Consider the following 109929-nt stretch of genomic DNA (forward strand, 5'->3'; position numbering starts at 1 on the left):
GAATGCGGTGATCGCCGCAACCATCGCCAACGGTGGTGTGCGCATGAAGCCTTACCTGGTTAGCAAGATCACCGGCCGCGATCTTTCCACCCTGCGAACCACCAAGCCGCTGAAGGCTCAGCGTGCGGTGCCGGAGGAAACGGCCGATACGTTGAAGGATCTGATGGTGGAGGCCGAAAAGTGGGCCGGCGGCGATGCCTCCATCGCTTCGAAGACGGGTACCGCCGAGCACGGCGAGGATTCTCGCAACTCCGACCCGCACGCCTGGTACATCGCGTTTTCCACCTCCGCCGATGTGGCGGTAGCCGTTCTGGTGGAAAACGGTGGTGACCGCGGGCGGGCGGCTACCGGTGGTTCGGTGGCCGGCCCCATCGGCCGAGCCGTGATCCACGCAGCAGAGAAGGAGCAGCAGTAGGCGATGAGCGATTCCCGTCAACCCGACCGCACCGAAATCGAGCGGACGCAGCGGCTTTTGGGCGAGCGCTTCGAGCTGCAGTGGATCATCGGCCGTGGTGGCATGTCCACCGTGTGGCTGGCCCACGATATCGAAAAGCAGCGCGACGTGGCCGTTAAGATCCTCAAGCCGGAGTACACAGAAAACGAGGAGTTCCGCACGCGCTTCCGCAATGAGGCCTCCGCAGCGCAGGATCTCGACAGCCCTAACGTCGTTGACACCTACGAGTCCGGCGAAGTCGAGGATCCGGACAACGGTACGGTGTTTTGCTACATCATCATGGAGTACATCCGCGGTGAGTCCCTGGCCGATGTGCTCTCGCGCGAATCCTCGCTGCCGCAGAATCTGGCGCTGGACGTATTGACGCAAACTGCTGCGGGGCTGATGACTATCCACGAAGCCGGACTGGTGCACCGCGATATTAAACCGGGCAACCTACTCATCACCTCCGATGGGTTCGTGAAGATCACGGACTTTGGCATTGCCAAGGCTGCCGCCGCAGTGCCATTGACCCGCACGGGCATGGTGGTTGGAACCGCCCAGTACGTCTCCCCCGAGCAGGCTCAGGGCGACCAGGTCGGCCCGGCCAGCGACGTGTACTCCTTGGGCGTGGTCGGCTTCGAGATGCTGGCGGGCTACCGCCCATTTTCCGGCGAATCCACCGTGTCCGTGGCGATCAAGCACATCTCAGAAACCCCGCCGGAACTGCCAGAAGAGGTCGACCCCAACCTGCGGGAATTGATCAAGGTATGCCTCCGCAAAAATCCGCGGACCCGCTACGCCGACGGCGCGGAGCTCGTAGCCGCCACTGTCATGGTGACCGAGGGGAAGCAACCCCCGTCACCGCACAACGTGCCAAACGTAAGCCCCGAGCCACACCCGCTGACCGAGCAGCTAGGCAACGTTGCCAGCGGACCGGGGACTCGAGTGCCCTCAGTGCCTGGGCCCGGGTATGAGCCGGGATCAGGACACGGGCCCGGTCAAGATCCCGGCTACCCTGATTCCCCCGGCCCAGCTGCCGCTGCAGGTGCCCCGGCCACAGGCACGGGCTACCCCGCGATGGCGCGCGGAACGGGTGGGGGGCAGGGGGCGTCACCAAAAAAGAACCGCTTGATCATCGCGGTGCTGGCTCTGGTGAGCATCCTCGCGCTTGCGCTGGCCACCTTCCTGCTGACGAACGGTGGCGACGAAGAAGCGCCTAATCCATCGACAATGACCGTAACCAACGAGGTCACGACCAGCCCGACGGAGGAAGAAGGAGAGCCGGCTAACCCGGATGGCAACGTCCCCGCGCCGGTTGACCCGGGGCCGACGGACACGACAGATGGTCCGGAACCCGCACCGGGGACTGAGACCACGCCGGAACCGCCGGAGACCTCCGACGAGCGAGAGCCTTCGTTCCCCACCTTGCCGACCATTCCGAACGGTGGTGGGCGCGGCAACGGCAACGACAACGGCGGCAATGGTGGTCAGGGCGGCAACGGCGGCAATGGAGATAATCACAACACTGCCCGCCCGAACGGCCCGCAGACGAACGACAACGCAACCTCGGCGGACACCGATGTACCTGCCGAATTGCGCAATATGGAGGCGGATCCGGAAGGCCAACCAGTGCTTTAAGCACGATATTCTTAGGCAATGTGAAAGGGATAGAACTATGTCCACACAGCAATTTGGACTAGGATTTGTTAATCAAAGTGACTAGAGAATCATTTTGGGGTTAACTAGCGGCGCTGAGCCAGCAACATTGAGAGACGCAGACAAAGGAGCAGAAGGCGTGGACCGAATCGGTACAACCTTGGGCGGTCGATACCGCCTCGGTGCCAAGATCGGCACCGGTGGCATGTCTGACGTGTACGCCGCTACCGATGAACTGCTCGGCCGCGACGTTGCAGTGAAGATGATGCGCCCCGACCTGGCGCGAGACACCACCTTTCTGGAGCGCTTCCGCCGCGAAGCGCAGAATGCTGCGAAGCTGAACCACCCCGCCATCGTCGCCGTCTACGACACGGGTCAAACCCCGGAAGAGGACGGTGCGGTGCCGTACATCGTCATGGAGCGCGTCCACGGCGAAACGCTGCGCGACATCATCCAGGACTCCGGCAAGATGAGCCTGAACGATGCCGCGGCGGTCATGTCCCAAGTCTGCTCGGCACTGTATTTCTCGCACGAGGCGGGCATCATTCACCGCGATATCAAGCCGGCGAACGTCATGATCACCAACACCGGCGCGGTGAAGGTCATGGACTTCGGTATCGCACGCGCACTGAGCGATAGCTCCTCTGCTATGACACAAACCGCCGCCGTCATCGGCACCGCCCAGTACCTCTCCCCCGAGCAGGCACGCGGCCAGTCCGCCGATGCACGTTCAGATATTTATGCAGCCGGTTGTGTGTTCTACGAGCTGGCCACGGGCAAGGCTCCCTTCCACGGCGAGTCGCCCCTTTCCGTTGCCTTCCAGCACGTGCAGGAGAACCCGGAGGCGCCTTCCCAGGTTCTGGGCATGCACCTGTCGAAGCGCGAGGCTTTAAGCCTGGACTCCATCACTCTGACCGCTATGGCGAAGTCGCCGTCGGATCGTTATGACGACGCGCAAGAGATGGCGACGGACCTGAAGCGTCTTTCCGAAGACCAACTGCCGCTGGTCGCCCAGGCCTATGCCAATGACGGCGACTCGGCTGATACTGGTTCTCACACCGCGGGCGGTGCTGCTGCCGGTGCCGCTGGCGCTGCGGGGTTGGCTGCCGGTGCCGCTGCTGCGGGCGCGGCGGGTGCGCACGCGAATAATGACGACGCGCAGACGTCAGTGATCCCCGCTAGCCATGGCGCCGCTAACGGAGCCGGTGCCGGTGCCACTGCTGGGGCTGCTGCCGCTGGCAACGGTGGGGGCGATGGCTACCACGACGGCAATTACGATGACGGCAATTACGATGACGGCGAATACTACGACGGCGAGTACGACGATGATTATGACGGCGAGTACGCCGACGAGTACTACGAGGATGAACCCAAGCGCCGCTGGTGGGCACCCATCGCTTGGGTGGCAGGTATCGCCGCATTAATCGCCGGCGGTTACTTCGCCTACCAGGCATTTACCGGTGACGAAGAGCCAGAAAAACCTATCGCCGAAGCCGAGCAGGTGAAGATCCCGCTTGTGGCTAACAAGGACCGCGCCGAGGCGGAGAAGATTCTCAAGGACGCAGGGTTCGAGGTAACGGTCGAGCAGACCACGCACGACAAGATCGCGCGCGGCAAGGCCATCGGCACCGACCCGGCGGCCAACGCATCCGTGGACCGCGGCACCGAGATCAAGCTGTTGGTCTCCAGCGGCCGAGAGATCACCGATGTGCCGGATCTGACGGGCAAGACCACGGAGGAAGCGGTTCAGCTTCTGAAGGATGCGAAGCTGGTGCTGAACAAGGAAGTTAAGGAGGATGCCAGTGATGATGTGCCAAAGGGCAAGATCATCACGCAGACTCCGCCACAGGGGTCGCAGGTCTCCACGGGCACGAAGGTGACAATCACCGTCTCCACGGGTCCGGAGGACGTTCGCGTACCTGTAGTCACCGGCCAGCAGGTCGAGGATGCCCGGGAGAATCTGGAATCCGCTGGCTTTAAGGTGGTTGTGCAAAATGTCGATTCTGTGGAGCGGAAGGGTCAGGTGCTTTCCGCCACCAGCGAGGGTGAGAAGCTAGCCAAGGGCAGCGAGATCACCCTGGAAGTGTCTCTGGGCAACCAGTTCGAGATGCCGTCTCTGCAGGGCAAGAAGTTCGGTGATGTGTTCCGCGAGCTGCAGGCCGCCGGCTGGCGCGGTACCCCGGATCAGCTACACCGGGAGAACAAGAACACCACGGATCTGGGTCGCGTGGACGAGGTCGCGCAGCAGTCCATCCACAGTGGTGAGGTAATCAAGCGGGACGAAGACATCACCGTCACGGTGTACGTCTTCAACCTGCTGCCCTAATAGCAGCGGCGCCCCTAGGGGTCCTAGAGCATTGTGGCTTCGGCGCTGATCGCGCCGGTAACCTCCAGCTGCTCCTGCACCAGGCGATCCACCAGTTCGGCGGGCACTACCTCGCCCTTGCCGCTCAACCGCCCGGCTTCGTTCAGCCAGTTCGCCAGCATCAGGTGACCGTACTGTGTCATCACGGACTCGGGGTGGAACTGCACGGAGTGTATCGGCAGCGCCTGGTGGCGCATCGCCATAATCATGCCGGAATCGGCAGTCGCCGTGACCTTCAGCTCCACCGGAACAGTGTCGGGATCGACGGTGAGCGAGTGATAGCGCGTCACTCGGAACGGGCTCGGCACCCCGGCCAACACACCAGTGCCGTCGTGGGCCACGGGCGAGGTCTTGCCGTGGAAGAGTTCGTCTGCCCGCACGACGTTCGCACCAAAGTGCATGCCGATCGCCTGATGCCCCAGGCACACCCCGAACAGTGGAATCTGCTGTTCAACAGCGATTTTCAGCACGTCCAGCATGTGACCTGCCGCGTTCGGTTCGCCAGGTCCAGGGGATAGCAGAATCGCGTCGAAGCCCTGCAGCATGTCCGCCAGCGCATCTGTCTTGGCCCCGTCTGGGTTGCCGGCGCCGGTGAGCTCGGGGGCGTCATTGCGCAGTACCACACAGTCGTCCCCGCTGAAGCCCAGCTGTCCGATGTATTGCACGAGGTTGTAGACGAAGCTGTCGTAATTATCGATCACGAGAATGCGCATAGCAAAGAGTTTAGCGTGGCAGCGTGCATGGCTTTGTCGCGGTGTGCTGCTACTATCGTCTGGTACGTATTTTGCCCATGGGCGCTCGGTACCTCGTAGGCCGTCCGCTCCGCAGTCAATCGCTTCGAGGTTTTGAACAATGCCAAAGTCCAAGGTTAATTCCGCTGAGGAGAACTACTCCAGCTCCTCTTCCGCGGACCGTCGCACACCCGTGAAGCTGAACTCCAGCGGTACCCCGCGTTGGTACATTGTGCTGATGCTCGCGCTGATGCTTCTGGGCCTGGCCTGGCTGGTTGTTAACTACATTGCCGGCCCGGAGATCCCGTTCATGCGCGATCTGAACGCATGGAACTACCTGATCGGCTTCGCCCTGCTGATCGTGGGCCTGCTGATGACCATGGGTTGGAAGTAGCGCCCGAGTTACCTCCCGGCACTGCTCCTAGTGGGGCGACCCTAGTAGTGCCACTCCAGGCCGGTCCAGATGGTGAAGGCCAGGATGGCCGTCGCGGCGAGTGCTGCGACGGTCTTTTTTCTTGTTGACGCCCCCACGCCCCCGTTGCTTTGCTCCCCAACAGTGCTGGTAATGAATGCGATGACGGCGCCTCCGGCGAGCCCGCCGATGTGGCCCCATAGTGAGACATTGGAGTACATGAGGGAGTATCCGAGGTTCACCAGTAGCAGAATGATGGGCCCGCGGAGGTCGCGCTGCCGTATCCGCGACAGGGAGATGAGCATGGCGAATAGCCCGTATCCGACGGTGGAAGCACCGCCGACGGGGACGTTGGGCTGAAAGTACATGCAGGCCAGCGCGCCGCCAGCGGCGCTGGCGACGATGAGGCTGAGCATGACTACTGGCCCGTAGAAGCGTTCGACATCGCGGCCGATCAGGAAGATCAGCAGCATGTTGAAGCCCAGGTGGGCAAGGCTTAAGTGAACGAATGCGGCGGTGAGGATACGCCACCATTCACCGAAAAGGGTGACATTGGCGGCGTTAAAGAGCATCTCCCGCCCCAGGTTGTTCGAGCTGAGGCCGAACATGGATCGGCCGTCGAGTGGGCTGGCAATGCTGCCGGATTGAAAAACCGTCACCACGTAGACAATGCAGCAGGCTGCGATGAATACGTTGGTGACGGAACAACGCCGGCTATTTCGGCGGGCTTGCGTGTCCAGCCACGGCAAGGAGTTTTTACTCCTGGATCTCGACAGACTCGATGACGACGTCGTCGTTCGGGCGGTCCATGCGGTCAGTTGCGACGCGGGAGATCTTTGCGACGACCTCCTGGGACTCCTTGTCGGTGATCTCACCGAAGATGGTATGGCGGTTGTTCAGGTGCGGGGTGGCCGTCACCGTGATGAAGAACTGGGAGCCATTAGTTCCAGGGCCAGCGTTGGCCATGGCCAGCAGGAACGGGCGGTCGAACTGCAGCTCCGGGTGGAACTCGTCGCCGAACTGGTAGCCCGGGCCACCGCGACCGGTACCGGTCGGGTCGCCGCCCTGGATCATGAAGCCATCGATGATGCGGTGGAAGATCGCACCATCGTAGAACGGGCCTTCGTTGGTACCGGAGGCGTTGGGCTGGGAGTACTCCTTGGTGCCCTGTGCCAGGCCAACGAAGTTGGCTACGGTCTCCGGCGCGTGGTTGCCAAACAGATCGATGGCGATGTCGCCTTGGTTGGTGTGCAGAATTGCGGTTGCAGTCTTGTTAGTCACGGTGATCCATTGTACTAAAAAGCCGCGGCGACTTCCGGCACCTTAGCGACTCAAAAGCGGTATTGGCCATCCGGCGGGGATTTTTCTTTAGGATGGGTGCTAGCACGAACACATATTGAAATACCCAAATAAATCCCCAAGGAGCATCCCGCACGATGAACCCCACCACGTTGAAGCTGGCGCTGCGTGGCGCCAAGCAGGGTCGCACTATGTTGAATAACCGCAAGGAGTTTAAGCGCCGCCAGGAGTTCGACGCGCTGCAGCAGCTGCGTGACAACCTGGCCACGGAGGGCGAACGAGAGGGCATCATCGCAGGTTCTCCGGCTCACGTGAAGGCCGTTGCAGAGCTCATGCTCAAGGAAGAAGATGCTGCGGCGGCCCTTGAGCAGGCACGTGCAGCTGCGGCTGTTGCGGACATGAGCTCCACCGGCTCCCAGAACACTGCCGAGACTTCAAGCAAGGCAGAAAAGGCACACGACAAGGCTGAGAAGAAGGCCGAGGCCGCAAAGAAGAAGGCTGCGAAGGCACAGGCCAAGGCAGCCAAGAAGGCCAAGAAGGTTGAGGGCGATGCTGCTGGGAAGGTGGCGTCGCTAAAGAAGAAGGGCGAAGAATTGAACACCGATGATCTGACCGAGAAGCTCGGCGCGGATGCCGAGAAGTTGCGCAAGAAGATCGACAAGCGCACGCAGAAGCTGCGCAGCCGTTTCGACGAGGCGCAGGAGAGGGCTCAGAAGAAGGCCGGCAAGAAGGCCAAGAAGCGTGAGCAGAAAATCGCTCAGCTCACCACGGCGCTGAAGGAAAACGCTCACGATCTGCAGGAACGCGGCCAGGCTGCGACCAGCAAGCTGTACGAAGAGGCCGAGTCCCGTGGCGGCGACCTGGCGAAGAGCGCCGAGAAGAACCGCAAGCAGTTGGCCAAGAAGCTGGAGGCCACCAAGAAGAAGGCAGCCAAGCGCGCCCAAAAGCAGGCCAAGGGTGCTCAGAAGGATGCCCGCAAGCGCGCCGCGAAGCTGGACAAGAAGGTAACGCGCGCCACCAACAAGGCGCAGAGCAAGGCGCTGGCGAAGGCTGAGAAGAAGGGGCTGAAGAAGCAGGAGAAGAAGGAGAAGGGCGGCCTGTTCGGCAAGTTCCTGCTGCTGGCCATCCTGGTTGCTGCAGGCGCTGCTGCATTTAAGTTCCTGCGTGGTGGCGAGAATGCTCCGAAGAACTCCCCGAAGGTGCAGGACTTCGCGGACAAGGCCACCGGCGCTGCCGAGAAGGCCAAGGCGAAGGCCGCCGAGGTTAAGGAGACTGCCGAGGCCAAGGCCGAGAAGTCCAAGACCGAGGAGCAAGCAGCGGAGAAGCAGGCTCCGGCTGCCCCCGCCGCACCATCCGCACCTGCCCCGGGTGCTCCGGGCGCTCCCGCACCGGGCGTAGCTGTTCCGGGCGCTCCGGCTGCCCCGCAGGCTGGTAGCGACCAGGGCGCTGCCGAGGCCACGGACGCAAACGACGCCGCCGAGGCCGACTTCCCGCTGGCCGATGGCCCGGGCGAGGATCCGGATGAGGGCGGCAAGCACCGCCTATAACCCGCACCCCCAGATCGCGCGCTGAATCCGGCGCGCGATAATGGCGTACATGACCCCGCGCCGCCTCACATTCCACACCATCCCGCTGCCGCAGGCAGACACTCGGGACATCACCGGAAGTGTCGCGCCGCGGGTCTTTTTGTCTGTATTTAATGACGCCCCCACCGCCGCCTGGCTGGACTCTTCCGGCAACGGCGGCGCCCTCAGTGTGCTGGCAAATAGCGCGGGTCCCCTAGCCCGAACGTGGATGCCGCAGGTGGAAAGCTCGAATACGTTCTTCGCGCAGCTCAGAGGCACTTTCGACGAGCCGGTTGAGATTCCGCGAGACTGGCCGTGCGACTTCGCCCTCGGCTGGGTGGGCGCACTGGGATACGGAGTGGAGGACATTGCCCGTTCCCGGGAAGACCACCCAGATGCGGCACTGCTGTTCACCGACCGGGCGGTCGTGATCGACCACGCACACGCGGTGGCCTATGCAATGGCAATACTGCCGAGTGCCGGGGAGGCCCATGCCGAGCAGCTGGAGTGGCTGGACACCACCGTCGCGGAGGTGCGACGGATCGCGGGCGAGGTCTCCGAGACAAGCGGTGCGGGACTAGAAGCCTTGCCGGGCAGCACCCCGCCCCGTGACACGGTGCCCGCCGAGTCCGTGACCATTGAGCGCGCAGCGACTTTCCACTTTGACCAGCCGAAGCGGCAGTATCTGGCGAGCATCCAGCGCTGCCTGGATTACATTGCCGCAGGCGATAGCTACGAGGTCTGCCTGACAAATACCGCCCGCGGGCCGGCACTGCGGGAGCTGGTCAACCCGCGGCTCACTCAGCAGCCTGGCGAGCATCCAGCACTACACCCCGGCGAGCAACCCGGCGCGAACTCGCCCCACGCACCGTCACCGGAATTACTGGCCTACCTGCGGCTCCGCGAGGTCAGCCCGGTTCCCTATGGTGCGTTTCTGCGCTTTAGCCGCCCTGATCAGGCGCCACTGCACATCCTCAGCGCCTCCCCCGAAAGGTTTCTGAAGGTTTCGCCGGAGGGAGAGGTCTCCGCCAAGCCGATCAAGGGCACCCGCCCCCGTTGGGAGGACGAAGCGGCGGATGCGAGGGTGCGTCAGGAATTAATGAGCAACCCCAAGGACCGGGCGGAGAACCTGATGATCGTTGACCTGCTGCGCAACGATCTTGGTCGGGTGTGCATCCCGGGCAGTGTGGAAGTCCCAAAGATTTTTTCGGTGGAGAGTTTCTCGCACGTCCATCAGCTGGTCAGCACCATTACCGGCCAGCTCCGCCCAGGACTCGGCGCCGTCGATGCAATTGAGGCCAGCTACCCCGGCGGTTCGATGACGGGCGCGCCAAAGATTCGGACGATGGAGATTATCGAGGAGCTGGAGCCGCATCCGCGCGGGTTCTATTCCGGGGCGATCGGCTGGGTCTCCCCCAATTCCGCCGCAGAGCTGAACATCACGATCCGCACGCTCGTCGACGATGGCGCGGAGTGTTCTTTCGGAGTCGGCGGCGCGATCGTCGCGGACTCGGATCCGCTGGCGGAGTACCAAGAAACGCTAGTGAAGGCGGCGGCGCTACTAGACGCACTCGGCGGCCAGCTCGGCTGAGTTCTCTATAGCGTCGTAACCCGCACCTGCCCCTATATTGTGGAGTTCATGGAACTTATTCGACTTATCCTCAACATCGTTTGGTTTATCACTGCCGGCCTCTGGCTGGCTATCATGTACGTCATTTTTGGTCTGGTCGCCTGCTTGCCGATTATCACAATCCCATTCGGCGTGGCCAGCTTCCGTCTAGCCAAGTTCGTTATCTGGCCCTTTGGGCGCGAAGCTGTGGAGACCGACATCCCAACTGGGATCGCAGCCGCTGGCAACATCATCTGGTTTATCGTCGCCGGTGTGTGGCTGGCCATCGGACACATCGCGACCGCTGCCGCACAAGCGGTCACGATTATCGGCCTGCCTCTAGCTTGGGCAAACCTAAAGCTGATCCCCGTAACTTGCTTCCCCTATGGCAAGCGAATCGTGAATTCGGAGGATGAGCAGGCACGGCTTTTAGGCCTCAGCCGCCGATAGGTTAGCCTGAAAGAAAGCTATGCATACCCGCAATGGCAGCGATGCTGGAGCGAGTGTGGCTGTAACGGTAGGCGTCACTAAGCAAAAGAGGGGTGAATCTGCGCGTGCGAACAGGCGAACAACACATCGATACCGCCGCGTGGATGCAAGCCATCTTCAACCGCAGCGAGCAGGCAGGTACGCGCCGCGAGCGGACTAAACAGTCGCTACTGCGCGCCGGCATCGAACTGATCGCCGAGGAGCAGACAGACCTTTCCATCCTGGCGATCACCCAGAAGGCCGGGGTTTCCAACGGCAGCTTCTACAACTTCTTTAAAGACCGCACACAGTTCTTCGACGCAGTCGCGGAGTACGCAGTTAACAACCTGGCCAGCATCTTTGATCTGGCGGCGGACCAAGATCTGGACTCGATCGATGCGGCGGCCATGAACATCCGCATCCTGGCGTACGCGCACCGCTTGGTGCCGACACTTTCGAAGTCGATTGTGCGCCGCTCCCCGGACTTCTACACCATGCCCAACGAGCTGGTACGCAAGCTGCGCGAGCGGATCAACGCGGGCGTGAACGATGGCTCCTTCCACGTGGCCAGCACCGAAACGGCTGCAGCCATTGTCTTCGGCGCCAACGCGATGCTAGGGCAGCGTCTGCACGAGGATGCGACGTTAAACAGCAGGACCGCCGGAGACTACCTAGCGCTGGATTTGCTACGCATGCTGGGGGTTAGCGAAGAGCGCGCCCTGCAGGCCATCGCGCGGCCTATCGACGATTACCTGACGCCACCGCATCAGGCACTGGGCTAGTCCTCCCGTGCCACGCCAAAGCCGAAGCGGTCGAGGAAACGGTCTTCCTCCCGGCGCGTGTCCCGCGAATGCTCCGTGATCCAATCCGTGATGCGCTGCTGAAGCTCCGGATTCAGGGGCGCGCGCACCAGGTCGGGCCCTAAGATCCGCTCCCAGGTGGGAACCATGATTCCACGGTAGTTATGGCCGTGACCTGCGGGGGTTTGCTTGGAGGTCAGCATGTCCATCGCCACCTGCCAGCCGGTGGTAAACGGAATCCAACGGAGTTTATGCACTACATCGTTGTGCTGGGTGGCCGGTGCGGGCACGCCCCGGGCGCCGGGTTCGCGCAGCCAGTCGGGTTCCTTCCAAAACAGATCGGCATCCCACCACACGATCGCATCGGAGGCGTGCTGCACCACGGCCACCCGCGGGTGCTGCCACGACTGGCCGTACTCCTGGCCGCGCCAGTCGCGGTCCAGATGGTCGGCGTGGCTGATGAAGCGCACGTGCCGGCCTTGGTCATACAGCGGTAGACGCTCTGGCGAGCCTTCGCCGCGGTAGGTCGTCATGTCCCGGATCATCTTGGTAAAGCGTGGCGCGCCGGACAGCACCGCACCGTCCACCTTCGCCAGCATGTCCTCCAGCCCATCGAAGGCCGCTGCCGTGCCATACGCCCCCAAGGATTCGCCGGTCACAAACACCTTTGGTGGGTGAGACATGCCGTCCAGCAGCTCAAACACGGCGTCAATAAGTAACTTGGCAGCACGCACCGGGGTATCGCGGTCAAGCACATAGGCCACCGGCGACTGCACATAGGAGTACTGCATCGCCACGTTCACGCAGTTGCCGCCTGTGAGGAATTCGACGGTATCCAGCTGCCAATCCGGCACCCATCCCGTGCCCGTCGAGGTGTGGATGACAATAGCCGAGCGGTGCAGGGCGCCCGTCCGCAACAGCTCCCGTTTCACCAGATCAACGATGCTTTCCAGCGTGCGCCCGGGGGCCAGTCCGCCGTAGATGCGAATCGGCTCGTGTACGTCGGTCAGGCCCATTACCTCCGTGATGTCGCGCGCCCGGGGGCCACCGCCAACTAACACACGGCCTTGGGCGCCCAGAGAGATCCACCTTTCGTGCGACCACACCGAACCGGAACGCTCGGGCTCCCAGGGTTGTTGGTAGCCCCAGTACACGCGGCGGTTTACGAGCTCGGCCTTTTCGTTGAAGTTCTCGAGGAACTGCCGTAGCAGGATCTTGTCGGAGATGAGGTAGGCGATGACGCCCACCGCCCCAGCGGCTACAGGCACAGCTACGGGGGCGGGGACGAACCGGCGCAGCGAATGCCGGGTGAGGTCGAAACTGGACTGCAGTAGCTCGCCGAGCAGCAGGAATGCGCCATAGCCGAGGGTGCTGACGGCAATGCCAACGAAGGCGGAGGGGGCACCGAGGCGCTGGCTGTTCACCAACGCAGCGGATTCGCCTTGGCGCTTGTAGAAGCGGTAGGCGGCAGCGGCGGTGGCCAGGGTGAAGGCAGCGTGCATGGCACGGTAAGCCTCGCGGTAGCCGGGCTTGTTCACGAGTTCCCGCAGGTCCAGGCCGGCGGCGCGGAAGGCGGGCAGCACTGCGCTGGCGATGATGGTGCCGTTGAAATGTCCGACCGTCTGGGACGTGGAGGCGTTACCGGCGACGGCCCACCAGGGGTGCGGTAGCAGAGAGGGCGAAAGAGCATTCCACATGCCGATTTCCGCGCCGATGATGGCAAAGCCACGGCGGGGGTCCAGAGCATAGCGCCTGTTCAGGCGCACGCCTGGGAAGAGGTTGGCGTAGAGGTCAATTGCGCCGGCAGCGGCGCGGAAGGAGTAGGACAGCGTGGTGAGGGAGGCCCACTTCGCCCGGCGTTTTAGGCCCGGGAGGATTCTTCGCCGCAGATTACGCATGGGATGGTTTGCTGGATAGTCGCCTAGTTAACGCAGTGCCTAGAACTGCGCCGCACGCAGGGTGGCGTGTGTGACGTAGTACTCTTCGTAGTCCCGCAGGGTGCGGGCTTTCTCGTTAAGGCGGGCCATCACAGCCTCGCGGGCGCTTTCACGGTCGTTGTAGAAGCCCAGCGGGTCGCCTACACGGACTTCCTCACCCCGCTCCACCAGCATGTACGCCTTGCCTTCGGGGCCATCGATGGTTTGCGGAGTGCCGGTGAAGGGGTCGGTGTAGCGATACGTGGTGGTCGTGCTGATCATAAGTCCTGGGGCTCCCTGGGTTGGGGTTTGCGGTTTGTTTAAGCTCGCTCAACCCACATTACTTGCAGCGGCCTGGGCTGATCTACACAAAGCGGGTTTAGCACCTCGGCATAGGCGGATTCGCATCCAGGGCAAGCAGTTCGCTGTAGAACCTGAAGGGAACTAGAGCTTCCCCTCGGCCAGCACGGTCCCACCCGGCGCGGCGCTGGCGGTCAGCTTCGCGGTCGGCGCGTGTACACCTTTGTTCTTCTTTGCGCTGGCTGGCAAGCAGATCGGCACGCGGGTGCATTTCGTGCGTTCCCACCGCAAAGGCATCTCTTATGGCGCGGGCAGCGCTGGCAGTGGCGGTAACGTCGGCGACGGCAGCCTGGAATCTTGCCGCAACTCTGCACCCGATGAGTTGCAGGACTGCGGGCAGGTGCCGACCTTCGCCGGCCTAGAGAGTTGGCAGAATACCGAAGCGCCGGTGGATCCGCGCCATCCGGCGAAGGTAAACGGGAAGCAGAGCATCACCTTGGTGGATTTCTGGGCCTATGCCTGCATCAACTGCCAGCGCGCCAACGAGCACGTCACCAAGCTTTTCGACCGCTACCGGGACAGTGGCCTGCAGGTAGTGGGCGTGCACGCACCGGAGTACGCATTCGAGCACGAGGCCTCCAACGTCGCCGCCGCCATCCGCGACCAGGGCATCCACTACCCCGTCGCACAGGACAACAACTTCACCGCGTGGCGGGCCTTCAATAACCGCTATTGGCCTGCGAATTACCTGGTGGGTCACACGGGCAAGGTCCGCCAGATCCACGAGGGCGGGGGCGCTTATGCCGAGACCGAACGCCTGGTCCGCGAGCTGCTGTCGGCGGCCAAGCCGGGCATCGAGCTGCCTTCGCCGGTAGAGGAAGGTGGGGATTCTTCTAATGACGCCACCAGTTCCCGCCAGCGGAACCCGGAGACGTACCTGGGCACGCGGCGCGCGGAGTATTTTTCTAATCCCGCGGGTGAATACAGGAACGGAACCCACGAGTTTGCGAAGGTGCAGCCGGAGGCGCTGCACTACAGCTTGGAGGGCAAGTGGAAGTTGACGGAGCAATCCATCCGTCCGGTGGATGCGCCGGCGATGTTGCACCTGAACTACCAGGCCAGGCGCGTGCAGCTGGTGGTCTCCGGCAGGGGTGAGATCTCGGTGACCTACGGCGACGGCACTACACGCCGCTTCCCCATCAACTCGGATGGCACGGTGGACATTCTCCGCGAACCCGAGCAGCAACAGGGCGAGTTGAGCGTGGAGGCTGGCAATGGCGTGGAGTTTTACTCGCTGACGTTTGGGTAGTGCTGGCGGGATTTGCGGTATCCCACAACGCCCAGGCTAGTTACGGAGGCAATCGCTGCCAGCACCGCAATTAGCATCAACTTGGAAGCTAACGGGTCAGAAAGACCAAAGGCCTGTCGCAGGACAAACACGACGAAAATCGACAGCACCGAAGTTATCGACAAGGCCTTAAGAACCGAAATCTTGCTCATGCTCATCAACTTCTTTTATCGTCTTTCATAGGTTGAACACATCATGAATGTCTTCAAGGATAGACCCTCACGAGCGTTGCGCAACCCTTCAATTGGAGCCGCAACCCCGTGGTTGGAGTTAGTTAGCCAAGAAAATTCATGGTTAAACACGGATATCGAACTGGCACACCAACTGATGTCGCTCCCCGCCACTAAAATGAGTTCTACACCCACCAGAGATGTCTTAGCACTTGCCCGCCGTAGACAACTGCACAACAGATCAGAAGGAACACGACATGACCGCCGACAATCGCACCGAAGATCAGAAAGTAGCTGCTGTCCGTGCCTCCATGACCATGGCTGGATACGAGATGACGTCCCAAGACGAGGAAGACATTCGCCTCATTTTCCAAGGGGAACTCACTGGCGACGAAGCTGTACTGCAAGTACTGGAACGACGCGGCTACGGCGATAGTGAACGTGCCAAGGAACTCCGCACACGCATCGCCGAGAGCAAGAAGTCGAAGTAAAGCACGCATACATCCACCGAAATGGAGGACTAGGACATGGCCGTCAATTTCAACACCATCCGAGGCGTCGATCAGTGGGCAGACGCCTTCCCTGAACAGTTCCAACCACTTGACCCCACTCAGCGCGCCGACCTTGCGGAAGCCCTAGCGCTCGGAGTTCATGAGGGGTGGAAGCCTACTGCCGAAGATGTTCAAGCGCTCGCCGACCAGGCAGCTGGAAAACGATCCGAGTTAACCATGCAGGACTGCGTAGAGGCTGCGAAAAGACCTACACAAGCCGAGTGACTTCTGACTGATCTAGACGACATCACCGTCGAATTCGAAAGGCAACACCATGACCGCCGACAACCGCACCGAAGATCAAAAAGTAGCTGCTGTCCGCGCCTCCATGACCATGGCCGGATACACCATGACAACCCAAGACGAAGAGGACGTCCGACGTATCTTCCAAGGAGAAATCACCGGCGACGAAGCTGTACTGGAAGTGTTGGAACGACACGGTTTGGGCGACAGCGAACGTGCCAAGTTCCTTCGTAAACGCATCGCTGAAAGCAAGAAGGAAAGCCAAACAGGCAAGAGTGATGACCTAACGGACAATGCGTAGAACTTCCCTGCTAGCCGTCTCCTCAAGGATTCCCACTTTGCTTCAAACTGAGAACCAAAGTGTCAAACTTTGAATGAAAGTGCGACTTTCAACGAATGGTTTCATAGTTTCATTCACACTTAGACTCCAACCGCTACTCGCGGCTGTAAACCGTGGCTTTTCGTCCCTGACCCCCGACCATGGATACGTATCCCTGTGCGAGGAGTGGATCAAGTGCGTAGCGGACCTGCGCAGGAGACAGACTCGTCCTATCCTGCAACTCCTTCATTGTCGCCGATCCGTTCAAGCCAATGGCTTCATAAACTTTAGGAACGTTCTTTCCCAAGGATCGTAGAATCTGCTCGTCCGTGCTCCTACGACGCGCCTTATCGCCAGAACCGGTCTCCTCTCCGGCGGCGTAATAGACGCCGTCTTCGTAATTAAGGAACTCATTATCCGAGAGCTGATCAAGCATCCGTCGACATGCTCTCTCGCCCAACGGGGCGTACATCTGCACGATGCGCTGCCGCGTCGCCCCGCCCTGACTACGTAGATTCACCAGTAGATCTTCCTCAATCGGAACGAGACGCCGCTTTCCTTGTCGTTGCAGATCCTCGAGCCATTTATCCTCGATCTCACTGAAACGTGAACCGCGGGGGAATAACACTTTAAACGTGACACCGGTATCGATGAACTGCGGCTTTGGCAAACGAGCCTCCCTCGTAGCAGTGAGAATCTCTTGAATTCCACCACCCTCACCCTCGATGACGCGCTCGCCATCCGGCGTCCTTAGATAGCGTGCAATCTCATAAAGCCGCTTGTTTACAGGGGCTTTGGTCAGCTCCGGGCTTTCCAGCTGGGATGCGGATAATCCACGCAAACCACCCGGGCTGACCACTACTAGCATCTTCTCCGTAATTCGAACCTCTACTTTTTTTCCCACCTCCACGGATGGCCCCAGATCCCGGTGAACCAGGGCATTCGCCAGCACCTCTCGGATAGCCGAAGGCGGAAACTCCGGTTCATCGACAAGATGGCCAATTTCCGTATACCTGCTCACGGTGTCCGAGTTTTGCCTGATCCAGTTCATAATCTCCACAAGCATCTCCGGCAGTGGACCTTCGATCTCCTTGAGATTTTTATGGCGCCCCATTCCATCACCTCGAGCTAACCTCACCGCAACAGTTGCGCCAAGAGCAGGTTCAACTGACTGAGGCAGATAACCGAGCGCATACAAACCCCCCAAACGAAGATTGCCCTGGTTATCGGTTACGTTAGAAATTTGGAGCAACTGTGAGTCATCGTCAATCCTGGATAGGCGAGTTCTAGACTGGCGCACCGATTCGATAAAGCTCCTTAACACCTCGCCATCGAGCACACCAGTATCGGTTCCGTGGACAATCTGAAAATCGAAGTGCGTTTGTTGGCTAGCCGTTAGCGCAGAGAGCTCTAGCATCTTTAGATCGTTAGAGTTCATCTGATAATCGCCATCAGCTTGACGCAGGTATGCCTTGTTCTTGAACCTTGCCGGTTTCTCTGTCGGTGTCAACGGTGTGACTTCCACCACCAAAACGTGTTTTCCGTCAATAATGTGGTGAAAGAACTCAAGCTGCGGAGCCGGCTTCACTGAAGACCGGCTGACCGATGCGATCGCCTTCTGCATTTCCGCTGGGTTATCAAAACCGGTGACTTCAAAACCTTTTCGCTCGCTAACGCCAAGAATGATCGCGCCAGCTTGCGGCATGTTGGCGAATGCGCATAGCGTCTCACCGATGTTCTCCGGAACACCACCTGCCGCGGTTTTACATTCAACAAGAGTCGTGTCGTCCCCGAAGGCACGGAGCTCCCTGATCATTTCCGCAACACGTTCAGCATTCCAGCTCATGATGATCAGTCTAGATCACTTTTAACACTTTCACTACCTGCTCATTCACAGTTTGAACCTCAAAGTGCGAATTAAAGAGTTAAACAATTAGCAGTTTCACACTTTGATTTATGAGTTTGGAACTTTGAGCACAGCTACGTATTCTCCACAAGCCTGAAGCTCAGCTGCCCACTTCCCGGAAGACGGAACAGTGTTCCGCTATTGTTGCACTTTCGGGTCTACAGGAGACCACGCGAGATTAACCCAGAAAGTGCCTGACCACCGCAGATACAAGAAAATCCCAGGTGCTTTTGTTCCTTGCTGGTCCTTAGCGTGATGGGCTGGTAGTGGATTCCCTGAACGGTCTTGACCCATGCTGAATCCTCCCTTGATCTAATGACACGAGAAGTAATCAAGACTTTGCTTCTGACCAGTAGTAGGGCCCGTTTGCCCCACCGGAACAATCCGATCCGGTGGCGGGCACGGACAGAGGGTTACAGCACGTGCATATTGCCATAAATCTGCTCATCCCGTGAGCTGGCGGAATCTAGTCGATGTAGATGTTATTGGCGAACGAGACTGGCCTAGAAGGCAAAAGGTTAAACTGACGAAATGACCATGTCCATTGACTATGTGCGCTGGATTGGAATTGCAGCGTGGACCAGTGGTTTAGCCATCCCACGAAACTGCCAGGCGTTGGCTGTTCTTCCGGGGGATTCTCCCAGAAGAATCCTAATCCAGAGCGCCGGGGGACGCGCCACAACATTCAAGGACATTGAGCGTGAGTACACACATATCCAGTGGTTGCTAGCCGGAGCTCCTAGCGATGAATCTGTGCTGGATTATGTGAACCACCAGCAGCTCTGTTTAACGCATTATGAGCTCATCGACCATGACTTCGCCATCCTGGATGTCAGCGATAGCGCGTGCGGGAGCAAAAACTACTCCTTCAGGCAGTCGTCTGCCGCTGATCGCCGCCCCGACTACAGTCCCAAGGAAGCATTAGCTGCAGCTCAGCGCCTCAGCAACTCCGCAATAAGATCGGCTCTTTCAGAACATATCCCTGCCTGGAATATGGCCGAGTCATTAGGGCTGCTAGCTCTTGCTGTTCGTGAATACTTCACGAGCGCGGTGGTACGGGAACTTACTCGGAAGTATGTAAAGGATCTTCGTTCGGATTCTCTAAACACCCAGGAAGTGCTTGGTTGTGGCCGCCTCGCCTACAGTGTGGCGTTTAAAGTTAATGATGACTCTGCAACCACCGCTCCGGTGATCACCCTGCACGTTCAGGAAGATGATCCTCTTTTCACAGAATCTGTGTTGAGGCACATCGTTGACCGGGCACAGGCCTTCGCTAGCGCATGTGGAAGTGACGTTCATTGCGAGTCGGTATTCCACAACATCATTTTCCACCAGGCGTTCCCTAGCACCGTCCGTGAACCGGATGCTGAAGAAACACCAATCATTCTGTACCGAATCCCGCTCAGCACCGATCTTCTCCCTGTCCAATCCTTAACGCAGGTGTTGGGTGACAGCGGCGTCCGCACAGCCGATGACGCACTGAGGGAACCTCCCCAACGGACTTCGCTCAGTATTCGTCGACTCCCAGATAGCGGCATCATCCGGGTACGCAGCTTCATCCCAGGAACAAGCATCGTCGATCGTGCAATTCACCGCGGCGGCTATCTCGCATCCTCGGAACTTGTTTCTAAGTTACAACAGGAAAAGGCGATGACTGATCCTGATTGTCTCGTCGCAGCTGTAACACCGGCGCTGATCTGGGAATCTCTCAGCACTTGGGGTCTCGCGTCCGGCAGCACCGCAAGTTCAGTGTGTTCCGTGCTTGGCGTGCGTGCCAATTGCATCTCCGCTGTGGAAAGCTCCATTCATCAACCACTATTGACAGTTGAGGTCGATGCGCAGGCGCCACTCGGCACTGTGGCACATGACGTGTGTGATGTTCTCGGTGACCTGGGCATCGATTCCTTTACGGACTTCCCGATTGAGTTACTGTGGTTCGATCCGCCGAAAGAGGCCGGCGTCAGCACCTCCTCTCCCAACGCTGCACCCCCACAGACCACGTCGCTGGAACTCCCCGTGTTATGGCCCCGTGCTTTAGGGGCACGATCAATAGCTGCCACAAATCAGGCACTCGCGCTCGCCGCCGTTCGCCGAGCTCTGCGCCACTGTTGCACTAAAGGCCTGTCATGGATCGGGGTAGCTCATGCTAGAAAAACGTCTGCCAGTGGGAGGCATCTGATTAGGGTGGCGGTCGCGTTCGAGTCTGAATACACAGACAGAGTGGCCGTCAATCAGGAATTGTCCTTCGCAGTGAATAAGGTTTTTGCCGAAAACTCTATCGGTCCACATGTCACGTGCGAGGTTATCGATGCTAACCAAATAACCGACGTTTCAACATGGGTCACGGCGGCTGGGTACCATCCCGTTACTGGTTTCCTGCCTGCATATATTCAGCTTGAACACCTCAACACCGGCTATGTACCAAATTCTTAATCGCTATCATCCGAGGTTTGGTACCCATGCTGGGGTGGCCTGAGAATTAGGTTCAGTAGGCTTCAGCGACTGCCTGCTGCTTTTTCTTCCAATTCTCCGCATACCTGCCCGGGCTGAGATAGCCCAACGCCGAGTGCGGATGTTCAGTATTGTACCGGCGGGACAAAAGCCATGAGCGCTTCATGCTCACTTGGCCCGGTCCCGCAGGCCACGTGCCATGCCCGACGGTCACCGTCATTAGAGTATTGGCTTATACGGACATTCGATGGAACGAGCCAACCTTCCCGCTTCTCACCATTCACGACCTCCGACACACTGCAGCAAGCATCGCCATCCAAGCAGCAGCCAATGAAAAAGCAGTACAGCGCATGCTGGGACACACCAATGCCAAGATGACACTGGGACACCTACGCGGATCTCTTTGACTCAGATCTAGACCGAGTGGGGACTGAAATCGACTCCCTCATACGCAAGAACGCGGCGTAGAAGAATCCTCGTGTGAAACCAGTGTGAAACAAAACAGTCAGGGCCTTTCTAGGAATGTTCCCGGCAAAGCCCTGACCAGCGTTTTAGTTGTGGAGCATAGGAGAATCGAACTCCTGACCTTCTGCTTGCAAAGCAGATGCTCTACCAATTGAGCTAATGCCCCTTGACTATCGAACCAAGCTTCCGAAACTATATCAGACGCTTTTATCTCTAGCGAAGAGTGTTCGATTGGTGGGCCTAGGAGGACTTGAACCTCCGACCTCTTCGTTATCAGCGAAGCGCTCTAACCGCCTGAGCTATAGACCCTCGAACGAGTAGAAACATTACCCACCAATCCAGCCAATCACCAAATCGCCTGGTCAGTAGCGGTTTTTATAGCTGGAAAGTGGGCGTCAAAAAGAACAAGAGAACTAGCGATCCAGCTGGATGCGCAGACCGCCCAGAATGCTCGACGAGGCGTTGTAGATCAGCGCGGCAACGGGCGCCAGAAGGGTGAAGAGCACGACCTCGAAAAGACCAATGGCCACAACACCACCGAAGTACATGCCGGCGGACATGCCAGAGGAATCCGTCAGGTCACCAATCAACGAATCCAGACGGTCCCACGTGCCCGCAGCGCCGAGGACAATGTAGATCAGCGCCATAGCCACAAACCACACCGCAAACAGCGCCAGGTTGAAGATGAGCGCCATCTTCAGGGCACTGATCGGCTCGATGTACGTGATTGTGCGCTGCACGCCGCGCTTAGCCGGATTGTTGGGCTTCTTGGGCTTGTTGTCGCGCTGGGCGGACTGAGCAGGCTGGCTCGAGCTAGCCGGCTGGGAACCCTGAGCGGGCTGGGCAGGCTGGGCAGCCGCGTTGGTCTCCGGCGCTTTCTGGTCGGCGTTCGCGGTAGCCTTCTGCCCGGTTTCCTCGGCGGCCTTATCACCAGTTTTCGCGGTGGTCTGGTTCTTCGCCGCAGCCTGATCCTGCACCGGCGCCTTGGCCTGCTCCGCCGGAGCGTTCTTAGCGTTCTCCGCCGTTGCCTTCGCGTTCTTGGCCTTCTTCGCGTTCTTCGCGTTCGGCGGGGGCGTTTTGTGCGTCATCGCATCTCCGTACTTGTTCGTACTCTTCAGTACTCGTTCGTGCTCGGTTGTGCTCTTTTGTGCCTTTACGACAGTAGCCTAGCGGTATCGACCGCCAGGCTACTTCGGTTCAAGGCTTACCCTGCAGGCCTACCTGGGCTGCCCGGGGGTTACCCGGCCTATTCGGAATCCGTCTCCGCCTTCACGGTGGCCTCGGCAGACTCCTCTGCCTCTTCCTCCACGTTGCGATCCACGGCAACCAGCTCATTGCCCTTGGCCAGGTCCACCAGGCGCACGCCCATGGTCGCACGACCGCTGTGGCGGATCTGGCTGACCTCGGTGCGAATCACGCCGCCGTTGGAGGTCATAGCCAGGATCTCGTCATCATCGTTGACCGTCAGCGCACCGATCAGCTTGCCGCGCTTCTTGTCATACTTAAACGCAACCACGCCCAGGCCGCCACGGCCCTTCGTCGGGTACTCCTCCATCGGCGTGCGCTTGCCGTAGCCACCAGAGGTAGCCACGAACAGGGAAGAATCCTCAGCCACGACCGTCAGCGCCAGCAGCTGGTCCTCCTCGCGGAAGCGCATGCCCTTCACACCGGCGGTAGCGCGGCCCATCGGGCGCAGCGTCTCATCGTCAGCGGTGAAGCGCATGGCCTGACCTTCTTCGGAAACCAGCAGCAGATCGTCCTCGGCGGTGCACAGCTGCGCACCAACCAGGCGATCGCCCTCGTTCAAGTTGATGGCGATCAATCCACCGGAACGGGCCGTATCGTAATCCGTCAGGCGGGACTTCTTCACCCGGCCATGTGCGGTAGCCAGCACCAGGTACGGGGCATCCTCGTAGGACTGGATCTGGATGACCTGGGCGATCTGCTCGCCCGGCTGGAACTCCAGCAGGTTAGCCACGTGCTGGCCACGGGCTGTACGGGTGGCCTCCGGCAGCTCGAAGGCGCGCAGGCGATACACGCGGCCGAAGTTGGTGAAGAACAGGATCGTGTCGTGCGTCGAGCAGACGAAGAAGTGGCGTACCACGTCGTCCTGCTTCAACTCGGCACCGCGCACGCCCTTGCCGCCGCGGCGCTGGCTACGGTAGCTATCCACCTTCGTGCGCTTCGCGTAGCCGGTGGAAGTGATGGTCACAACCACGTTCTCGCGGGCAATCAGGTCTTCCTCGGACACGTCGCCGGAAGCGGCGATGATCTGCGTGCGGCGCTCGTCGCCGTACTTATCCACGATCTCGGCCAGCTCGGTGCGGACGATGTCGCGCTGGCGCTGCGGGGATTCCAGGATCGCCTTCAGGTCGGCGATGGTCTCCTCCAGCTCCGCCAGCTCGTCAATGATCTTCTGGCGCTCCATCGCGGCCAGGCGGCGTAGCTGCATAGCCAGAATGTGGTCGGCCTGCACCTCGTCGACATCCAGCAGGTCGATCAGGCCGGTGCGGGCCTCGTCCACCGTCGGGGAGCGACGGATCAGGGCGATGACCTCGTCCAGCATGTCCAGAGCCTTCACCAGGCCACGCAGGATGTGGGCGCGCTTCTCGGCCTCGTCTAGGCGGAACTGGGTGCGGCGCACGATCACGTCGATCTGGTGGTCCACGTAGTGGCGCAGTATCTGGTCCAGGCGCAGGGTACGCGGCACGCCGTCCACGATGGACAGCATGTTGGAGCCGAAGCTGGTCTGCAGCTGGGAGTGCTTGTACAGGTTGTTCAGCACCACGCGCGGCACAGCGTCGCGCTTCAGAGTGATGACGATGCGCATGCCCACGCGGTCGGAGGACTCATCGTCGATCTTGGAGATGCCGGCGATCTTGCCGTCACGGATCTGCTCCGCGATCGAGGCCACCAGGTTGTCCGGGTTCACCTGGTAGGGCAGCTCGGTGATGATGATGACCTGGCGGTTGCCCTCTTCCTCGATGCTGGTCACGCCACGCATGCGGATGGAGCCACGGCCGGTGCGGTAGGTGTCCTGGATACCCTTGTCGCCGACGATCAGACCGGCCGTCGGGAAGTCCGGTCCCTTCACCCGCTCCATGCAGGCCTCCAGCGCGTCGGCCTCCTCAGCATCCGGGTTGTCGAGCAGCCAGTAAATGGCTTCCGCCAGCTCGTTCAGGTTGTGCGGCGGGATGTTAGTGGCCATGCCCACGGCAATGCCGCCGGAGCCGTTCATCAGCAGGTTCGGCACGCGGGACGGCAGCACTGTCGGCTCGGTGGTCTTGCCGTCGTAGTTGGGCTGGAACTCGACGGTGTTCTCGCGGATGTCGCGCACCATCTCCATCGCCAGGGGCGTCATACGGCACTCGGTGTAACGCATGGCGGCCGCGCCGTCGTTACCACGGGAACCGAAGTTGCCCTGGCCGTCGACTAGCGGATAGCGCATGGACCACGGCTGGGCCAGGCGCACGAGGGTGTCGTAGATCGCGCTATCGCCGTGCGGGTGGTAGTTACCCATCGTGTCGGCGACGGGCTTCGCGGACTTCACGTAGCTGCGCTCGGGGCGGTAGCCGTTGTCGAACATCGCGTAGAGGATGCGTCGGTGCACGGGCTTCAGACCGTCACGGACTTCGGGCAGGGCGCGTCCGACGATCACGCTCATGGCGTAATCGATGTAGCTGGACTTCATTTCCTCCTGCAGATCGATCGGTGTGACTCGATCGAAGAGGTTGTCGCTACCGTTGTTGTCGTCGCTCACTGTTTTGAGAAGCCTTTCTGTTTAGCCTTCAGACCTATCCATTCTACCCCCTTGTTGTGGGTTTCCTGCGCTTTGGAGGCTTTGTGACGCCACCTTTCCCGCCCCGTTAGGTGAATTCGAAACAAGATCGTCTCTACGGCTTGAACTGATTTGGAACTTATAAATGAATTGTTAATACGCCTGTTACCCCCATAGTGGGGGTAAATCAAAGTGGCTGGTGTGAAAAGTTGCGCAAATGTGCAGTCTCGCGCTGATCAGTCAGTTTAGAAAGAATTCCTCGGAAATACGCCTGGGCAGGAGTTTTTGTAATTTCTAGCGCTGAAGAACCCGAGGCCAGGAGCTACCCTAAAAATGTCCGACGTTTCACCCAGAAGCCAAACTGTTTGGCTTTCCACAAAAAACAGGAGATTGACATGAAGCTGTCCAAGAAGATCACCGCTACCGCCGCTGCTACCGTTCTGGCTTCCGCAGCCCTGCTGACCCCGGTTGCTAACGCTCAGGTAAAGGGGGGCTACCCAGCTCCGGCCGAGGGAGACTACGGCGCTTGCGAAGAGCTGCCAGGCGCTTGCGAAGAGCTGCCAGGCGCTTGCGAAGAGCAGCCAGGTGAAGGCGAGGAGCAGCCAGGTGAAGGCGAGGAGCAGCCAGGTGAAGGCGAGGACCAGCCAGGCGCTGACGACGAGAACGAGCCGGCCGGCTCCTCCAACATGAGCAAGGAAGACAAGATCGCTGCTGGCATCGGTGGCTCCATCGTTGGCCTGGGTGTTCTGGGTGCAGTCCTGGGCAACGCCGGCGACAAGGCCGAGGACGAGGCTGAGGCTCCGGCTGAGGGCGAGGGCAAGCCTGAGGCTCCGGCTGAGGGCGAGGGCAAGCCTGAGGCTCCGGCAGAGGAAGAGGCTGAGGCACCGGCTGCCGACGAAGTGGGTCCGGCTGAGGACGAGGCGGAGGCAGCGGCTGCCGACGAAGAGGCTCCGGCAGAGGACGCGGCTGAGGCACCGGTCGCAGAGGCTCCGGCTGCAGACGCTGAGGCACCGGCAGAGCGCAACGTTCAGCTGGCTAACACCGGCGTTAAGCCGGAGATCTCCATCCTGGCTGGCCTGGCTCTGATCTCCGTGGTCGCTGGCGCTTGGATGATGTTCGCTCGCCGCCAGGCATAACCCACAGTTCAATAGCGTAAAGCGAAGCTTGCCTATAGCTTGAAACCCGGAAAAACCCGCGTCCCTTCACCGTCCGAAGGGGCGCGGGTTTTTGGCCTCTACTGCTGCCTGCCCGAGCTATTACATGGGCTGCCCAGCTCTAGCTAATCCACAATCTCCTTCCAGAACTGCTCCAGTCGATCAGAAACCATCTGCGGCTCCCGCGCCCAGCGGTTGTGCCCCAGCTGCGAATCGAACTGCTCCACCCGAGTCACCTCGGCCGGCAACTCCGCCGCGAGGTTTTCCGCGGACGCAATCGGACAGTCCTCGTCGTTCGCACAGCGTGTCAGCAGCACCGGGGTGCGCACGGACTTCTTCGCCTCTTCGTAGTCCATGTCCTGGTCCGCCAGCTTGTGCAGGCGGTTTGTTTGCCCATAACGGAACCACTCACGCAGCTGCGTGCCCGATTGGCGCCCATAACCCGCCAAATCCAGCACGCCCGCGGGCTGGTATCCAAAAAGCAGGATATTCAGCATGATCTGGTAGGTACCGAAGCGCAACCGCGTACGCTGCTTACCTTCAAACCCCTTGTAGTACGGGGTGCCGGAACCCACTCCCATCATCCCGCGAATGCCTAACTCTGCAGCCTCGGGACGCGCCAGGAAGAGCGCACCGATCTGTCCGCCCATCGAATGGCAAAGCATTAACGTGGGGTGATTTTTATTGACGCCCAGCACCTCCTTCGCCGCCCGGATCGTTCGCGGATAATCCTCAGAGGCCAGGTGGTGGTAACCCCATTGGTGCTTGCGGGTGGCTACGGCCGTGGAACTACCCTGCCCACGCAACTCGCCGGTAACCACCGGGTATCCACGGTCGGCCAGCTCCCAGGCGATCGGGTCGTAATAGCGAGCACCCATTCCGAAGCCCGGCCAGACCACGATCAGGGGGCGCGCACGATCCCACGCGGCATCCGCTGGGCTGTTCGCTGGATTCGCAGTACTGCCGGAGGCGGTGGCGTCAGTACCTTCCTCCCCCACCCTCGCCGTGCCGGGCAGAAACAGGCGAACCTGCGACGTGGTGCCGTCGACCATCTCAACCGGCAGCAGGACCGGCTCCCGGCGCGGCTGGGTACGAGTGGTTTTCGCTTGGTGTTTCGAATCGCTCACAACACTCGATTAAACATCAAGGAAGCGCACGTCGCGCGCGTTTTTGGTAATGAAGCTGCGGCGGGCCACAACATCGTCGCCCATCAGCACGCTGAAGATCTCGTCGGCGGCCGCGGCATCCTCCAGGTCCACGCGACGCAGGGTGCGCACCGTCGGGTCCATGGTGGTTTCCCACAGCTCCTTGGCGTTCATCTCACCCAGACCCTTGTAGCGCTGGATGCCGTCGTCCTTGTTGATCTTCCGGCCCTGCGCCAGGCCTTCCTCGAGCTGCTCGTCACGGTCGCGGTCGCTGAAGGCAAAGCCCGGCTCGCCCTTGGCCCATTTCAGCTTGTACAGCGGCGGCTGGGCCAGGTACACGTAGCCCTCCTCCACCAGCGGACGCATGAAGCGGAACAGCAGGGTCAGCAGCAGCGTGGCAATGTGTTGGCCATCCACGTCGGCGTCGGCCATCAGCACGATCTTGTGATAGCGCAGCTTCTTTATGTCGAACTCGTCGTGGATTCCGGTGCCCAGGGCTGTGATGATGGCCTGAACCTCGTTGTTCTTCAGCACCTTATCCATGCGTGCCTTCTCCACGTTCAGGATCTTGCCGCGCAGCGGCAGGATGGCCTGGTACATGGAATCGCGACCGGATTTCGCGGAGCCACCTGCGGAATCGCCCTCCACGATGTACAGCTCGCTGAGCTTCGGATCGCGGGAACGGCAATCGGCTAGCTTGCCTGGCAGGCCACCGATGTCGGAAGCGGACTTGCGGCGCACCATGTCGCGGGCCTTGCGGGCAGCGTCGCGAGCGTGGGCGGAAGCCACCGCCTTGTCCACAATGGCTTTCGCTTCCGCCGGGTTGGCATCCAGCCAATCAGCCAGATGCTCGTTCACGGCCCTCTGCACGAAACCCTTGATCTCGGTGTTGCCGAGCTTAGTCTTCGTCTGGCCCTCGAACTGTGGGTCGCCGACGCGCACGGAGATGACTGCTGCGAGGCCTTCGCGCACGTCGTCACCGCTGAGTTTCGGGTCCTTGGCCTTCAGTAGCTTGTGATCGCGGGCGTAGCGGTTCATCAGGGAGGTCAGCGCCGCGCGGAAGCCCTCCTCGTGCGTACCACCTTCGATTGTGTTGATGGTGTTGGCGAAGGTGTGGACGGACTGGCTAAAGCCGCTGTTCCACTGCAGCGCAACCTCTACCTCGTGGTCCTCCTCGGCCACGTCAAAAGAGATGATGGTCGGGTGAATCGCGGTGCGCTTGCGGTTGATGTAGGCAACGTAGTCCTTCAGGCCCTCCGGGTAGTGGAAGACACGGGTGCGCGGACCCTTCTTCTTCTCCGCCTCTGCAGCCTTTTCCTCGGCGGACTTCGGTGCGGCCGCATCCTCCGCTGCGGTCTCCAGCTCTTCATCGTCCTCAAGGTGCTCGCGTTCGTCGACGAGCTTGATGGTCAGGCCCTTGTTCAGGAAGGCCATCTCCTGCAGGCGCTTGGCCACGGTATCGAAATTAAACTCGACGGTCTCAAAGATCTCCGGGTCCGGCCAGAAGCACTGCTTCGTGCCAGAGCCACGGGCCTTCTTCACCTGCTGCAGCTCCTCGGGCACAGCCTGGTTGAAGTTTTGACGCCACAGGTACCCGTCGCGCTTAATCTCAGTCTCCATGCGGGTGGACAGGGCGTTGACCACCGAGATACCCACACCGTGCAGACCACCGGAAACGGCATAGGAGTCCGAGTCGAACTTGCCGCCCGCGTGCAGCTGCGTCATAACAACCTGCACGGTCGGCGGGCCGGTCGGGTGATCCTCCACTGGGATACCACGGCCGTCGTCGATGACCTCCACGCCACCGTCGGCCAGCAGCGTTACGCTGACTTCCTTGGCATATCCCGCCATGGCTTCGTCAACCGAGTTGTCCACAACTTCCCACACCAGGTGGTGCAGGCCGCGCTCGCCGGTGGAACCGATGTACATACCGGGGCGTTTGCGAACGGCCTCCAGGCCCTCGAGGATCGTAATTGAACTCGCGCCGTAGTCGCTCTGCTTCTGTGGTTCAGCCACGGTGGGTCAAACTCCTTTTCTCGCGCGTAAATAACCACCCCATTCTAGCGCGTCGCGGGCCTAAAGGTGCCATTGGACAGGCCGTTTGAGCTATTTGAGCCGTGTTTAGATCATCCGAAGTCGTCTCGCGGCCCGCGTCCTTGCACGCGCAGCTTGCCGTATTTCGGCCGCCGGATGTTGGGACCCTCGATCCGCAATTGGGCCACCACGTCCTCGCCGGCACGCTTGGCTATGGCCTGCAGGATCACGGTCTGCATGTAGCGCAGCTGAGTGGTCCACGGGGTGGAATCACACTCGATCACCAGGATCTGTGCTTCTTCCTCATAGCGCACCGGGCGGGTGTGTTCGGCGATTTTGTCACCCACCAGCTCCGGCCAGGCGTTCATGATCCGCGCGACGGTTACCCGCTGCTGCCAACCCTGCCGCTTGATCTCACGCCCGATGAGCGCACCGAAACGCTTCGGCTCCCGGTAACTGCGATCCAGCCGCCCATCCATGCGGGTCTTGTACCTGGTCGCCTTGCGGTACGTGGCCTTCTTGTTCTTTTTTGGTGACGCCACCAGCGGCAACTCAGCCTGCGGGGAACCACCGGCCTTCTTCATGGCAGCGAGGGCTTGGGCTACCGGGTCAGTTGCCATCGGCCTCGCCATCCTTCACACTGCGTTCCGCCGCGCTTGCTGCTGCCTCTTCCGTGGCAATAGTTGGAGCATTTGCTGGAGTATCAGCCAGGACATTAGCAGCGGGAGTCTTGAGTTCATCAATAGTGTAGATCTTCGCCACATCTCGCAGGGCCTCTGGAATGTCCTCATCCACCGCAGCGGTGATGAGGACCTGCTCGGCGCTGGAGATGAGGTCGACGAGGTGGTGGCGTCGAGAAGAATCGAGCTCCGCGAAAACATCGTCGAGGATCACGACGGGCTCGACCCCGTCCCCACGCTGCATAAAGAACGCGGCCAAACGCAGCGAGAGAGCAAAGGACCAAGATTCGCCGTGCGAGGCGTAACCCTTGGCTGGCTGGTGGCCGAGAATCAAGTTCACGTCGTCGCGGTGCGGGCCCAGCAGCGTGGTGCCACGCTCGACCTCCTGGGGGCGCTTGGTGGCGAAAGCCTGCAGCAGCGTGGCCTCGGCGATTTCCGGGCTCAGCAATGCCGTGGGCTGATCCGGTTCACTCACGCCTAGGTGAATGCCCGAGTCAGCGAGTTCCGCATCAATGGTGGACGTGTAAGACATGTGCGCGGGGCGCGATTGAGGGGCCAGCGATTGATATGTCTGCTGCAGGTGCGGGGCGAGGTCGTGGACGATCTGCACCCGCGCGGACATGATCTGCCCGCCCAGCGCGGCCAGCTGGCTATCCCACACGTCAAGGGTGGCCAGGGCGGATTCCGCATCAGCCTTGATGTCCTCCGAAAGGTTATGGCTGGCCCCCTTCGGGGCGCCAACGACGAGCCGCAACGCGAAAGCCGACTGGCGCAGCAGAGCGTTCCGCTGGCGCAGAGCTTTGTCGTAATCTGCCTTCACCGCAGCTAGGCGCGGATAGCGGGCAATCATGATTGTGTCGAGAAAATGGCGGCGCTGTTCGGGCTCACCGCGGATAAGCGCCAAATCCTCCGGAGAGAACAGCGTGGTTCGCACAACCCCCAGCAGATCCCGCTGGGAGTTCATGGCAGCACGGTTAATGTGCGCGCGATTCGAGCCGCGGGCACGGATGGCCAGGTGAGCGGTGAGCTCGCGGCCATTGTTTACGGCGGTGGCGGAGATGTTGGCGATGTCCTCCCCACGCCGCACCAGGGCAGCATCGGTGTTGACGCGGTGCGAGCTTAGGTGGGCAAGGTAACCGAGTGCCTCGACAATGTTGGTTTTCCCGTGGCCGTTAGGGCCGGAGAAGATCGTAATGCCAGGGCTGAGCTGCAGGTCGAGTTCCTCCCACGACCTGTAGTTACTCAGACGAAGATTGGAGACATACACGGCTAGCTAGAAATAAACCTAGAAATCTACCCTGGCTTAGTCCGGCTTAACCCGGCAGGCGCACGGGCATCAGCAGGTAGGTGAAGTCCGTTTCCGGGGTTGCGAAGTTACCCTCTGCATCTGCCTCAGGTAGCTCGCCCGGATCCGGCAGCAAGATTGCGGGACGAGAAGCCATGGTGAAGCCGAAAACCACGCGCGGGGTGTGGATGGCTGCCAAGCCTTCCTTCAGGTAGCTGGGGTTAAACGCAATGACCAGCGGTTCGCCGGCGAAAGCGCAATCCAGGGTTTCCGTAGCCGAACCGACATCGCTGCCACCTGCGGAAAGGGTTACGGTGTTGTCCTTGAAATCCATCCGGATCTGGGAGTTCCGCTCGGCGACGATGGAGACGCGCTTGATGGCCTCCTGCAGCGGGGCGATCTCCACGCTGGCCAAGGCAGTGTGCGTCTTCGGCAATAGTGGGCGGAACTTCGGGAATTCTGCGTCGAGCAGGCGCGTGGTAGTGTGCCGCGACTCGGTGGAAATGCCCAGCAGACCATCAGCGCCGATATCCTCGCCGCTACCCACTGCGATTTCAATGGGATCGGTGTTATTCGGATCCATGGAACGCGCGGTATCAGCCAGGGTGCGGGCCGGGATCAGTAGCTTCGCTTGCGCGTCGGCCTGTGCCGGGTTCCACTGGAAGCTGCGAACGGCCAGACGGAAGCGGTCGGTGGCGACCATAATGACATTCTCGCCGTCGATTTCAACGTGCACGCCGGTGAGCATCGGCAGGGTGTCGTCGCGGCCCGCCGCCACCGCTACCTGTGAGATGGATTCTGCAAAGAGGTTCGGGTCGATAGTGCCAGTGACCTCGGGAAGCTCCGGCAGAACCGGGTAATCCTCGATAGTCATTGCGGGCAATTCGAACTTGGACTTGCCAGTCTTGAGAGTCACAGTAGTGCCGTCGAACTCGATGTTGATCGGTTTATTCGGCAGAGAACCGACGATATCGGAGGCCAGCTTGCCGGCTACGAGGATCTTGCCGGGCTCGTTAACCTCGGCATTGATGCGCACGCGAGTGGAGACCTCGCGGTCGAATCCAGAAAGTTCCAGCCCTTCGTCGTCAGCAATTATCATCACGCCGCGCAGGATGGGCTGGGTCGGCTTGCTAGGCAGGGAGCGGGCTACCCAACCGAGTGCGGATGCGAAGTCATCCTTGGGAACAATGAAACTCACTGTTTGGCTATCCATGCTCAATCTAACTTCCGTGCTCTCGTCGCTCTCGTGGTTCGTCTGATCAAGATTAACCCACAAGCTCTATTTCTGTTTATTCCCTTTTATTTAGAGAGATAGCAGTCGTAGTAGGTGTTGTGGATCCTGTGCACAAACCCTAATCGATGCACGTCGCACCGTGGGTTCGCGTGTTGATGATTCGGTGGACAAGTTGTGAATAAGAGTTCTTGACTGTGGATAACTTCGGCGGGTCGTAAGTTGTACACACCTTGTCCACTGCTGTTTACCCAGTTTAGGCGCAGTTTTCCCCAGGGGACGGGGTGCTGTTTTGTGACGCAGCTAACTTTTCATCCTTCGTGGCGTATCCGGAGACCGCCAAAACCGCTACCCCTTGAATTACAAGTTTGAAATTACACTTGTGGAAAACCCTGTGGAATTGTGGATAACTCAGTCGAATCCCGGTCTAGTAAAGGTCAGACCCTCGTGAGTTATCCACAGCGAGCCTGGGGATAACTCGTCGAATCTGGGGAAAACTGTGGGAAACTCACGCCTCCCACTGTCGCCGGGGGTGGTGCTAGTGGTCGGCGGAGCTAATCCCGGGCATGGGACTTGATCTTTTGTGTTAGTTCCTGCACCTGATCGAAGACTTTCTTGTTCTCCGACAGGGATTCCCGCACGCGCCGCTCCGCGTACATCACCGTGGTGTGGTCGCGGCCGCCGAATGCACTTCCCAGCTTCGGCAGGGATAGATCCGTCAACTCGCGACACAGATACATGGCGATCTGCCGGGCCTGCACAAACTTCTTGGCCCTACCCTTCCCCACCAGCTCGTCCGTGGTCAGGTTGAAGTAGTTCGCTACTACCTCGATGACGTGCTGCGGCACGATCTCCACGTCCTGGTCCGCCGGCGAAATGTCGCGAAGCGCAATCTCGGCCGTCTCTACCGTTAAAGGTTCGTGGCTTAGAGCGCAGTAGGCCGTCACGCGGATCAACGCACCGTCGAGCTCGCGGATGGACTTCTCGTAGCGACTGGCAATCAGCACCTTCACGTCCTCCGGCAACTGCACATTGTCGGATTCGGCCTTCTTCGTCAGAATCGCGATGCGCGTTTCCAGGTCCGGGGTTTGCACGTCCGTAATTAGGCCGCCCTCGAAGCGCGTACGCAGGCGGTCTTCCAGGGTGGTCAGTTGCCGGGGAGGCCGGTCGGAACTCAAGACGATCTGCTTATTCGCCTGATGCAGGGCGTTAAACGTGTGGAAGAATTCCTCCTGCGTGGACTCCTTGTTCTGCAGGAACTGAATATCATCCACGATTAGCATGTCCAGGTTGCGGTAACGCCGCTTGAAGGATTCGCGAGTGTCGTTAGCGATCGAGTTAATGAAGTCGTTCGTCAGCTCCTCCGAACTCACATACTTCACCCGCATATTCGGCTGCAGTTCTTTGGCGTAATGCCCGATGGCATGAAGCAGGTGTGTTTTGCCCAGGCCCGATTCGCCCCAGATAAACAGGGGGTTATAGGCCTTCGCCGGCGCCTCGGCCACAGCTCGACATGCCGCGGCGGCGAAGTTATTCGAGGAACCAACCACGAAATTTTCGAACGTGTAGTTCTTGTTCAGCAGCGACTCGCCGTCGAGTCCATCGTTGAAACTCGAAGATGGCTGCGGCGAAGGTGCGTGCCGCGGGGCCGGACGGTGCGCGGTCTCCTTGTTCGTCCAGCGCGTGGGCGTCGGAGATGGGTTCGGGTCGATACGGTTCTCCGACGCTGCGTATTGCCCGGCGAGTTCGTCGGCGTCATGCTCCCGCTGCCGCGCCGCTTCCTCGGCAGTTTCAGCAGTAGCGCTAACCCCAGCCTGCGCCACGCCGTCCCTCTGCTCGGCCTTGTTGACCAGTTCCTCTACCTGCGACATCGAAAGGTTGTCTGCGGTTGCCACCGACTCTGTTTGTGACGTCCCTTCGTGGGTATTGCCGGCAGAGTCAGCATCAGATTGACTGTCGTTCGTTGTCTCGGCGCGATCCTCGGGCTCCCCGTTGGTGCTGGTGATAGCAAGGCTGACGGAGAGATCCAACCGTGTCTTGAGGACGTGCTTGATGGGGTCGATCAGGTCTTTCTCGATCGATTCCTTGGTCCATTTGTTCGGGGTTTCCAGCACCACGATGCGCCCCATGAGCCCGACTGGTCTGACTTTTCGAAGCAGCGAGCGCTGCTTGGGAGAGATCACCGGTAGGTCTGGGTCGGGATTAGTCGATGAGCTATCGACGAGCCAATCGTGCATGATGGCATCCCACATGTCCGGGAAGTGTTCCTCGATGGAGAAGTTCGAGTTGCTCATGGGGCTCCAGGGTTGGTCGGGGGTGGCCGAAAAGTTAACGGGGGTTAAACCTCGGGTGCTTTAGCAGGTTGCGCTGTTTTGCAGTTGTTCACGGCTAAGTACACAGTGCGAAACGTGGCCTATCCTGCGTTTCCACACAGTTATACACACCTGTGGATATCTTCTTTGCACATGTTATCCCCAAGGTACAGCGCTCTTGTGGATAACTCTAGTTCAGGTGTGAGAATGCTCTTGACCTGCATGTATAAGGTGTAAAGTATAGGTTTAGTGTTTGGGGGTGGAGTAGTTTTCCACAAGGCCTAACGATATTTGACGTAGACCGTTTCCACCCTTATTGGCCTTTGTTCACACCCCAACTCAACCAGCAAAATTGTGTGCTTACGTGGCGGTTTAATGCCTACTAAGGTGGCACCTGTCGCGAAGGTTAACGTGGTGTCTCTCTAAAATTTGGATAACTTCCGTCACAGCACGTATCCTTGACTCGTCTATGGCAACCCACATACGACAGCAGGTCACCACGCTGTCTATCGGGTGCCTCCGGTACCGGCTCTAAAGTCCGCTCGGACTGTGCCGGTGCAATTGTCCACTTGAATTTGTGGGCGCGCCGCTGGCTTAAGCGTTGATCCCAGCCCTCGTAGGGACTGGGTGTCTGTTGTGGCTGCAGGTGGCTCGTCCGCTGCTAGCGAAAGTTAAGGAGTGAAGTACCGTGGCCAAGGGCAAGCGTACTTTCCAGCCCAACAACCGTCGTCGTGCACGCGTGCACGGTTTCCGCACCCGCATGCGTACCCGCGCCGGCCGTGCCATCGTTTCCGCACGCCGCAACAAGGGCCGCAAGTCCCTGACCGCCTAAATTAGGCATAGACGTTCGCTCCACCCCAATATTCTTGGGGTGGATTGTCGTAGGGGCGTCAATAAATAGGAAAGAGCCACCACAGTGCTAGCTCCCCAGCACCGGCTTCGGTCGACCGCCTTGTTCGGGCAGACGATACGTAAGGGTCGGAAGAAGGGTAGCCTCACTGTGGTGGCTCATGTTTTGGTGGGCGGCGGTCGGGCCGAAGAGCTCCCTCTGCCGCTGCAGGAGGGGGCGACTGCAGGTCCGCGTTTGGGGCTCGTGGTTTCCAAGGCGGTCGGCAACGCCGTGACCAGGCACAATACCTCGCGGAAGCTTCGTCATGCCTTCCGTGCCGTGTTGGAGGAAGGTAGCCTGGACTTCCCTTCTGGCACCACGGTAGTGCTCCGCGCGTTGCCTAAGAGTGCCACCGCAAGTTTCGAGGAGGTGGTCGTCGATGTGCGCAGCTGCATCCGACGAGCCCTCCCCCACTAGCGAGCCCTCCCCCAAAAGTGATACGACCGCCAACAGTGACGGTCGCAATGGTCGGCCCGGTAGTGATGGTCGACTGGGGATTGGGGCCCGAATGGCTCGCCGATTGATCCTTGGTTACCAAAGTTATGTGTCACCCCTTAAAATGGGGCCAACATGCCGTTTTGATCCTACGTGCAGCAACTACGCCTTAACCGCTATAGGCCGTCACGGTCTGATTAAGGGGTCGCTTCTCGCGTTGGGTCGTTTGGCCCGCTGTGGGCCATGGCATCCGGGAGGTTGGGACCCAGTCCCACCTCGTCGTCCCCTGCGCTCGTGGGGCAGGCGGCATCGCTAGCTGTGTTCCTTTGTTGGACGCCAGCTATCCGGTGGCGCCGGCCCTACGGGACTTAAAAGATCAACTTCAGGAGAAACCTCGAGTCGCCATGGATTTTATTTATTATCCAGTGTCCGGCGTTTTGTGGTTCTGGCATAAGCTGTTTAGCTACGTCCTGAGCCCAGATTCGGGCATCACTTGGGCGCTGGCAATCATGTTCCTCGTGTTCACCATTCGTATTCTCTTGGTGAAGCCGATGGCCAATCAGCTGCGTTCCAGCCGCAAGATGCAAGAAATGCAGCCAAAGATGCAGGAGCTGCAGCGCAAGTACAAGAACGACCGCCAGACCCTGGCGATCGAGATGCGCAAGCTGCAGAAGGAGATGGGCGTTAACCCGCTGGCTTCCTGCCTGCCAATGCTGGTGCAGATGCCAATCTTCCTGGGTCTGTTCCACGTGCTCCGTTCCTTCAACCGAACGGGCACCGGTGTGGGTCAGCTGGGAATGACGGTTGAGGAGACTCGTAATACGCCGAACTACTTCTTCGGTGTGGACGAGGTTCAGTCCTTCCTGGACGCTCGTATCTTCGGTACTCCCCTTTCCGGCTTTATTTCCATGGACCCGAACAACTACCGTGCATTCTCTGAGGACGGCATAGTTGACTTCACCCGAACCAACATCATCCTGGTCGTCGTGCCGCTGATGTTGCTCGCTTCCGTGCTGATGCACTTCTCTGCTCGCATGTCCATGGACCGAGCTGCCAAGCGTCGCGCGGAGAACCCGATCAAGGCTAATGATCCTAAGGCGATGCAGTCACAGATGCAGATGGACATGATGCAGAAGCTGATGCTGTGGGTCATGCCTGTTCTGTACTTGATGGGCGGCTTCGCGTGGCAGGTTGGTCTTTCCCTGTACATGGCTACCAACATGACTTGGTCCTACCTGCAGCAGTACTTCCTCTACAAGAAGATGGATGCTGAGGAGGCGGCCGAGAAGGAAGCTATCGCCGCTTCCAAGCGCACCTCTGCCCCGAAGGTTGGTGCGCGTCCCGATAACCCCAAGAAGAAGGGTAAGAAGCGGAAGTAGTTCATAGCGCCAGCACTAGCCAAGAGTGCGGCACTTTGTTGCTCCTCGAACCGTCACCGTTATGGTGGCGGTTCTTTTTTCGGCAGCGCCGATCACGTAGCTTTCCGGCACTAGACTCCGGTGATGCTTTGCGACCCACGGGCTATAGAATGGGCTGAGTAAGAGAAGCCGAATGTTTCACGTGAAACATCGCCCCTACCTCCCACTGCTGAAGGAGTGCCTTGATGGGAAATCGAGACGACGAGAACATTCAAAATCCGGAACTTGGTGAACCACCAGCGGCTGCGATAGAGGCTTTCGGCGATCGTCTGTCGCTGGCTCAGGAGTACGCGGAGTTCTTGGCGACTGCCGGTATTGAGCGGGGTTTGCTAGGACCCCGCGAGGTTCCGCGTATCTGGGAGCGCCACATTCTTAATTCCGCTGTACTTGGGGAGGTTGTAGATGAGGGCTCCCGTGTTGTTGATATCGGTACCGGTGCCGGCCTGCCGGGTATTCCGCTGGCCATTGCGCGGCCGGATCTAAAGGTGCAGCTACTGGAACCTCTCCTGCGGCGGTATAACTTCCTGTTTGAGATCAACAATCGGCTTGGTCTGGGTTGTGAGGTTGTTCGAGGCCGCGCCGAGGAGCCCAATGTGGTTACGTCTTTGGGTGGTGCGGATGTGGCTACGTCTCGGGCTGTGGCACCGTTGGGTAAGCTTACGCGTTGGTCACTCCCCCTAGTACGCGTCGGTGGGGCTATGAAGGCTCTCAAGGGAGGTTCTGTCGCCGAAGAACTTCGGCGAGACGCTAAGGAGATCGCTAAAGCCGGAGGTGGTGATGGAAGCATCCAGTTGGTTGGCGAGTCTAAGGTGGCGGAACCTACACACGTAATCACCATTCCGCGTATCAAGTAGGACTCTCATTGAGGCCTCTCCGAGGCTGATCTATCCTTTACATACACCTCGATGTTTCACGTGAAACATCTCTTTTGACTTCAGGATTGGACATAGATGTCGACTTTCGACATGGATGAAACACCCATCGGGCGAGCTGCCCAGCAGGCCGCGCGCTTGAAGAACCCCAACCGGAACAAGCTGCCCCGGCCGGAGAAGTGCAGGAAGATCACCATTGCCAACCAGAAAGGGGGTGTAGGTAAGACAACGTCTACCGTTAACCTGGCGTGGTCACTCTCCCTTCTGGGTATGAAGGTGCTTGTTATTGACTTGGACCCGCAGGGAAATGCATCGACGGCGCTTAACGCGGTGCATCATGCAGGTACACCATCTTCCTATGAAGTTCTTCTGAATGAGATGTCTGTCAATCAAGTGATGCAGGGCAACGAGGAGAACGAGAACATCTTCTGTGTTCCAGCGACCATCGATCTCGCTGGAGCCGAGATCAGTTTGGTTAACGAAGTCCGTCGAGAGTACCGACTCTCCTCCGCCATAAGGGACGAGTGGATCGAAGAGCACGGGTTTGATTACGTCTTTATTGACTGTCCCCCATCGCTCGGACTGTTGACGATCAACGCGATGACGGCCGTGGATGAGGTACTCATTCCAATTCAGTGCGAGTATTATGCCCTCGAGGGCGTGAGCCAGTTGATCGATAACATCGCTATGATTCGTGAAAGCTTGAACCAGAACCTTCATATTTCGGGCGTGCTACTAACGATGTATGATGGTCGTACTAGGCTTTCTCAGAATGTCAGCGATGATGTTCGAACTCACTTCGGATCCGTGGTGTTGGATAACCATATTCCCCGCAACGTGAAAGTATCCGAGGCTCCGAGTTACAACATGACAGTGTTGCAGTACGACGGTGGCGCTCCTGGCGCGCTTGCCTACTACGACGCAGCAAAGGAATTTGCTCAGCGTGGCGACTATCTCCCCACTTCGGAAACGGCGCCCATCGGGATTGCCCCAGAACTACATAATCAGGGTGAGTAATAGTGGGGAAACGCAATAAAAAACAACCCAAATTGTCGAAGAAAGACTTAAGCCTCAACAAAGATAACGTTCTGAAGGCTGCGGATAGGAACGGGAACGCACACGTTGTGCCTAAAACACCGCAGAATCAGGAGAGTTCGTTGCCGAAGAAGAAGCCGGCGGGCGCGAGGATGCCCCAGAGTTCTGGAAAAAGCCTACCGTCGGACGCCGGTCGCGCTCTAGACGCGACCAAATCTAGTAACGGCTCTCGAAAGCCGCAGATGCCTTCCCCTAGCGCCGTAGGTAATGCCCGCCGAGGTGGCCTAGGCCGAGGTCTTGCCTCCCTTATTCCTACCGGTCCTTCTCGCCCTTCTCTAGGGGATGGAGCAGCCGACATAGTTCTGGGTAGCGGCTCAGGTAATGGTGCTGACACAAGAGGTTCCGACACCGACGCGCGTTCGCGTACCGGCGGGACGGATGGCCAGTCAGGCGAATCGACTGTCGACGCTCAAACGAGGTCCGCAGACTCGGAAGCTGGTCGAACCGACTCTGATATATCGACAATTGAACGAACGGGAAACGCCAGGGAGGGTAACCCAGGTATGGAGCCGAAACGTCACAGTGACGTTACAGTTTCGGGTACCCACCGGACTGGCGGTTTGGCTGGTGAAGTCACTGAGGATCGTTCGTCGACAGCGAACGTGTCCAATGTTTCACGTGAAACATCCGATGAGAATTTCGGGGCGACCTACCAAGAGCTAGCCCTCGACGCTATTCGTACAAATGCTAAGCAGCCGCGCGAAGTATTCGACGAAGAGGCTCTGCAAGAGCTCGTCCACTCCATCAAGGAGTTCGGACTCATGCAGCCAATCGTGGTTCGTAAGGCTCCGGATGAGGGGTCTACCTATGAACTCATCATGGGTGAGCGCCGCCTCCGAGCGGCAAAGCGAGCCGGGTTTGAAGTAATTCCCGCTATTGTCCGGGAAACTGCCGACGATGAGATGCTCCGGGACGCGCTGTTGGAGAACATTCACCGCGTCCAATTGAACCCGCTGGAGGAAGCGGCTGCCTACCAGCAGCTGATGGAAGAGTTTGGCGTAACTCAGGAACAGTTGGCGAAGAAGATTGGGCGTTCTCGCCCGCTGATCACCAATATGATCCGTTTGCTCCAATTGCCGGTTTCCGTCCAGCGGCGCGTCGGAGCGGGAGTGCTCAGCGCAGGTCACGCTCGTGCCCTCCTCGGATTGAAAAGCGGCGCAGACGAGCAGGAGAAGCTGGCTACCCGTGTTGTTAGCGAGGGATTGAGTGTGCGCGCCACCGAGGAAGCGGTGACTCTTCTAAACCGAGGGGATACGGCAGCAAATGGCACAAAGCCTAGTGGGCGCAAGCCCCAACAACTCCCGGAGGAGGTATCCAATTGGGTAGACAACGCCTCCGATGCGCTGGAGACGAAAGTAAGTGTCCAAATGGGGAAGAAAAAGGGCAAGATTGTCGTTGAGTTTGGTGGCCCTGAGGATTTCGACAGAATCATCGAACTGTTGAATTTTAAGAAGCACTAGAACGCTTAGGCTAACGAAGATCAAGCCAAAAGAGACGATACCGAACCTGATCAAAGGAGCACATTTTTATGACTCTGACCGTGACCGAAGCTATTACTTTTCGTCGTGCAACACGCAGGTTCACCGATCAGGCGATTCCCGCAGATGTGCTGGACCGTGTGGTTCAAAACGCTCTCGAAGCCCCAAGTGCGTTTAATGCGCAGATGCGTGACCTGGTTGTTGTGCAAGATCAAGACGTCAAGCAGGCCATCTTCGATGCTTCGGGGCAACAGCAATTCCTAGATGCGCCGGTGGTATTTGTTGTTGTTGGTCGCTCTGAGGAGCTTCCAGACGACGCCCAAGACGTGCTGGGGCCAGAGCTTAAGGAGAAGGTTCGTGATTTCAATGGCTCTGCATCGGCGGAGAAGCTACGCGAAATCGGCATTCGGGATGCCATGCTAGTTGCTGGATTCTTGCTACTTGCAGCCCAGGAACAGGGTCTTGCCACCTCTCCCACCACCGGCTGGAACGAAGAAGGCGTCAAGAAGGCTATTGGTCTTGAAGGACGCGATGACCGTTCAATCGCACTGGTAGTGGCCGCGGGTTACGCTGATGAAAAGCCCACTCATCCGGGCCGTGCCGCGAATCGCCGGGTGGATAACCACTTTTGATCTCTGTCCCTTCTTTTGGGAACCCCGATGTTTCACGTGAAACATCGGGGTTTTGTGTAGCAATAAACTGGCGATTTTGCCACGAGAATGATTGGTCCCCTATAGGATTCTCGTAGAAGCCAACCGAACTCTGTGGATTGCCCATTCCAGACTCGCTACCTTCAGGGGCTCCTGGATGTCTTCAACGAACAGAAAGGAGCACTGTGGAAGTACAAATTAAGGCCATTACCCCTCAGTGTTCCGTGGATCTAGAGCCTAGCGCAGCGGCATCGACCTTCTGGGCTCTTCCACCGGACTACGAAAGCCAAAGTGTTTTACCCAAAGACCCAGTGTTCGATAAGCAGGTATGGCTGCAGAACGTCCTCTTGGAATGGGGTATCTGCGGCTACACAGCCTTTGTTGGCACCGGTGATGCGGGTACCCGCCCGGTTCCCGCGGCGACGGTCTTTTTTGCTCCCGCGCGCTACATGCAGGGTATCGCAAACCTTCCTACTGCCCCGATCTCACCTGACGCAATTCTGCTGAGTACGGTACACGTGGCGGTGCCGTACATGGGCCTATACCTGGAGCATCAGCTCATAGATACGGTGCTTACTGAGGCACACCGGCGTGGTGTAAAGGCAGTGGAGGCCTTCGCACGAGTCGAGGACTTTGACGAGGAGTTTGCACGGCGGTTCAACGAGCCTTCGTGGCAGAAGGTGCGGGACGAGACAAAAAAAGAAGAAAGCGGATACAGCGCGCTCAAACCGCTCAAGTATGTTCCGGAGTCCTATCGGGGGTGGAAGACCGCCGCGGAAACCCACGGGGGCAACGCGGACGTTTTGGATAGCGCTCCGATGCTCTCCGAGGACATTCTCGAGGCGGAAGGTTTCAAGGTGGTTAAACACCACCGACAATTCCCACGCTATCGCTTTGAGATCGACGGGCCTCATAGCCTCTTTGGAGACTTTGCTGAAGAGGATCACGCACAGGTGAACGGACCGGAGAAGCTCCCCACCGTTATTGGTGGAAACCAGACGTCGAAAGCATCAGTAACGCCCGGCCGGGTGGCCACCCCCAGTCCGGAGCAGAATCTACTTGTTCGGAAGCTCTTCCTGTAGGAGCTCCACAAAGCTGAAGGTGCCAGTAGCGTGGACGTCCTTGTCCAGCAGATATAGGCGCTTCACGGCCACTACGATGGCCTCGGCGATGGTATCGCGCATAGCGGGATCAGTGAGGATCTCCACGTCCTTCGGGCTCGTCAGGTAACCGGGCACGACCTGCACCGTCGGCATGCTGGTCAGGCGCAGAATGTCCCACGTCTGACCGTGGTTAAAGCAGTTCTGCAGCGGCGTGCGGGCTACAATCTCGCGCTGAATAAAGCCGGAGAGCTTCTCGCCCACCATCGACGAGTAGCCCGTCAGCGAGCCAAAGTAGAAGGTTGCTGCGCCGTTGGCCTTCTCGTTTGGGTAAATGTCGGCACGCAGGCTAATCATGACGTCTGCGCCGAAGGCATTGGCAATGTTCGCGCGATCTTGGTTAGTGGGGTTGGCAGACCGGGGGCGCGAAAGAATAGTTTCCATCCCCGCCGCGATCATACGGCCTTCTACCCTGCCGGCCAGGTCCCACAGGATCTCCTCCTCCGAAATCTGCCCGAAGGGGCCGCTAACGATATATCCCTTGTTCGAGCCACCGAGACCCGGGTCAATCACCACGCGCTTGCCTGTTAGCTGCGGTCCGGCAGAGCGAATCTGTTCCTTCTCTCGAATTGATTGGGGTGAACCGCCGGTAATCCTCCGCCCCAGGTAAGACAGTGCGCGCAGAGTATCTGGGCCGACAACTCCGTCGTTATTCAGCCCGTAGTTCAGCTGGTAGTTCACTACCGCGGAGTGTGTACGCGGCCCGAAATGGCCGTCGACACGGCTGGTGTAGAAACCCAGATCGTGCAACTGAGTCTGCAGCTGCGCCACGTCGTCGCCGACGAACTGGTTGCCCTGGAGCGAGAGCACACGTGCACCCAGGGTGTAGGAGGCCTCACGCAGCGCACGCAATGTGCCGGGAGTGATGGTGCCGTCGGCAATAATGCCACGCTGCTGCTGAAACGCCTTCAGCGCCTCCGCCAGAGCCTCGTCGAAAACTTCTTCCTCGCTGGTCCAGCGCTGCGACTTGCTGCCGGTCGCGTCGCCTTCATACCCTTCCAGCAGCCCGAGACGCGCCAAGGTGCCGCGGACCTCGGCGACGCGCGGGCTGCGGTCGCCGACCTGGAGAAGCAAACGATCCACTGGGTTCAACACTCCAATTCTTCAAACTTTCGCGGCATTGAAGCCACTATGGCCACTGTGAGCCAAATCACATTTGAGATCTTTCGCCAACAGTGGCGAGCCATAGATGCAATTCTAGGGACAAATCCGCCGATCTGCTTTACTTGCAGGTCAGGCGTGTTGCATCAGTTGTTCTAAAGCTGTGCCTCAATTGCAGATCGCAGCGTGTCCCGATCCTGGGCGCCGGTGAATTCCGCGACCTTTTCCCCGTCCTTGAAAACCATGAGGGCGGGAATGGACATGACCTGGAACATGGCACCCAGCATGCGCTCCTCATCGACGTTCACCTTGGCGATCTTCGCTTTGCCATCGAACTCCGCCGCCAGCTCGTCGAGAATGGGCGTCATAGCTAGACAAGGGCGGCACCATTCGGCCCAAAAGTCGACAAGAACGGGCTGGGTGGCCTCGACGACCTCGGATTTGAAGCTGGACTGGGTGACGTTCACGATGTCGGACATAGTGGCGACAAACCTCCTGGGTGGGGGCGCTTTTCTTTAAGTTGGAGGTTACCCTTCAACGTGTAGATATCCTATGTCCGACCGGCCATAGTTACCTAACGGTGACCGAACGTGCCCGATCTGTTACAGGGTGGCGAGGTAAGCCTCGGCGTCCAGGGCGGCACGGCAGCCGGAACCAGCTGCGGTGATGGCCTGCTGATAGTGGGAATCCACCAGGTCACCGGCGGCGAACACGCCTGGCAGGCTAGTGCGGGTGGAGGGCTCGTCGACCTTCACATAACCGTTTTCCTGCAGCTCCACCTGGCCCTTGAAGACGGTGGTGCGCGGGTCGTGACCAATGGCTACGAACATGGCATCCATCGCAACGTCCTGCTGCTCGCCGGTCTGGGTATCCTCCACCACCAGCGTCTCCACGGACTTATCACCCTTGACCTCCACGACCTTCGCGTTGGTCAGGAACTTGATCTTCGGGTTGTTACGGGCGCGCTCTTCCATGATCTTGGAGGCGCGAAACTCGTCACGACGGTGAATGAGGGTGACGGTCTCGCCGAACTTCGTCAGGAAGTCGGCCTCCTCCATTGCGGAATCGCCGCCGCCGACCACGGCGATCTGCTTGCCCTTGAAGAAGAAGCCATCGCAGGTCGCACAGGCGGATACGCCGCGGCCCAGCATCTCCTGCTCGCCAGGAACGTGCAGGTAGCGCGGGGCGGCGCCGGTAGCCAGGATCACGGCGCGGGCCTGGTACTCCTCGCCATAGGCCCACACCTTCTTGATCTCGCCGGTCAGGTCGACCTTCTCCACATCCTCCTGGCGCAGGTCAGCGCCGAAACGCTCGGCCTGGGCGCGCATCTCTTCCATAAGATCCGGGCCCATAATGCCCTTCTGAAAGCCCGGGAAGTTCTCCACCTCGGTGGTCTGCATCAGCAGGCCGCCGTACTCCACGCCCTCGAAAACCACCGGGTTCAGCTCTGCGCGCGCTGCGTACACGGCGGCGGTATAGCCGGCCGGCCCGGAGCCGATGATGATGACGTCATGAACCTTGCCTGCCTCTGCGTTTGCAGCGCCGTCTGCGCTGGTAGCGCTGGCGTTATCCGCGTCCGCGGCACCCTTCGAATCATTGCTGAGAATACCGCTGGCCTGCAGGAATGGCTGATGCATATCTATCCTTTGAGGTCGAAGATGTTGTTCACTTCAGTCTAACCGGCCACAGCCATTCCGTATTCCTCTGCCCCGCCGAGGTGCTTGTATATCATCCGTTTCGCCCGATTCTTCCGCGATTTCACGGTGCCAACGGGAACCCCCAGTTGCTCTGCGACTGAGGCCTCACTTAGTCCTCGGATTTCCGTCAGCACCATCACGTCACGCATTTCGGGCGAGAGTTGTCGCAGGCTACGGTGCACATCCAACCGGGCGACGGTGGCCTCCTCCCTCATCCCCCGCGCGGGCAAAGTCCGCGTACGCTCGTTGAAATCCTCGCGCCCCGGCTGTGCCTCGCGGCTGTAGCGCCGCATGTATGAAAGTGCTGCGTTGCGCATGATGGTGGCCATCCAAGTGCTCACGCTGGCGGAGCGTTCCCCGTTGAAACGCGCGGCGAAGCGGTGCACACGCAGCAAACCTTCCTGGTAAACGTCCATTTGGTGAGCCTCGGGCACGTTCACGCGTCGAACCGCCCACCACAGCGTGCGCTGGTGCCGGTCGATTAGTTCGCGAAAAGCACCGGGTTGCCCCTCGTTGTGGCCGCGCAGCAGCTCGTGGTCGGTTTGTTGCGCTGGCAGTGTGTTGCTCTTTGATCTTTGTGACGCCCCCAGCATCATCTTCCCCCTTGTGTGTCTTCGGGAGCCATGCCGCCCCCCGTGCCCAACACTTTATTCATCGGCGGGCAGATTGTGGGTTTGAAGTTCCTGGCCTGTGGATAACTGGGAACGGCGCCTGCCTCATTGTGAACTTCACAGTTGAGGCAGGCGCCGTGATGCGCTATAGGCTGGCGGTCTATTCGACCGGCTGTACGGGACGTGCGGGGCGAGAGCCCTCTTCCGTGTTGCCCTCGCTGACGTCCGAGTTGTCGGTGCCGGAGGTATCCCCACCGGCATTTTCGTCGCTGGTCTGGTCCAGCCAGTTGCCGGCGGCGGTAACCTCAGCCAACGTGGCGGACTTCGGCAGCGGCAGGCCGGTGATCCAGATCAGCAGGCGGTTGCCCTTGGCGGCGCTGACCTTATCGGTATCGTATTTGCCCTTTTCACGGCCCTTGTTGCTTCCCGCTGCGCCTTCGCTGTCGCCCTCGCCTGCATTTTCGCCCGGCGCGGCGGAGGAGTCTTCGCGGTCGACACCCCAGCTGGAGTCGCCAGTGGTGTCTGCGGTGTCCGCGCCCATGCCAGCCAGGTTCACGGTCGCGTCGGCGGAGTCCGCATGCATGGTCTTAAGAAGCGTTGTCTGGTCCAGAGATGTCAGCTTTCCGTTGGCGTCGGCCTGCGCCAGGCGCAGCTCCAGGGTGGTTCCCCGGGTCAGGCCGCGCAGCTGAACCTGCGACAGGGCGGTGCCTTCTGGCAGTGTCATCAAAAGACCAATTCCGGGCTTCGTGGTGCCAGGCTGGCCACCTAGCTGCACTGATGCCGGGTTGGACTGCCAGAACGTCTCGGGGTCGCCGTCGGTGATAAGACGCGCCAGATCTGGGCGGTCCAGCGGCCAGTTCACATCGGCGGGCAGCCACTCGAGGGGCCGGCCCAGAGGGACCTCCGCCGGATCCACGCCACGGACGGCTTGCGCACCCTGGCGCAGCGAATCGGTGGACAGTGGCGAATCCTTCCGGTCGCCGCCGACCACGCTGATCACCGCCGCTACTAGCGCGGCGACAACCAACACGGAGACGAAAGCGATAGCCGCGGCGGCTGCCATGCCCACCGGGCGGTTGCCGCGGGCTCCGAAGCCGGATTGCGCGCTTGGGTCCGGGGTTTGATCCTCCTCGATCGCCAGGTCACCTGCCTTTAGCTCTCGCAGATCCTTTGCTACCTTGCGCAGGTCCTCCGGACCCACCTTCTCGCCGTCGAGCTCGTGGATCTTCTTGTAGATGCGGGTGAGGTCCTCCGGCACCTCCTCGTAGGGGACGTGCTCCAGCAACAGGCGCAGCGCAACGGCCACGCCGTGGGCATCCTGTGCCGTGTCATCGTTCGGTAGCACACCCGGGAAGGCCAGCACGGCCGCGCCATCGGTGCCGATGCGCACGCGGTCGCGGTGATCCAAGCCCAGTGAGGTGCCACTGTCCTCGGCCTGCGCGGCAGCGTCGGCCAGGGAGGACACGGCGAAGGCCGCCGCCAGCGGCTCTGGTTGGCTTTCCGCCACGGTGGTCAGCGGGGAACCCTGTACCCAGCGGGAAACAATGACCACCAGGTTGCCATAGTCGATTACACGGTTAACCTGTGCCATACCCGGCACGTTGAACTGCTTAAGCTTCGCGGATAGGCGCAGCATCTCGTCCTTCGCGCGTGCCACTTCCACGCCGTTGACAGGCACGGATACGCCGGGGGCGACCTGCGAGCGGGCATAAGCCACCGGATCCATGATGGTCAGAGCCACAATGTCGCCGGTGGCCAGCTCGCGACCCTGCCAGAACCGGGCGGCAGACCAACCGCCGTGGTCGGCGAGCAGACGGTAGCGGCCCTCCAGCAGTGGAGCGCCCGGTACCAAGCGTGGACCGCGCACCCGGCCAGCCGCCAGTGGCGGCAGCGCCACGCCGGCCATCATGTGGTCCAGAGCAATGGCCTCCCGGGCGGCCAACTCCTGGGCCGACAGGCGACGGGGCTGGTCCACTTCGCTGGGTTGCTCGTCGCTGGGGAGTGGGCGTCGGGAAGGAAGAACCCGCGACATACCCGGGATGCGCGACAGGGCACCCACCAGGGTTTGGATCTCCGGCAGCGGGGCGCGCACCAGGATCAGCCCGGTCACACCCAGGAACAGCACGCCGGCGATGAGCAGGCGGATGACGAACCAGGGGTTGGTGAGCGCCGGGAAGGCGAAGTGCGTCAGCAGCACATCCACGCGCCAGGCGACCAGCGCACCGATCAGCGAGGAACCCAGCGCCCACAGCACGGTCTTCGTTACCTTGCGGAACTGCAGGTCCCCCAGCGAGCGCCGCAATAGACGGTCGCCGATGATCGCGCCGGCCATAAAGCCCAGGCCATTGGCCGCACCCAGCAGCACCACGACCAGGCGTGGCTCGGTGGCGATCTGCGGGGCGATGTAGGCGAAGGTCAGCTTCGTCGCGGTAATTCCCGCGATGATGAAGGTGGGGGTCCAGACTTCCTCGCGGGCGTAGAACACGCGCAGGTGCAGCAGCACCAGGGCGTAGGGAATCAGGGTGAACGCGGAGAAGCTGATGGTCCAGCCCAGCACGTTCGCATCATCCAGGGAGAACTCCTTGTAGGCGAACAGCGCGGCGGAGATCAATGTGCCAAAGCAGGTGAAGAAGACGATGATCGGCACCATGGCCAGCATCGTCAGCTTCGAGGCGACGGTCAGGTCGCGCACCACGGCCTTGTCGTCGCCCTCCGCGGCATTCCGGGAAAGACGGGGCATGACGGCCGTAAGCAGCGTCACGCCGATCACGCCATAAGGCATTTGCAGCAGCTGCCAAGCCTGCATGTAGATGGTCGGTGCGACCTCCCAGGTGTCGGAGGCGATGCGGTTATTCAGCAGCCAACCGACCTGGGAGATGGCCACGTACACGACGATGGCGATGGCCATGCCGCCGAAGGACTTCAGGCGCTCGTCAATCCCCCACAGCGGGCGCAGGTTAATGCCAGCCTTGCGTAGGAAGGGCACCATGATCAGCGCCTGCATGACCACGCCCGCGGTGGTGCCCAGGCCCAGCAGCAGCACGTGCGGGTCGGTGATGGTCACATTGTCCGTGGGCTGCAGTTTGGTATCCCGCGGCAGGAACATGTACAGCCCCAGCACGGCGAGCGTGACCACGTTGTTGGCCACAGGCGCCCACGCGCCGGGTTTGAATACTCCCTTGGTGTTCAAAATCGCCATGAACACGGCAAACATGGCGTAGAACATGATCTGCGGCAGCACCAGGTAGGCGAATGCCGTGGACATGCCGATGTTCACGTGGCCCTCGGAATCCAGGCTCATGCGCACCAGCAGCGGCGCGCATGCCACGGAGACCAGGGTGATGACCAGGGTAAGCGAGAACGTGAGCGTCAAAAGTCTTCGTATAAACGCCTCGCCGCGGTCCGCGTCCTCCTTCTCGGCGCGCACCAGCACGGGCACCACCAGGGAGGTCAGCACGGCACCGAGCACCAGCTCAGTCACCAGGTTCGGCAGCGTGTTGGCCGTGTTGAAGGCACTGGCCACCGCACCGCCCAGCGCGGAGGCGATGAACACCGTGCGCAGGAATCCCGTGATGCGGCTGATCAGGGTGGCGATGGCCATGGAGCCGCCGGCGCGGACGATCTGCTCGTCGCTCTGCTTCTGGTTCTGGTTGTCTGTGTTGCCATTGCTGGCGCCGTTACCGTCGCTATCGGTCGGCTCGTCGGTTGCGGTCGCGGTGGCAGCACTGGCAGCGGTCGCGGTACCCGCGGTTGCCGCTACGGCAGTGCCGTTGCCGTTGTGGGCACCGTCGTGCTGGTCACCATTGCTCTGGGTCGGGCTGTTTTGTGACGCCCCGTCTCCACCCGTCGGCGCCCCAGCCTTCGTGCGGTCTTTCTTCGGCGCTAGCGCCGGCGGCTGGGTCGCACGGAAACGTCCGCGCTGTCCGGCCGAGGGCTTAGCCGGTTGGTCTTCCCTCTCTTGCTCAGAAGTCACTACTCCATCTTTATGCAACAATCGTGCATTCCCTAACGGAGCCCCGGGCGTGTCTAGTTTTGATCGCCCTCCTGCGGGCGCGGGGCGGGTCGCAGCGCAGTGGCTGTACTGCGCTTAGTAGCAAGCCCGCTCCGGCGATCCCACAGCATCTTGCCCGCCGCGCCGATGCCCAGCAGCAGCACGGCGATGATGGTCACCCCGCGGGAGGACAGCCCCGGCACGGACTGCACACGCAGCTCCACCGGATCCGAAATGCGGGTTCCGTCTTCCAGATCTCCCTTGCCTTCCTGACTGTTGGTCGCCAGCCACAAAGATAGGTTGACCTGCTCGGACGTGTCCGCAATATCGGTGGTTAGTGACCAGGTGATGGAGCCCTTAGCCGGGATCGTCGGCGAGGCCGTGGAATCCACGTGGACGGTGACATCCGTGTCGGCGTCAGAAGAATAACCAACCTTGGCTGTCACCGGCAGGGGCAGTCCATTGCGCGCAACAACCAGCAACGGCGAGGAATCCGACGTGCGGGTAAAGACATTGCCCGGCGGCAGCAGGCTGATGGAGCGGCGCAGCTGGGAGGTGACCTGCCCCACGCGGGCGAGATTGGTGCCGAGTTGCTCACGCAGGACGTCCACGTGGTCGCGCTCGCGCTTGCGGTAGGTGGAAAGGCCACGCAGAAGATCGGAAAACAGGGGGCTGGTGAAGCCCTCGCGGGTCAGCGCAATGGTGGAATCATTCTGCATAAACAACGTAAGCTCCCGCAGCTTGCGGGCGGCATCCGCCACCGTTCCGAGGTAAGGCGAGGAGTACGCACCGGGGTCGGTGTAAGGCACCGTGGTGCTGCCGGAGCTCACATCCGCCAGCTCGATGTCGCGGGGCTGCACGGCTTCCGGCAGCGGGGCGGGAGTGGCCGAGTGATCGTCCAGGTGCTGGCTAATGGTCTGCAGGAAGCTGCTGGCCTGGGTCTTGTTCACGGACCACGCGGCGGGCGGTACGGCGAGGGTCGGGCGGCCGGAGTCGAGCTCCAGGTTCAGCACTGCTTGCGCGCTGGCCAGGCGGGCGACAGCGCTATCGTCGGCGAGGTTAAAGCGCAGGTCAGGGTTGGAGTACGCGGCAATCTCCGGGTGCTCGCCAGTGGCCTTGAGTACCGTGCCGAGGTCCGCGGAGTACGTTAGTGCGGTGGCGGTGGTCTTCGCACTGTCGGTCTGCGCGCCGGGGAGGTTCACCAGACGTTGGTTCCATGCCTCGTCGGTGGGGTTGGCGCGGTCGATGCTATCTGGACCTGCGTCGCCGGGATCTTGTTCGGGTGCGGCCGCGGGCTGTTCGATATTTACCGTGTTCTCCGCCACCAGCGCGGTGACGTGCCCGGCCTGCGGAATTGCCGGTTTACCCTGCACAGTCTGCTCAAACCGGCGTGATTCGTCGGTCTCTACCGGCTCCACACCCTCCGGAGTTTTGCTGATTCCCGCCGCCAGCACCTGCTGCGCCTCGGGGGAGACGTAGCCGGAGTCCGGGATCACCACGTTTTGCGTCGGCACCACGCCCAGGATCCGCTGAATCACCTCGGTACCCGTGCCTAGCGCGCGCACGCGGAGCCAGTCGGAATCCACCTGCGAAAGCCCATTGATATCTGCTCCGGCGTACGGCAACGCCACCGAGCAGTTGCTCTGTACGACTTCCCGCAGGTCAGCGATCCATTTCTTCGCATCCGCGTTGCCGGGCATGTGCTGGGCGTCTACCTCCTTGCCACCCAGGATCTCGTCCCAAGAGTCGCGCAGCCGCTGCGGCTCCTCCACCGGGTCAGGCGCGCGCTCGCCCACGTAATAGCCCTCGGCCAGGCGGTTTACTGTATCCAGTAGTTCCGGGTCGATGGCGATGCACGTCGCCTGCTTCAGCTTGGTCGACTCCGCCTCGCGGTACGCATCCAGCAGCCCCCGCAGCCTGCCGCCCTTGCCGACCTCGGCCGCCAGCACGTCCTTCGTCACAAACGCGGGCCGCCGCTTCGGCGCGTCGCCCGTCTGCCCCGCCGCCATGTACGTCTGCCCCGCCAGCGGATACACGACCGTCACTGGGGTGCTGGGTTGGTCTTCCTTTCTTGTGGACGCCCCCACGCTCAGCGTTGTTCGCGCCACCGCCAGGTACTGCGCGCTCCCCTGCCCTGGGTCTTCCGGGTTCGTGTCCTGACCGCTCAGGCTAAACAACAGGGGATAAGCGCCGGGTTCCTCAAAAGCATTGGGCGGAAGGTTTAGCGGTTGGGGTGAGGGGGCGTCATGAGAAGAGTCGATGGAGATACCGGCCGCAGGAAGAGTGACCGTGACCTCGCGCGTCTCACCTGGCCCGAGTGTGCCGTCGAGCTGCAGAGGTTGGCTACTGAGGGAGTATTCGCCCTGGTTAGCAAGCTGCGCGACGCGCACCTCCGCGGCAGTGGTGGCCGAGCGATAGAACAAAGTGATCGAAAGGTTGCTGAGCGCATGTGAGCGATCATTGTGGATGCGCAGAGTGTAGGTCTGGCCGGCGGCGGCATGAACGCTGGAGCTGGTGCCGATGCCGATGATCTCTAAGTCCACGTCTTGCTGCGGATCCGTCGCGCGAGCCAGCGGGTTGGCCCAGTTGGAATCCTCATGAGCAGAGGGGTCGGTGGGGTCCGCGGCCCGCCCCTGGGCGGAGTTTTGAGTGGTGGAGGCCGAGGGGACGTCTTTAATAGGGTCAGCAACCACCGGGGCCACGGGCAGGGCGAAAAGGCCACAGAGCGCGACAGAAACACCAAACGCCGTGCAGGCGTGGGGGAATCTAGACATTGCGCTCACCTTTGTGCACGATTACATGCTTACGTAAGTAATTAGTAGTTGTTAGTCGCCAATAGTTCTAACAGCCTGGGCTGGCAATCCGTTAGCGCTCCTTAGCGTGGCGTGGCACGGCCAGCGTCGGCCTCTGCACGCGCCAGGTCAGCGAGGTTATCGAAGGCTTGGCGAGCAAGGCGCCGCTCGTCGGCGTAGGCCAGGTGCTCGATTAGGCGATTAACGGGTAGCCAGCGAACCTCGGTGACCTCCGGGTCTTCGTCGTTCAGGTCCCCATCGACATAGCGAAGCAGGTGGTGGTGGACGGTTTTGTGGATACGGATGCCTTCGGAGACGAACCAGTAGTCGATGGTGCCGAGGTCGGCGATGACCTCCCCGGCTACGCCCGTTTCCTCCCACACCTCGCGCTCGGCGGTGGCGTGCTGGGATTCGTTTGGCTCGATGTGCCCCTTCGGCATGGACCACAACAGCCTGCCACGGCGATCCAGGCGACCGATAAGAGCCACATAGATTGCGGAGAAGTCGACTTCGCCATTGGGCTGCACGGCTTCCGCCAGGCCGGAAAGTACCAGGCCACCCGCCGAGGTCTCCACGGAGATCGGCAGGCTGGAGTGCTCGTCGAAAGAACGCGGGCGCGAGTTGCTGCGGTTGCGACTGTTGGAGTTGGCGCCCTTCTTGCGGTGCGACTGGTTCCGGTTGCTCTTGCGTTTGCCCTGGTTGGAGCTGTTCTGGGTGCTCTGGCCGCGCTGGCTGTTGCCCTGGCCGTTGCCTTGCTGCTGGCCGCTGCCAGAGCGGGGCCTTCTTCTTGAACGGCGGCGCCGGCGGCGGGGCGTGCCGTTTCCGGTGCTGTCGTTTCCACTCATTCTGATAACGATAGCCGGTTATCTGCGCAATGTGGAACTGAACGGAAGCGAATTCGTGGCTGAATGTGTAACTAGTTGCAGGTGGTGCGCCCGCACTGGCTTATGAGGGGGCCGTTGGCACGTCCAAGGGGGCTAGTAGAATCTGGCAACGTGACGAAACCCGCCCACTCCCCCGCAAACTCGGAACCTTCGCAACCCCCCAAGACGGCACAGCAGGCACGGCAGGCGCAGCCGGCCATTGCGTCGGCCAGCCCGCGCACCATTGAAGGCATGCTGCAGGAGGCCTTTACATCCTTGCGCGCCCTCGACCGCGACCTTTTGCCACTCACCCAGGCTTTCCACGACGCTGGCTACAGCCTCTACCTCGTTGGCGGGTCGGTACGCGACGCTCTGCTGGGGCGCCTCTCCCACGACCTGGACTTCACTACGGACGCCCGGCCGCAGACCATCGTCGACATTGTCACGCCCCTGGCAGAGACAGTATGGGACACGGGCATTGAATATGGCACCGTATCCGCGCTGGTCAAGGGACAGATCCTGGAGATCACCACCTTCCGCGCCGACCAATACGACGGCCAGTCCCGCAACCCCGAGGTCTCCTTCGGCGACAGCCTCGACGGAGACCTCATCCGCCGCGACTTTCGCGCTAACGCCATAGCCCTGGAGCTCTCCTCCGACGGAAACCACCAGCTCCGTGACCCCCTAAACGGCCTCGAAGACCTCCAGACCGGAGTGCTAGACACCCCCGATAGCCCGGAGATCAGCTTCAACGACGACCCGCTGCGCATGCTCCGCGCGTGCCGATTCGTCTCCCAGCTGGAGTTCGGCGTCACCAAGAGAGTCAAGGAAGCAATGACGGCGATGAGCGAGCAGATCAGCCGCATCACCGTCGAGCGCGTGGCCGTCGAACTGAACAAACTGATGCTCGGCGCGGCACCGTGGGTGGGCCTGGACCTGATGGTCGAGACCGGGCTGGCCGACCACGTGCTGCCGGAGCTGCCAGCTCTGAAGCTCACGCAGGACGAGCACCGGCAGCACAAGGACGTGTACTGGCACTCGCTGAAGGTGCTGCGCAACGCCGTGAACCTGGAAGCCGAGCGCGGGTTGGAGCCCTCGCTGGAACTGCGCATGGCCGCGCTGCTGCACGACATCGGCAAGCCCGACACCAGGGCTTTTACCGAATCCGGCGCGGTGACCTTCCACCAGCACGAAGTCGTGGGCGCGCGCATCACCCGCCGTCGCCTGCGCAAGCTCAAGTACTCCAAGCAGCACGTTCAGGACATCGGCCAGCTGGTATTTCTGCACATGCGGTTCCACGGCTACGCGGACACGCAAAGCAAGGGGCAGAACCAGGATGCCCGCCGCGGCGTGGGTGAAAAGGACAACAACGAATCCACTTGGACCGATTCCGCCGTACGCCGTTATGTCAACGACGCCGGCGAGCTGCTGCCACTGTTGCACCTTCTGGTTCGCGCCGACTGCACCACCCGCAATCAGCGAAAAGCCCAGAGGCTGCAGCGCACCTACGATAATTTGGAAAAGCGTATCGAGCAGCTGCAGGAGCAGGAGGACCTCGCCGCCGTCCGCCCCGACCTGGATGGCAACGAGATCATGCAGATCTTGGACCTCAAGCCCGGCCCCGATGTGGGCAAGGCCTGGGCATACTTGAAGGAGCTGCGGCTGGATCGCGGGCCGATGGAGCGTGAGGACGCCATCGCCGCGCTGAAACAATGGTGGGGCGAACAGAGAGGTGGGTCGCAAAAGTGAGCGCTGAACAGCAGACGAATGGAGCCGAAGGGCAGCCGGACGGCACTCAGAACGGCACGAACGACCAATTCAACGTGCACCCCGGTGACGTGATCTTCCAAGCACCGGCAGTGGTTGTGGATCCGGATGGTTACCTGGACACCACGGACGTCGACCCCGCACACCTGGAGGCGTTCGTCGACGCCTTCGGCACCTCCCCCGGCGTGCTCGCCGTGCCGGGGTTGCCCGGCGCGGACGCGCTATTGGTGCTGGAAGTGCAGGACAACCCGGAGGCCGACGGCCAGGGGCCCGGCGCCGCGCAGGCCGACGGCGCCACCATCGTGGCCGTCCGCCTGGGTCTCATGAGCAGCGAAGCCGTCGCCAACCACTTGCCTTCGTTGGCGGATAAGCTCACCAAGCCGAAGGTCTTCTTCATCGGCGGCGACAACGAACCCGTCGTGCTCGCCGTTGGCCTGTTGGACGCGGACCGTTTGGAGCTGGACGCCGCGGGCGCCTCCGCCGCCTCCGGCAGCCCTGAAGCCCTAGCCCCCGCCAACCGCTTTGGCGCGCGCGGGCAGTTCATGCTGATCAGCACCGCCGAAGAGGCGCCCAGCGTGGACGAGCAGGTAGCGCAGGTTGTCGGCCATGCGGACCCCTCTATGCTGCGCGGCCTGCGGCTCTTTCACAGCTATGTCTTCCTCAACGCCGCCGACGTGCGTGGCTGGCTGGATTCCGGGATCGCCGGCCTCCAGGCCGCAACCGCAGAGGATGTGTTCACGGACCGACCGGCGGAGACGTGGCGTCACATCATGAAGAACAGCCCCTTCCCCAAGAACCTGTTCGCAACCTGGGCGAGCCACCCGGAGCGCAACTAGGTGGCCGCGAGCAGCACCCACCGCGGCAGAAACGCTGACTGGCGCGCCGGGATTGCCGACGCCTGGCCTGTGGCCTTGGGCATGGTGCCGCTGGGCCTGGCCTTTGGCCTGCTGATCACCCAGGTCGGCTTCGCATGGTGGTGGGCGCCGATCTTCTCCTTCGTCATCTACGCGGGCTCGATGGAGTTCCTGGCAGTCTCGTTGGTCACGGGAGGCGTGGGGCCGCTGAGCGCGGCCCTGTACGGATTCCTGGTGAACTTCCGCCACGCCTTTTACGCCCTGAACTACCCCATCGCCCAGGAGCGCGGCTGGCTGGCCAGGGCTTATGGCATATATGCGCTGACGGACGAGACGTATGCAATCCTCGCCGCCCGGCGCGACGCGAAGTGGTCGACCGCCCGCGTGATGGCGGTGCAGATTCTGCTGCAGGCCGGTTGGGTCGGCGGTGGCGTGCTCGGCGCGCTGTTCGGCAGTGCATTGCCCTTCGAGATTCAGGGCATGGAGTTCGCGCTGATTGCTTTGTTCACGGTGCTGGCGATTGAGGCGTTCGTGAGCTTCAAGGATCTCTCCCTGCCGATTGTGGCGGCGCTGTGCGGGGCGGTCGGCCTGCTGGTCTTGCCGGACAACATGTTGATGATCGGCATGAGCTTGTACTTCTTAAGCCTCATCGTGCGCTTCCTGTGCCCGCCGCTGAACCGTGCGCTGCGCTTGAAGGTCGGCGCGGATAACGCTGTCTCCCGAGAGGTGGAGTAGATGCCCGCCGGCACCATCGCGCTTGCCACGCCCGCCACACATCTGCAGGCCGCCGCGGGCCTTCCCGAGGGCGTGCAGCTTGGCCCCACCCTGGCGATCCTCGGCTCGATCTTCCTGGTCACGCTCGCCCTGCGCGGCCTGCCTTTCGCCGCCCTGCGCTTCTTCCGCGAGTCCGACCTGGTCGCCTGGCTGGGCCTGGCCATGCCCGTTGGCGTGATGACCCTCCTGGTCGTCTACACCGTCTCCGGTCAGGCTGACGCGCCGGGTGGCTTCGCTGCCGTCGCCATCGCCTTGGTCTTCACCGTTGCCCTGCATCTCTGGCGCCGCTCGGCCACGTTGTCGATCTTGCTGGGAACGGTGCTGTATCTGGTGCTGGTGAACCTTATTTTTTGACGCCCCTCCCCCGCCGCACATAGCTCCAGCGCCGTAGAATAGCGCCCATGCCGACCCCTGACTTTATCGTTGAACTACGCAAGAAAATCGGCCACGACGAGCTGTGGCTTCCGGGCGTGACGGCCATTGTCATCCGGGACGTTCCAGAGGGCGCGCCCATCTGGGCCGTGCCGGAGGTGCTGTTGGTGAAGCGCGCCGACGATGGTCAGTGGACCCCCGTGACGGGGATTGTGGATCCGCGGGAGGAGCCGCACCTGGCGGCGGTCCGTGAGGTGCGAGAGGAAACCGGCCTGCACGTGCAGGTGGATGCGCTGCTGGGTGTGGGCCAGGTCGGCCCTGTGGAATACCCGAATGGGGATGTGACCAGCTACGTGGACACCACCGTCCGCTGCACCGTGATCCCCGACCCCGCGACTGGCGAGTTCAACGACGAGCCGGTGATCGGCGATGACGAGTCCACGCAGGTGGGCTGGTATTCGATCTCCCAGATGCCGCCAATGCAGCCGCGTTTCCGCCTGGTGATTGCCGACGCGGTGGCGCAGATGAAGCACCCGGCGGGCTTCCGTCCGCGCATGGGTTACGTCAAGCGGCTGCAGAAGCCGGAATAGGCGCAGTAGGCGCGGGCTCGCCCGGCGCCGCAAGTGCGCGCCGGGGCCGTCCTGCGGTCCGCCTAGCGCCCGTGCGCCTACCAGGTGTGCGCGCCCGCGGTCTTCCCACCCTCCGGGAAGCGCGCGGCATAGGAGCTGGCACGCAGGGAGCAGATCACCAGCTGCACCTGGTGGAAGATCATCAGCGGCAGGATCATCATGCCCAGGCTCGCCCCGCCGAACATCACCGCCGCCATGGGCAGCCCCGAGGCCAGGGACTTTTTAGTGCCCGCGAACTGGATGGCCACCTGGTCGGCATAGTCGAATCCCAGCTTCCGCGAGGTCACGCTCGTCACGCCCAGCATCAGATGCACCAGCGCGATGGAGCCTAGCACCAGTCCCAGAATCGTCAGCCAGTTGACGGAACTCCACACGCCGGAAACGATGCCCTCCGAGAAGCTGACGTACACCACCAGGCCGATGGAGATCTGGTCCACCTTCTTCGTCGCCTTGGAGGCCGCGAACTTGAACACCCACCTGCGCAGCAGCTGGCCGATGGCAAACGGCAGCAGTAGCTGGACTCCGATGTCGAGGAACGTGGTGGCGTCAATATGAAAGCCTTCCGAAGAAGACATAAGCAACAGCACCAGCAGTGGTGTGAAGAGCACTCCCACAAGGCTAGACACGCTGGCCGCGACGATCGAGGCCGCGACGTGGCCACGCGCGATGCTGGTGAACGCGACGGAAGATTGCACTGTCGATGGCACGAGGGTGCAGAAGAGAATGCCCAGGTAGAGCTCGTTTCCGACGACTGCTTTCAGCGGCATCATCGCCACGCCGATCAGTGGGAAGACCACGAACGTGAATGCCATGATCAGCAGGTGCAGCCGCCAGTGCATCAGGCCTTTCAGGGCCTCCTGGGGTGACAAGCGCGCACCGTAGAGGAAAAACAGGAACGCAATGGCGATTTTGGTGATGGTGTTGGCGACATCCGCCGCCTCGCCGCGCACGGGCACAATGATCGCCGCCACGACTGCGATGACGATCAGGACGATGAGGAAGTCCGGCCGGTAATTAATGATGCGGTGCCATAGCGACTGTTTTGCTGCCATGGGCCTTTATCTTATTGACGCCCCCGCCCCCGCGAACCTTGACCGTCCACAACTGGCCAGGCGGTGGGCGGGTTGGGCACCTGCCCGACGCTGATTGGGCGCCGATGGGTTAGACGATGGCGCGGTCGAGCTCCGCGACAGTCTGCTTCGGAATCAGCGCCGCCACGGCCGCGGCGATGCCGAGGATCACCGCTGCGACGATAAACGCGGTGACATAACCCGTGACGGAATCAGAACCCTGCGGGGAGCCGGCGACCTGGAAGACCGGCAGCACGGCAAAGGACACGCCCGCGCCCAGGTTGAAGGCTGCGGAGTTCATGCCGGGGAGGAAGCCCTCGTTATCCTTCGGGGAGTTCACCACGCCCAGGTTGTTGATGACGATGTTGCCGATACCCGCGTAGGTGACGCCCAGCAGGATCACTGTGATGATCAGCACCGGCAGGGAGTGCACGCCGACGAACGCCAGAGCCAGCATGAGGGCCGCGCTGGCGAGGTTGGCGATGATGATCAGCCGACCGTAGCCCACCTTCGGGGCCCAGCGTCCGGCGAAGGGGCCGACGGCCCAGCCGATGAGGGCGTACGGGGTCAGCAGCCACAAGGAGGCCTTGTCGGCTTCCAGGCCGAAGCCCGCATCCGGGTTCTGCGCCAGGGAGATAGCTAGGCCGTTGACTGCGGCGAACACGCCGGTCATGGTCAGCACCGTGGTGGCCAGCAGCGCCCAGGTGTGGCGGCGGGCCAGGTACTTCGGGGCAACCAGTGGCTGGTCGTGGCGGTTTTCGTACTTCCAGAAGGCCAGGAAGACGACCGCGCCGACAATGAACATGGCGATAACGTAAAGCCAGTTCGCTGCCCCGGCCTTGCCTGCCTCATTGACGCCCAACGTGATGCACAGCACCGATACCACCAGCAGAGCAGCGCCCGCCCAGTCCATCTTCACATTGTCCGACGGCTTGGATTCCGGAGCGCCGAAGGCAATGACCAGGGTGGCGATGATGCCCATGATTGCGATGAGCCAGAACACGGAGCGGAAGCCCCATTGCTCGGCCATCCAGCCGGCCAAGATCACGTCGATACCAGCGACGCCACCGTTGATGGCGGCGAGCAGACCCATGAGCGTGCCCAGGCGGACCTCCTCCTTGACCTGGCTGCGCAGGATGATCAGGGTCATGGGGATCGTCGGCCCGGCGATGCCCTGCATGGCGCGGGCGACCATCAGCACGCCAATGTTCGGCGCCAGCGCGGCGATGAGGCCGCCGAGGGACATCACGCCCAGCATGATGACGAGGATCTTCCGGCGGCCGACAATGTCGGACAGACGCGGCAGGAACAGACCGCACATGGCTCCACCGGTGAAGAAGGCGGTCTGGGTAAGACCCGTGGCAGCCTCGTCGGTGTTCAGCTCGCGAGCCATGGTCGCCAGCACCGGCGAGAGCATGGAGGCGTTCAGCTGAAACGCGACGGCCGCGGTGATCAGCACCGTCATCAACAGGCCGATACCGCCGGGACGGGAGTCGACCGGATCCGGGGAGGTTGCCGCAGCTGTGGCAGTGGCCGGCGATGCGGCCGCGGAGTTCGGGTTGTTGGAGTTCATGGGCGGCTCCGATTCAACATCAATTGAAAACCAATTGGGGTTCTAGTAGTTGCAGCTCGAACTTTAAGCGATGAATGCGCGCCTGACTAGAACCGCCTAGCTAGAATCCTGTACTCCCGATCCGTTGCAGCGCGTCGACCAGCAGGTTCCAGAAGCGATCGGCGTCGACGTCCACAGCCACGCGGGTGTGCACGGTAGCGCCCGCTGCGGTGGCGGAGGTGGTGGCGTCAATATCAGAATCATCCGCCGTGCCCAGTGCCGTCGGGTCCTGCCCGCCATCCTGGCTACCCCAGGTGCGGCGCAGGTCCACGACGGTCGCCCCGCGCGTTAATTCGCCCTTGGTCTCCACGTCGATGGGCGCCAGGATTGTGCGCACGACCTGCGGATCTGCCACGGCCGCGACGGCCAGCGGGTCGTGCATCGGCGGGCCGGGGTAGTGGCGCTCTTTCATGTACGCGCCTCCGAAGAACTCCACCAGCTCCGCGATGAACTTCGCCACGTCCGTGTTGACCTCCGCCAGCTGAGCCATCCGCTGCGGCGTGGCCAGCACCTTATGCGTGACGTCCAGCCCGACCATCGTCACCGGCCAGCCCGCGCCGAAAACGATCTTCGCGGCCTCCGGGTCTGCCAGGATGTTGAACTCGGCGCTCGGGGTCATGTTGCCTGCGTGATGCGCGCCACCCATCAGGGTGACGCCACCCACCCGCTCCACCAGCTCGGGATGCATGCGGGCGAACAGGGCAATGTTGGTCAGCGCCCCCGTGGGCACGAGGGTGACGGACCCCGGTTCGTTCTCTCGGATAATGTCCGCGATGAGGTTCACCGCGTGGCGGGGATCCAGCTCGGCCCCGGCGGCGGGCAGCTGCGGGCCGTCCAGGCCGCTATCCCCGTGGATTTCCTCCGGAATAATCTGTGGTGCCACCAGCGGGCGGTCCGCCCCGGCGGCGAAGGGAATGCCGGTGATGTTGCCTACTCGCGCCAGGGCCAGGGCGTTCTTGGTGACCTTCTCCAATGTCTGGTTGCCCGCCACCGTCGTGATCGCCAGCAGATCCAGGTTAGGGTTACCCCAGGCCAGGAGCATGGCGATTGCGTCGTCGTGCCCCGGATCGCAGTCCAGGATGATCTTCTGTGTCATTTATGCGTCTCCTAGTCGACGGATTTCGTTCTCGGTGGCGTAGCTGCCCGCCGCGCCGCGCTTCTGCGTGGCCAGCGCCCCGGCCGCCGCGCCCAACGTGCACGCATCCACTAGGTTCTCCCCTTGCGCCAGCGCCGCCGCGAGCGTGCCGCAGAACGCATCGCCTGCACCAGTGGTGTCCACGACGCGCTCGACGTAGACGGCGGGGATGTGCACCGGTTCGGCGTCACTCTCCAAGATCATGGCACCACGCTGCCCCAAGGTAACAACCACAGAGCGAGCGATGGGGCGGAGCCGATCTAGCAGCTCCTCGATGGGCGTGCCGGGGGCGGCGTCGAGCACCGCGGCGGCCTCACCCTCGTTCAGCACCAGGGGGTCGGCTGCGGCCAGCAGGTCGGGGTCGCGTGTGGTTACGGGTGCGAGGTTCAGCACCAGCCGCGAGTCCGAGCCCGCCACCAGCTTCGGCAGCTCCGCGCTGTGCTCGGGGGTCAGTTCGCCCTGCGCAAGCACGATGGGTACGGGTCCGCGGCGGCGTAGGTCGTCGACGGTTTCGCGCTGCTGAGCGGGGCTGACCAGCTCGTTCGCACCAGAGGTGACGATGATGATGTTCTCGCCGCTCGGGTCGTTCATGATAAACGCGCGCCCGGTTGGCTGCCGACTAATCACGATGTAGTCGGTGTTCACGCCGTGTTCGCGCAGCTCCTTCAGCGCCAAGTCGCCTTGCGGGTCGCTGCCTACTGCAGATAGAAGCACGGTATTAACGCCCATGTGTGCGCAGGCGGCCGCCTGATTGGCCCCCTTTCCGCCCAGCCCCTCTATGCCGGGTTCCGCGATGGTCGTTTCCCCTGGTTGGGGGAAGTTCTGGACAGTGACGAAGGTGTCGACGTTGGTGGTGCCGGATACGACGACGGTGGCGTTGGAGTCTCTCATGGTTCCCCAGAATACTGGGTTACCGGATGGGGCGGTGCTGGGCTAGGCCTGGGCGGAGTCTTGCGCCGAGGCGGCTCGCTGGGCGGCCTCCCAGTCCACGCCGCCGCCCTCGCAGGAGCCATTCAGCGAGCAGCTGCCGCAGGCCTTGCCGCTTGCGCACGCCTCCGCGCTCACCGTACCAGCCTTGGCGCCGGAGCCCGCAGCCTGACCAGCGCGAATGCCAGCACCCTGATCTGCGCCAACGCCAGCGCCCGCAGCGGCCCCAGCGCCAACGCCAGAGCCGTCGGAACAGCAAGCGCCAGCGGAGTCGGAAGCGTCGGCGGCCTCGCTGGAATCGCCGAAGCAGGAGTCCGAGGTGGCGTCACCGCTAGAGCAACAAGAAGAATTGGCGGCCTCGAGCTGGGCAGCACGGGCATCCAGACGGGCGACGGCGTGGGCACCCAATGCGGAGCCCAGGCCAATCAAGAAAGCGGCACCGACCAGCAACAATGCAAAGACCAGCCACATCCAACCGCTCACCTTCAGGGTGATCAGCGCCGCGCCAATGAACGCTGCGCCGGCTCCCATCCAGGCCGGGCCGACGATGCGGTGCGCGGTGTTCCAGAGTTCCTCGGTCTTGCGAACCTCCGGAACGCGCAGGCCAACGACCGGGTTACCCGGCAACTTCCCCAAAGCCCCCAGCAGGCCCGCGATGAAAAAGGCCAGGCCCACGACTACCAACACAACGGTCAACACGATCATGCGAAACAGTCTATTACCGCAGGTGGCCAACAAGCCAAACGCAATAACCTGCCCTGTCCGGGCGACCTACTAGACTGTTGAAGCATGACTAACGGCAGCAATGAAGACAATTCCTACCGCTACACCCCTGGGCTTGCGGCCAAGATCGAGGCCAAGTGGCAGAAGCACTGGGCCGACAACGGCACTTTTAATGCCCCGAACCCGACGGGCGATCTGGCGGAGCCGGGCGCGGAGCTGCCGGAAGACCGCAAGTTTATCCAGGACATGTTCCCCTACCCATCGGGAGTGGGCCTGCACGTGGGCCACCCGCTGGGTTACATCGGCACGGACGTGTTTGCGCGCTTCCACCGCATGAAGGGTGCGAATGTGCTGCATACGCTGGGTTACGATGCGTTCGGCCTGCCCGCCGAGCAGTATGCGGTGCAGACAGGCACCCACCCGCGCACCACCACCATGGCCAACATTGCCAACATGGAGCGCCAGCTGGGCCGCCTGGGCCTGGGCCACGACAAGCGCCGCAGCTTCGCCACCACGGATACGGATTATTACCGCTGGACGCAGTGGATTTTCCTGCAGATTTACAACTCCTGGTTCGACCCGGAGGCCAAGAACGCCAACGGCACCTTGGGCAAGGCCCGCCCGATTAAGGAGCTGGAGGAGAAGCTCGCTGCCGAGCGAGCCGACTGGGCGGACCTGAGTGCTGCCGAGAAGCAGGAGATCCTGGATAGCTACCGCTTGGTCTATCGCTCGAACTCGACGGTGAACTGGTGCCCCGGCCTGGGCACCGTGCTGGCGAACGAGGAGGTCACGGCGGAGGGCCGCTCCGAGCGCGGCAACTTCCCCGTCTTCCGCAAAAACCTGCAGCAGTGGATGATGCGCATCACCGCGTACTCCGACCGCCTGATCGACGACCTGGAGTACCTGGACTGGCCGGAAAAAGTGAAGTCCATGCAGCGCAACTGGATCGGCCGGTCCCGCGGCGCGGAGGTCACGTTCGACTGCCTGGGTCACAACATTGACGTGTTCACCACGCGCCCGGACACGCTGTTCGGTGCGACGTACATGGTGCTGGCCCCGGAGCACGAGCTGGTGGATACGCTCGTCGCGCAGTCCGGTGGTTCTTCTGCGGGTAGTGACGCCTACACGGATGTCGACCCACGGTGGACTTACGGCCAGTCGACTCCGGCTGCTGCAGTGGAGGCTTACCGGGCGGCCATTGCCGCTAAGTCGGACCTGGAGCGTCAGGAGAACAAGGAGAAGACGGGCGTTTTCCTGGGCGTTTACGCCACTAACCCGGTGAACGGTGCGCAGGTACCGGTCTTCATCGCTGATTACGTGCTGACGGGCTACGGCACCGGCGCGATCATGGCTGTGCCGGCGCACGATAACCGCGACTTTGAGTTCGCCACCGAGTTCGGGCTGCCGATCGTGCCGGTGCTGGCGCCGGAGGGCGCTGGTGAAGGTGAGAGCGCCGAGCTCACCGAGGCTTTCCCCGAGGACGGCCCGCACATCAACTCCAACAACTCCGACGGCCTGGAGCTCAACGGTTTGGGCAAGGCGGAGGCCATCGACAAGGCCATCGAATGGCTGGAATCCAAGGGCGCCGGCAGCGGCAACATCCAGTACAAGCTGCGCGACTGGCTGTTCGCCCGCCAGCGCTACTGGGGCGAGCCCTTCCCCATCGTCTACGACGAAAACGGCATGGCCCACGGCCTGCCGGAGGAGACGCTCCCCGTCGAGCTGCCCGAAGTGGAGGACTACAAGCCCGTCAGCTTCGACCCGGATGATAAGGACTCCGCCCCCCAGCCCCCGCTGGCCAAGGCCAAGGAGTGGGTCGAGGTCACCCTGGACCTCGGCGACGGTGAAAAGACTTACTACCGCGACACCAACGTCATGCCGCAGTGGGCTGGTTCCTCCTGGTACCAGCTGCGTTACATCGACCCGAACAACGACAACGCCCTGGTAGACATCGAAAACGAACGCTATTGGGTCGGTCCGCGCGAAGGCCGCCCCTCCGGCGGCGTGGACCTGTACGTCGGCGGCGTGGAGCACGCCGTGCTGCACCTGCTGTACGCCCGTTTCTGGCACAAGGTGCTGTTCGACCTGGGAGTAGTCTCCAGCTTCGAGCCCTACTACCGCCTCTACAACCAGGGCTACATCCAGGCCTACGCCTACACGGACTCCCGCGGCGTGTACGTCCCCGCGGAGGAGGTCACCGAACGCGACGGTAAGTTCTTCTGGGTTCGCGAGGCCGATGAGGCTGAGGGCGTCACGAAGGAAGAAGAAGTATTCCAGGAATACGGCAAGATGGGTAAGTCCCTCAAGAACGCGGTCTCGCCCGACGAAATCTGCGACGACTACGGTGCGGACACCCTGCGCGTGTACGAGATGGCGATGGGGCCGCTCGACACGTCGCGGCCGTGGGCGACGAAGGACGTGGTCGGTGCGCAGCGATTCCTGCAGCGCGCGTGGCGCCTCGCCGTCGACGAGAACACGGGTAAGGGCTCTGTGAGCGATGACGCCCTCACGGATGACGACCTAAAGGCCCTGCACAGGACCATCGCGGGGGTTCACGAAAACTATGCAGAGCTGCGCGACAACACGGCCGTGGCGAAGCTGATCGAGTACGTGAACTACCTGACGAAGACCTACTCCGCCGGGCCGGCTCCGCGGGCAGCCGTGGAACCGCTAGTGCAGATGCTGTCGCCGGTGGCGCCGCACATCGCCGAGGAGATGTGGGAGATCCTGGGCCACTCCGAGGGCATCACTTATGAGCGCTTCCCCGAGTGGGACGAGAAGTGGCTGGTGGATGACACTATCGAGCTGCCTGTGCAGGTGATGGGCAAGCTGCGTGGTCGCATCAACGTGGCGACCGATGCGTCGCGGGAGGACATCGAGGCTGCTGCGCTGGAGGAGCCGAATGTCGCTTCGCACATCGAGGGCAAGACGGTGGCGAAGATCATCGTGGTGCCGGGCAAGATGGTGAACATCGTCGCGAAGTAGCGGCCGGGCGGGGGCGCTGGCGCGTGCTGGTGCGGCCGGGCTGCAGTTTTCCTTTTTCCGGCGGCGCGTTGGCGCCGGCTGCCGCGTGGGGCTTTGGCGCCGGCTGCCGCGTGGGGCTTTGGCGCCGGCTGCCGCGTGGAGCGTTCCTGCTGCCGGGAGGCCACTGCAGGTGCTGCTCGATCGGCGTTCTCCTTTTCTCGGCGGCGCGGTGGGTTCGCGAGCGCACTCATTACAGTTGCGGACGTAAGTCGCGGATCTTTGAGGCACTGAATCGAACTAACATGTGAATTCATACAGCTGAAACGTCACAGTGACGCTCCTGAAAAGTTAGAACTGAAAAATTTCTGGCGATGTGGTGGGCCGCTCGAGGGGGATTGTCCCAAATCTTCCACTCTACTTTTATAAGTTTCTATTTTCGCAGGTCAAAAGCCTGCGGATTCTGTGCTTCACAGTTGCTACCAGCCGAAAGTGGAAGATTTGGGACATCCAGGTGCGGGGTTGGTGGAGACGAGGCGGAGTTTGGAGGACTAGTGGAACTAGAGGTTGTGGTCGAGGAGCAAATACGCGCCGACCGACGTGATCCAAGCCATGCAGAATGGCATGATGAACCAGATCACTGCTACCCATGGGCGCCACCGCTGGTGGTTCTTCCACTTGTAGTAGGTGATGAAAGCAGATCCGAACAGCCCAAAGAACGCCACGGAAGTGGGAACTATAGCGAACAGCAGCTGGAAAGTCCGGCTGCACAGTTGTGCGGAGGAATCTGCATCGCAGTAGGGGCCGCCGATGACTTTGGAGGAAATCCAAATCAGGATCGCCGACAAGGTGGTGGCCACGATCACGCCAGCGAAGAACCAAATCGCCTGGCGAGTGGACTTATTGTTGCGCTCGAGGCGGAGCAACGGGTCGGCCTCGTAGTCCAGCTCGGTGGGGGCGCTGGGACGATCCAGCTCGGATAATTCGAGGTGGGAGTTGTCGGAATAGGAGCCTGCGGGGCGGGAGCCGCCGAGAGTGGAGCCGTCGGGTGAGGAGGCGCCTGGCTGGGAGCCTGCGGGCGACGAGCCCTCGGGCTGGGAGGAAGAATCCGGGTTATCAGCAGGTGAAGGGCCATTGTTCAAACCATCATTGCTCATAATGACCTCAAATCTACACCCGTCGGTGCCTAATCAGAACCCGCGCGGGCGCGGCCGCTGCGCGTTGGGCGGCCAAGCGCGACGCGCAGCGAAGCGAAATCTTCGGCGTATCGGCACGCGGCGTGTAGCGCGGCGGGGTGGCACGCAGCTTGGCGCATGTAGCGCGGCGGAGAGCGTTTAGAGTGCGGAAAGCGCGTCGCGCGAACGGTGTGGCGCATGTAGCGCGGGCGGTGGGAGCACCGCCGCTCCGGGCACTGGACAGCGCGCTAGACGGTGCTCAGCAGGACCGGCACCGGACTGTGCCGCAGAATCTGGTTCGTCGACGGGCCAATGAACACGCGGTGGAAACCACCCAGCGTGCTGGAACCCATCACCAGCAGATCGCCCTTCTTCCACTTCAGGGCGTTGATCGCGCCGGACCAGCCGTAGCCGCTGCCGACCTCCATCTGCACGGTCAGGTCGCTGTGCCTGTTCAGGGCACGGTCCCGGCCCCGGTCCAGCAGCGCCAGCGCCTGCTCACGCCACTCGACCATCATGTCCGAGTTGTCGATGAACTCCGTCTCCGTCGGGTACATTGTCGCCCCGCGCGGGCTAAACGCCACCAGACGCAGCGGAACATTCCAACGGTGCGCCAGGTCGGCGGCGCGGCGTAGAGCCTCGTGCGACTGGTCGGTGTCGATGTAGCTGCAATTGACCCTGGTGACGCCACGTTTCGACAGCTTCGGCGTCCGCGGAGCCAGCAGTAGTGGCAGCGGGGCGTAGTGCAGCAGAGCATCCGCCGTCGAGCCGATTCGGAAGCGAGAATGCGGCGCAGCGGGGTGGGAGCCCAAGATCATCATGTCGGCGTTGAACTCGGCGGCGGCGTCAATAAGAGCCTTCGTTTCCGAGTGATCAACAGTGACGGTAGAGGGCTCGTCGGCGTCTAGCATCTGCTCCGGCAGCTTGGCCAGAGCGAGAGCCTTCTGCGCGGCGGAGGATACGGCCTCGGATTCCTTTTCGATCCACTCCGAGTAGCTATCGAACTCCAGCTCCGGCTGCGCCGTCCAGGAGCGCGAGATGACCGTGGCGGTGCGCAGGGCGATGGTTTCCGTGCGGGCGATCCAGGCGGCGACCTGTGCGGCTTCGTCACCTGCAGATTCGGGGCGCCACGTGAGGAGTAGACGGAGGGGGTTGACGGGCTTGGGGGTGTTGCTCAAGGAAGATTGCTCGCTAGCTCCAGCTCTAGTGCTGGTCGTTGTTCAGCTTTGCCTCTATAGCTTCAGTGTAGCGGCGCAGAACCAGCTCGATGACAGAGGTAGCGTCTGCAACTTCCTTGAGTTCTTCCTCGCTGAGACTGTCCAGCATGCTGGCCAGCTGCTCGGCGCGTTCGTCGCCCAGGCGGCGGAGCTCCTCGCGACCCTTGTCGGTGAGGGCGACGCTCACACCGCGGCGGTCGGAGGTGTCGCGCACGCGGGTGACCAGTTCCATCGTCTCCAGCTGGTTGACCGCGTTGGAGGCGGTGGGCATGCGGATCGTCTCAGTCGCCGCGATCTGGCTGATGCGCATTGGGCCGTTTTCCTCGAGAATCATGAGGATCGACAGTTGCGCCATGCTGATGTGCGAGCTCTCCGTTTGGCGGAAGTACAGCAGGTACAGACGCGTCAACGGGAGGCGTAGTTTCTTGGCAATTTCGAGAGATGTGGAAGCCATAGGTACTAAAATACAACAGTTTTGCAAGTAAATGCTCATGAGGGTCGCCTAGTACGGCTGTTTTGCCCCCACGCTCCCCGTGCCCAGCGCTTAAGCGCCGTTGATGAACTCTTCCAGCTGCGCGCGGGCGACGTCGTCCGGTAGCTGCGTCGGCGGGGACTTCATCAGGTAGCTGGAGGCCGCCTCAACCGGGCCGGCCACTCCCCTGTCCAGCGCGATCTTCGCGGCGCGCACTGCGTCGATGATGATGCCCGCGGAGTTCGGGGAGTCCCAGACCTCCAGCTTGTACTCCAGGTTCAGCGGCACTTCGCCGAAGGCGGAGCCCTCCAGGCGGACGTATGCCCACTTGCGGTCGTCCAGCCACTCCACGTAGTCGGACGGGCCGATGTGGACGTTGCGGTCGTGGACCCTGCCGGCCAGCGGGCTTTCCTGCAGGTTGGAGGTCACGGCCTGGGTCTTGGAGATCTTCTTGGATTCCAGGCGGTCGCGGTCCAGCATGTTCTTGAAGTCCATGTTGCCGCCGACGTTCAGTTGCATGGTGCGTTCCAGGCGCACGCCGCGCTCCTCGAAGAGGCGGGCCAGCACGCGGTGGGTGATGGTCGCGCCGACCTGGGATTTGATGTCGTCGCCGACGATCGGCAGGCCGGCTGCGCGGAACTTTTCGGCCCACTCTGGGTCGGAGGCGATGAATACCGGCAGGGCGTTGACGAAGGCGCAGCCTGCGTCGATGGCACACTGCGCGTAGAAGCGGTCGGCCTCTTCGGAGCCGACGGGCAGGTAGCTGACCAGCACGTCCACGTTGGCGTCGCGCAGAGCCTGTGGCACGTCGACGGGCTCCGCGTCGGATTCGGTGATGCTTTCCTGGTAGTGGCGGCCGAGGCCGTCGAAGGTGTGGCCGCGCTGCACGGTCACGCCGGTGTGCGGTACGTCGGCGATCTTGATGGTGCAGTTCATGCCCGCATCGATGGCTTCGGAAACGTCCTTGCCTACCTTGTCGGCGTCCACGTCGAAGGCGGCGGTCACGTGCACGTCGCCGACCGAGTAGGGGCCGAACTGGGTGTGCATGAGGCCGGGGACGTTCTCGGTCGCGGCGGCGTCGGAATACAGGTGAATTCCCTGGATCAGTGAGGTCGCGCAGTTGCCGAGACCCACGATTGCGATGTTGCAGGTATTAGATGTCATGCGGTCAACGCTAGGTCTTGGCTTGGTGAAAACCGCTCTTCGTCGGCAGGTTTACCGATCAAGCCGGGTTGGTTTATCGATCAAGCTCGCGCGCGGTGGGGGTTGTCCGGGCCGTGTTTAGAATGTGGGTGTGTCGATTTCGCGAAAGGCTATTGATAGGTCACTCGATCGCCGTCGCACTCTTTCTCGGGTGCGCGGGGTCGAGGGCTTTGTTGGTGACGCCACCCCGCGGCTCCTTTCGTCCGCGGAGGTTCTAGGTCAGGCAGTCGACCGCCCGTGTCCGGTGTGCGGAAGGCATGATTTAAGGGAAACGCAGTGGATTCACGGCGATGTATTAGGTGAAAAGTCGGGTACAGCGCGTAGTGTTAGAGAGATCAATGGTGTTATTGATGCGCTAGTGAATGTGCAACAGGATGCTGAGTTCTCGATACACACCGTTGAAGTGTGCATGAAATGTAGATGGAATCACTTGATCCGAGAAGAGCTGATCGGGATCACGATCGACAATCAGGAGACTCGTCTAGTTGAGTAGCGACAAGCCGTCCAAGAACCCGTTATCCCGCGGTGGGTCCGGAAATTCCGGCGCCGGCCGTGGCGGACAGCGGAAGCCGGGGAAACCGGGTAAGCCTGCACAAGGTAAGCCGGCACAGGGCCGGGGTGCTCAGCCAGGTAAGCGCCGTAGCGCCCAGGGGCGCCCAGCACAGGGGCAGCCAGGCAAGCCAGGCCAGTCAGACCAGCGTCGGGCTGCGCACGGCAAGCCGGCGCAAGGAAGGCCGGCACAGGGCCGGGGTGCTCAGCCGGGTAAGCGCCGCAGCGCCCAGGGACGTCCCGCACAGGGTCAGTCTGCCCAGGGACGCCCCGCTAAGGGTCGCCCGGTGAAGGGCCGTCCGTCGCAGGGCAAGCCGTCGCACGGCAGGCCCACGCAGGGTCGCGGCACCAAGCCGGTGAAGTTCGGAGGTTCCCGCCGGGTAGGAGCCGCAGCGGGAGCTGGGGCTGGTGCTGCGGGGGCGGCGGCGTCACAAAGAAAGAGGCCACAGAACAACGGCCAGAACGGGCCCAATAAGAATGGATCACAGACTCGCGTGAAAAAGAATGGATCCCGATCCGTGGGCGACGGAAAGCTAAAGGCAAGGACGCGCAAGAAGCGCAGCTGGCGCGACAAGCGCACCCTGCGTAACTTCTTCGCAGGTCTGGCAGCCGTCATGGCGGTGCTGATTATCGTGCCGTTGGTGGCGTTCTTTACGGCGTATTCGGTGACGAAGGTGCCGGAGCCGGAAGAGCTGGTGAACAATCAGATCTCCTACATTATGGCCAGCGATAACGACACCGAGCTGGCGCGCATCGTGCCGCCGGAAGGCAACCGTCAGAACGTCAAGATCGACGAAGTCCCGATGGCAGTTCGCCAGGCCGTGCTGGCTGCTGAGGACCGCGAGTTCTACAGCAACCCAGGCTTCTCCGTCTCCGGCTTCGCCCGCGCGGCGGTCGGCCAGGTGTTGGGCCGAGAAGGCGCCGGCGGTGGCTCGACCATTACTCAGCAGTACGTGAAGAACGCGCTGGTGGGCGACGAGTTTAGCCTGAGCCGTAAGGCCAAGGAGCTGGTTATCTCCGCGAAGATGGCCCGCGAATGGTCGAAGGACGAGATTCTCGAGGCCTACCTGAACACCATTTACTTCGGCCGCAATGCCTACGGCATCAGCGCGGCCTCTCACGCCTACTTCGACAAGGACGTCAAGGACCTCACCCCGGAGGAAGGCGCAGTGCTGGCCGCAACCATCCAGGCGCCCTCTGGCCTGGATCCGTGGACCAACCGCGAGCGTGCGGAAGCACGCTGGAACTACGTGCTGGATGGCATGGTCAGCATCGACGCGATGAAGGAATCGGACCGGCGGAACGCCGTGTACCCGAAGGTGAAGGATCCGGCAGAAACTGCCGAAAGCACCCAAGCCGTGGGCACCAACGGCCTGATCAAGAGGAAGGTTATTGAAGAACTTGAACAGGCTGGCATCACCGAGGAACAGGTGAACACGGGTGGTCTGAAGATCACCACCACCATCGACGCGAAGATGCAGGCCGATGCGGTGGATGAGATCCACAAGAAGCTCGAGGGTCAACAGGAAGGCCTGCGCACGGCCGTGGTCTCGGTGGATCCGAAGACCGGTGGTGTGCGCTCCTGGTACGGCGGCGACAACCCGGTGGGCTTCGACTTCGCCGGAGCGGGCCTGCAGACCGGTTCTACGTTCAAGATCCTGGCGCTGGCCGCATACCTGGACCAGGGCGGCACCATCAATGACCAATTCGACTCCTCCCCCGTCATGACCGGTGACGCGCAGGTGAACAACGTCAGCGGCGCCAGCTGTGGCACATGCAGCATCGCCGAAGCTCTGAAACAGTCCCTGAACACCAGCTTCATCCGCTTGACCCAGTCGCTGAAGGGCGGCCCGCAGGACGTTGCCGACATGGCGCACCGCCTGGGCGTGGCCGAGGAGCTGCCGGGCGTGGGCAAGACTCTGCAGGAGGCAAACGGCAAGCCGGCAGAAGGCATCACGCTGGGCATGTATCAGTCCAGCCCACTGGACATGGCCACCGCTCTGGCAACCCTGACCAACGGCGGCACCTACCACCGCCCGCACTTCGTGGAGAAGGTGGAGAACTCCAACGGCGACGTGCTGCTGGATAACACCAACGACGATGGCGACCGAGTGGTTTCCGAGGAGGTCGCCAATGGCGTGATCCAGGCGATGCAGCCCATCGCGGCGTACTCCAACGGCAACACGCTGGCCGGTGGCCGTCCGTCGGCCGCGAAGTCCGGTACGGCTCAGCTGGGCGATACCGGCGAGAATAAGGACGCCTGGATGATTGGCTCTACCCCGCAGCTATCCACTGCCGTGTGGGTCGGTACCGCCGAGGGCAAGCCGATTCACAACAGCTACGGCGGCGTGATGTACGGCGCCGGCCTGCCCGCCCAGATCTGGAAGGGTGTGCTGGATCGCCAGCTGGAGGGCAAGGATGTCGAGCAGTTCAGCACCGGCGCAGCGGCCTCCGGTGGCGGTGGCTACGTCGGCGGCGGAGCTGCCCAGGGCGGCGACAGTGGTTACCAGGAGCAGGAACAGGCAGAGCCGGAAGCTCCGGAAGCTCCGGAAGCTTCGGAACCGGCTTCCCCGCCGGCGCCCGCGCCGCGCCCCGAGCCGCAGCGCCCGGCTCCTGGGGGTGGCAACCCACCGCAGAACAATGATCTACAAGACCTAATCGATGGAATCCTCAACCCATAGGAATCCGGCCGCGAGCCCGGGCGCGGAACCGGCCGCGGGCCAGCGCGCAGACCAACGTGTGCTGCCCTCCCGCACCGAGCCGATGGCCCGCGGATTCATCCGCTTCATCGGCGGCCCACCCGGCGCCCACGCCCTTATCGGCCGGGCGAACTGGTGGACTCCCCTGCGCGTCCTGCTCGCCACCGCCGCCACCTTTCTAGTATTCGGTTGGCTGCAAAAGGCACAGTGCATCCGCACCGGCTTCGACGGCGATGGCAACCCCTTTGTGGACTGGTCCGGGAAGCGCCAGTTCACCTCCGCTTGCTATTCCGACACGGTCTCCCTGTATGCCGGCCGCGGGCTGGATAACCTCGACTTCCCCTACTTCACCTCCTTCACCGACGACGGCGTCACGCGGTACATGGAATATCCCGTGCTGACCGGCCTGTACCAGTGGCTGATGGCCGCGATCGCGCGCCCAGTGGAGGCCGTGTGGAGTTTTCTCCCCCTGCCGCAGGCAGCGCCCGCCGCGATCTACTTCGGAGTCAACACATTCTTCTTGGCCCTGTTCTGGCTGATCGCCACCGGACTGATGACGAAACTCACCGGCAACCGAGTGTGGGACACGCTGCTGATGGCGGCCTCTCCCCTGGTCATCGTCCACGCTTTCACCAACTTCGACCTGCTGACCTGCGCGGCGGCTGTCGCCATTTTCATTTTCTGGGCCAACCGGCGCCCTGGCTGGGCCGGCGTGGCCACGGGCGTGGGCGTGGCGCTGAAACTATGGCCGGCGTTCATCGGCGGCGCACTGATCCTGCTGTGCCTGCGCCAGCGCGTCTGGGTTCCGCTGGCGAAGCTGGTCAGCTGGACTTTCGCCAGCTGGCTGATCATCAACCTCCCGATCATGGTCTTCGCGCCGGAAGGCTGGTCGCAGTTCTTCAAGCTGAACTCCGAACGCGGTTGGGAAGGCTCGACCATCTATGCCGTCATTGCTCACCTCTTGGGTAATGACGCCTGGAACGGCGTGTCTCCCACCCGGTCCGTTGAAGGCGCTGAAACTCTCAACCTGCTGACAGGCGTACTGCTGCTGATCGCACTTCTGGCTCTCGCCTGGCTGGTCATCGTCGCAGCGCCGCGCACTCCGCGGGTCGGCCAGGTGGCGTTCCTGGCCACGCTGGCCTTCATGATCACCAACAAGGTGTGGAGCCCGCAGTACTCCATCTGGCTGGTACCGCTGCTGGTGCTGGCTCTCCCCCGCTGGCGATTGGTCTTTGGCTGGGCGGCATTAGAGACTGTGTATTGGTACCTGCGCATGTGGCAGTTCCTGCCCGCGAACCAGGCGGCACCGCACTGGCTGGTTGATACCGTGACCATCGTCCGGCTCGGGCTGCTGGTGTTCATGGCGGTGCTGGTCATCCGGCAGATCATGGGCCGCAGCCCGGATCCGATCCGCGAGGCCCACGGAGGCCGCGATCCTCTGGCCGGAGTGCTGGCCGAGGAACCGGCTGAGGTGCAGGATGGCGTGCCGGCCAACCAGACCGCGTGCGAGAACGGGAATGGTTCCGGCGGAGAAGTGGGCGTCAATAAGAAAGGCGCCGAGAAGAAAGAGAGCAACGATGGATAACACGACGATAATCATCACCATGGCCAGTGTGCTGGTGGGATTCCTGTGCGTGGGTGGTAGCTTCGCGAGCTTCATGTACGGCAAGTCGAAAAAGCAGGTATGGACGCTTTTCAGCTTCGCCGTCTTGTTCTTGACCATCGTGCCGGTGGGGCTGGCAGTATTCGTCGCGGCGTAAGAGCGTGCAGCGCGCGTGGGGGCTGCGCTTGGGGCGCGAGGGGGTCACACGACTGGGCACTGCGGCCGCGCGAACGGGCATTTCTTAAAACGCGGGGCACCAGGTAGGCTGAGAGAGTTGCTGACGCAACGACCCTCCTGCCATGCCCAAAAGGGGTATGGCCGAAACACAAGACCATAGGAGGTGATGAGGTCCGTGCGTCAATACGAGATGATGATCATCATCGACCCTTCCCAGGATGAACGCACCGTTGCCCCGTCGCTGGACAAGTACTTGGATATTGTCCGCAAGGAAAACGGTTCCGTGGAAAAGGTTGATATCTGGGGCAAGCGTCGCCTCGAGTACCCGATCAACAAGAAGGACGAGGGCATCTACGTTGTTCTCGACCTGAAGTGTGAGTCGGCTACCGTGCTGGAAATTGACCGCCTGCTCAACATCAACGACCAGATCCTGCGCACCAAGGTGCTGCGGAAGGACCAGTAGCTTTCACAGCTGCAGGCTCCGAACGGACTGTACAGGCACCTTTAAACCACTAACCTAAGCACTGTAACCACTGAACCTTTTTGGGCTTCTATTCTTTTTGACGCCCACACGTCACCACACAACGTTAGGAAAGAAACATGGCACAGGGAGATACCCAAATCACCGTGGTCGGCAACATCGTTGCGGATCCGGAACTGCGCTACACCCCCAACGGGGCCGCAGTGGCTAACTTCCGCGTGGCCTCCACGCCCCGTCGCTACGACCAGCAGGCTGGTCAGTTCGTCGACGGCGAGCCGCTGTTTTTGACCTGCAACGTGTGGCGCCAACCAGCCGAGAACGTGGCAAACAGCCTGAACAAGGGTGACCGCGTGATCGTGACCGGCCGACTGCGCCAGCGTTCCTACGAGGATCGTAACGGCGAGCGCCGCACCGTCTTCGAGATTGAGGTGGAAGAGGTCGGCCCTTCGCTGCGCTTCGCTACCGCGGATATCAACAAGGCATACCGTGGCGGCGGCCAGGGCGGAAGCGCTGGTGGCAACGGCGGAGGCTTCGGCGGCGGTAATGCCGGCGGCTTCGGTGGCCAGGGCGGTTTCGGCGGGAACGCCGGCAACCAGGGTGGCCAGGGTAATCAGGGACAGAACAACCAGGGACAGAACAACCAGGGCTTCGGTGGCCACAATGCGGCCATGGATGACGACCCGTGGAACTCTGCCCCACAGTCCGGTTTTGGTGATGGCGACGACGAGCCGCCATTCTGATCGGCTAGCTTACAAGCTGCTGGTCAGCGTTAAATTTTTTTGAACATAATTGGTCAAACCAAAGCACAACGAAAGGCTGGATCATGAAGCTGATCCTCACCGCCAACGTTGACAAGCTCGGTGTCCCCGGCGACATCGTAGAGGTCAAGGCTGGCTACGGACGTAACTACCTGCTTCCGCGCGGCTACGCAATTGTTGCTACCCGCGGCGCTGAGAAGCAGATCGAAGGAATTAAGCGCGCGCAGGAAGCACGACAGATTCGCGACCTGGATCACGCACGCGAGGTTAAGGAAGAGCTGGAGAACCTGAGTGGCGTGACCGTTGCGGTCCGCACTGCAGAGACCGGCAAGATCTTCGGCTCTGTCACTGCAGATCACATTGTTGATGCAGTGAAGAAGGCCAACGGTCGTTCCCTGGATAAGCACAGCATCAAGCTGCGCAAGGGCGATGTTAAGGCAACCGGCGTTTACTCTGTGGACGTTCAGCTGCACGACGGCATCGTTGCATCCCTGAGCTTCGAGGTCGTTTCCGCGTAACTTCGCCCGGCTTGGTCGGTGTTTCAGTTGGCTGGGCTTGGCTGGCAGTTCGGCTGGCCCGGCTTTAAAGCGAGCTCCTGCGACCTGTGACTAGACACCACAGGTCGCCTGATTCGTGCCTAGACAACACGGATCGGGTGCCGAGTGTTTGCCTAGTGTTAGGCGCACTGGTCGCGTGCTTAGACACCACGCGGAGGAATTCACACCCAGGAGCTGCTAGAAAAGCCGCTGAGCTGCGAAGATGCGCGTGCGACTATAACGCACCAGAAAACCTAACTTAGACAACAGCAGGAAGAGGCCCCACGCACGAATGCGTGGGGCCTTTTCCGTTGCCCATCATGCCCAGCTGCCAGCGCCAGTAGCGCTGCTGGGCCGTGCTGCTGGGTGATACTACCTGGCCGGACTGCTGGGTCGTGCTGCTGGCAGCCCTGCCAGCGGCGCCAAGTGTCGGAAAAGTTGCACTTCTCAGGGCTAAATGTCGCTAGAACGGGAATACGCTGATTCCCGCGAGGCCCCAAGCGCCTGGCGCAGCGGCTAAACACGCAGCTCAGCGGCCCCTCCGCCACCCTCGCCAGCAGCCAGCGGAGCCGCCGCCTCCAGCGCATCCACGCCGAAGGCCATGTCGTGGGTATTATCCGCACTGGTGTAAGTGCGCCGCTCCTTGATGTAGTCGTGCTCCATCCGCCACGGATCGCCAGCGGCCTGACGCGGCAGAGTCCCCACGCTGCGCTGGATATAACCACTGGACATCTCCAGAAGTGGCAGGTCGGCGGGCTCTCCGTCGGGCAGGACCGGGCACGCCCACTGCTCGCCGCGCGAATCCATGTCCTTCCACAGCTGCACCAAATACCGCGAGGTCATGTCCGCACGCAGCGTCCACGACTGGTTTAAGTACCCAATGGTGTAGGAGAAGTTCGGTAGTCGATTAGCCATCATGGCACGATAAGCCACCAGAGATTCGGTGGGTACTGGTGCGCCATCGACTGAGAAGTTGGCGTCACCAAAAGCAAGAAGTTGTAGTCCCGTGGCGATTACCAAGACATCAGCCTGGATGTACCCGCCGGAGCGCAACCGCACCCCGTCGGCGTCGACGCGCTCGATGTGGTCGGTGACAACCTTCGCACCGTCGCGCACGGCCTTGAAGAAATCGCCGCCGGGAGACTTGCAGACGCGCTGGTCCCACGGGCCGTACGGGGGAGTGAAGTTGCGGCGGACCTCGTCGGCGGGCAGGTATAGGCGGTTCCAGCCGCGGAACACGAGCTTCGCGATGCTGGGGAAGGTCTGGCAGAGGTGGTATTGCGCCATGTCGCGGCTGATGTGCAGGGTGCGCGCCAGGCGGTGGCCGAATTTGCCAGGCTCGGTGCTTAAGCCCAGGCCGACGAGGGAGCTGATCGTGTCGGTCTCCGGCAGCGGCGCAATGTAGGTGGGGGTGCGCTGCAGCATCGTCACGTCCGCACCCATCGCGTGCAGCGCCGGAACCAGCGTAATTGCCGTCGCACCGGAGCCGATTACCGTGACCTTCTTGCCGCGCACGTCCAGGTCGCGGGGCCATTGCTGTGGGTGCAGGGCGGTGCCTTCGAAGGTATTGACGCCCTCAATGTCCGCCGTGAACCCTTCAGCATGGCGGTAGTATCCGGTGGCGAAGTGGAGACGGCGCGTCCACGTGGTGATGGCCGGCTGCTCGGGGTTGGCGGAGACGCCAGACCCGGAGCCGTCGGTGCCTTCGGAGTTGGCGTGGCCGGGGCGACCGACGCGCATGGTGACCTCCCAGAGGCCGCTGTCGGTGTGGAAGTTCACGGATTCGACCCAGGTAGATAGTTGCAGGCGGTCGAGCATGCCGATTTCCTGGGCGGCTTCGCGGCAGTAGTCGCGGATCTGCTTGCCGGAGCCGAGGGTGCCCTTGTGTGGCCACTTCTTGAAGGGGAGGGAGAACGTGGCCATGTCGGAGTCCGAGCGGATGCCGGGGTATTGGAAGGTGGCCCAGGTTCCGCCGACGTCGTAGTTGGAGTCCACGGTGGCCCAGTTCCAGCCGGGGAAGTTTTTGTGTACGTGGTAGGCGAGGTCGATACCGGAGAGACCCGCCCCGACGATGAGGAGGTCGAGGGGGTGCTCGGCGGTAGCTTCTGTGAGCGCGGGGAGCGTTGACGCGGACGGGGACGCGGACAGGTTGGCTGATGGGGTGGTGGACGGGGCGGCTGAGGAGCTGGTGGTTGGGTCGGTGGGTGTGGAATTCATGAGGCACACGGTACTCCAAGGTTTTGAACTACGTCGGAAAAACAATATTTTACTTCCGCTTAGGAAACCGAATCTAAGGGTGTGCGGCGGGTGCTGGGGCGCCGGTGGCGGGGTGTCGGTGGAGGTGGCAGTAGGGCTGGCAGTGGAGGTGGCAGTTGGGCCGGAAGTGGAGACGGTCACGAACGCGGTTATTGCGGTGAATAAAGTGTGAATAATTTAAGGATTTAGGCGACCTGGGGCTTTGCATGGATGCAATCGCCTGGCCTGCGGGTTTGTTTATCCCCAGGTTATCCACCGATGAAAAGAGAAGCTTTCACACCAGTCACACACTTCTGAACTGCATAGATGCAGAAACTCGCAGGTGAGAGCGTCGGCTATCCACAAGTTATCCACAAGCCATCCTGGGGGATTGTGGGTTATGCACATTTCCTCCACAGGCATATTCACAAGGCCTGTGGATAACGTGTTTTGTATTGCCGCTTAGGGGTTGTCCAGCCCTGCCATTAAAGTGGTTGACATGAGCAAGAATGCAGGCATGAACTTCGACGACGGCGCCCCGCTGCCCGACGAACCTTTCGACGATTTCGGCGGTCCCGGCGACCTCGGCGCCGGCTCGTATGCTGGCTCAGGGGGCGCCGGGGGAGCAGGTGGCTTCGAGTCCTCCGGTCGTCGCGGTGGAGGCTTCCAGGGCGGTCGGAGGGGTCGGGGTGGCCAGGGCGGCTCCCCACAGATCGTCCGCGAGATGCCGCAGAACCCGGAAGCCGAGCAGGGCGTGCTCGGCGGCATGATGCTGGATAAGGACGCCATCGCAGATGTCGTGGAGGTCCTCGTCGGCGATGACTTCTACGTGCCGAAGCACAAGACTATTTTTGACGCCATACTTCAGCTGTACGGCGAGGGTAAGGAAGTCGACCCGGTCATCGTCAGCGGCCGGCTGGACCGCGATGGCGTGCTGAGCTTTATCGGCGGCGCTGATTACTTGCACAGCGTCGTCCAGAAGACTCCGACCTCGGCAAACGTCGGCTACTACGCCTCGATCGTGCGGGAAAAGGCCACGCTGCGGCGTCTGGTGCAGGCCGGCACCACGATTGTGCAGCTGGGTTACGCGGGCACTGAGGGTGCGGACGTGGATAACGTGGTGGACCGCGCGCAGCAGGAGATGTTCGCCATCACCAACGATGCTGCGAAGGAGGACTACGAGGTCTTCGCAGAACTGGTCGCCTCCACCGTGGGGGAGATCGAGCAGCTGGAGAGCCAGGATGGCGTGGAGATGGGCATCCCCACTGGCTTTGCCGACCTTGATGATCTGACGAATGGTCTGCGCGGCGGCCAGATGGTGATTGTCGCTGCCCGCCCGGGTGTGGGTAAATCCACGCTGGCACTGGACTTCATGCGTTCGGCCTCGATTCAGCACGGCAAGGCGTCGGCGCTGTTCAGCCTGGAAATGAGTAAGTCGGAGGTTATGATGCGCATCTTCTCCGCGGAGGCGGAGGTGCGCCTGGCTTCCATGCGCGGCGGCAAGCTGACTGACGACGACTGGGACCGCCTGACCGTGCGTATCGGCGAGATCGAGGATGCGCCGATCTACATTGATGATTCGCCGAATTTGACGATGATGGAGATCCGCTCGAAAGCTCGTCGTCTAAAGCAGCAGGTGGATCTGCAGCTGATCGTGGTGGACTATCTGCAGCTGATGTCCTCCGGCAAGCGGGTGGAATCGCGCCAGCAGGAGGTCTCGGAGTTCTCCCGCCAGCTGAAGCTGTTGGCCAAGGAGGTCAACGTGCCGGTCGTTGCGATCTCGCAGCTGAACCGTGGCGTGGAGTCTCGTGGCGACGACGCGCTTCCGCGTGTCTCTGACCTGCGTGAATCTGGTTCGCTGGAGCAAGATGCCGACATGGTTATGCTGATTAACCGCCCGGACTCGCAGAACCCGGATCACGAACGCGCGGGCGAGGCGGACATCATCCTCGCTAAGCACCGTGGTGGCCCCATTGGCACCGTGACGGTGGCCAACCAGCTTCAGTTCTCCAAGTTCTCCGACATGGCCCGCGACATTAGCCCCATGCCTTAGTCCGGGGCGCTGGCTCACGCTACCCGCGCTCCTAGACCCCGTGCATGCGCGCTAGAGTTGTTCGTTCAGCTTCGCCAGGATCGAGTAGAACTGCTCAACTTCCGTATCGGTCAGCCGGTCAAACACTAGCTCGCGCACCTTCGCCACGTGGCCGGGCGCGGCAGTAGTGATCGCGTCGAGACCTGCGGTTTCAAGGACAACATAGGCTCCGCGGCCGTCGGCGTCACAAGTTTCACGGCGCACCAGACCGCGCTTCGCCATGCGCGTGATCTGGTGTGACAAGCGCGAACGGCTCCACTGCATCATGTTCGCCAGCGCGACGATTCGCTGCTGGTAGTCCGGCGATTCCGAAAGATGCACCAGAACCTCGTAGTCGGACAGGGATAGGGAAGTTTCCGCCGACAGCTGCTGCGCCAGCTCGGCATTGATCTGGATGTGGGCGTTGAGCCACGCTCGCCACACCTGCTGTTCGTGACTGTTCAGCCACCGGGTTCCCGCATTCACGATCTCATCTTGCGGGGGAGAGGTGTTTTCTCGTGTCATGTGAACCATTATCGCACATCAGTCAATATGGTTGACACTTCAACTAAGTGGGCGTAGGTTGGGGCCTAGCGCATCAAGAGAAGTACTCACCAGATGCCGCCAACAAGTGCCACGCAACGCGCACCACACAACTGACAACGCCAACTGAGAAAACCAACCTAAATACCAAACGAAAGGTTCAACATGACCAACGTCAACAACTACTCCGGCGACTTCCAGATCGACGCGGCGCACTCCGAGATCGGCTTCGTCGCCCGCCACGCGATGGTCACCAAGGTCCGCGGCGCATTCACCGACTTCGAGGGCACCGCCACCTCCGGCGAGAACTTGGAGGGCGCAAAGATCGATGTCAAGATCGACGTGAACAGCGTGGATACCCGCAATGCCGACCGCGACGGCCACCTGACCTCCGGCGACTTCTTCGAGACGGAGAAGTACCCACACATCACCTTCACCTCCACGGACATCACCGCCGCTGGCGAGACCGCCATCAAGGTCACCGGCGACCTGACCATCAAGGACGTCACGAAGTCCGTCACCATTGACTTCGACTTCACCGGCGAGGTGCAGGACCCGTGGGGCCAGACCCGCGTCGGCTTCGAGGGCTCCACCAGCATCAACCGCCGTGACTTCGGCCTGGAGTGGAACACCGCCCTCGATGGCGGCGGCGTGCTCGTCTCCGAGAAGATCACCCTGAACTTCGACATCTCCGCCGTCAAGCAGGCCTAACCCAGCTAGCTGGGTAATATTGCACCCATGAAACGCCTCCCGCCCATCGCCCTGGTCTTCCTCGGCGGCGCGCTGGGGGCGATTCTTCGTTGGGTACTAACAGTCTGGATCCCCGCGCTCGGCGACCCCACGCAGGTACCCGGCGCGGCCACTCCGCTGAACGTCACCGGCGGAATCCCTCTCGGAGACATTGCATTGCTGGTGGTCAACGTCTTGGGAGCGCTCCTATTGGGGCTCCTGGTCGGCATGATCCCGAACTCCGCCCACCCGCGCCGCGCGTTCTGGGGCACCGGTGTACTCGGCGGTTTCACGTCGTTTAGCTCGCTCGCTGCGGCTATTGACGCCCCCACCGGCTCAACTACTGCCGTCCTCATTGGGGGAGTCTACGGCCTGATCACGCTGGCACTTGGCCTGTTTGCGGCGGTGATGGGGCTGCGCCTCGGGCGGGATCTGAATGCGCTGGCGCGCCTGCGGCATGGGGGCACGCGATGAGCACCGGAGCGACCCTCGTGGAGCTGTTGGCCGTCGCCGTCGGCGGCGGAACGGGCGCGGCTGCCCGCTACGGGCTGGATACTTACCTGAAGTCCCGGCGCGGCTGGGCGCCTCTGTGGAGCCTGGCGGTGGTAAACCTCCTCGGCACTGCCCTGCTGGGACTAGTTCTTGGTTTCACTTCGCAGCACACGGCGGGCACGGGCGGGCTGGGCGGTCCAGTCAGCGCCGACGGGACCGGGGCGACGAGCGCGACCCGGGACATCCTATTTCCCCTGTTAGGAGTGGGTTTGGCTGGTGGGTTCACCACGTTCTCCACGGTGATGGTGGAGGTCTTCACTCGGCCGCAGCCCACCCGTCGCATCGTCGGCGTGGTGGCGATGACCGTTGCCTGCTGCGCGGTGTTCTTCCCTGCGCTCTGGGGCGGGGCGACGCTCGCGGGCGCCTAGCGCCTGCTACTTCTTGGCGGTCACCCAGATGTCGATCTCCACGTAGGTGGATTCCTTGCCCTCATCGTCGGCGAAATGGATCGTCACCGTCACGGTCTGCCCGCCGGACTCCTTGGTGATCTTCTCGAAGTCCGGCAACTCCGCCGTCGCGGTGGCCGTCAGGCTGCCCTTCGACTTCTTCAGGTACTTCGTGCGCATACCCTGCGGCAGCCAACGGTGCGTGTTGGGTATGGACGCCTCAGCCAGCATCCCCATCGCAAACTCCGCCACATTGCACGCCGCAATGGCGTGGAAGGTTCCGATGTGGTTGTTCAGCAACCACCACTTCTTCGACTTCACCTGGCAGTAGCCCGGTCGCAACTCCTGCAGACGCGGCTGTACAGTCAGGAAATAAGGCGCTTTAGCGCTGGCTGCCAGCGAAAACAGACCGTTGCCAAACGGCTTCTTCGCAAGATTCTTGTACATTTTGAAAGTGCTAGACGGATTCGCGTTGGCGTCATAAATAGACATAGTGAGAACTCTAACGTGGAATAAAGCGTGCGTTGCGTAATGTTGGAAAAACATACGCGCCCCTTTAAACGGTGCGCAGTGACAAAGCAGCGACAAGCTTTGAACGAAGCAATCAACCTGAAGGGAAAGAAATGGCGACCACTGAAATCACCGGAGCAAACTTCCAGGAAACCGTGCAGGGCGACGGCATCGTCGTACTGGACTTCTGGGCAGACTGGTGTGGTCCGTGCAAGCGCTTCGCCCCCATCTTCGAGCAGGCCTCCGAGGAGAACCCGGATGCCGTGTTCGGCAAGGTGGATACCGAGGCTAACCAGGAGCTTTCCGCAGCCCTGCAGATCCAGTCGATCCCGACCCTGATGCTGTTCCGCGACGGCGTGCTGCTGGCCCGCGAATCCGGCCTGCTGCCGGGCAAGGCCATCAACGAGCTGATCGCCAAGGCCAAGGAGTTGAACATGGACGAGGTTCGCAAGCAGATCGAGGCCGAGCAGGGCGGGGCGCAGTAAGCGCTTGGGCTACAAGCCCCCGGCGCTACAGTGTGTTGACGTCGATGACGAAGCGGTAGCGCACATCCGAATCCAACACGCGTTGGTAGGCCGTATTGATTTCCTCTGCCGGGATGACCTCCGCCTCTGCGGTGATGCCGTGGGCGGCGCAGAAATCAATCATCTCCTGGGTCTCCCGGATACCACCGATAGCGCTGCCCGCCACGGAGCGGCGCTTACCGATCAGCGCACCGGCACTGATCTGCATCTTCTCCGGCGGTAGCCCCAGCATCACCATTGTTCCGCCACGCGCCAGGGTGGAAATAAACGGCGCCGGATCCAGCGGAGCGCTGACCGTATTAATGATCAGGTCGAAGCTCGCCCTCAAGGGTTTGTGCCAGCCCTCCTCCTTGGTAGCCACATAGCGGCCGGCGCCGAAAGCCCGGCCGTCGGCTTCCTTGGACTTCGAGTGGCTCAATACCGTCACGTCCGCGCCCATCGCCGCAGCCAGCTTCACCGCCACATGCCCCAGGCCACCCATGCCGACCACCGCCACGCGGGAACCTTCGCCCACGCCCCAGTGCTTCAGCGGGGAATACGTAGTAATTCCAGCGCACAGAAGGGGAGTGGCCGCCGCGGCGGCATCCGACTCCAAGTCGGCGAAAGCCTCCGGAATGCGGACCAGGAACTCCTCACGGCAGACGATGTGAGTGGAGTAACCGCCCTGCGTGATGGTGCCGTCTAGGCGATCCGGTGCGTTATACGTGCCGGTCGAACCGTTCTCGCAATAGTTTTCGTCGCCTTCGCGGCAGGCATCGCAATCCAGGCAGCTATCCAACAGGCAGCCGATACCGACCACATCCCCGGGCCGGAAGTTCTGCACCTCCGCGCCCACCTCGGTGACCTCACCGATGATCTCGTGGCCGGGGGTAATGGGGAAGTTATCGTGCGGCCAATCGCCATTCACGGTGTGAATATCCGAGTGGCAGATGCCTGCCCAGCGGATCTTGATTAGGCAGTCGTTGGGGCGCAGGTCGCGCCGGGAAATGGTGGATTTTTCCAGCACTTCGCCGGCGCCGGGGGCTGAGTAACATGCAACGTCCATGCTCCCCAGGCTACAAGGCCGCAGTGGCGCTGCCGGCCTCCAACATCGGCGGGTTCCTGTTGGGCTCGCTGTTGGGAATTTTCGGTGGGGCGTTTGCCCTGGCGTGGGAGTCGGGGGAACCGGGGGAGCGGAAACCGAAGAAGGCTCGGGGCGAGGGCAAGGAAAAGGACGGTGGCTCCGGGGGTGGATACTCCGCGACGATCCCGGACCCGGTGATGGAGGTCGTGTCCCTGAAACAAGTGAAGATGGATCTGTTGCACCTGACCGGGCGGAACATGGACGCCCCGGTGGTTCACCTGTATCCGCTCTAGTGGCGGGCTTGGTCCCCTCTCCCGCTTTCGTCCCATACGCCTCGCGGAAAGTCAGTACGCTGGAACGCAGTTAACTTAAACAAACCACTACATTCCGACTAAGTACCGACTAGATAGCGACACAGGAGTTTTCCCATGGCGAATCCATTTTCTAAGGGCTGGAAATACCTGATGCAGTCCCTCGACACCAAGATCGAGGAGAACGCGGATCCCCATGTGCAGATCCAGCAGGCCACGGAAGCAGCCCGCAAGCAGCACCAGCAGATTTCCGAAAGCGCAGCTCGCGTGATCGGCAACCGCAACCAGCTGGAAATGAAGATGAACCGCCTGCAGGAAGATGCGGAGAAGCTTTCGGGTAACGCCCGCACCGCCATCCAGCAGGCCGACAAGGCCGCGGCCGACGGCGACCAGGCCAAGGCCAACGAGCTGAACCAGACGGCAGAGCTGTTCGCATCTAAGCTGGTCACGGTCGAGCAGCAGCTCGAGGAGACCAAGCGACTGTACTCCGGTGCGGAAGAGGCCGCCCGTCAGGCGCAGCAGCAACAGCAGCAGTCCGCCGCCCGCCTCGAGGATCAGATGGCGCAGATCAACCAGCTGCGTTCCCAGGTGGATCAGGCGAAGATGCAGGAGGCCACCGCGAACTCCATGCAGCAGATGGATGGTCTGGTGCAAAACGATGATGTGCCGACCCTGGACAGCGTGCGCGAGAAGATCGAACAGCGCTACGCCCAGGCGCTCGGCAGCCAGGAACTCGTTGAGAACTCCGTGCAGGGCCGCATGTCGGAGATCGAATCCGCTGGTAACGACATGCGCGCGAGCTCCCGCCTGGAGGAAATCCGCGCCCAGATGAACACTGAGAACGGTGCGAACGCTCTCGAGCGGGGCGAGGGGAGCGGTGACGGCACTGGCGAGGCCCAGGGCGAGCTGGAGCGCTAACCCGCCCACCCCGCTGGGCTCGCCTACCTTGCGGGCACCACTCACCCCTCTGCGGTCAGTAAACCTGGTGTAAAGTATCCAAGGTTCGCGGGTGCGCCGATGCGCCCGCCTTTTCCATCGTGGAGGGATACCTTTGTCTGAAGAACCTTATTCTGACGCCACCGACTCCAACCGCGCGGAGCGCTCCGCCCCTCCCAGCGAGCCTGCGGCTGGCGCGAAACTGCTTATCGGCATGCTAGTAGCCGCAGCTTTCGTGGTGATTCTCAACGAGACCACCTTGGCCGTGGCTCTGCCCGTTTTGATGGGAGAGTTTGGCGTCACCGCCGATGCAGCGCAATGGCTGACCACAGCATTCATGCTCACGATGGCTGTGGTTATCCCGATGACCGGCTACATCATGCAGCGGTTCCGCCTGCGGTCGATCTACATCGCGGCACTGGCGACTTTCCTTGCCGGCACGGTGCTCGCCGCAGCGGCGCCGACGTTCCCGATCCTGCTGCTGGCGCGTGTGATCCAAGCCAGCGGGACGGCACTGGTGATCCCGATGCTGATGACCACCATCATCCGGCTGGTTCCTATTAACCGCCGCGGCGCGGTATTCGGCCTGGTCTCGGTGGTTATTGCGGTGGCTCCGGCGCTGGGCCCGACGTTTTCCGGCGTGGTGCTGGAGGCCTTGGGCTGGCGTTGGATCTTCATCCTCGTCGCTCCGCTGGTTCTGATTGCGCTGGTCGCAGGTCTGTTCCTAGTGAAGAACTTCGAGGAGCCAAGCCGCCCTTCCCTGGACGTGCTCTCCGTCTTCCTCTCCGCGTTCGGCTTTGCGGGCCTGGTGTACGGCCTGGCCGGCCTGTCGGAGTTGGCCGATGGCGTGCCGGTGCAGCGCCTGATCATCCTGGCTGCGGGCGCGGCGATCCTGGTGGTGTTCTTCCTGCGCCAGCGTTCCCTGGAGCGCAGCTCTAAGCCGAACGCCACCCCGCTGCTGAACCTGCAGCCGTTGCGCGTGCGCGAGTACAACCTCTCGCTGGGGCTGCTGCTGTTCACGTTCTCCATGCTCTTTGGTTTCATCATTCTGATGCCGCTGTACGCGCAGAATGTCGCGGGCTTGTCGGAGTTGAAGACCGGCATGGTTTCCCTGCCCGGCGGGCTGGTCATGGGCTTGCTGGGGCCAGCGGTCGGCCGTGCCTACGACGCGCGTGGCACTCGCCCGCTGATTATCCCGGGCAGCATCTTGATCACCATCGGCATGATGGGCTTTGCCGCCCTGGAGCAGACTGAGCACCTGTTCTCTTGGGTTGGTTCCGGCACGTGGCCGGCGTTTGTGCAGCTCACGCTTGTTACGGTTGTGTTGAACTTGGGCATTGCTTTGATGATGACGCCCCTTATGTCCAACGCCCTGGCGGCCGTTCCGGACTCTTTGGCTTCCCACGCGCAGGCAATTTTGAATACTTTCCAGCAGGTTGCCGGTGGCGCGGGCACGGCAATTTTCGTGGCTGTGATGACTTTCGCCTCCACGCGGTACGCCTCTAGCAATGCGGCGGAGTTGGCAGGCCTGGGTGCCACGGATCCTGCGCTGGCTGACGCACAAGTGGTGGGCCAGGGCATCCACGTGGCATTCCTGGTGGCGGCCTTCGCTTCGGTGGTGCTGATGGTGGCCTCGGCGTTTCTGAAGCTGGATGCGCGGGAATCCGCGCACCCGGGAGCGCCGAAGAACTAGAAACTTGATCGGGCAGGTTGCCCCGCAGCGTGGCCGATTACTTCGGCCAATGCCTCGGGACAGCTCCACATCGGCCAGTGCCCCGTGGGAAGATCAATGACGTCGATATTGTCGAGCCGGGCCACTTCGGCGAACATTGCGTGTCCCTCTTCGGCCAACTCCAGTACTCGCTCACTTGGTATAGAGCAGCACACCATCGTGGTCGGCACACTGAAGCGGTCATTGTTGGTTAGTTCGACCGCTGCACGCATGACAGGTCCCGGTTCGGCGACGGCTTTCTCTCGGAAGCGCTGGAGGTGCTCTGCGCTAAGGCCTTCAAGACTGGCCTGTTGACCAAGCTCTTCGAAAGAGGGTAGGGGCACCTCCGCGACCGACTCGGGAAGATCCGGGGCGAAGACGCTACCGGGTAAGACGGGACCCGAGTCCACCCACACAACCCGCTGGATCAGTTCAGGGTTTCGATCGATGACGACACTGACCGGAGCATTGGCACCACTGTGTGCGACGAGAACTACATTGCCTCCTTGCACGTCGATAGCTGATTGGATCGTCGCGACTTGCTCATCGAGAGTCCTGTTTGCGCGCTGTGGGTCTTGATCGTCGAGGCCGGGAAGAGTGATGGGAATGGCGTGCATGCCGTTGGATGTCAGTCGTTCGGCGACTTCGTCCCATGCCCATGCCCCAAGCCAATGCCCTGCGACGAGAATGATTACGGGAGGGGTCTTTTCCTGCTGTTTTGATGTCATGGTGCCATCATGTCAGTGCTGGTGGACAGCTGTGTGTCACTATTTATGTCATGAATTTTGAACGGGCAATTTCATGAAGCGATCCGAGCGTCTTCACGCTCTCACGGATGTTTTGCGGCGTAGCGGCTCCCGAGGGGCCAGCGCTGAGCGACTAGCGAGCGAGTTTGAGGTGTCGGTCCGCACCATCAAGCGTGACCTAGCTGCGTTGGAAAGTGCCGGACTGCCCATCTGGTCGCGCCCTGGTCCGGGCGGTGGATATGGTCTGGTCCCGGGTGCATCGCTTCCCCCGGTGCGGCTGTCCCCGACGGAGGCAATGGCCTTGTTGGCTGCGAGCGTGTCGACTGATGCGCCGTATGCCGACCTGGCAACAGCGGCGGCAGAGAAAATCGTCGACGTTCTTGATCCTCGTACGAGACAGCAAGCTGAGCGACTAGCTGAGCGTGTATGGGTTAATCCCTCTGCCACTTCGTTGAGGACTACACGCTCTGCATTGGAGCAAGCGATGACAGACCAAAAGGTGGCTCGGATCCAGTACGTCACCAATGAGGGGGTCGAAAGCTGCCGCGATGTTGAACCGGTGCTGTTCGCCTTTACCGACGGGCGTTGGTATCTGGTCGCATGGTGCCGATTGCGATCAGCGATCCGTTGGTTCGCGCTGTCACGGGTGAAGAAGGCTGTTGTGACCAGTGAGACTTGTTCTGGTCACGACATCAACGAGGTCGGAATACCGCCTGTCCATGCGCGAAGCGTCAACCCTCAACACTGGTAAAACAGTCGATCAACGGTCCTGGACCATACAGCTACAGCGGCAGCTTGCGCAGGATCGGCAGCGGCAGGTGCTTCAGGATCAGCATGATCGGGCGGAACAGGGGGTGTACCCAGATCAGGGACTTGCGGTTATCCACGGCCTTGGCGATGGCCTTGGCCACGTCTTCCTTGTCCACGGTCAGCGGCGCGTCGTCCAGGTCCTTGGTCATGTTGGTGCGCACCTGGCCTGGGCGGACGGTCAGCACGCGCACGCCGGTGCCACGCAGGGCTTCGTTCAGCATGCGGTAGAAGCCATCCAGGCCGGCCTTGGTGGAGCCGTAGACGAAGTTGGAGCGACGGACCATCTCACCTGCAACGGTGGAGAATGCAACGATCTGGCCGTGGCCCTGCTTCTTCATGTAATCCGCCAGCAGCACGCCGACGGAAACGGCGCCGGTGAAGTTCACCTGCGCGGCCTGTACGGCCAGCTTCTGGTTGGTCCACTGCTTCTCGTTGTCGCCCAGGATTCCGAACGCGACGATGGCCAGGTCCACGTCGCCGTGGCTGAAGATTTCCTCGAAAACCTGCGGGTGGGAATCGAAGTCTACTGCGTCGAAGGTGACGGGTACGACCTCGCTGGCACCGGCGGCGTTCATGCGGGCGGTGGCGTCATCCAAAGACTCGCCAGCACGGGCGGCCAGGATCACGCGCGCGGGGCCGCGGGAGAGGAACTCCTCGACGACGGCGAGGCCCATGTCGGACGCGCCGCCGAGCAGCAGGATGGACTGGGGTTTGCCAACGGCATCAATCATTGTGACTCTCTTTCGGGGTAGCGATACAGCTCTATGCAGTTAAAGCCCTATGCAATTAGAACTCGAGGCGGCGGGACATATCGGAGGCGAAAACCTCCGTCGGGTCGATGCGCTTGCGGGTGGCCAGCCAGCCGGGCAGGCCGGGGTACATCTTGTGGAAGTTCTCGGCGGAGGTGCGGGATTCCTTGGCCAGGTACAGGCGGCCGCCGAATTCCATCACGCGGCGGTCCAGGTCGTCCAGGAAGGCGCCCAGGCCCGGCTTGATCGGGAAGTCCACGCAGACGTTCCAGCCCGGCATCGGGTAGCTCAGCGGGGCCTTGTTGCCCTCGCCGAACAGCTTGAACACGTTCAGCGCGGAGTAGTGGCCGGAAGCCTGGATGTCGCGGATGATCTCCTTGAACGGCTCCACGGCCTCCGTCGGCACGACGAACTGGTACTGCAGGAAGCCCTTGGAACCATAGCCGCGGTTCCACTCGCCGATGAGGTCCAACGGCTGGTAGAACTGCGTGAGGTTCTGCACCTGGTTGCGGTACTCGCCGGACTTCAGCCACCACAGCTCGCCGATCGCCACCATGGATAGCTTGTTCATGGTGAAGCTCGGGAAAATATCCGGCACGGTCATCAGCTGCGGTGCCTTGAACTTCAGCGGATCCTTCGCCAGCTTCGGCGCGTACTCCTTCAGCTGGTCCAGGGTGGCCAGGGAGCCGCGGGAGATTGCGGCGCGGCCCAGCTTCGGCTCCGGGCTGATCGCATCGAACCAGGCGGAAGAGTAGGTGAAGTTGTGTTCCGAACCATCGGAGTGGAAGGCGATGGTTTCGTCCAGGGAGTGCGTCATGTCGCCATTGGCGATGAAGTACGCGGTCTCCGTCTTCGTCATCTCAATGGTCGCGCGCAGGATGATGCCGGTCAGGCCCATGCCGCCGACGGTGGCCCAGAACAGTTCGCCGTCCGGGTCGTCCTCGGAGCCCTCCGGGGTCAGGTGCAGCACGCGCCCGTCGGCCACCAGCAGCTCCATGGAGCGGACGTGGTCGCCGAAGGAACCTGCAGAGTGGTGGTTCTTACCGTGAATATCCGGGCCGATAGCGCCGCCGATGGTCACCTGGCGCGTGCCGGGCAGTACCGGCACCCACAGGCCGTAGGGCAGGGCGGCCTTCATCAGCTGGTCCAGCGTCACGCCAGCATCTACGTCCACGATGGCGGTATCGGGGTTGATGCTGTGGATACGGTTCAACTGCTGCATGTCGATAACGAGCCCGCCGGCGTTCATGGCCGGATCGCCGTAGCTACGACCCATGCCGCGGGCAATCACGCCACGCTGCAGGTGGCTGGGCTTATCCGCGTTATCGTCAGCCACGCGCGCGACGGCGGCGGCAATCTGGTCGACATCCTGCGTAGACAGAACTTCGGCGGTCGTGGGGGCGGTGCGACCCCACCCGGTGAGGGTTCGAGTGCTGGTGTGCAATTCCATGTTCTCTACCCTAGCGCCCGGCTGCGACAACCCTCGGGCGCGGCGCCGCGTGGGGCTCAAGTTGCCAGCGTATTCGCAGTTGCGGTGTGGGCGGCGTCACTAAGAAAGGGCGAGTGCGAGCCAGCAGAGAGTTAGTAGAGCTCCATAATCTGGCGGATCTCCTCCGGTAGTTCCTCGGCCTCGGTGATGGTGGGGCCGTCGTATTCGCGCAGGATGTCGCGCACGCGCTGGCGGCTGGTGCTGTCGAGGATGGGGAGTTCCTGGGCCATGAGGCGCGTCATAAACTCGTTGAGTGGCAGGTTCGTGCGGGTGGAGGCCTCGTAGCTGCTTTCTTTACCGACGCCACCGACTCGCACCGGTGCATTCCTGTGTTCCTGCTCGGCGGGAGAGGCCTTGGAGCGCTTGAAGAGTTTCGCGACGGCGGGGAACCTATCAAAAACAGCCATAGGGAAGATCATAGTCGGTGGTAACCTCCAATAGCGATGAGCACAACTGCCCCTGAAAGCACTGCCACTGGCGCTGGAGCTGCTGAAACCCCTGGCGCACCCGAGCCCGTCCGCTACGACCCGATCATGGTCGTGGCCGTCGCTGGCCCCGCCGACGATCCGACTTTCGCCATCTGGCAGGTGGAAACTGACCCCGACGTGCAGCTCGGTGACTTTTCTGGCGCCTGGCTGATTGACGGCGCGGGCATCCACGGCTTTGCCGCCAGCGCGGACTGGATTGAGGGGACTGACGACCGCGCGGCCATGCTCGCTGCCTTGCTGTGCTATCCCGTGCTGTTTGTGGGCGACGAGGCGGCGGCGAAGGTGCTGCCGAACGACGTTGCGCTGGTTGATGTGGCAGCCACGGAGGTTGCTCTTAATGACGCCCTCGCCTCCGCCAAGCAGCACTTCAGCGACGAGTTTCCGGGGAAGAAGCAGCCGGCGTGGGGGAGTTTCCGCACGCTGGAGGAGTTCCGCGAGGCCGAGGCTGGCGCCGGTGCTGGTGGCGGGAGTAAGGCCGAGCGGGAGGCCGTAGCGGCAGCGCTGCGGGAGGCTGCAGCGCTGCGTGGCTGGATCGCGCAGTACAACGCATTCGACAAGCTGCGAGTCCGCCGACTTGGCTCTGTGATCAGCGAGTTTGTGACGGCTCAGACGCTTCCACTGGTTCTCGCCCAGCGAGGTTAGCCGGGCGCCATTACGCTTAGGTGCATGAATCGCTCATCGCTTTATGGGGCCGCCGGGGGCTATGAATCAGCCGGCGGTTCCACTGCTGCGCGAGCGAACGGGAACGGCGGCGCGGAAGCGGCAGATGCGCCGGAAAAGGCGCAGTCCGCGGAGGCGCCGATCGCGGGCGGGAGCGTGATCTCCCTGTCGCAGATCCGCACCTCCCGACGCGCCGGCGCCGATGGAGCGGAAGCTAACGCCGGGGGAGCGGCAGACAGTGCAGCTGAGGGAGTCAGCACCGAGGGTGCGGCTAAGGGGGTTAGCACCGAGGGGGCGGAAGTGCAGGAAAGCTTGGGGATTATGTCCACACCGGGGGCGGGGACCAGCAGAAACAATGGAGCCCACACCACGGTCTTCACCGTGGTGGTGGAGCATCACTTCCCAGGCGTGGGAAGGTACTCCCGCTTGCTCAGCGTCTCCGGCGCCATGAGTGTGGCCGACTTCGCCGACGCGATCCTCACTAGTTTCGACTGGCCTGAATCCGTGAACCGGGTCCCCGAGGCGCACCCCACCCGCTACGTCGCGCGGGCGGAGCGCGGTACCGGCGCGCCCGACAGCGCCGTCACCGACGCCACCACCGAGCCAACCTGGAGCTTCCGCGCCCGCACTGCTGGCCGCGTGCGCGTCTACGCCAAGGGCGCAAATTCCATCGGCACTGCTCTCGGCGACATTTTTCGCCGCGGGACCATCGGCGTGCTGAAGGTAGGCCGCTACGATTTCAGCGTCAACGTCACAGACACCACCACCCGCCACGAGGAAATCGAGCTCGTCCCCACCGGTTCCCCCTTTGACGCTTCCTTCAACGCGCCGGGCGAGGCGGATGCCGAAGCAGTGCTCCTGGCCGCCGACTTCCTCGCCGATACAGAGGACGATGCGGCTGAGGCGGGTGGCGTCAATAAGAATCAGGATGACGAACTCGCCGCGCACCTGCACCCTGCGGGCATCCCGGCGCGAGTGGATGTCACGGAGGTGAACGTGGCTCTGGCGGGCGAGGACACCGTCGAGCAGATCCTCGCCGAAACCGACCCTGAACTGCGGGAACTTCTGCACGAGCGGGCGCTGTACGAGTTCATTCCGCTGCTGCAGGCGCTGGATTTGGAGCGGCCGGCGAACGTTACCGAGCACGCCGCTGAGCTGCTGGCCGACGCGCCGATCGAGAAGAGCAAGATCGGGCGCGCGGCAGCGTGGGCGCGGATCATCGCGCTGTCCACGCTGGTGGATTCGGAGGTCGACGAGGTCAGCGAGGCCTTCATGTCGGCACTCGGCTTCACGCGCGCGGATGCGAAGCTGCCGCCGACCGATACTGCTTTGGGTACTGACGCCCTCAGCGCCAGCGAGATCAAGTGGCTGTCGCGGCGGACCGGGCGCATCTTGGCGCAGGTCGGGGCAAGCAAATGGGAGCCTCAGCCCGATGACCAGGCGGTTCCTTTGGTTCCGCAGTGCTCGCTGCTGGACCGCTTGGAGATGTACCGCTTCGTTCTGCAGCGCTAGTTTGGGTGTTGGCGGGATTCTGGTCTGTCCGCAGGCTTTGACCACCTGCTGGTTTGTCTAGTTTGGCTTGGCTGCGGAGGTAGCAAAGTAGGGCGAAGCCCGTCTCAAGCTTCCAGATGCACCCCAGCTAGCGCTTGAAGATGAGGAACTTCTGGATCAGGAAGTTCAGCACCGTCGCCGTGCCCTGCGCAATCACAAAACTGATCGCACGCACCCAGAACGCATTCAGGTCGAAGCCCTCCAGCCACGGGATCGACACCTTGTACAGCCCCCACTGCACAATAAAGGTCAGCCCGTAGGTCACCATGGTGATGGCGAATCGGCGCCCACTCGGCTCCGCCTGGAAAGTCCACCGACGGTTGATGAAGTATGCCGTCAGGGTTCCCAGCACGAATCCCAGCGCCTTGGCTACGCCATCGCTTAAGCCAAACGCAAAGGTGAACAGCGCTGTGGAGCCGAAGTCCACGACGGCGCTGAAACCTCCGACCAGCACAAACTTCACCAGCTGCGACTGGATGATGCGCTGCGCCCGGGTGGTGTGCTCGGACTGAAAGTTATCGCCGACCCGCGCGCCCTGCTCGGCAGTGGCATTGTCGGCAGCGGCACCGGAAGCAGCGCCGGCGCCACTGGAGTGCCCGGCCCCAGCGGGATCGCTGGCTGGCTGGGGCGAGGGGGCGTCATTAAAAGAAGGCTTAGACATCCGCATCACCAGCACCAGATCCCGCACCAGCACCAGAACCTGCACCGCCAGTCCGTGGCTCAACTACGCGCACCACCCGGCTGGACTCGCGCGGCTTCGCGCGGAACGTCCACAGCTTGTTGAACAGGAAGTTTGCCGGCACCGCCAGGATCACACCAATGAAGTTGCCCCAGTACGCGCGCGTGCGCAGCCCCGAGGAGTTATCGAAAATGTCCTGCGGCAGGGCGATCGGCGACTCGGGGTTCACCAGCGCCGTCGAGACCACTAGCGTGATCAGCAGTCCGAACACGCCCACGGCCATGAACTGCGGTAGCTGCTTCCACCAAGCGCGCTTCGGCTCGTGGCGGAAGGTCCAGTAGCGGTTCAGGCAGAAGTTCCAGATGTTCGCCAGCAGGAACGCAACCACGGAAAACACGTGGTACCAGCGGAAATGGTATTGGGTTCCGAGGAGGTTCAGGAAGGCATCCTGCACGTGAATATCCCAGCCGGCCTCTGCGAGCTTCTTCGACAGCACGAAGATCGCCTGGTTGACCAAAAACCCCGACGCGCCGACGAGCCCGAATTGGATGAACTGCCGCGCGACATTGCGGCGGCGGTGCGCGCGGGAGAGGGCTGCGTCTTTGGCGTTCTTCTTATTGACGCCAGCGTCGTCAGCGGGCTGCGTGGACTCAATGCTCGGGGTGATCTGGGTTTCGGACACGGTCACTTCGGCTAACTTCATCCTCGGTTAGGTGGTGTTAGGCGGCGCCGGGAGCATGTCTGGGCGTTGCCTTGGGTTTCAGGGGCTCTGGTTCCAGGGCTGCTCAAGTGCTGCTCGGGGCACCGCGATAGTCACTTAAGACTACGCCTGTGACCGGGTAAAAGGGAAAATCCTGGCCGGTGTGTGCGCTTAAAAAGTTGCTTAGAACTCCGGTCGGCGGAACTGTTCGCGCCGGCCGAGCGCGTGCAGCCGCAGCCACTCGGCGAACCCCTTCGGGTCCTTCTTCTGCACCAGGAAGAACCATCCGAAGCGGGCGTACTCTTGCGGCAGCAGCTTGCGCATGCCCGGCTGATTCATGATGTACCCGCGGTTGCGGTACGTGAAGAAGCGCTTGAACTCGTTGTCCGGGTACTGCGTGTGCATCTTCCCGCCAAGGATCGGCTTGAACTCGTCCGACCCGTCGGGGTGCAGGTATGCGCAGTTCAGACACGTTCCAAAGGGCAGGCCACTGCGGACCAGGCGGCGGTGGTACTCCACTTCGTCGCCACGGATGAACAGCCGATAGTCGGGAACGCCAATTATCTCCATCGCCCGCGCACTGATCAGCGCGCCGTTAAACAGGCTGGCGATCCCCGGAAGGAAAGAGCCCTCCAGCTCGGATAGCGTCCGCCGCCACACCAACCCCTGGCGCAGTGGGAATGCCAGCCGTTCCGGATTCTCGATGTTGCACACCACCGGGCTGATTTCCTCCAGCCCCTCGCGCTCCGCAACTTCCTGCAGGGTAGCCAACACGTGCGCGTCGGCGGGGCGTCCGTCGTCGTCAGCGCACCAGATCGCGTCGGTGCCCAGGGAAAGCGCAGTCAGGAATCCCAGCGCGAAGCCCCCGGCCCCGCCTAGGTTCGTCGCGGATCCCACGTAGTGGCCCCGCGACCCGCACACCGCGTCCACCAGCTCGCGCACCGCCGGGTCGTTGCCGTTATCCACGACCACCACATGCGCGACCTCCGCGCCCTCCTGGTTGGCAACCTGGCGCAGCGAGGCCTCCAGCAACTTCACACGGTTATGCGTGACGATCACTGCGGCGACGGTGTCTTTCCTGCTCAGCGGCATGTTTTAGGCCTGTTCTTTCTCTGCTACTAGCTCCTGCACCTCACGGCGGCGCACCTTGCCCAGCTGGTCGGCGGGCAGCTCTTGGAATGCATGGAATACCTTCGGCACCTTATACGCAGTAAGTCGTTCTTTGGCGAAGGCGCGGAAGTCATCGGCGTCAATAACAGCACCATCGGCCAGAACCACAGCCGCAGCGACGGTCTCGGACCCATCCTTGCGCGTCACGCCAACGACCGAAGCCTGCTCGATGGAAGGGTGCTCGCACAGGACCTCCTCGACTTCGGCGGGGTAGACGTTGAAGCCACCGGTGATGATCATCTCCTTGATGCGCGAGACGATCTTCAGGTACCCGTCGGATTCCATGACGGCCATGTCGCCGGTGCGGAACCAGTCCTCGTAGAAGGCGTCGGCGGTGGCGTCCGGGCGGTTCAGGTAGCCCTTGAACACCTGCGGGCCGCGGACGACCAGTTCGCCGGCCTCGCCGTCGGGCATGGTCTCGGCGGGGTTGTCCGGGTTGGCGATGCGGATTTCGGTGGAGGGGAAAGGCACGCCGATGTAGCCCTCGCGTCCCTTGCCCATGGGGTTACCTGCGATGATCGGCGCGGTTTCCGTCAGGCCGTAGCCTTCCACGATTTTGCCGCCGGTGCAGCTTTCCCACTCGCGGACGGTTTCTGCGGGCAGGGCGCTGGCGCCGCTGAAGGAATTACGGATACCGGAGAGCGGCATGTCGCGCTTCGCAGCTTCCTTCATGATGTTCTGGTACAGCGCGGGCACGCCCGGCATCCAGGAGGGCATGTTTTTCTTCATCACGCGCATGACCAGCGGCATTTCAGGCGCGGGCAGCAGTTGGATCTCGCCGCCGACCATTGGTGCGAGGGTGATGTTCATGGTCAGGCCGTATGCGTGGAAGATCGGCAGTGCGGCCAGCATGACCTCCGGCTTCGGCCCCTTGCCCAGTCCCTTCACCCACGCTTGGCCCTGTCGCAGGTTCGCGATGAGGTTGCGGTGAGTCAGCACGGCGCCCTTGGGCTTGCCGGTGGTGCCGGAGGTGTAGAGGATCAGCGCGGGGTCGGTCGGGTCGGTCTTTTTATTATTGACGCCCCCACGCAGCCACTTTTCGCCATTTCCGCCCGTGCGCATGAAGCTCTTCCAGGAGACCGCGGCTGGCGCCGGGCCGGTGAGTTTTTCCTTCATGGCCTTGATTTTCGGGATCGGCAGCTTCAGGGCGTAGCGCAGCGGGGCGGGCATCTCGTCGGGGAGGGTGACGGCGATGACCGTTTCGAGGGGGCTATTCAGCCGCAAGGTCTCGGCGACGTCGCCGACCTTATCCCAGAAGAAAGCCACCTTGGCGCCGTGGTCGTTGAAGGGGTGGCGGAGCTCGGCGGCAGTGTACAGAGGGTTGTGCAGGGTGGGAACTGCGCCGATGTTCTGGACGGCGTAGAAGGCGATGAGGGCCTGCGGGCAGTTCGGCAGCACGATGGCGATGTGGTCGCCGCGCTGCACGCCCAGCTTCTCCAGGGCTGCGGAGGCGATGGCGACCTGGCGGCCGTACTGCTCGTAGGTGGTGGCCTTGCCGAAGAAGGTGAAGGCGTTGCGCTCGCCGATGGTCTCCACCGCGTGCCAGAAGACCTCCGGGATGGTGAAGCCCGCGGGGTTTTCTGCCGGGTCGTCGAGGTTGATGATGTGCTGCGTCCACGGGGTGTAGTGCTGCAGCCAGGCCTTAGAGTTGAAGGCTTCGGATGCGGTTGTGCCGTCGCTGGCGGGGGTGCCTGCTGGTGTGGCTTCTTCGTTGCTGGCGGGGGTGCTTGCGCCGTTGTCGCCTGCTGGGTTGGTCAACTGTTTCACCTGGTTCTGCGTGTGTTGTTCGTAATTGTTCTACGTGTGTTCTGGGGTTTTAATTGCTGGGCGTGGCTGTGCTTACTTGCAGTGTGCGCTGTGGCGCGCCTGCACTATGGAGTGTGCCTTCGGTCACGCTTGCGTGTCCGTGACCGAGTCTAACGCTTCGGACGCTCCAACTGGCGGGGTTCTTTAATTCTCTTTTTATCTCTAGTTTGTGGCTAGCTCGCGCCGGGGCGGGTTGGACGGTTCGCGAAGCTGGAGGTGAAGGCGAACGGGGGCGAGGGCGTCAATAAGAAAGAACAAAAAGGGCTACGACCAGGCGAGCGCGCCGCCGCTCCAGAGGGTGCAAGGCGGGCGGGTCGGGCGCGCGGCGAGGGTGTGGAAATGCTCGTTGACCTGCTCGACTGCGCGGCCGGAAAGGTACGTTTCCGCCGTGACGCGCAGCTGCGATTCGCGCGGGCTTTCGGAGAAGCGGGTGATGAGGCGCGCAGCCGTGCGGGCGCGTTGGGCGCCGTGGCGGATGGGCGCGGTTTCCGGCGTGGCGGTCAGAGTGGCGCCTGGGTCGCGCATCCCGTCTTGCCACGCGCGCCACGTGCGCCATGCGTTCCACGTGATTTTCTTTGTGTGCAGCGCGGCCTCCGTGGCGATGACGGCATCGTCCAGCGAGTGTCGAAGCCCCAGGTCGTGGCACGTATCCAGCAGTCCGCTGGTCCAGATTTCGCCGAACTCTGTGGGGATCAGCACGGCGCGCTGGCCTTGCCCCGGCGCCAGTCTGACTGATTCGCCCCTCGCTGCGAGTCGTTGCATTCTTCGTGCCTCCGAGGGGTTCATCGTGTGAACGTCGAGGAGCAGCTTGGCCTTCCTGCGAGGTGGTACCTGGGGAAATGTGACCTCGCGTGCCCGCCGGGCGAGGCCCGCAGGCGCCCAACCTCGCCAGGGCTAACCCCCAGCGCCCCGCTACCCCCAGCCTCGCAAGCCCCAGCCCCGCAAACCTCAGCAAGCTAACAGCAAAACTAACCCCGGCCCAGGTCCTTCAGTACCCGGCGGACGTGCGCACCAGCCTCCGGCCCCTCATAGGCCTCAACCACATCATCCACGCGCCCCACCTGCCGGACCTCTCCGTGGTCGATCCACAGCGCACTGTCACACAGCTGCGCCAAAAATTCGTTGCTGTGCGAGGCGAAAACCAGGATGCCGCTGCGCTCAATCATCTCCACCAGTCGCCCGCGCGCCTTAGCCATGAACGCAGCATCCACGGCGCCGATGCCTTCGTCCAGCAGCAGAATCTCCGGGTCGATGCTGGTCACAACTCCCAAAGCCAGCCGAATCCGCATGCCCGTCGAGTAGGTGCGCAGCGGCATATCCAGGTATTCGCCAAGTTCGCTGAACTCCGCAATGTCGTCCATTTTCCGCCGCATCGCCTTCCGCGTCTGCCCCAGGAACAGCCCGCGGATCATGATGTTCTCGTACCCGGAGATCTCCGGATCCATGCCCACACCCAGGTCGAACACGGGTGCCACGCGCCCGCGCACAATCGCGGACCCGCGCGTCGGCTCGTAGATCCCACTGAGCAGGCGCAGCAGAGTGGACTTGCCGGCGCCGTTGTGCCCAACCAGGCCGATCCGGTCGCCATCTTGCAGATGCAGATTGACGCCCTTAAGCGCCTCCACCATCACCGTATTCGACGAGTTCCTGCCGATCGCGCCGCCGGCAGCCCCCAGGAATGTCTGCTTCATAGAGCGGGTCTTCGCATCGAAGATGGGGAAGTCTACGCACGCGTCGTAAGTGTCAATCGAAACCATGTCATCTCCTATACCCAGTAGCTCACGCGGAAGCGCCAGCGCCGCATCACCAGCAGCGCCAGCGCAAGCCCGATCACCGTCAGCACGCCCACGATGCCCCAGTGGTAGGCGGGGACTGGCTCGCCGATCATCGGTCCGCGGACGATCTCCAGGTAGTGGTACAGCGGGTTAATCTCCGCTATCTTCGCTCGCTCGGCCACTGCCCCGCCTTGGTCGCGCAGGGTTTTGGTGGTCCAGACGATGGGCGTCATATAGAAGGCCAGTTGGACCAGCGAATCCAGCAGCGGGGCTACGTCGCGGAACCGGGTGGCGATGATGCCGAAGAACATGGTCACCCAGATGCCGTTGGCGATCATCAGGGCCATGGCGGGCACGACCAGCAGCACTTCCCATCCCAGCGAGGGGCGGAACACGGCCAGCAGCACCAGCCAGATCACCAGGTTGTGTAGGAGGAAGAGGAACTGCCTCCACACCAGGCGGTATACGTGCACCGACAAAGCCGACGGCAGTTGTTTGATCAGCCCTTCGTTGGCGATGAACACTTCTGAGCCGTCCTTGATGCAGCCAGAGATAAAGCCCCACAGGATCAGGCCGACGGCGACGTGCGGTAGGAAGCTCGCGAGGTCTTGCTGGAACAGCAGGCTATACAGCAGGCCGAGGGCCAGGGCCATCACGCCGGTGGCGATGGTGATCCACAGGGGCCCGAGGGTACTGCGCCGGTAGCGTTGTTTAATGTCCTGCCAGCCGAGTGCGAGCCAAAGTTCGCGCTGCGCAAGCCCTTTCTTCAGGTCGGCCCACGCCGCGCCGAATGTTTGGGAGTTGCTAGCTGGGATGTCGCCTTCTGCCGCGGCGGTGATCCGCTGTAGATCCGCGGCCTCTGGCATTTTTTGTGACATGTGGTCCTGCTTCTTGTTACTGCTTCGCGTTTTGTTGCTGTTGCTTTGAGGCAGTCTATTTTACTTTGTGACGCCCACACCTCCTATTCCCGGCGAGTCCCGCTTCTGCTTTGCCGGCCGTGCCGGCGGCAGTTCCCCGCGGCGCGAGGCGCCGGTTCGCGGCCGGGACCGGGTGCGGTGTTGCCAGTCGGGATTGGGCGCTAGTATCGGTTGAGGTTAGTTCCCCGGGCTCCTCGCCGGGAGCCGCTGCATCGCGCAGTGGCCCGTTTGCGGCTGGGTCGGGGAGTGGTTACCGCCCTTTGAAGGGGCGCCGTCGCGAGCCGCAAGAATGTGGCGCGAGGTGTGAAAAGTACCGTCCGAAGCAGTTCATACATAAGGAATGTAAGGAGTAGTCCAGTGTTCGATGTACCACGGGTCCGGGGGTTGTATGCATCGCTGGCGGATGGCTGGACGTACTTAAACGCGCAGGATTTCCCGCAGGTGCCAGAAAGGGTGTCTTCGGCTGTGGCGCGGAGTTTCCGGGTGGCTTCTTTGCTGGAGCCGCCGGAGTCCGCGACCGGTTCACATTCCCGCGCGCAGCGCCTGGGTCGCCGCATTGGTGAGTCTTTCGGCGATTCCGCGCGCACTGCGATTGCAGACCTGACGGGCGCGCGGCCGGAGAATGTGGTGCTGGGCGCCTCCCGCGAGGCTCTGCTGGACGACCTGGCGCACGCTCTGTACCGGCGCCTGCGCCTGGGCCAGGAGGTCGTGCTGTCCCGCATCGACGATCCGGCGAACGTTACCCCGTGGAAGCACGCGGCCGATCTCTATGGCGCTCGGGTGCGCTGGGCGGAACCGGATCTTTCCAGTGGTGTGCTGCCGGCCTGGCAGTTTGCGAACTTGGTGGAGCCGGAAACCACGGTGGTGGCGGTCTCCGCCGCAAACCGTTACGTGGGTGCGGTGACGGATGTCCGCGCCATCGCTGATTGTGTGCGGGCGAAGTCCCGGGCGCTGCTGGTGGTGGACGTGGATTCCTTCGCCCCGTACCGCGTGGTGGACGTGGAGCAGATGGGCGCGGACGTGCTGGCCTTGGATGTCGCTAGCCTGGGCGGCCCGAGCGTCGGCGCGCTGGTGTTTAAGGACGATGCCACCCGCCGGGCTGTTTTCCGCTCCGAGCATGGTGTGGGCGTGGGTGGCGTGTCCGAGGGTCTGCTGGGTGGTGTGGCGGAGGCCGTGGACCACCTGGCCCGCCTGGATGATTCCGCCCGTGGCACCCGCCGTACCCGGTTGAAGACCGGCCTACCGCATGCGGCGGACTACCTGAATTCCCTGGCAACGCACCTGGTGGAGGGTCTGCAAACCCTCGGCACCGTTCATGTGATCGGCGTGGATGGCGACGGCCCCGTGCTGGAGGAGTTCGCCTCCGTGGACCGCGTTCCGCGCGTGAGCTTCCTGGTGGATGGCGTGCCCGCGGGCGTGGTGGTGCAACGCCTGCTGGCTAATGGTGTGGTCGCGGGTGTGGTCGCACTGGGCCAGTCGCAGCTGCTGGAGCGCATGGGAGTTTTCGAGGAGCAGCCGGCTGCGCCGGGCGCAAACTCTCGTGGCCGCCACGTTCGCAAGGGCGCGGACTCAGGTACGGCCTCGGCCGCAGACGCAGCCTCTGCGCTGGGTTCGGCACTGGACCAGGCCGGTGCAGTTTCCGTCGGGTTCGCCCCGCACAACACCGTGCATGATGTGGACCAGCTGGTGCGGGTGGTGGCGTCCGTAAGATAGCGTGGCCGTGTGCTTCGACTGATTACTGCGCTTACACCGATAATTTGGGGAACGACGTACATCGTCACCACGAACCTGCTGCCGCCTGGGCGGCCTCTGCTGGCTGGTGTGCTGCGTGCGCTACCTGCGGGTTTGATGCTGCTGCTGTGGTTCCGCAGGCTGCCGCGCGGGCAGTGGTGGTGGAAGTCCGCGGTGCTGGGGGTTGTGAACATCGGCGGCTTCTTTGCTCTGTTGTTCGCGGCGGCGTATCTGCTGCCGGGCGGGGTGGCGGCGATCGTGACGAACACGGCGCCGTTGTGGGTGATTGCCCTGAGCCCGGCGCTGTTGGGCACGCGCATTCAGCCGTACCAGGTGATCGGTGCGCTCGTTGCCGTGGTGGGTGTGGCTTGTTTAGTATTGACGCCCGCCGCGGCCCTGAATGCCGGCGGTATCCTCGCGGGCTTGGGCGCCAGTGTGTGCATGGGTCTGGGTGCGATTCTGGCGAAGAAGTGGGGTAAGCCGGACGATGTGCCGCAGTTGGCGGTGACGGGCTGGCAGCTGACTTTCGGCGGGCTGTTCTTGGTTCCGCTGCTGCTGGTGATGGAGGGGGTGCCGGATCACCTGACCGGCCAGAATGTGTTGGGTTATGCGTATCTGACGATCTTCGGTGCCCTGATTGCGTATGGCATCTGGTTCAACGGCCTGGCCAAGTTGGACGTGGTGCAGGTGGCGATCCTGGGTGTGCTTTCCCCGGTGACGGCGACGTTCCTGGGCGTGGTGTTCGTCGGCGAGCGGCTTTCGTTGGTGCAGTGGGTTGGCCTACTGCTGGTGCTGGCGGCGCTGGTGTTGGTGCAGACGGGCGGGTGGCCGCGGCGGCGTGGGCGCCACGTGAAGTCACGCGCTTAAATGCTTCGCCCGCTGCTTAGGGGGCGCGAGCCGGGCCCGACGCTTTGATAACGCGACCGCCGGGCCTAGCTCTGCGGTAGCTCGAGCACGATCTTGCCGGTGACTTCCCCGGCCAGCAGTGCCTTGTGCGCGGCGGCGGCTTCGGCGATGGGCATGATCCGGTCGATGTGGTGGGTGATCTGCTCGTTTTCCAGCAGCGGCCAGACGTTGCGCAGGGTTTCGGCGACGATGCGCGCCTTGACTTTCGCGTCGCGGTAGCGCAGGCCGGTGGCGCTGATGTTTCCGCGTTTGTTGAGTAGCTTGGCGATGTTCAGCTCGCCCTTCACGCCGCCTTGCATGCCGATGATCACGATGTGCCCGTCGGGGGCCAGGGCCTTTATGTTGCGGTCGAGGTATTTTGCGCCGATGATGTCCAGAATCACGTCCGCCCCGCCGTGTTCGGCGAGGATATCGGCGAAGTCCTCTTCCTTGTAGTTAATGAGGATGTCCGCGCCATAGCGGCGGCATACGTGGAGTTTTTCCTCGGAGCCGGCGGTGACGGCCACGGTAGCGCCGAGTGCTTTGGCTAGTTGGATGCCGAAGATGCCGATGCCTCCGCCCCCGCCGTGGAACAGGATGGTATCGCCTTCGCGTAAGTGGGCGGTCATCATGATGTTGGACCAGACGGTGCAGGCAACTTCCACCACGCTGGCGGCTTCGGCGAGGCTGTATCCGGCGGGGATGGGCAGCAGTTGGCCTTCGGGCACGGTGGCGTATTCGCTGTACCCGCCTCCGGAGAGCAGGACTGCAACTTCGTCGCCGGGATGCCAGGGGGAGCCGTCGGGGCGGGTGGCTCCGTTGGGGGCTTCGATCACGCCTGCGGCTTCGAGGCCGATGATGTCGGTGGTGCCGCGGGGTGGGGGATAGTGGCCTTGGGCTTGTAGGGTGTCTGCTCTATTGACGCCCGCGTAGTGGATGCGCACCAGGGCTTCGCCGGGTTGGGGATCGGCGATGCTGGTGGTCTGCCAGGCCAGGGAGCTGGGGTTTTCGGTATCGGTCTGGATGATTGCGTTTGTGGTGATGCTCATGGTCTCCACCCTAATGAATCATTGTGCGGCTGGGAATGGGTGCGTTGTGGTGTGGGGTGTAAGATGTCTTGAGCGGTATTGAGCCGCGTTGGAAGTATGGCAGAGCGGCCGAATGCACTGGTCTTGAAAACCAGCGATGGGAAACCATCCGGGGGTTCAAATCCCTCTACTTCCGCAGATTTCGTGCCCCCTGGTCGGTTCTTCCATGAACTGGCCCGGGGGGGCGTAGTTTTTGCGACGGGGAGGCTGGAGCCCCCGGTTTAGGCGGGAAGGGGTTGGCAACAGATCTCAGCAAAGTCTGAAGATTAACTTAAGGGCTTGGGGGGTAAAGGGAGGATGTGGCAGATGTTAAAAAGAAAGTATATATAGATTCACTCTATACATAGCTTCATCTTCGCATCTAATAGATTTCCGAATATTCAGGGAGGGCGCTGAAGGAAGCTCAAAGAGTATTACTTTCATCCATTGCTGGAGGGGTTTGTTGATAAGGTGTGTAGATCGTATGTGCTGAACCTTTATTTAATATAAGAAAGTTGCGGTCGCTTTTTGGGGAAATGGGGAGTAAGGTTCTTCAAAGAGGCTTGCGCGCGCATGCAATTCTTGCGTAAATGCAGATCGCGACGGGTGCGGGTCATGGCGTGTGACCTTCTCGGTGCGGGTGGGTCGTCAAGAAACTTAGAGAAGTCTTTAGAAAGGACCTAACTCATGGCAAACTTGCGCGGACGTATCATCCGTACTGGTTTCGGGGCTAAGGCCCTCGGCTTTAAGAACAACAGCATGAAGTCCATCGCAGCCGCTGGTGCTGTGCTGGCGCTGGCAACCACCGGCACCGTGGTGGTGCAGACCCAGACCGCTCCGGCTGCGCTTGCGCAGCCGGAGCAACCGGCTGCTGAGGCGACCGCAGCCCAGGATCAGATCATCGACGCTGACATGATCGCCAGCGGTCGTGTCACCAATGCTGCTAACCTGACCGACGCGCACGGCGTTGGTAAAGGCCTGATTTCCGGTCACGTGTACATGGCTACCCCTGGTGGTAACCCGGGTGCTGCGTACGACAACGGCAACGTGAAGCTGGACGGTATTACCGTCTACGCACAGTTCCGTGACAAGGACGGCTCCTACTCGCCAGTCTTCAGCGCGAAGACTCACACCTTGCCGGGCGTCGTTGGAGGTAACGGCGGCAAGGGCACGTTCGCATTCGGTACTGGGGGTAAGGGCATCACCTGGAAGGACAAGCTGGGCCGTGAGCACACCTGGGCCGCGCGTACTGACCAGAAGCACCGTATCTGGGTGGAGCCGTTCACCAATGATCGCGGCAACAAGGTTGTCATGTTCCGCCAGGCCAACGGCTTCGTCCCTGGTTCTTTCAACGGCCTGGTTGAGAGCCCGCTTGGTTCCTTCGCTGTAGCTGACGGCAACATCCAGCAGATGGCGGCGTTCCTCCAGGAAGTTCCGCCGAACCACGAAACCAGCTGGATGGCCGCTAAGGGCGACAAGCTCGTTGAGGACCCTGAAGGCCCGATCAGCGCGGCTTCTACCCAGACCAAGGTCCCGAACACCATTTCGGGTCGTGTATGGCTCGAGACCGGTGGCCCGGACAAGGGCATTGTGGCTACTGGCCCCGCGATGAACGGTATTGATGAGGCTGCTGACGGCTACACTGTCTACGCGTCTACGCTGACCAAGGACGGCGCCGCAGCGAACCAGAAGCTGCACGAGCAGTACAAGGACGACCCGGGCAAGCTGGCTGGCGCCACCAAGAAGATGCTCGAGGATCACCCCGAGTACATCCTCAAGACCGTCCACGGTAAGACCGATAACAAGGGCAACTACACCCTGCGCTTCGGCAAGTACGAAAAGGGTCAGAAACGCGAAGACATCCTCAACCCGAACCACGTCTTTGTGTGGGTTGAGAACAAGGACGGCGTGGTCCAGAACGGCTACACAGGCTTCCACACCCCGATCTTCCGACGTTTCGACGGCGGCGGTAACTTCCGTGCCTCGGCAATCCCTGGTGAGAACCAGCTGCCGATCGACTGGGGCAATGGTATCGGGTTCCAGAACCTGAACTCGTTGTACAACGTTAACTACGGCATCATGCCGTACACTCCGGTGTCGATCACGGCTGATTACAACGCGACCGACAAGCCGGCTGCCCCTGGCACCAAGGTGACCCCGGAGCTCAACGGCGACCTGTCGGCGCTGTCGTCGAAGGTTGAGTGGCGTGACCAGAAGGGCAACGTTCTCAAGACCTGTGAGCTCGACCAGTCCAAGGGCATAAAGGCCCAGGTCGCCGCGTGCACCTTCGACATCCCGAAGGATGCTAAGAAGGGCGACTACTTCAACGTGGTCCTCGTCTCCGGTGGCAACGGTGTTTCCGCATGGACTGTCCTGGTGACCAAGGATGCCGACGAGTTCGCCCCGTCTTACGAGGACAAGCTGGTTGTTCCTGGTGAGGAAACCAAGTCTTCCCCGACCTTCACTGATAAGGACGGTAAGGACGCCAAGGCTCCTGAGGGTTCGAAGTTCGCTATTCCGGAGGACTTCACTGCTCCTGAGGGTTACGAAGTCAAGATCGATGAGAACACCGGTGAGGTCACCGTTACCTTCCCGGATGAGTCGAAGCTGAACAAGGACACCGTTGAGGAGTTCGATGTTCCGGTCACGGTGACCTACCCGGATGGCAGCAAGGATGACGCTAAGGCGAACTTCAAGCTGGATACCGATAACGACGGTAAGCCTGACACCGAGGACGAGGATGACGATGGTGACGGCATCCCGGACAAGGACGACAGCAACTCGAAGGTTCCGAATGCGAACGAGCACTTCGATCCGAAGTACACCGATGGTTCGGGTAAGCCGGGTAGCGATGTCAAGATCGATGCTCCTTCCTTCACTGATAAGGACGGTAACCCGACTGAGGCTCCTGGGGGCACGAAGTTCACTCCTGGCGAGAACGCTCCGGATGGTGTGACCGTCAACGAGGATGGTTCCGTCAAGGTGACCATCCCTGAGGATGCGAACCCGGGTGACAAGATCACTGTTCCTGTTGAGGTGACTTACCCGGATGGTTCTAAGGACAACGTCGATGTCACCGTCACGGTGACCGACAAGGACAACGGCGTTTTCGAGCCTGCTTACGAGGACAAGCTGGTTGTTCCTGGTGAGGAGACGAAGTCTTCTCCGACCTTCACGAAGGCCGGCAAGGACGAGAATGGTGAGCCGACTGAGGAGAAGGTCGACGCTCCTGAGGGTTCGAAGTTCAAGATCACCGACGGGTTCACCGTTCCTGAGGGCTACGAGGTCAAGATCGATGAGTCCACTGGTGAGATCACGGTGACTGTCGACGGCGACAAGCTGAGCAAGGACACCGTTGAGGAGTTCGAGGTTCCGGTCACGGTGACCTACCCGGATGGCAGCGAGGACAACGCCAAGGCGAAGTTTGAGCTGGACACCGATAATGACACCGTCCCGGACTCTAAGGATAACGACGACGATAACGACGGCTACACCGACGAGCAGGAGGAGGAAAAGGGCTCTAACCCGAAGGATAAGGGCTCGATTCCGGCAACTCCGCTGCAGCCGGGTAACCCCACCGATGCTGCAACTGTTGAGCCTGGTTACGAGGATGGTTCTGGTAAGCCGGGTGAGGATGTGACGGTTCCTGCTCCTGAGTTCAAGGACAAGGACGGTAACCCGACTGAGGCTCCTGAGGACACCACCTTCAAGCCGGGTGATGATGCACCTGAGGGCGTGACGGTTGATGAGAACACTGGTG

98 protein-coding genes and 3 tRNA genes (1 of these 101 cut by a window edge) are annotated in these 109929 nt (G+C 61.8%); 52 read left to right on the forward strand and 49 right to left on the reverse strand.

All coding sequences use genetic code 11. The features are described from left to right. From MHX63_RS07795 to pknB, 3 genes are all read left to right on the forward strand, one after another. Positions 1-415: the 3' end of a penicillin-binding protein 2 gene (locus tag MHX63_RS07795; protein WP_239388003.1), read on the forward strand. Its footprint begins 1034 nt before the window's first position; 415 of the gene's 1449 nt are visible here — the last part of the coding sequence; its start codon lies beyond the left edge, outside the window; the stop codon is at positions 413-415. 3 nt (positions 416-418) lie between these two features. Next, positions 419-2074 (forward strand): serine/threonine-protein kinase, encoded by a 1656-nt coding sequence (locus MHX63_RS07800; protein ID WP_239388004.1) that lies wholly within the window; start codon positions 419-421, stop codon positions 2072-2074. 157 nt (positions 2075-2231) lie between these two features. After that, the gene (pknB, locus tag MHX63_RS07805; RefSeq protein ID WP_370644057.1) at positions 2232-4418 is read left to right on the forward strand and encodes a Stk1 family PASTA domain-containing Ser/Thr kinase; all 2187 of its coding nucleotides are present in this window, start codon (positions 2232-2234) and stop codon (positions 4416-4418) included. Positions 4419-4441: 23 nt separating this feature from the next. Here the strand turns inward: pknB and MHX63_RS07810 are convergent, their stop codons facing one another. Continuing rightward, positions 4442-5170 carry an aminodeoxychorismate/anthranilate synthase component II gene (locus MHX63_RS07810; protein ID WP_239388005.1) on the reverse strand — a complete coding sequence of 243 codons (729 nt, stop codon included), beginning with the start codon at positions 5168-5170 and terminating at the stop codon, positions 4442-4444. Between the two features lie 139 nt (positions 5171-5309). Here MHX63_RS07810 and crgA point away from each other — a divergent pair, with 139 nt between their 5' ends. After that, positions 5310-5582 (forward strand): cell division protein CrgA, encoded by a 273-nt coding sequence (crgA, locus tag MHX63_RS07815; RefSeq protein WP_005292638.1) that lies wholly within the window; start codon positions 5310-5312, stop codon positions 5580-5582. Between the two features lie 41 nt (positions 5583-5623). On the opposite strand, the gene MHX63_RS07820 is transcribed toward crgA, so the two are convergent. Beyond that, positions 5624-6349, reverse strand: coding sequence for a rhomboid family intramembrane serine protease (locus MHX63_RS07820; RefSeq protein ID WP_239388006.1), 726 nt, complete (start codon positions 6347-6349; stop codon positions 5624-5626). Between the two features lie 7 nt (positions 6350-6356). Continuing rightward, positions 6357-6881 carry a peptidylprolyl isomerase gene (locus MHX63_RS07825; RefSeq protein ID WP_370644058.1) on the reverse strand — a complete coding sequence of 175 codons (525 nt, stop codon included), beginning with the start codon at positions 6879-6881 and terminating at the stop codon, positions 6357-6359. A 155-nt stretch (positions 6882-7036) separates the two neighbouring features. Here MHX63_RS07825 and MHX63_RS07830 point away from each other — a divergent pair, with 155 nt between their 5' ends. The 4 genes from MHX63_RS07830 to MHX63_RS07845 all read left to right on the forward strand — a co-directional run bounded on the left by MHX63_RS07830 (position 7037) and on the right by MHX63_RS07845 (position 11323). Then, the gene (locus MHX63_RS07830; protein ID WP_239388007.1) at positions 7037-8446 is read left to right on the forward strand and encodes a hypothetical protein; all 1410 of its coding nucleotides are present in this window, start codon (positions 7037-7039) and stop codon (positions 8444-8446) included. A gap of 49 nt (positions 8447-8495) precedes the next feature. Continuing rightward, a complete protein-coding gene (locus tag MHX63_RS07835) occupies positions 8496-10055 on the forward strand; it encodes an anthranilate synthase component I family protein (RefSeq protein WP_370644059.1) in 1560 nt (519 codons plus the stop codon). 48 nt (positions 10056-10103) lie between these two features. Continuing rightward, complete coding sequence (locus MHX63_RS07840; RefSeq protein ID WP_239388009.1) at positions 10104-10523, forward strand: YccF domain-containing protein; 420 nt, start codon at positions 10104-10106, stop codon at positions 10521-10523. Positions 10524-10627: 104 nt separating this feature from the next. Beyond that, positions 10628-11323: a TetR/AcrR family transcriptional regulator gene (locus MHX63_RS07845; RefSeq protein WP_239388010.1), complete on the forward strand. Its 696-nt coding sequence runs from the start codon at positions 10628-10630 to the stop codon at positions 11321-11323. On the opposite strand, the gene MHX63_RS07850 is transcribed toward MHX63_RS07845, so the two are convergent. Together MHX63_RS07850 and MHX63_RS07855 are read right to left on the reverse strand one after the other, a co-directional pair. Next, complete coding sequence (locus tag MHX63_RS07850) at positions 11320-13239, reverse strand: alpha/beta-hydrolase family protein (protein ID WP_239388011.1); 1920 nt, start codon at positions 13237-13239, stop codon at positions 11320-11322. The two genes, MHX63_RS07845 and MHX63_RS07850, sit on opposite strands and share 4 nt — an antisense overlap. 39 nt (positions 13240-13278) lie before the next feature. Then, positions 13279-13539: a hypothetical protein gene (locus tag MHX63_RS07855; protein ID WP_239388012.1), complete on the reverse strand. Its 261-nt coding sequence runs from the start codon at positions 13537-13539 to the stop codon at positions 13279-13281. 241 nt (positions 13540-13780) lie between these two features. Here MHX63_RS07855 and MHX63_RS07860 point away from each other — a divergent pair, with 241 nt between their 5' ends. Further along, complete coding sequence (locus tag MHX63_RS07860) at positions 13781-14866, forward strand: thioredoxin-like domain-containing protein (RefSeq protein ID WP_239388013.1); 1086 nt, start codon at positions 13781-13783, stop codon at positions 14864-14866. Here MHX63_RS07860 and MHX63_RS07865 read toward each other — a convergent pair. After that, positions 14845-15057 (reverse strand): hypothetical protein, encoded by a 213-nt coding sequence (locus MHX63_RS07865; protein ID WP_239388014.1) that lies wholly within the window; start codon positions 15055-15057, stop codon positions 14845-14847. The two genes, MHX63_RS07860 and MHX63_RS07865, sit on opposite strands and share 22 nt — an antisense overlap. Positions 15058-15332: 275 nt before the next feature. Between MHX63_RS07865 and MHX63_RS07870 the strand changes: the two genes are divergently transcribed. From MHX63_RS07870 to MHX63_RS07880, 3 genes are read left to right on the forward strand one after another with little or no spacing between them, the layout of a single operon-like run. Then, a complete protein-coding gene (locus MHX63_RS07870) occupies positions 15333-15566 on the forward strand; it encodes an antitoxin VbhA family protein (protein ID WP_239388015.1) in 234 nt (77 codons plus the stop codon). 36 nt (positions 15567-15602) lie between these two features. Continuing rightward, a complete protein-coding gene (locus MHX63_RS07875; protein ID WP_239388016.1) occupies positions 15603-15851 on the forward strand; it encodes a hypothetical protein in 249 nt (82 codons plus the stop codon). A gap of 49 nt (positions 15852-15900) precedes the next feature. Then, on the forward strand, positions 15901-16170 hold the full coding sequence (locus tag MHX63_RS07880; protein WP_239388017.1) for an antitoxin VbhA family protein: 270 nt from the start codon (positions 15901-15903) through the stop codon (positions 16168-16170). 133 nt (positions 16171-16303) lie between these two features. Here MHX63_RS07880 and MHX63_RS07885 read toward each other — a convergent pair whose 3' ends face one another. Then, on the reverse strand, positions 16304-18034 hold the full coding sequence (locus tag MHX63_RS07885; protein WP_239388018.1) for an RNA-binding domain-containing protein: 1731 nt from the start codon (positions 18032-18034) through the stop codon (positions 16304-16306). A 591-nt stretch (positions 18035-18625) separates the two neighbouring features. On the opposite strand from MHX63_RS07885, the gene MHX63_RS07890 reads away from it, so the two are divergent. Both MHX63_RS07890 and MHX63_RS10520 read left to right on the forward strand, forming a co-directional pair. Beyond that, a complete protein-coding gene (locus MHX63_RS07890) occupies positions 18626-20527 on the forward strand; it encodes a hypothetical protein (RefSeq protein WP_239388019.1) in 1902 nt (633 codons plus the stop codon). A 182-nt stretch (positions 20528-20709) separates the two neighbouring features. Continuing rightward, complete coding sequence (locus MHX63_RS10520; RefSeq protein WP_370644060.1) at positions 20710-20952, forward strand: tyrosine-type recombinase/integrase; 243 nt, start codon at positions 20710-20712, stop codon at positions 20950-20952. 151 nt (positions 20953-21103) lie between these two features. On the opposite strand, the gene MHX63_RS07900 is transcribed toward MHX63_RS10520, so the two are convergent. From MHX63_RS07900 to gyrA, 4 genes are all read right to left on the reverse strand, one after another. Beyond that, a tRNA-Ala gene (locus MHX63_RS07900) sits at positions 21104-21176 on the reverse strand. A 66-nt stretch (positions 21177-21242) separates the two neighbouring features. After that, a tRNA-Ile gene (locus MHX63_RS07905) sits at positions 21243-21319 on the reverse strand. A 104-nt stretch (positions 21320-21423) separates the two neighbouring features. Beyond that, positions 21424-22098 carry a DUF3566 domain-containing protein gene (locus MHX63_RS07910; protein ID WP_239388020.1) on the reverse strand — a complete coding sequence of 225 codons (675 nt, stop codon included), beginning with the start codon at positions 22096-22098 and terminating at the stop codon, positions 21424-21426. 158 nt (positions 22099-22256) lie between these two features. Next, entirely contained in the window at positions 22257-24770 is a 2514-nt protein-coding gene (gyrA, locus tag MHX63_RS07915; RefSeq protein WP_239388021.1) for a DNA gyrase subunit A, read from the reverse strand. Between the two features lie 413 nt (positions 24771-25183). Here gyrA and MHX63_RS07920 point away from each other — a divergent pair, with 413 nt between their 5' ends. Further along, complete coding sequence (locus MHX63_RS07920; protein ID WP_239388022.1) at positions 25184-25924, forward strand: cell surface protein; 741 nt, start codon at positions 25184-25186, stop codon at positions 25922-25924. A gap of 143 nt (positions 25925-26067) precedes the next feature. Here MHX63_RS07920 and MHX63_RS07925 read toward each other — a convergent pair whose 3' ends face one another. From MHX63_RS07925 to dnaA, 6 genes are all read right to left on the reverse strand, one after another. Further along, positions 26068-27069: an alpha/beta fold hydrolase gene (locus tag MHX63_RS07925; RefSeq protein ID WP_239388023.1), complete on the reverse strand. Its 1002-nt coding sequence runs from the start codon at positions 27067-27069 to the stop codon at positions 26068-26070. Between the two features lie 9 nt (positions 27070-27078). Next, positions 27079-29103, reverse strand: a complete 2025-nt coding sequence (gene gyrB, locus MHX63_RS07930; RefSeq protein WP_239388024.1) for a DNA topoisomerase (ATP-hydrolyzing) subunit B — start codon at positions 29101-29103, stop codon at positions 27079-27081. A 110-nt stretch (positions 29104-29213) separates the two neighbouring features. Beyond that, a complete protein-coding gene (locus MHX63_RS07935; RefSeq protein WP_239388025.1) occupies positions 29214-29741 on the reverse strand; it encodes a DUF721 domain-containing protein in 528 nt (175 codons plus the stop codon). Then, positions 29731-31068 (reverse strand): DNA replication/repair protein RecF, encoded by a 1338-nt coding sequence (recF, locus tag MHX63_RS07940; protein ID WP_239388026.1) that lies wholly within the window; start codon positions 31066-31068, stop codon positions 29731-29733. The genes MHX63_RS07935 and recF overlap by 11 nt, the downstream gene beginning before the upstream one ends. 46 nt (positions 31069-31114) lie before the next feature. After that, positions 31115-32299, reverse strand: coding sequence for a DNA polymerase III subunit beta (gene dnaN, locus MHX63_RS07945; protein ID WP_239388027.1), 1185 nt, complete (start codon positions 32297-32299; stop codon positions 31115-31117). 572 nt (positions 32300-32871) lie between these two features. Then, positions 32872-34611, reverse strand: a complete 1740-nt coding sequence (gene dnaA, locus MHX63_RS07950) for a chromosomal replication initiator protein DnaA (RefSeq protein ID WP_239388028.1) — start codon at positions 34609-34611, stop codon at positions 32872-32874. Positions 34612-35317: 706 nt separating this feature from the next. Here dnaA and rpmH point away from each other — a divergent pair. The 9 genes from rpmH to MHX63_RS07995 all read left to right on the forward strand — a co-directional run bounded on the left by rpmH (position 35318) and on the right by MHX63_RS07995 (position 42548). Continuing rightward, positions 35318-35461: a 50S ribosomal protein L34 gene (gene rpmH, locus MHX63_RS07955; protein WP_005292556.1), complete on the forward strand. Its 144-nt coding sequence runs from the start codon at positions 35318-35320 to the stop codon at positions 35459-35461. Between the two features lie 84 nt (positions 35462-35545). Then, positions 35546-35935 carry a ribonuclease P protein component gene (gene rnpA, locus MHX63_RS07960; RefSeq protein WP_239388029.1) on the forward strand — a complete coding sequence of 130 codons (390 nt, stop codon included), beginning with the start codon at positions 35546-35548 and terminating at the stop codon, positions 35933-35935. Between the two features lie 91 nt (positions 35936-36026). Continuing rightward, positions 36027-36269 (forward strand): membrane protein insertion efficiency factor YidD, encoded by a 243-nt coding sequence (gene yidD, locus MHX63_RS07965; protein WP_239388030.1) that lies wholly within the window; start codon positions 36027-36029, stop codon positions 36267-36269. A gap of 88 nt (positions 36270-36357) precedes the next feature. After that, a complete protein-coding gene (gene yidC / locus MHX63_RS07970; protein ID WP_239388031.1) occupies positions 36358-37332 on the forward strand; it encodes a membrane protein insertase YidC in 975 nt (324 codons plus the stop codon). A gap of 224 nt (positions 37333-37556) precedes the next feature. Beyond that, on the forward strand, positions 37557-38225 hold the full coding sequence (rsmG, locus tag MHX63_RS07975) for a 16S rRNA (guanine(527)-N(7))-methyltransferase RsmG (RefSeq protein WP_239388032.1): 669 nt from the start codon (positions 37557-37559) through the stop codon (positions 38223-38225). Between the two features lie 96 nt (positions 38226-38321). Then, positions 38322-39260, forward strand: a complete 939-nt coding sequence (locus MHX63_RS07980; RefSeq protein WP_239388033.1) for a ParA family protein — start codon at positions 38322-38324, stop codon at positions 39258-39260. Between the two features lie 260 nt (positions 39261-39520). Then, on the forward strand, positions 39521-40798 hold the full coding sequence (locus tag MHX63_RS07985; protein ID WP_239388090.1) for a ParB/RepB/Spo0J family partition protein: 1278 nt from the start codon (positions 39521-39523) through the stop codon (positions 40796-40798). 68 nt (positions 40799-40866) lie between these two features. Next, positions 40867-41448: a nitroreductase family protein gene (locus MHX63_RS07990; protein ID WP_239388034.1), complete on the forward strand. Its 582-nt coding sequence runs from the start codon at positions 40867-40869 to the stop codon at positions 41446-41448. Positions 41449-41777: 329 nt separating this feature from the next. After that, positions 41778-42548: a hypothetical protein gene (locus MHX63_RS07995; protein ID WP_239388035.1), complete on the forward strand. Its 771-nt coding sequence runs from the start codon at positions 41778-41780 to the stop codon at positions 42546-42548. Here the strand turns inward: MHX63_RS07995 and MHX63_RS08000 are convergent. The 7 genes from MHX63_RS08000 to MHX63_RS08030 form a co-directional block, all read right to left on the reverse strand. Further along, a complete protein-coding gene (locus tag MHX63_RS08000; protein ID WP_239388036.1) occupies positions 42522-43709 on the reverse strand; it encodes an N-acetylmuramoyl-L-alanine amidase in 1188 nt (395 codons plus the stop codon). The two genes, MHX63_RS07995 and MHX63_RS08000, sit on opposite strands and share 27 nt — an antisense overlap. A gap of 173 nt (positions 43710-43882) precedes the next feature. Continuing rightward, entirely contained in the window at positions 43883-44206 is a 324-nt protein-coding gene (gene trxA / locus MHX63_RS08005; protein ID WP_239388037.1) for a thioredoxin, read from the reverse strand. Between the two features lie 123 nt (positions 44207-44329). Continuing rightward, the gene (gene trxB, locus MHX63_RS08010) at positions 44330-45364 is read right to left on the reverse strand and encodes a thioredoxin-disulfide reductase (RefSeq protein WP_239388038.1); all 1035 of its coding nucleotides are present in this window, start codon (positions 45362-45364) and stop codon (positions 44330-44332) included. A gap of 38 nt (positions 45365-45402) precedes the next feature. Continuing rightward, positions 45403-46020 (reverse strand): RNA polymerase sigma factor, encoded by a 618-nt coding sequence (locus tag MHX63_RS08015; protein ID WP_239388039.1) that lies wholly within the window; start codon positions 46018-46020, stop codon positions 45403-45405. Positions 46021-46195: 175 nt separating this feature from the next. Beyond that, positions 46196-50008 (reverse strand): murein biosynthesis integral membrane protein MurJ, encoded by a 3813-nt coding sequence (locus tag MHX63_RS08020; RefSeq protein ID WP_239388040.1) that lies wholly within the window; start codon positions 50006-50008, stop codon positions 46196-46198. Positions 50009-50061: 53 nt separating this feature from the next. Then, a complete protein-coding gene (locus tag MHX63_RS08025) occupies positions 50062-52800 on the reverse strand; it encodes a hypothetical protein (RefSeq protein ID WP_239388041.1) in 2739 nt (912 codons plus the stop codon). A gap of 101 nt (positions 52801-52901) precedes the next feature. Next, the gene (locus MHX63_RS08030) at positions 52902-53663 is read right to left on the reverse strand and encodes an NUDIX hydrolase (protein WP_239388042.1); all 762 of its coding nucleotides are present in this window, start codon (positions 53661-53663) and stop codon (positions 52902-52904) included. A 102-nt stretch (positions 53664-53765) separates the two neighbouring features. Between MHX63_RS08030 and MHX63_RS08035 the strand changes: the two genes are divergently transcribed. The 5 genes from MHX63_RS08035 to MHX63_RS08055 are packed head-to-tail and all read left to right on the forward strand — an operon-like array spanning position 53766 to position 58038. Beyond that, on the forward strand, positions 53766-55430 hold the full coding sequence (locus tag MHX63_RS08035; protein ID WP_370644061.1) for a CCA tRNA nucleotidyltransferase: 1665 nt from the start codon (positions 53766-53768) through the stop codon (positions 55428-55430). Beyond that, positions 55427-56284, forward strand: a complete 858-nt coding sequence (locus MHX63_RS08040; protein WP_239388043.1) for a hypothetical protein — start codon at positions 55427-55429, stop codon at positions 56282-56284. Before MHX63_RS08035 ends, MHX63_RS08040 begins: the two co-directional genes overlap by 4 nt. Next, on the forward strand, positions 56285-57037 hold the full coding sequence (locus tag MHX63_RS08045) for an AzlC family ABC transporter permease (RefSeq protein WP_239388044.1): 753 nt from the start codon (positions 56285-56287) through the stop codon (positions 57035-57037). It abuts the gene before it with no gap. Beyond that, entirely contained in the window at positions 57038-57430 is a 393-nt protein-coding gene (locus MHX63_RS08050) for a branched-chain amino acid transporter permease (protein ID WP_239388045.1), read from the forward strand. It begins immediately after the preceding gene. A gap of 47 nt (positions 57431-57477) precedes the next feature. Further along, positions 57478-58038 carry an NUDIX domain-containing protein gene (locus MHX63_RS08055; RefSeq protein ID WP_239388046.1) on the forward strand — a complete coding sequence of 187 codons (561 nt, stop codon included), beginning with the start codon at positions 57478-57480 and terminating at the stop codon, positions 58036-58038. Positions 58039-58115: 77 nt separating this feature from the next. On the opposite strand, the gene MHX63_RS08060 is transcribed toward MHX63_RS08055, so the two are convergent. The 5 genes from MHX63_RS08060 to MHX63_RS08080 all read right to left on the reverse strand — a co-directional run bounded on the left by MHX63_RS08060 (position 58116) and on the right by MHX63_RS08080 (position 63526). Further along, on the reverse strand, positions 58116-59129 hold the full coding sequence (locus MHX63_RS08060) for a bile acid:sodium symporter family protein (RefSeq protein ID WP_035012403.1): 1014 nt from the start codon (positions 59127-59129) through the stop codon (positions 58116-58118). A 109-nt stretch (positions 59130-59238) separates the two neighbouring features. Further along, positions 59239-60720 (reverse strand): MFS transporter, encoded by a 1482-nt coding sequence (locus tag MHX63_RS08065; protein ID WP_370644063.1) that lies wholly within the window; start codon positions 60718-60720, stop codon positions 59239-59241. 100 nt (positions 60721-60820) lie between these two features. Continuing rightward, positions 60821-61855, reverse strand: coding sequence for a nucleoside hydrolase (locus MHX63_RS08070; protein ID WP_239388047.1), 1035 nt, complete (start codon positions 61853-61855; stop codon positions 60821-60823). Next, positions 61856-62785 carry a ribokinase gene (locus tag MHX63_RS08075; RefSeq protein WP_239388048.1) on the reverse strand — a complete coding sequence of 310 codons (930 nt, stop codon included), beginning with the start codon at positions 62783-62785 and terminating at the stop codon, positions 61856-61858. It lies immediately after the preceding gene. A gap of 42 nt (positions 62786-62827) precedes the next feature. Beyond that, a complete protein-coding gene (locus MHX63_RS08080; protein ID WP_239388049.1) occupies positions 62828-63526 on the reverse strand; it encodes an SdpI family protein in 699 nt (232 codons plus the stop codon). A gap of 84 nt (positions 63527-63610) precedes the next feature. On the opposite strand from MHX63_RS08080, the gene MHX63_RS08085 reads away from it, so the two are divergent. Further along, positions 63611-66529 carry a leucine--tRNA ligase gene (locus tag MHX63_RS08085; RefSeq protein ID WP_239388050.1) on the forward strand — a complete coding sequence of 973 codons (2919 nt, stop codon included), beginning with the start codon at positions 63611-63613 and terminating at the stop codon, positions 66527-66529. A gap of 536 nt (positions 66530-67065) precedes the next feature. Here the strand turns inward: MHX63_RS08085 and MHX63_RS08090 are convergent. The 4 genes from MHX63_RS08090 to MHX63_RS08105 form a co-directional block, all read right to left on the reverse strand. Next, positions 67066-67662 carry a hypothetical protein gene (locus tag MHX63_RS08090; protein WP_239388051.1) on the reverse strand — a complete coding sequence of 199 codons (597 nt, stop codon included), beginning with the start codon at positions 67660-67662 and terminating at the stop codon, positions 67066-67068. Positions 67663-67928: 266 nt separating this feature from the next. Further along, a complete protein-coding gene (locus tag MHX63_RS08095; protein ID WP_239388052.1) occupies positions 67929-68858 on the reverse strand; it encodes a universal stress protein in 930 nt (309 codons plus the stop codon). 25 nt (positions 68859-68883) lie between these two features. Continuing rightward, positions 68884-69351 carry a MarR family winged helix-turn-helix transcriptional regulator gene (locus tag MHX63_RS08100; RefSeq protein WP_239388053.1) on the reverse strand — a complete coding sequence of 156 codons (468 nt, stop codon included), beginning with the start codon at positions 69349-69351 and terminating at the stop codon, positions 68884-68886. A gap of 90 nt (positions 69352-69441) precedes the next feature. Further along, entirely contained in the window at positions 69442-70533 is a 1092-nt protein-coding gene (locus MHX63_RS08105; protein WP_239388054.1) for an inositol-3-phosphate synthase, read from the reverse strand. 190 nt (positions 70534-70723) lie between these two features. Between MHX63_RS08105 and MHX63_RS08110 the strand changes: the two genes are divergently transcribed. The 7 genes from MHX63_RS08110 (at position 70724) to rplI (ending at position 77357) form a co-directional block, all read left to right on the forward strand. Further along, positions 70724-71065 carry a DUF5318 family protein gene (locus MHX63_RS08110; RefSeq protein ID WP_239388093.1) on the forward strand — a complete coding sequence of 114 codons (342 nt, stop codon included), beginning with the start codon at positions 70724-70726 and terminating at the stop codon, positions 71063-71065. Next, a complete protein-coding gene (locus tag MHX63_RS08115) occupies positions 71058-73802 on the forward strand; it encodes a transglycosylase domain-containing protein (protein ID WP_239388055.1) in 2745 nt (914 codons plus the stop codon). The genes MHX63_RS08110 and MHX63_RS08115 overlap by 8 nt, the downstream gene beginning before the upstream one ends. Beyond that, the gene (locus MHX63_RS08120; RefSeq protein WP_239388056.1) at positions 73783-75405 is read left to right on the forward strand and encodes a glycosyltransferase family 87 protein; all 1623 of its coding nucleotides are present in this window, start codon (positions 73783-73785) and stop codon (positions 75403-75405) included. Before MHX63_RS08115 ends, MHX63_RS08120 begins: the two co-directional genes overlap by 20 nt. Further along, entirely contained in the window at positions 75398-75580 is a 183-nt protein-coding gene (locus MHX63_RS08125; protein WP_034985176.1) for a hypothetical protein, read from the forward strand. Before MHX63_RS08120 ends, MHX63_RS08125 begins: the two co-directional genes overlap by 8 nt. A 195-nt stretch (positions 75581-75775) precedes the next feature. Continuing rightward, positions 75776-76063 (forward strand): 30S ribosomal protein S6, encoded by a 288-nt coding sequence (rpsF, locus tag MHX63_RS08130; protein ID WP_011274321.1) that lies wholly within the window; start codon positions 75776-75778, stop codon positions 76061-76063. A gap of 137 nt (positions 76064-76200) precedes the next feature. Beyond that, positions 76201-76821, forward strand: a complete 621-nt coding sequence (locus tag MHX63_RS08135) for a single-stranded DNA-binding protein (RefSeq protein WP_239388057.1) — start codon at positions 76201-76203, stop codon at positions 76819-76821. A gap of 83 nt (positions 76822-76904) precedes the next feature. Next, positions 76905-77357, forward strand: a complete 453-nt coding sequence (gene rplI, locus MHX63_RS08140) for a 50S ribosomal protein L9 (protein ID WP_239388058.1) — start codon at positions 76905-76907, stop codon at positions 77355-77357. A 534-nt stretch (positions 77358-77891) separates the two neighbouring features. Here rplI and MHX63_RS08145 read toward each other — a convergent pair. Continuing rightward, positions 77892-79592 carry an NAD(P)/FAD-dependent oxidoreductase gene (locus MHX63_RS08145; RefSeq protein ID WP_239388059.1) on the reverse strand — a complete coding sequence of 567 codons (1701 nt, stop codon included), beginning with the start codon at positions 79590-79592 and terminating at the stop codon, positions 77892-77894. 517 nt (positions 79593-80109) lie between these two features. On the opposite strand from MHX63_RS08145, the gene dnaB reads away from it, so the two are divergent. Further along, entirely contained in the window at positions 80110-81663 is a 1554-nt protein-coding gene (gene dnaB, locus MHX63_RS08150) for a replicative DNA helicase (protein ID WP_239388060.1), read from the forward strand. 51 nt (positions 81664-81714) lie between these two features. On the opposite strand, the gene MHX63_RS08155 is transcribed toward dnaB, so the two are convergent. After that, positions 81715-82206, reverse strand: a complete 492-nt coding sequence (locus tag MHX63_RS08155; RefSeq protein ID WP_239388061.1) for a MarR family winged helix-turn-helix transcriptional regulator — start codon at positions 82204-82206, stop codon at positions 81715-81717. A 183-nt stretch (positions 82207-82389) separates the two neighbouring features. Here MHX63_RS08155 and MHX63_RS08160 point away from each other — a divergent pair, with 183 nt between their 5' ends. From MHX63_RS08160 to MHX63_RS08170, 3 genes are read left to right on the forward strand one after another with little or no spacing between them, the layout of a single operon-like run. Further along, on the forward strand, positions 82390-82935 hold the full coding sequence (locus tag MHX63_RS08160; protein ID WP_239388062.1) for a YceI family protein: 546 nt from the start codon (positions 82390-82392) through the stop codon (positions 82933-82935). Between the two features lie 27 nt (positions 82936-82962). Beyond that, the gene (locus MHX63_RS08165) at positions 82963-83427 is read left to right on the forward strand and encodes a CrcB family protein (RefSeq protein ID WP_370644065.1); all 465 of its coding nucleotides are present in this window, start codon (positions 82963-82965) and stop codon (positions 83425-83427) included. Continuing rightward, positions 83424-83873 carry a CrcB family protein gene (locus tag MHX63_RS08170; protein WP_239388063.1) on the forward strand — a complete coding sequence of 150 codons (450 nt, stop codon included), beginning with the start codon at positions 83424-83426 and terminating at the stop codon, positions 83871-83873. Before MHX63_RS08165 ends, MHX63_RS08170 begins: the two co-directional genes overlap by 4 nt. A gap of 6 nt (positions 83874-83879) precedes the next feature. Here MHX63_RS08170 and MHX63_RS08175 read toward each other — a convergent pair whose 3' ends face one another. After that, entirely contained in the window at positions 83880-84383 is a 504-nt protein-coding gene (locus tag MHX63_RS08175; protein WP_239388064.1) for a hotdog fold domain-containing protein, read from the reverse strand. 131 nt (positions 84384-84514) lie between these two features. Here MHX63_RS08175 and trxA (MHX63_RS08180) point away from each other — a divergent pair, with 131 nt between their 5' ends. Beyond that, positions 84515-84886, forward strand: a complete 372-nt coding sequence (gene trxA, locus MHX63_RS08180) for a thioredoxin (protein ID WP_239388065.1) — start codon at positions 84515-84517, stop codon at positions 84884-84886. 25 nt (positions 84887-84911) lie between these two features. On the opposite strand, the gene MHX63_RS08185 is transcribed toward trxA (MHX63_RS08180), so the two are convergent. After that, the gene (locus MHX63_RS08185; protein WP_239388066.1) at positions 84912-85970 is read right to left on the reverse strand and encodes an NAD(P)-dependent alcohol dehydrogenase; all 1059 of its coding nucleotides are present in this window, start codon (positions 85968-85970) and stop codon (positions 84912-84914) included. On the opposite strand from MHX63_RS08185, the gene MHX63_RS08190 reads away from it, so the two are divergent. From MHX63_RS08190 to MHX63_RS08200, 3 genes are all read left to right on the forward strand, one after another. Beyond that, entirely contained in the window at positions 85958-86281 is a 324-nt protein-coding gene (locus MHX63_RS08190) for a DUF6114 domain-containing protein (RefSeq protein WP_239388067.1), read from the forward strand. The two genes, MHX63_RS08185 and MHX63_RS08190, sit on opposite strands and share 13 nt — an antisense overlap. Before the next feature lie 135 nt (positions 86282-86416). After that, the gene (locus tag MHX63_RS08195) at positions 86417-87217 is read left to right on the forward strand and encodes a PspA/IM30 family protein (RefSeq protein WP_239388068.1); all 801 of its coding nucleotides are present in this window, start codon (positions 86417-86419) and stop codon (positions 87215-87217) included. 133 nt (positions 87218-87350) lie between these two features. Further along, a complete protein-coding gene (locus tag MHX63_RS08200; RefSeq protein WP_239388069.1) occupies positions 87351-88928 on the forward strand; it encodes an MDR family MFS transporter in 1578 nt (525 codons plus the stop codon). On the opposite strand, the gene MHX63_RS08205 is transcribed toward MHX63_RS08200, so the two are convergent. After that, the gene (locus MHX63_RS08205) at positions 88925-89674 is read right to left on the reverse strand and encodes an alpha/beta fold hydrolase (RefSeq protein WP_239388070.1); all 750 of its coding nucleotides are present in this window, start codon (positions 89672-89674) and stop codon (positions 88925-88927) included. The genes MHX63_RS08200 and MHX63_RS08205 overlap by 4 nt on opposite strands. A gap of 73 nt (positions 89675-89747) precedes the next feature. On the opposite strand from MHX63_RS08205, the gene MHX63_RS10425 reads away from it, so the two are divergent. Beyond that, positions 89748-90443 (forward strand): YafY family protein, encoded by a 696-nt coding sequence (locus MHX63_RS10425; RefSeq protein WP_255710578.1) that lies wholly within the window; start codon positions 89748-89750, stop codon positions 90441-90443. Positions 90444-90474: 31 nt separating this feature from the next. Here the strand turns inward: MHX63_RS10425 and MHX63_RS08220 are convergent, their stop codons facing one another. The 3 genes from MHX63_RS08220 to MHX63_RS08230 all read right to left on the reverse strand — a co-directional run bounded on the left by MHX63_RS08220 (position 90475) and on the right by MHX63_RS08230 (position 93147). Beyond that, entirely contained in the window at positions 90475-91233 is a 759-nt protein-coding gene (locus MHX63_RS08220) for a decaprenylphospho-beta-D-erythro-pentofuranosid-2-ulose 2-reductase (RefSeq protein ID WP_034966665.1), read from the reverse strand. A 55-nt stretch (positions 91234-91288) separates the two neighbouring features. Then, complete coding sequence (locus tag MHX63_RS08225; protein WP_239388071.1) at positions 91289-92701, reverse strand: FAD-binding oxidoreductase; 1413 nt, start codon at positions 92699-92701, stop codon at positions 91289-91291. A gap of 131 nt (positions 92702-92832) precedes the next feature. Beyond that, complete coding sequence (locus MHX63_RS08230; RefSeq protein ID WP_239388072.1) at positions 92833-93147, reverse strand: hypothetical protein; 315 nt, start codon at positions 93145-93147, stop codon at positions 92833-92835. Between the two features lie 36 nt (positions 93148-93183). On the opposite strand from MHX63_RS08230, the gene MHX63_RS08235 reads away from it, so the two are divergent. Together MHX63_RS08235 and MHX63_RS08240 are read left to right on the forward strand one after the other, a co-directional pair. Beyond that, entirely contained in the window at positions 93184-93870 is a 687-nt protein-coding gene (locus tag MHX63_RS08235; RefSeq protein WP_239388073.1) for a hypothetical protein, read from the forward strand. Between the two features lie 24 nt (positions 93871-93894). Beyond that, positions 93895-95400 carry a hypothetical protein gene (locus MHX63_RS08240; RefSeq protein WP_239388074.1) on the forward strand — a complete coding sequence of 502 codons (1506 nt, stop codon included), beginning with the start codon at positions 93895-93897 and terminating at the stop codon, positions 95398-95400. 127 nt (positions 95401-95527) lie between these two features. On the opposite strand, the gene MHX63_RS08245 is transcribed toward MHX63_RS08240, so the two are convergent. The 7 genes from MHX63_RS08245 to MHX63_RS08275 form a co-directional block, all read right to left on the reverse strand. Beyond that, the gene (locus MHX63_RS08245; RefSeq protein WP_239388075.1) at positions 95528-96163 is read right to left on the reverse strand and encodes a GtrA family protein; all 636 of its coding nucleotides are present in this window, start codon (positions 96161-96163) and stop codon (positions 95528-95530) included. Next, entirely contained in the window at positions 96093-96821 is a 729-nt protein-coding gene (locus tag MHX63_RS08250) for a GtrA family protein (protein WP_239388076.1), read from the reverse strand. The genes MHX63_RS08245 and MHX63_RS08250 overlap by 71 nt, the downstream gene beginning before the upstream one ends. Positions 96822-97001: 180 nt before the next feature. Beyond that, positions 97002-97910 (reverse strand): glycosyltransferase, encoded by a 909-nt coding sequence (locus tag MHX63_RS08255; RefSeq protein WP_239388077.1) that lies wholly within the window; start codon positions 97908-97910, stop codon positions 97002-97004. A gap of 3 nt (positions 97911-97913) precedes the next feature. Beyond that, the gene (locus MHX63_RS08260; RefSeq protein WP_239388078.1) at positions 97914-99755 is read right to left on the reverse strand and encodes a long-chain-fatty-acid--CoA ligase; all 1842 of its coding nucleotides are present in this window, start codon (positions 99753-99755) and stop codon (positions 97914-97916) included. Between the two features lie 303 nt (positions 99756-100058). Then, entirely contained in the window at positions 100059-100556 is a 498-nt protein-coding gene (locus tag MHX63_RS08265) for a hypothetical protein (protein ID WP_239388079.1), read from the reverse strand. Positions 100557-100762: 206 nt separating this feature from the next. Then, entirely contained in the window at positions 100763-101551 is a 789-nt protein-coding gene (locus MHX63_RS08270; protein ID WP_239388080.1) for an ABC transporter ATP-binding protein, read from the reverse strand. 8 nt (positions 101552-101559) lie between these two features. Further along, positions 101560-102447 carry an ABC transporter permease gene (locus MHX63_RS08275; protein WP_239388081.1) on the reverse strand — a complete coding sequence of 296 codons (888 nt, stop codon included), beginning with the start codon at positions 102445-102447 and terminating at the stop codon, positions 101560-101562. A 396-nt stretch (positions 102448-102843) separates the two neighbouring features. On the opposite strand from MHX63_RS08275, the gene MHX63_RS08280 reads away from it, so the two are divergent. Together MHX63_RS08280 and MHX63_RS08285 are read left to right on the forward strand one after the other, a co-directional pair. Beyond that, positions 102844-104199, forward strand: coding sequence for an aminotransferase class V-fold PLP-dependent enzyme (locus MHX63_RS08280; protein ID WP_239388082.1), 1356 nt, complete (start codon positions 102844-102846; stop codon positions 104197-104199). A 9-nt stretch (positions 104200-104208) separates the two neighbouring features. Next, complete coding sequence (locus MHX63_RS08285) at positions 104209-105084, forward strand: EamA family transporter (RefSeq protein WP_239388083.1); 876 nt, start codon at positions 104209-104211, stop codon at positions 105082-105084. 65 nt (positions 105085-105149) lie between these two features. On the opposite strand, the gene MHX63_RS08290 is transcribed toward MHX63_RS08285, so the two are convergent. Next, positions 105150-106151 (reverse strand): NAD(P)H-quinone oxidoreductase, encoded by a 1002-nt coding sequence (locus MHX63_RS08290; RefSeq protein ID WP_239388084.1) that lies wholly within the window; start codon positions 106149-106151, stop codon positions 105150-105152. A gap of 90 nt (positions 106152-106241) precedes the next feature. On the opposite strand from MHX63_RS08290, the gene MHX63_RS08295 reads away from it, so the two are divergent. Then, positions 106242-106326 (forward strand) — tRNA-Ser (locus tag MHX63_RS08295). A gap of 530 nt (positions 106327-106856) precedes the next feature. Further along, on the forward strand, positions 106857-109929 hold a 3073-nt coding region (locus tag MHX63_RS08300; protein WP_239388085.1), incomplete at its 3' end, for a YPDG domain-containing protein.

This window comes from Corynebacterium sp. ACRQK, assembly GCF_022345965.1.
GTDB lineage: Bacteria > Actinomycetota > Actinomycetes > Mycobacteriales > Mycobacteriaceae > Corynebacterium.

What these genes read in the sequence shown, in the direction of transcription:
- MHX63_RS07800 (WP_239388004.1), top strand. Translation starts at nt 419, where the DNA reads ATGAGCGATTCCCGTCAACCCGACCGCACCGAAATCGAGCGGACGCAG.
- MHX63_RS07810 (WP_239388005.1), bottom strand. Translation starts at nt 5,170, where the DNA reads ATGCGCATTCTCGTGATCGATAATTACGACAGCTTCGTCTACAACCTC.
- crgA (WP_005292638.1), top strand. Translation starts at nt 5,310, where the DNA reads ATGCCAAAGTCCAAGGTTAATTCCGCTGAGGAGAACTACTCCAGCTCC.
- MHX63_RS07830 (WP_239388007.1), top strand. Translation starts at nt 7,037, where the DNA reads ATGAACCCCACCACGTTGAAGCTGGCGCTGCGTGGCGCCAAGCAGGGT.
- MHX63_RS07835 (WP_370644059.1), top strand. Translation starts at nt 8,496, where the DNA reads ATGACCCCGCGCCGCCTCACATTCCACACCATCCCGCTGCCGCAGGCA.
- MHX63_RS07840 (WP_239388009.1), top strand. Translation starts at nt 10,104, where the DNA reads ATGGAACTTATTCGACTTATCCTCAACATCGTTTGGTTTATCACTGCC.
- MHX63_RS07850 (WP_239388011.1), bottom strand. Translation starts at nt 13,239, where the DNA reads ATGCGTAATCTGCGGCGAAGAATCCTCCCGGGCCTAAAACGCCGGGCG.
- MHX63_RS07855 (WP_239388012.1), bottom strand. Translation starts at nt 13,539, where the DNA reads ATGATCAGCACGACCACCACGTATCGCTACACCGACCCCTTCACCGGC.
- MHX63_RS07865 (WP_239388014.1), bottom strand. Translation starts at nt 15,057, where the DNA reads ATGAGCAAGATTTCGGTTCTTAAGGCCTTGTCGATAACTTCGGTGCTG.
- MHX63_RS07870 (WP_239388015.1), top strand. Translation starts at nt 15,333, where the DNA reads ATGACCGCCGACAATCGCACCGAAGATCAGAAAGTAGCTGCTGTCCGT.
- MHX63_RS07875 (WP_239388016.1), top strand. Translation starts at nt 15,603, where the DNA reads ATGGCCGTCAATTTCAACACCATCCGAGGCGTCGATCAGTGGGCAGAC.
- MHX63_RS07880 (WP_239388017.1), top strand. Translation starts at nt 15,901, where the DNA reads ATGACCGCCGACAACCGCACCGAAGATCAAAAAGTAGCTGCTGTCCGC.
- MHX63_RS07885 (WP_239388018.1), bottom strand. Translation starts at nt 18,034, where the DNA reads ATGAGCTGGAATGCTGAACGTGTTGCGGAAATGATCAGGGAGCTCCGT.
- MHX63_RS07890 (WP_239388019.1), top strand. Translation starts at nt 18,626, where the DNA reads ATGACCATGTCCATTGACTATGTGCGCTGGATTGGAATTGCAGCGTGG.
- MHX63_RS10520 (WP_370644060.1), top strand. Translation starts at nt 20,710, where the DNA reads ATGCTCACTTGGCCCGGTCCCGCAGGCCACGTGCCATGCCCGACGGTC.
- MHX63_RS07910 (WP_239388020.1), bottom strand. Translation starts at nt 22,098, where the DNA reads ATGACGCACAAAACGCCCCCGCCGAACGCGAAGAACGCGAAGAAGGCC.
- MHX63_RS07920 (WP_239388022.1), top strand. Translation starts at nt 25,184, where the DNA reads ATGAAGCTGTCCAAGAAGATCACCGCTACCGCCGCTGCTACCGTTCTG.
- MHX63_RS07935 (WP_239388025.1), bottom strand. Translation starts at nt 29,741, where the DNA reads ATGGCAACTGACCCGGTAGCCCAAGCCCTCGCTGCCATGAAGAAGGCC.
- dnaN (WP_239388027.1), bottom strand. Translation starts at nt 32,299, where the DNA reads ATGGATAGCCAAACAGTGAGTTTCATTGTTCCCAAGGATGACTTCGCA.
- dnaA (WP_239388028.1), bottom strand. Translation starts at nt 34,611, where the DNA reads ATGAGCAACTCGAACTTCTCCATCGAGGAACACTTCCCGGACATGTGG.
- yidD (WP_239388030.1), top strand. Translation starts at nt 36,027, where the DNA reads ATGGCTCGCCGATTGATCCTTGGTTACCAAAGTTATGTGTCACCCCTT.
- yidC (WP_239388031.1), top strand. Translation starts at nt 36,358, where the DNA reads ATGGATTTTATTTATTATCCAGTGTCCGGCGTTTTGTGGTTCTGGCAT.
- rsmG (WP_239388032.1), top strand. Translation starts at nt 37,557, where the DNA reads ATGGGAAATCGAGACGACGAGAACATTCAAAATCCGGAACTTGGTGAA.
- MHX63_RS07980 (WP_239388033.1), top strand. Translation starts at nt 38,322, where the DNA reads ATGTCGACTTTCGACATGGATGAAACACCCATCGGGCGAGCTGCCCAG.
- MHX63_RS07985 (WP_239388090.1), top strand. Translation starts at nt 39,521, where the DNA reads ATGCCTTCCCCTAGCGCCGTAGGTAATGCCCGCCGAGGTGGCCTAGGC.
- MHX63_RS07990 (WP_239388034.1), top strand. Translation starts at nt 40,867, where the DNA reads ATGACTCTGACCGTGACCGAAGCTATTACTTTTCGTCGTGCAACACGC.
- trxA (WP_239388037.1), bottom strand. Translation starts at nt 44,206, where the DNA reads ATGTCCGACATCGTGAACGTCACCCAGTCCAGCTTCAAATCCGAGGTC.
- trxB (WP_239388038.1), bottom strand. Translation starts at nt 45,364, where the DNA reads ATGCATCAGCCATTCCTGCAGGCCAGCGGTATTCTCAGCAATGATTCG.
- MHX63_RS08015 (WP_239388039.1), bottom strand. Translation starts at nt 46,020, where the DNA reads ATGATGCTGGGGGCGTCACAAAGATCAAAGAGCAACACACTGCCAGCG.
- MHX63_RS08025 (WP_239388041.1), bottom strand. Translation starts at nt 52,800, where the DNA reads ATGTCTAGATTCCCCCACGCCTGCACGGCGTTTGGTGTTTCTGTCGCG.
- MHX63_RS08030 (WP_239388042.1), bottom strand. Translation starts at nt 53,663, where the DNA reads ATGAGTGGAAACGACAGCACCGGAAACGGCACGCCCCGCCGCCGGCGC.
- MHX63_RS08035 (WP_370644061.1), top strand. Translation starts at nt 53,766, where the DNA reads ATGAGGGGGCCGTTGGCACGTCCAAGGGGGCTAGTAGAATCTGGCAAC.
- MHX63_RS08050 (WP_239388045.1), top strand. Translation starts at nt 57,038, where the DNA reads ATGCCCGCCGGCACCATCGCGCTTGCCACGCCCGCCACACATCTGCAG.
- MHX63_RS08055 (WP_239388046.1), top strand. Translation starts at nt 57,478, where the DNA reads ATGCCGACCCCTGACTTTATCGTTGAACTACGCAAGAAAATCGGCCAC.
- MHX63_RS08060 (WP_035012403.1), bottom strand. Translation starts at nt 59,129, where the DNA reads ATGGCAGCAAAACAGTCGCTATGGCACCGCATCATTAATTACCGGCCG.
- MHX63_RS08065 (WP_370644063.1), bottom strand. Translation starts at nt 60,720, where the DNA reads ATGAACTCCAACAACCCGAACTCCGCGGCCGCATCGCCGGCCACTGCC.
- MHX63_RS08070 (WP_239388047.1), bottom strand. Translation starts at nt 61,855, where the DNA reads ATGACACAGAAGATCATCCTGGACTGCGATCCGGGGCACGACGACGCA.
- MHX63_RS08075 (WP_239388048.1), bottom strand. Translation starts at nt 62,785, where the DNA reads ATGAGAGACTCCAACGCCACCGTCGTCGTATCCGGCACCACCAACGTC.
- MHX63_RS08080 (WP_239388049.1), bottom strand. Translation starts at nt 63,526, where the DNA reads ATGATCGTGTTGACCGTTGTGTTGGTAGTCGTGGGCCTGGCCTTTTTC.
- MHX63_RS08085 (WP_239388050.1), top strand. Translation starts at nt 63,611, where the DNA reads ATGACTAACGGCAGCAATGAAGACAATTCCTACCGCTACACCCCTGGG.
- MHX63_RS08090 (WP_239388051.1), bottom strand. Translation starts at nt 67,662, where the DNA reads ATGAGCAATGATGGTTTGAACAATGGCCCTTCACCTGCTGATAACCCG.
- MHX63_RS08100 (WP_239388053.1), bottom strand. Translation starts at nt 69,351, where the DNA reads ATGGCTTCCACATCTCTCGAAATTGCCAAGAAACTACGCCTCCCGTTG.
- MHX63_RS08105 (WP_239388054.1), bottom strand. Translation starts at nt 70,533, where the DNA reads ATGACATCTAATACCTGCAACATCGCAATCGTGGGTCTCGGCAACTGC.
- MHX63_RS08120 (WP_239388056.1), top strand. Translation starts at nt 73,783, where the DNA reads ATGGAATCCTCAACCCATAGGAATCCGGCCGCGAGCCCGGGCGCGGAA.
- MHX63_RS08125 (WP_034985176.1), top strand. Translation starts at nt 75,398, where the DNA reads ATGGATAACACGACGATAATCATCACCATGGCCAGTGTGCTGGTGGGA.
- MHX63_RS08135 (WP_239388057.1), top strand. Translation starts at nt 76,201, where the DNA reads ATGGCACAGGGAGATACCCAAATCACCGTGGTCGGCAACATCGTTGCG.
- rplI (WP_239388058.1), top strand. Translation starts at nt 76,905, where the DNA reads ATGAAGCTGATCCTCACCGCCAACGTTGACAAGCTCGGTGTCCCCGGC.
- MHX63_RS08145 (WP_239388059.1), bottom strand. Translation starts at nt 79,592, where the DNA reads ATGAATTCCACACCCACCGACCCAACCACCAGCTCCTCAGCCGCCCCG.
- dnaB (WP_239388060.1), top strand. Translation starts at nt 80,110, where the DNA reads ATGAGCAAGAATGCAGGCATGAACTTCGACGACGGCGCCCCGCTGCCC.
- MHX63_RS08155 (WP_239388061.1), bottom strand. Translation starts at nt 82,206, where the DNA reads ATGACACGAGAAAACACCTCTCCCCCGCAAGATGAGATCGTGAATGCG.
- MHX63_RS08160 (WP_239388062.1), top strand. Translation starts at nt 82,390, where the DNA reads ATGACCAACGTCAACAACTACTCCGGCGACTTCCAGATCGACGCGGCG.
- MHX63_RS08165 (WP_370644065.1), top strand. Translation starts at nt 82,963, where the DNA reads ATGAAACGCCTCCCGCCCATCGCCCTGGTCTTCCTCGGCGGCGCGCTG.
- MHX63_RS08170 (WP_239388063.1), top strand. Translation starts at nt 83,424, where the DNA reads ATGAGCACCGGAGCGACCCTCGTGGAGCTGTTGGCCGTCGCCGTCGGC.
- MHX63_RS08175 (WP_239388064.1), bottom strand. Translation starts at nt 84,383, where the DNA reads ATGTCTATTTATGACGCCAACGCGAATCCGTCTAGCACTTTCAAAATG.
- trxA (WP_239388065.1), top strand. Translation starts at nt 84,515, where the DNA reads ATGGCGACCACTGAAATCACCGGAGCAAACTTCCAGGAAACCGTGCAG.
- MHX63_RS08190 (WP_239388067.1), top strand. Translation starts at nt 85,958, where the DNA reads ATGCAACGTCCATGCTCCCCAGGCTACAAGGCCGCAGTGGCGCTGCCG.
- MHX63_RS08185 (WP_239388066.1), bottom strand. Translation starts at nt 85,970, where the DNA reads ATGGACGTTGCATGTTACTCAGCCCCCGGCGCCGGCGAAGTGCTGGAA.
- MHX63_RS08195 (WP_239388068.1), top strand. Translation starts at nt 86,417, where the DNA reads ATGGCGAATCCATTTTCTAAGGGCTGGAAATACCTGATGCAGTCCCTC.
- MHX63_RS08205 (WP_239388070.1), bottom strand. Translation starts at nt 89,674, where the DNA reads ATGACATCAAAACAGCAGGAAAAGACCCCTCCCGTAATCATTCTCGTC.
- MHX63_RS10425 (WP_255710578.1), top strand. Translation starts at nt 89,748, where the DNA reads ATGAAGCGATCCGAGCGTCTTCACGCTCTCACGGATGTTTTGCGGCGT.
- MHX63_RS08220 (WP_034966665.1), bottom strand. Translation starts at nt 91,233, where the DNA reads ATGATTGATGCCGTTGGCAAACCCCAGTCCATCCTGCTGCTCGGCGGC.
- MHX63_RS08225 (WP_239388071.1), bottom strand. Translation starts at nt 92,701, where the DNA reads ATGGAATTGCACACCAGCACTCGAACCCTCACCGGGTGGGGTCGCACC.
- MHX63_RS08230 (WP_239388072.1), bottom strand. Translation starts at nt 93,147, where the DNA reads ATGGCTGTTTTTGATAGGTTCCCCGCCGTCGCGAAACTCTTCAAGCGC.
- MHX63_RS08235 (WP_239388073.1), top strand. Translation starts at nt 93,184, where the DNA reads ATGAGCACAACTGCCCCTGAAAGCACTGCCACTGGCGCTGGAGCTGCT.
- MHX63_RS08240 (WP_239388074.1), top strand. Translation starts at nt 93,895, where the DNA reads ATGAATCGCTCATCGCTTTATGGGGCCGCCGGGGGCTATGAATCAGCC.
- MHX63_RS08250 (WP_239388076.1), bottom strand. Translation starts at nt 96,821, where the DNA reads ATGAAGTTAGCCGAAGTGACCGTGTCCGAAACCCAGATCACCCCGAGC.
- MHX63_RS08255 (WP_239388077.1), bottom strand. Translation starts at nt 97,910, where the DNA reads ATGCCGCTGAGCAGGAAAGACACCGTCGCCGCAGTGATCGTCACGCAT.
- MHX63_RS08265 (WP_239388079.1), bottom strand. Translation starts at nt 100,556, where the DNA reads ATGCAACGACTCGCAGCGAGGGGCGAATCAGTCAGACTGGCGCCGGGG.
- MHX63_RS08270 (WP_239388080.1), bottom strand. Translation starts at nt 101,551, where the DNA reads ATGGTTTCGATTGACACTTACGACGCGTGCGTAGACTTCCCCATCTTC.
- MHX63_RS08275 (WP_239388081.1), bottom strand. Translation starts at nt 102,447, where the DNA reads ATGTCACAAAAAATGCCAGAGGCCGCGGATCTACAGCGGATCACCGCC.
- MHX63_RS08290 (WP_239388084.1), bottom strand. Translation starts at nt 106,151, where the DNA reads ATGAGCATCACCACAAACGCAATCATCCAGACCGATACCGAAAACCCC.